65 protein-coding genes and 1 tRNA gene are annotated in these 83,624 nt (G+C 46.5%); 42 read left to right on the top strand and 24 right to left on the bottom strand.

All coding sequences use genetic code 11. The features are described 5' to 3' along the window. Positions 1–140: 140 nt before the first annotated feature. On the top strand, positions 141–638 hold the full coding sequence (locus ACO0KY_RS15705; RefSeq protein WP_423047608.1) for a hypothetical protein: 498 nt from the start codon (positions 141–143) through the stop codon (positions 636–638). 294 nt (positions 639–932) lie between these two features. Here the strand turns inward: ACO0KY_RS15705 and ACO0KY_RS15700 are convergent, their stop codons facing one another. The 3 genes from ACO0KY_RS15700 to ACO0KY_RS15690 all read right to left on the bottom strand — a co-directional run bounded on the left by ACO0KY_RS15700 (position 933) and on the right by ACO0KY_RS15690 (position 6,528). After that, positions 933–3,701: a M16 family metallopeptidase gene (locus ACO0KY_RS15700; RefSeq protein ID WP_423047606.1), complete on the bottom strand. Its 2,769-nt coding sequence runs from the start codon at positions 3,699–3,701 to the stop codon at positions 933–935. A 69-nt stretch (positions 3,702–3,770) separates the two neighbouring features. Then, complete coding sequence (locus ACO0KY_RS15695) at positions 3,771–4,595, bottom strand: D-hexose-6-phosphate mutarotase (protein ID WP_186911954.1); 825 nt, start codon at positions 4,593–4,595, stop codon at positions 3,771–3,773. Positions 4,596–4,926: 331 nt separating this feature from the next. Next, a complete protein-coding gene (locus ACO0KY_RS15690; RefSeq protein WP_423047603.1) occupies positions 4,927–6,528 on the bottom strand; it encodes a GMC family oxidoreductase in 1,602 nt (533 codons plus the stop codon). Between the two features lie 307 nt (positions 6,529–6,835). On the opposite strand from ACO0KY_RS15690, the gene ACO0KY_RS15685 reads away from it, so the two are divergent. Further along, positions 6,836–7,876, top strand: coding sequence for a helix-turn-helix transcriptional regulator (locus tag ACO0KY_RS15685; protein ID WP_186911952.1), 1,041 nt, complete (start codon positions 6,836–6,838; stop codon positions 7,874–7,876). 31 nt (positions 7,877–7,907) lie between these two features. On the opposite strand, the gene ACO0KY_RS15680 is transcribed toward ACO0KY_RS15685, so the two are convergent. Continuing rightward, entirely contained in the window at positions 7,908–10,286 is a 2,379-nt protein-coding gene (locus tag ACO0KY_RS15680) for a PAS domain-containing sensor histidine kinase (RefSeq protein WP_423047601.1), read from the bottom strand. A gap of 201 nt (positions 10,287–10,487) precedes the next feature. Continuing rightward, positions 10,488–10,955 carry a thioredoxin family protein gene (locus tag ACO0KY_RS15675; RefSeq protein ID WP_423047599.1) on the bottom strand — a complete coding sequence of 156 codons (468 nt, stop codon included), beginning with the start codon at positions 10,953–10,955 and terminating at the stop codon, positions 10,488–10,490. Between the two features lie 152 nt (positions 10,956–11,107). Here ACO0KY_RS15675 and dinB point away from each other — a divergent pair, with 152 nt between their 5' ends. Next, positions 11,108–12,160, top strand: a complete 1,053-nt coding sequence (gene dinB, locus ACO0KY_RS15670; RefSeq protein WP_423047597.1) for a DNA polymerase IV — start codon at positions 11,108–11,110, stop codon at positions 12,158–12,160. A 60-nt stretch (positions 12,161–12,220) separates the two neighbouring features. Here the strand turns inward: dinB and ACO0KY_RS15665 are convergent, their stop codons facing one another. Both ACO0KY_RS15665 and ACO0KY_RS15660 read right to left on the bottom strand, forming a co-directional pair. Next, positions 12,221–12,982 carry a substrate-binding periplasmic protein gene (locus ACO0KY_RS15665; RefSeq protein WP_423047595.1) on the bottom strand — a complete coding sequence of 254 codons (762 nt, stop codon included), beginning with the start codon at positions 12,980–12,982 and terminating at the stop codon, positions 12,221–12,223. A 120-nt stretch (positions 12,983–13,102) separates the two neighbouring features. Beyond that, on the bottom strand, positions 13,103–13,903 hold the full coding sequence (locus ACO0KY_RS15660) for a substrate-binding periplasmic protein (protein WP_423047593.1): 801 nt from the start codon (positions 13,901–13,903) through the stop codon (positions 13,103–13,105). Between the two features lie 247 nt (positions 13,904–14,150). Between ACO0KY_RS15660 and ACO0KY_RS15655 the strand changes: the two genes are divergently transcribed. Then, a complete protein-coding gene (locus ACO0KY_RS15655) occupies positions 14,151–14,366 on the top strand; it encodes a hypothetical protein (RefSeq protein WP_423047591.1) in 216 nt (71 codons plus the stop codon). A 77-nt stretch (positions 14,367–14,443) separates the two neighbouring features. On the opposite strand, the gene ACO0KY_RS15650 is transcribed toward ACO0KY_RS15655, so the two are convergent. After that, complete coding sequence (locus tag ACO0KY_RS15650) at positions 14,444–17,221, bottom strand: M16 family metallopeptidase (protein WP_186911946.1); 2,778 nt, start codon at positions 17,219–17,221, stop codon at positions 14,444–14,446. Positions 17,222–17,522: 301 nt separating this feature from the next. Continuing rightward, positions 17,523–17,597, bottom strand: a tRNA-Arg gene (locus tag ACO0KY_RS15645). Positions 17,598–18,008: 411 nt separating this feature from the next. Here ACO0KY_RS15645 and ACO0KY_RS15640 point away from each other — a divergent pair. The 3 genes from ACO0KY_RS15640 to ACO0KY_RS15630 all read left to right on the top strand — a co-directional run bounded on the left by ACO0KY_RS15640 (position 18,009) and on the right by ACO0KY_RS15630 (position 25,788). Then, positions 18,009–18,551 carry a c-type cytochrome gene (locus ACO0KY_RS15640; RefSeq protein WP_423047589.1) on the top strand — a complete coding sequence of 181 codons (543 nt, stop codon included), beginning with the start codon at positions 18,009–18,011 and terminating at the stop codon, positions 18,549–18,551. 879 nt (positions 18,552–19,430) lie between these two features. Continuing rightward, positions 19,431–22,283, top strand: coding sequence for a TonB-dependent receptor (locus tag ACO0KY_RS15635; protein WP_423047587.1), 2,853 nt, complete (start codon positions 19,431–19,433; stop codon positions 22,281–22,283). Positions 22,284–23,016: 733 nt separating this feature from the next. Beyond that, positions 23,017–25,788: a TonB-dependent receptor gene (locus tag ACO0KY_RS15630; protein ID WP_423047585.1), complete on the top strand. Its 2,772-nt coding sequence runs from the start codon at positions 23,017–23,019 to the stop codon at positions 25,786–25,788. Between the two features lie 218 nt (positions 25,789–26,006). Here ACO0KY_RS15630 and guaD read toward each other — a convergent pair whose 3' ends face one another. The 3 genes from guaD to xdhA are packed head-to-tail and all read right to left on the bottom strand — an operon-like array spanning position 26,007 to position 31,136. After that, positions 26,007–27,305 (bottom strand): guanine deaminase, encoded by a 1,299-nt coding sequence (gene guaD / locus ACO0KY_RS15625; RefSeq protein WP_423047583.1) that lies wholly within the window; start codon positions 27,303–27,305, stop codon positions 26,007–26,009. Between the two features lie 13 nt (positions 27,306–27,318). Next, positions 27,319–29,649, bottom strand: a complete 2,331-nt coding sequence (gene xdhB / locus ACO0KY_RS15620) for a xanthine dehydrogenase molybdopterin binding subunit (RefSeq protein ID WP_423047581.1) — start codon at positions 29,647–29,649, stop codon at positions 27,319–27,321. Next, the gene (gene xdhA, locus ACO0KY_RS15615; protein ID WP_423047612.1) at positions 29,646–31,136 is read right to left on the bottom strand and encodes a xanthine dehydrogenase small subunit; all 1,491 of its coding nucleotides are present in this window, start codon (positions 31,134–31,136) and stop codon (positions 29,646–29,648) included. The genes xdhB and xdhA overlap by 4 nt, the downstream gene beginning before the upstream one ends. A 520-nt stretch (positions 31,137–31,656) precedes the next feature. On the opposite strand from xdhA, the gene ACO0KY_RS15610 reads away from it, so the two are divergent. Both ACO0KY_RS15610 and ACO0KY_RS15605 read left to right on the top strand, forming a co-directional pair. Then, on the top strand, positions 31,657–33,426 hold the full coding sequence (locus tag ACO0KY_RS15610; RefSeq protein WP_423047579.1) for a methyl-accepting chemotaxis protein: 1,770 nt from the start codon (positions 31,657–31,659) through the stop codon (positions 33,424–33,426). A gap of 129 nt (positions 33,427–33,555) precedes the next feature. Then, complete coding sequence (locus tag ACO0KY_RS15605) at positions 33,556–33,900, top strand: energy transducer TonB (protein WP_423047577.1); 345 nt, start codon at positions 33,556–33,558, stop codon at positions 33,898–33,900. Between the two features lie 211 nt (positions 33,901–34,111). Here ACO0KY_RS15605 and ACO0KY_RS15600 read toward each other — a convergent pair whose 3' ends face one another. Beyond that, a complete protein-coding gene (locus ACO0KY_RS15600; protein WP_423047575.1) occupies positions 34,112–36,274 on the bottom strand; it encodes a M3 family metallopeptidase in 2,163 nt (720 codons plus the stop codon). Between the two features lie 256 nt (positions 36,275–36,530). On the opposite strand from ACO0KY_RS15600, the gene ACO0KY_RS15595 reads away from it, so the two are divergent. The 4 genes from ACO0KY_RS15595 (at position 36,531) to ACO0KY_RS15580 (ending at position 40,694) form a co-directional block, all read left to right on the top strand. Then, a complete protein-coding gene (locus ACO0KY_RS15595; protein ID WP_423047573.1) occupies positions 36,531–38,015 on the top strand; it encodes an AlkA N-terminal domain-containing protein in 1,485 nt (494 codons plus the stop codon). Positions 38,016–38,032: 17 nt separating this feature from the next. Further along, positions 38,033–38,536, top strand: a complete 504-nt coding sequence (locus ACO0KY_RS15590; RefSeq protein ID WP_423047571.1) for a methylated-DNA--[protein]-cysteine S-methyltransferase — start codon at positions 38,033–38,035, stop codon at positions 38,534–38,536. A 208-nt stretch (positions 38,537–38,744) separates the two neighbouring features. Further along, a complete protein-coding gene (locus tag ACO0KY_RS15585; protein ID WP_423047569.1) occupies positions 38,745–39,305 on the top strand; it encodes a phasin family protein in 561 nt (186 codons plus the stop codon). A gap of 210 nt (positions 39,306–39,515) precedes the next feature. Continuing rightward, the gene (locus ACO0KY_RS15580) at positions 39,516–40,694 is read left to right on the top strand and encodes an acetyl-CoA C-acetyltransferase (RefSeq protein WP_423047567.1); all 1,179 of its coding nucleotides are present in this window, start codon (positions 39,516–39,518) and stop codon (positions 40,692–40,694) included. 105 nt (positions 40,695–40,799) lie between these two features. Here the strand turns inward: ACO0KY_RS15580 and ACO0KY_RS15575 are convergent, their stop codons facing one another. Together ACO0KY_RS15575 and ACO0KY_RS15570 are read right to left on the bottom strand one after the other, a co-directional pair. Further along, positions 40,800–42,329, bottom strand: coding sequence for a peptide MFS transporter (locus ACO0KY_RS15575; protein WP_423047565.1), 1,530 nt, complete (start codon positions 42,327–42,329; stop codon positions 40,800–40,802). 311 nt (positions 42,330–42,640) lie between these two features. Continuing rightward, on the bottom strand, positions 42,641–44,662 hold the full coding sequence (locus ACO0KY_RS15570; RefSeq protein WP_423047563.1) for a methyl-accepting chemotaxis protein: 2,022 nt from the start codon (positions 44,660–44,662) through the stop codon (positions 42,641–42,643). 345 nt (positions 44,663–45,007) lie between these two features. Between ACO0KY_RS15570 and ACO0KY_RS15565 the strand changes: the two genes are divergently transcribed. The 6 genes from ACO0KY_RS15565 to ACO0KY_RS15540 all read left to right on the top strand — a co-directional run bounded on the left by ACO0KY_RS15565 (position 45,008) and on the right by ACO0KY_RS15540 (position 51,330). Beyond that, positions 45,008–47,512: a prolyl oligopeptidase family serine peptidase gene (locus ACO0KY_RS15565; RefSeq protein WP_423047561.1), complete on the top strand. Its 2,505-nt coding sequence runs from the start codon at positions 45,008–45,010 to the stop codon at positions 47,510–47,512. 120 nt (positions 47,513–47,632) lie between these two features. Next, on the top strand, positions 47,633–48,079 hold the full coding sequence (locus ACO0KY_RS15560) for an ANTAR domain-containing response regulator (RefSeq protein WP_423047559.1): 447 nt from the start codon (positions 47,633–47,635) through the stop codon (positions 48,077–48,079). Between the two features lie 140 nt (positions 48,080–48,219). Continuing rightward, a complete protein-coding gene (locus ACO0KY_RS15555) occupies positions 48,220–49,575 on the top strand; it encodes a sensor histidine kinase (RefSeq protein WP_423047557.1) in 1,356 nt (451 codons plus the stop codon). Between the two features lie 22 nt (positions 49,576–49,597). Next, positions 49,598–50,353, top strand: a complete 756-nt coding sequence (locus tag ACO0KY_RS15550) for a LytR/AlgR family response regulator transcription factor (RefSeq protein WP_423047555.1) — start codon at positions 49,598–49,600, stop codon at positions 50,351–50,353. A gap of 38 nt (positions 50,354–50,391) precedes the next feature. Further along, a complete protein-coding gene (locus ACO0KY_RS15545) occupies positions 50,392–50,655 on the top strand; it encodes a hypothetical protein (protein WP_423047553.1) in 264 nt (87 codons plus the stop codon). Between the two features lie 9 nt (positions 50,656–50,664). Next, entirely contained in the window at positions 50,665–51,330 is a 666-nt protein-coding gene (locus tag ACO0KY_RS15540) for a DMT family transporter (RefSeq protein ID WP_423047610.1), read from the top strand. 121 nt (positions 51,331–51,451) lie between these two features. On the opposite strand, the gene ACO0KY_RS15535 is transcribed toward ACO0KY_RS15540, so the two are convergent. Then, positions 51,452–52,525, bottom strand: a complete 1,074-nt coding sequence (locus ACO0KY_RS15535) for an OmpA family protein (protein ID WP_423047551.1) — start codon at positions 52,523–52,525, stop codon at positions 51,452–51,454. A 490-nt stretch (positions 52,526–53,015) separates the two neighbouring features. On the opposite strand from ACO0KY_RS15535, the gene ACO0KY_RS15530 reads away from it, so the two are divergent. The 19 genes from ACO0KY_RS15530 (at position 53,016) to lnt (ending at position 69,695) form a co-directional block, all read left to right on the top strand. Next, positions 53,016–53,270 carry a hypothetical protein gene (locus ACO0KY_RS15530; RefSeq protein WP_423047549.1) on the top strand — a complete coding sequence of 85 codons (255 nt, stop codon included), beginning with the start codon at positions 53,016–53,018 and terminating at the stop codon, positions 53,268–53,270. A 65-nt stretch (positions 53,271–53,335) separates the two neighbouring features. After that, positions 53,336–54,718, top strand: coding sequence for a pilus assembly protein TadG-related protein (locus ACO0KY_RS15525; RefSeq protein WP_423047547.1), 1,383 nt, complete (start codon positions 53,336–53,338; stop codon positions 54,716–54,718). Then, a complete protein-coding gene (locus tag ACO0KY_RS15520) occupies positions 54,709–55,104 on the top strand; it encodes a hypothetical protein (RefSeq protein WP_423047545.1) in 396 nt (131 codons plus the stop codon). Before ACO0KY_RS15525 ends, ACO0KY_RS15520 begins: the two co-directional genes overlap by 10 nt. 50 nt (positions 55,105–55,154) lie before the next feature. Continuing rightward, the gene (locus ACO0KY_RS15515; RefSeq protein WP_423047543.1) at positions 55,155–55,484 is read left to right on the top strand and encodes a hypothetical protein; all 330 of its coding nucleotides are present in this window, start codon (positions 55,155–55,157) and stop codon (positions 55,482–55,484) included. A gap of 5 nt (positions 55,485–55,489) precedes the next feature. Beyond that, positions 55,490–56,311 (top strand): hypothetical protein, encoded by an 822-nt coding sequence (locus tag ACO0KY_RS15510; RefSeq protein WP_423047541.1) that lies wholly within the window; start codon positions 55,490–55,492, stop codon positions 56,309–56,311. Continuing rightward, positions 56,302–56,997: a hypothetical protein gene (locus ACO0KY_RS15505; protein WP_423047539.1), complete on the top strand. Its 696-nt coding sequence runs from the start codon at positions 56,302–56,304 to the stop codon at positions 56,995–56,997. Before ACO0KY_RS15510 ends, ACO0KY_RS15505 begins: the two co-directional genes overlap by 10 nt. Positions 56,998–57,056: 59 nt before the next feature. Next, complete coding sequence (locus ACO0KY_RS15500) at positions 57,057–57,230, top strand: hypothetical protein (protein ID WP_423047537.1); 174 nt, start codon at positions 57,057–57,059, stop codon at positions 57,228–57,230. 21 nt (positions 57,231–57,251) lie between these two features. Then, a complete protein-coding gene (gene cpaB / locus ACO0KY_RS15495; RefSeq protein ID WP_423047535.1) occupies positions 57,252–58,313 on the top strand; it encodes a Flp pilus assembly protein CpaB in 1,062 nt (353 codons plus the stop codon). A gap of 5 nt (positions 58,314–58,318) precedes the next feature. Beyond that, positions 58,319–59,644, top strand: coding sequence for a type II and III secretion system protein family protein (locus ACO0KY_RS15490; RefSeq protein WP_423047533.1), 1,326 nt, complete (start codon positions 58,319–58,321; stop codon positions 59,642–59,644). A 3-nt stretch (positions 59,645–59,647) separates the two neighbouring features. Next, complete coding sequence (locus ACO0KY_RS15485; protein WP_423047531.1) at positions 59,648–61,429, top strand: ATPase, T2SS/T4P/T4SS family; 1,782 nt, start codon at positions 59,648–59,650, stop codon at positions 61,427–61,429. Next, complete coding sequence (locus tag ACO0KY_RS15480) at positions 61,386–62,282, top strand: type II secretion system F family protein (RefSeq protein ID WP_423047529.1); 897 nt, start codon at positions 61,386–61,388, stop codon at positions 62,280–62,282. Before ACO0KY_RS15485 ends, ACO0KY_RS15480 begins: the two co-directional genes overlap by 44 nt. A 10-nt stretch (positions 62,283–62,292) precedes the next feature. Beyond that, entirely contained in the window at positions 62,293–63,162 is an 870-nt protein-coding gene (locus ACO0KY_RS15475) for a type II secretion system F family protein (protein WP_423047527.1), read from the top strand. A 67-nt stretch (positions 63,163–63,229) separates the two neighbouring features. Further along, positions 63,230–63,685, top strand: a complete 456-nt coding sequence (locus ACO0KY_RS15470; RefSeq protein ID WP_423047525.1) for a tetratricopeptide repeat protein — start codon at positions 63,230–63,232, stop codon at positions 63,683–63,685. Further along, positions 63,682–64,410, top strand: coding sequence for a TadE family protein (locus ACO0KY_RS15465; protein ID WP_423047523.1), 729 nt, complete (start codon positions 63,682–63,684; stop codon positions 64,408–64,410). The genes ACO0KY_RS15470 and ACO0KY_RS15465 overlap by 4 nt, the downstream gene beginning before the upstream one ends. Beyond that, positions 64,410–64,754 (top strand): DUF192 domain-containing protein, encoded by a 345-nt coding sequence (locus tag ACO0KY_RS15460; protein WP_423047521.1) that lies wholly within the window; start codon positions 64,410–64,412, stop codon positions 64,752–64,754. Before ACO0KY_RS15465 ends, ACO0KY_RS15460 begins: the two co-directional genes overlap by 1 nt. A 55-nt stretch (positions 64,755–64,809) precedes the next feature. Continuing rightward, the gene (locus tag ACO0KY_RS15455; RefSeq protein WP_423047519.1) at positions 64,810–65,184 is read left to right on the top strand and encodes a hypothetical protein; all 375 of its coding nucleotides are present in this window, start codon (positions 64,810–64,812) and stop codon (positions 65,182–65,184) included. Between the two features lie 55 nt (positions 65,185–65,239). Further along, complete coding sequence (locus ACO0KY_RS15450) at positions 65,240–67,108, top strand: Ig-like domain-containing protein (protein ID WP_423047517.1); 1,869 nt, start codon at positions 65,240–65,242, stop codon at positions 67,106–67,108. Between the two features lie 8 nt (positions 67,109–67,116). Next, positions 67,117–68,151 (top strand): hypothetical protein, encoded by a 1,035-nt coding sequence (locus ACO0KY_RS15445; RefSeq protein ID WP_423047515.1) that lies wholly within the window; start codon positions 67,117–67,119, stop codon positions 68,149–68,151. 26 nt (positions 68,152–68,177) lie between these two features. Continuing rightward, positions 68,178–69,695 (top strand): apolipoprotein N-acyltransferase, encoded by a 1,518-nt coding sequence (gene lnt, locus ACO0KY_RS15440; RefSeq protein ID WP_423047513.1) that lies wholly within the window; start codon positions 68,178–68,180, stop codon positions 69,693–69,695. 102 nt (positions 69,696–69,797) lie between these two features. Here lnt and ACO0KY_RS15435 read toward each other — a convergent pair whose 3' ends face one another. Next, positions 69,798–70,472 carry a GGDEF domain-containing protein gene (locus tag ACO0KY_RS15435; protein WP_186911927.1) on the bottom strand — a complete coding sequence of 225 codons (675 nt, stop codon included), beginning with the start codon at positions 70,470–70,472 and terminating at the stop codon, positions 69,798–69,800. Positions 70,473–70,586: 114 nt separating this feature from the next. Between ACO0KY_RS15435 and ACO0KY_RS15430 the strand changes: the two genes are divergently transcribed. From ACO0KY_RS15430 to ACO0KY_RS15420, 3 genes are all read left to right on the top strand, one after another. Then, the gene (locus tag ACO0KY_RS15430; RefSeq protein ID WP_423047510.1) at positions 70,587–71,516 is read left to right on the top strand and encodes a 1-aminocyclopropane-1-carboxylate deaminase/D-cysteine desulfhydrase; all 930 of its coding nucleotides are present in this window, start codon (positions 70,587–70,589) and stop codon (positions 71,514–71,516) included. A 32-nt stretch (positions 71,517–71,548) separates the two neighbouring features. Beyond that, on the top strand, positions 71,549–72,346 hold the full coding sequence (locus ACO0KY_RS15425) for a substrate-binding periplasmic protein (RefSeq protein ID WP_423047508.1): 798 nt from the start codon (positions 71,549–71,551) through the stop codon (positions 72,344–72,346). A gap of 356 nt (positions 72,347–72,702) precedes the next feature. Further along, positions 72,703–75,081 carry a DEAD/DEAH box helicase gene (locus ACO0KY_RS15420; protein ID WP_186911924.1) on the top strand — a complete coding sequence of 793 codons (2,379 nt, stop codon included), beginning with the start codon at positions 72,703–72,705 and terminating at the stop codon, positions 75,079–75,081. Positions 75,082–75,154: 73 nt separating this feature from the next. On the opposite strand, the gene ACO0KY_RS15415 is transcribed toward ACO0KY_RS15420, so the two are convergent. Beyond that, the gene (locus ACO0KY_RS15415; RefSeq protein WP_423047506.1) at positions 75,155–77,314 is read right to left on the bottom strand and encodes a hypothetical protein; all 2,160 of its coding nucleotides are present in this window, start codon (positions 77,312–77,314) and stop codon (positions 75,155–75,157) included. A gap of 263 nt (positions 77,315–77,577) precedes the next feature. Further along, positions 77,578–78,507: a peptidylprolyl isomerase gene (locus ACO0KY_RS15410; protein WP_423047504.1), complete on the bottom strand. Its 930-nt coding sequence runs from the start codon at positions 78,505–78,507 to the stop codon at positions 77,578–77,580. A gap of 360 nt (positions 78,508–78,867) precedes the next feature. Here ACO0KY_RS15410 and ACO0KY_RS15405 point away from each other — a divergent pair, with 360 nt between their 5' ends. Continuing rightward, complete coding sequence (locus ACO0KY_RS15405) at positions 78,868–79,371, top strand: hypothetical protein (protein ID WP_423047503.1); 504 nt, start codon at positions 78,868–78,870, stop codon at positions 79,369–79,371. Here ACO0KY_RS15405 and ACO0KY_RS15400 read toward each other — a convergent pair. The 5 genes from ACO0KY_RS15400 to ACO0KY_RS15380 form a co-directional block, all read right to left on the bottom strand. Further along, the gene (locus ACO0KY_RS15400) at positions 79,357–79,662 is read right to left on the bottom strand and encodes a hypothetical protein (protein ID WP_423047501.1); all 306 of its coding nucleotides are present in this window, start codon (positions 79,660–79,662) and stop codon (positions 79,357–79,359) included. The genes ACO0KY_RS15405 and ACO0KY_RS15400 overlap by 15 nt on opposite strands. A 9-nt stretch (positions 79,663–79,671) precedes the next feature. Further along, entirely contained in the window at positions 79,672–81,297 is a 1,626-nt protein-coding gene (locus ACO0KY_RS15395; protein ID WP_423047499.1) for a DUF6396 domain-containing protein, read from the bottom strand. 75 nt (positions 81,298–81,372) lie between these two features. Beyond that, positions 81,373–81,612: a hypothetical protein gene (locus tag ACO0KY_RS15390; protein WP_423047497.1), complete on the bottom strand. Its 240-nt coding sequence runs from the start codon at positions 81,610–81,612 to the stop codon at positions 81,373–81,375. A 70-nt stretch (positions 81,613–81,682) separates the two neighbouring features. Then, positions 81,683–82,666 carry a hypothetical protein gene (locus tag ACO0KY_RS15385; RefSeq protein WP_423047495.1) on the bottom strand — a complete coding sequence of 328 codons (984 nt, stop codon included), beginning with the start codon at positions 82,664–82,666 and terminating at the stop codon, positions 81,683–81,685. A 128-nt stretch (positions 82,667–82,794) separates the two neighbouring features. After that, positions 82,795–83,624, bottom strand: an 830-nt coding sequence (locus tag ACO0KY_RS15380; RefSeq protein ID WP_423047493.1) for a DUF2515 family protein, incomplete at its 5' end; no start/stop codon positions are given.

Below are 83,624 nucleotides of genomic sequence, written 5' to 3'. Positions count from 1 at the left end.
AACGAGCAATGTCCACATGATTCTCTCAACGGGATGACACCTGTTGAATACCGATTATTTCATCAACCTCAAAACTCTAGTAATACATGGCACTGATTGGGGGAGGTTTACATAATAAATAAAATAATTAGGCGAAAAATTTGAATAATTTGAAAACAAATCTACTTCGACGTCTTATTTTGCAACTTTTATTGTCAATAGGCATGCTTGTTTGCAAGGTTAGTTTCGCTGCTTGCCCGAACTCAAAGGTGTTAACGGAAGGATTCTATCGTCAAGATTATAGTTTTGCTTTTAAAGATCCCTCTAATTTGTACACTCCATTTACAGATAATTTTAAGTCCTTATTAGTTGCAGAATTTAAGTGCAAATCGAAAGGCGATAGCTGTCGAATTGATTGGGATCCTTGGACTGACGCCCAGGATGGTGATATTGTAGGTCAGCCAATAATAAAGTTAATAAGTGAAAATGAAACAGATGCAAGTGTCAGGGTGTTTCTTAAATTTAAATTTGATCCCCTAAAAAAACCTCGCTCCATCAGTGCTATCGTTTTACTCAAACGTTCAAATAAGGAGTCGTGTTGGAAGATCGATGATTTTGAGACTCCATCCCACAGGCCACTAGTCAAATACCTGCAATGATGATTTATAGAAAAATGCTGATTAAATCTGATTCAGATGAGGTGATGTAAGTTGTGACAAAAAAGAACTAAGTCTCAGTGAGTGCTGTTTGAGCTGATTTGGTGGCCTTGGACTCGCGATTGCAACAGAACCCTTTACGTGTGCTTGTTCTACCTTACTGCGACACAACCCCCTAGTATTCATGCGGGTCGCAAGGAATTTGCAGGTCTGACTTGTTAGTAGGGGTAGTTCGCAGGCTGAGTGGGATTGGCGGGTGCAGTCCGCCAAATCCCTGTTAAGGTTTTATTTATTGCCTTATTTTGTCGGTGCGGCGGCTTTCGCTTTGGCTTCATCGTAAGCAATGAACACACTCATCTTTGCCGGATCAATGTAACGACGGAATGCCTCATTCACTTGCTCCACCGTCAGTGCCTTGATTTTGTTATCCATGGCTTGTGACCATGCCCAGCTGCGTTTCAGGAATAAATTGCTATTCCAGCCGCCAGCCACGCTGCCGTCGTTCGTGCGGGATTGCACGCGTTGTTGTAACAAGCCGGATTTTGCTTTGGCGAGTTCGTCGGCAGTGAAGCCATCTTTCAGCGCACGGGCTAATTCTTCTTTAATCGCTACTTCAACGCGCGCCAGATTTTGTGGTGCTGCTGTGCCGCTGATGCTGAAACTACCTACCGGATCAATCTCACCCGCAGACAGATTAGAGCCTACACCGTATGACAGGCCTTCTTTTTGACGGATGCGCTCCATCAGGCGTGAGTTCAAACCAGCGCCACCGCCAAAGATGTAGTTAGCGACACGCAAGGCCGCAAACGCTTCGTCATCCTCACGTAAGCTCAAAGTCATCGCGCTGGCATACACTCCACTTTCTTTGTCCGGTGTGTTGAAAGTTTTACGCACCGGTGCCGGATCAGCACGTTGGCTGACCATACGGGTGTATGGCGCTTTGCTCGCCCAGTCGCCAAACGCGCTGTTGATGGCTGCTTTGGTCGCTGTTACGTCCATATCGCCAACGATAGACAATTCCCCCTTAGACACGCCGTAAAAGTCGTTGTGGAAGGCTTTAATGTCATCCAATTTGACACTACGCACATCTGCCAAAGACTGATCCAGCGTTTTAGGCGCACGGAAGTCGCCTTGTGGATAGACATTGAAATACTGCGCCATTTCGCGTCCGACAATTGCACCAGGTTCATTACGTGAAGCTTCCAGCCCAACCAGGGTCTGATCGCGCAATTGCGTGAATTCACTTTCTGGATAAGTGGCATCGCGCATCACATGTGCGACCAGCGCCAGTGAGGCGGCCAGATTTTCTTTGGTCGTCTGGTAAGAGAACAAGCCACCGCTCATTTTCAGCTTAGACATCTGATCGTCGATGTCGGCACGGCTATATTTGCTGGTACCTGCGGCGAGCAAACTACTTGCCATACCGCTGACTGTGCTCTTGCCAAACAAACTTTTTTCATCGCCCCAATGCAAAGAGATTGAGACATTCACCGTTTCACCACGATTCTTTTTAGGTAAAAGAGCGACTTGCAGATTGCCGATCTGACTAATTTCTGTGCGTTTGTCGATGTTGGCTGGTGCTGGATCAAAGGCTTCACCTTCGAGTTTCGCAGCCTTAGGTTTGAAGTCTTTCATCACTTCAGCAATGCCTGGTGCTGCCGGTACTTCAGCGCGTTGCGGCTTATCTTCTGGGATGAACATACCTACCGTGCGGTTGTCCCGCACCATGTAATGTTTAACTGCTGCGGCGACTTCTTCTGACGTCATTTTGTCGGCATCATCACGGTCTTTGAATAAATAGCGCCAGTCACCCATGGCGATATATTCAGACATGCTGATACCAATCGACTCATGGTTGTTGAGCATTTTTTCAAAACTATTGGCGTTATCACGTTTGACGCGATCGATTTCTTCCTTGCTTGGCGGATTATTTTTGAAATCTTCAATCCCCGCCAGCAAGGCGTCTTTAGCGGCATCGACTGAATCCCCTTTTTTGACTGCCGCACCGATAATGACAAGACCAGGTTCTACACGTCCAACCTCTGTTGCAAATACTTGTACAACTTTGCCGGTTTCTACCAGTTGCTTATGCAAACGACCATGTGGGGCGTTGGTCAGGATGTCGCTGGCAAAGCTCATGGCATCGCGATCGGTATGCAGATTAGCTGGTACTTTGTAAGCAATCATCACGATTTGAATATCACCTGCACGGCGCACCATGAAACTACGTTCACCATCCTGGGTTGGCTCTACCGTCCAGAATACTGGCAAGCTACGCTTTGGCTTAGGAATTTTGCCAAACGAGTTATTAATCCATTGCAAAACTTTGGTCTGATCAAATTTACCGGCGACCAGCAAGACTGCATTGTCCGGTTGATAGTATTGATGATAAAAGGCTTGCAGATTTTCGATTTTGACGTTTTCAATATCACTACGATTGCCGATGGTAGAGTTGCCGTAGTTATGCCAATCGTAAGCTACGCTTTGCATGCGTTTCATCAATACGCTACCAGGTGAGTTTTCACCGCGTTCGTATTCGTTACGCACCACAGTCATTTCGGTATCGAGGTCTTTGCGGGCAATATTGGAATTGACCATGCGATCGGCTTCCATCGACAACGCCCATTCCAGATTGCTGTCATCGGCCTGGAATAATTCATAGTAATTGGTACGATCTAATGAGGTCGTGCCGTTCATACGCATACCGCGCTTGTTGAATTCTTCAGTGATCTTAGGATTTTTAGGCGTGCCTTTGAACATCATGTGTTCCAGCAAATGCGCCATACCGGTTTCGCCGTAATTTTCCTGACGTGAACCGACCAAATAAGTCACATTGACTGTCACGGTCGGCTTAGTGGCGTCTGGCATTAACAAAACGCGCAAGCCGTTCGGTAAGCGATATTCAGTGATACCTTCAACGCTGGTCACCTGAGTGATGCCTTTAGGCAGTGTGTCAGAAAAAGCCGCAGGAGCCGTGAACAAAATGGCGCCGCCGAGTACTAAAGCGCGTAATACTGGTTTGAGCGACACCGAGATTCCTGATTGGCGAACAGAATGGGTAGGCATAGTATTCCTGAAAATGATCAAAGGTAATTTAAAAAGTGGCAACGTAAGAACAAAACAATAAACTAACAGTCATTCAATCTGCGTAACCATAAAACTCTGGCTACCTGTCCAGATTTCCCCGGGAGCCAGTGAAATGGGGCGCATAATGTTCGCTGCCTCGACGCAAAGCATACGCTGGTCTCCATCAAGCTCCATATCGCTGAGTTTGAGTGCCGCTTGTGGTCCCGGGTTCCACACCACTGCATCAGTAAAACCCGTGGTGTGAATATGTAGATGTTGATGCGCTTGTTGCAGGCACAGCTGGTCTGAAACATTGGCGTAAATACGATCGGTTTCACCCTCAATGTGCAACAGTTCTGCAGTTTCTTCGCAATGGCTCTTGCCAGTCAGACTGTCGCGATAAAGTGCTCCTTGCAGACCGCGCAGACGCGCTTCACGGATATCGTTGACGGCCAGATAGGTGTGCAGGGCAGAAGTAAAGCTAAAGGTGGTGTCACCGGTATTTTGTATCGATAAAGCGACCTGCAAACTATTGTCGTGCACACTGACAGCCAATTGTGCATTGAATACATGCGGCCAGATCGTCAGGCGAGCAATATTTTCTTTCAGGTAAAAAATTGCTTGTGCTGCACCATCCTCCGTTTGCTGTTGCTGTAGCAACTTCCATTCAGCGGTGCGGGCAAAACCGTGTTTGGGTAGGGTACCCATGCTGGCAAATTGCGGAAAAATGACTGGAATTCCGCCGCGGATTGCCACACCTTCCTGGTACTCTGATTTTTTGCTTAAGAAAAGTTGTTCTGTGCCGCCAGCTGGTATCCACGAACAGACATGTGCACCTTGATGGCAAATACTCACCGTCGCGCCATCGCGCGCAGTCAGGGTCAAAAAATCCATGAAATCGTATCCCGTTCACTTCATATAAAGGAGATCTATTCTATGCCAGCTCAGAAACTTCGTGGCGTTTTTTGCAATGTAAATGAGAGGTTTTTTTGCTGAAAGTTGATCAACTTACTTTGGTGCAGTTCACTGCGGTGTATTTTTCTAAGCGCATAATAGACCTCGTTGAAAGGCTGAAGGCGCATGAAAGAAACAAGCAAATTTGCCTTGCTGTGGCGCACCACAGCGAGATATTGGCAACGGGTCATACGCAGGCTTATAGGGTAGCCATCGCGACGTTTACAAGCGCAGCGATGGCTCAAAGGTTTGAGCGCTCAAATCTTATTGGCTACTGGCGTAACTCTGCCTTAATCATATCTGCTGCTTTTTCTCCTATCATCATGGTTGGTGCATTGGTATTGCCACCGATCAGGGTTGGCATAATTGAGGCATCAACCACACGCAATCCTTCCAGCCCTATCACTTTCAGGGCAGGATCAACCACCGACATCGCATCCACGCCCATTTTGCAGGTACCAATCGGGTGATACACCGTGTCACTGGTGGCGCGTATAACGGCACGAATATCTTCATCGGTATGCACATTGGCGGTCTGGAAATCGCTGCTACGCGCATTTGCCAAGGCTGGCGCATCCATGATTTTGCGCGTTAGCTTAAAGCCTTTGACCATGCTTTCCATATCGTCCGGATGTTCGAGGAAGCGCGGATTGATCAAGGGTGCCGCCAGTGGATCGGGCGTCGCCAGTGTCACTTCGCCTATACTTTTAGGGCGCAATAAACACATGTGACAGGAATAGCCGTGACCCAGATGGAGCTTGCGTGCATGATCGTCCAGCATGGCGACGACAAAGTGCAGTTGGATATCGGGTGCTGCCATGCTGGCATCGGTTTTTAAGAAGCCACCGCCCTCCGCACCATTTGACGATAGCATGCCTCGACGTTGACTTTGATAGCGGCTGAACTCCCGCATCATGCGAATACTACCACCCGCCGAAATACCCAACAGATCTAAACTCTTTGCCCTGTATTTGAAAACGAAATCCGGATGATCCTGTAAATTCTGGCCGACGCCAGGTAAGTGATGGATCACCGGAATTCCCAATGACTGTAAGGCTTTAGCGTCGCCAACACCAGACAGCATCAATAACTGCGGGCTTTGGAAAGCGCCTGCAGCCAGTAAAATTTCACGATTGGCGCGCAGTGTTTTGAGTGTGCCGTTTTGCATCATTTGCACACCAACAGCACGCTTTCCTTCAAACAAAATTTTCGTGACCTGACAACCGGTTTCTACTCTGAGGTTAGTGCGCTTACCCATATGGGGATGCAAATAGCCACGTGCCGCTGTCCAGCGTTCACCTTGATATTGCGTGACCTGATAGATGCCGACACCTTCTTGTTCCGCGCCATTGAAATCGGTGTTTACCGGGAATCCTGCTTGCTTTCCTGCTTCCACATACAAATGCGGAAACGGATTATCGCTGCGCAATTCACTGACGCGTAAAGGGCCATCCTGACCGTGAAATTTCCCCCCATGGGTTTCATTGTTTTCAGAATGTTTAAAGTAGGGAAGTACATCATCATACGACCAGCCAGTATTGCCTAACGCTGCCCAGTGATCGTAGTCGACTTTATGGCCACGGATATACACCATGGCATTGATGCCAGACGAGCCACCCAGCATCTTGCCGCGTGGCTGATATCCACGTCGTCCATTTAAGCCCGGTTGTGGGACTGTTTCAAAAGCCCAGTTATTGAGCTTGGTTGGCAACATCGCGACCACACCGATCGGTGCATTGACCACCCAACTGTCACCACCGCCACCGGCTTCGAGCACCGTCACACTGATACTGGGATCTTCAGTCAGGCGTCCGGCGACCGCACAACCACCGGCACCACCACCGACCACGATGTAGTCACTGTTTTGATTCATAGAGTCTCCGTATTTTTATGGTGAAGACGGATGCAGGATTGTCGAGGTGTTTGTTCATGTCTAACAAACCCGGCGCAATCGTGCTCCGGCTTCTTTTATGTTGCAGTGCAGTGTTGCTGAATCACGCTTTACCATGTACGGTAACAAATACGACTTGCGCAAATATACTAACGCTAGCAAGATTGTTTCACTTCAGCGCAAGAAAGATATTAGTACGCCCGTTCAGATAAAGTAAGGACATTTGCTGCCACGTTGTTTGTGCAAGACAACGCGTGAAGATCAATGATGAAATAAATAATTTTAAACAATGTCAGTCAAGGTTTCCGACACCATTGCACCGTTGTTATCGGTGCAAGATGCAATTTTTCCGGCGCATCCGTTCACGGGTTTGCTGGCGATTGCGCGTGAGAAAAACTGGCATGGTCCTGACTTATTTCCCGAATTTCAACAGCAAAAGGGCGGCCGGATTAGTTATTTACAGGCGCGCGAAGGCTTGCTGCAAGCACGACATCATGCCGGTGATGAGATTTGTATCTGGTCGGGGGCACGAAAATCACTACCACAATTAGGGCAGATGGCACGTGGCATGCTGGCGCAGCCAACCATCTTGGATGCTTTGCAATTTGGTCTCAAATATCAGTTAATTGCTGGTTCTATGGTGCATTTGCAATTTGAAGCGGGTAGTCCGTATTCAGCCTTGATTGCGCATGCGTTGTTTGACGACGTTGAATTGCAGGACTTTTTAGCGGTCGATCATTTACTCACCGCCGTCAACGCCGCGCGCGAATTGTGTGGGCCAGCATTTCGCTTACACCAGGTCGAATTACGTGGCATGACAAAAATCAGTTTGGCTTTGTATGAGCAGATGTTTGCTTGTACTGTCGTTACCGGCGCTGATGTCAGTCGTGTTTTAATCACCAATGACATATTGCAAATACCCTTAAAATCCCCCGATCTGAAGATCGTGCAAGAGGCCGGAGCTGCTTGCGAACAAGAGCTGGCAGCTGTCGGCGCACTGGGACGGCAAAGTTTGTTAAGAACCTTGGTTAATCAGCATTGTGAACTACATAATGTTGATCAAATGGCACAGGCCTTGGGAACCAGCCCACGTTCTTTACAACGCTTGCTGGCGCGGGAAGGAATGTCGTATTTTCAGATTATCGAAAACATCCGGATAGATCGTGCCAAACGCTTATTGCAAACAGATCTGAGTCAGGAACTTATTGCTGAGCAACTCGGCTATTCTGATGCCCGCAGCTTCAGGCGTGCATTCAAACGCTGGACTAATCTTAGCCCTGGCGAATTTCATCAATCACGTAAGCTAAGTACATTCAAGACTGAAGTATAGTGAGCACCGTGCGGGTTGCACCCACTCAAGTTTAAGCCGATTTTACCGGATCATAAATTGGTAAATCAAACCAGAAAGTCGTGCCGTGTTCAGGACAACTGACGAAGAAGATCTCACCGCGCATTTTTTCTATCAAAGTCTTTGCAATCGATAAACCAAGACCGGTTCCGCCTTGTTGTCGCGTATTAGTGCTGTCTGCCTGCGTAAAGGGCTCAAAAATATGCGCCTGAAATTCTAATGGTATCCCTGGGCCATGATCGCAAATTTCCATCCGATACACATGGTTGGACTGGAACAACCGGATATTGACTTCTGCGTCTTCCGGAGAGAATTTGGCGGCATTCGAAATCAGGTTGGTGATGACTTGCATTAAGCGGTCACTGTCACCAAGGCACCACGCGTGTGGTGTATCGGTCGTCGAATCAGGAATCAGGCGTACATCTGCCACTAACGAGACGTGCAAATTGGTGGCGTAGGCGGTATTTGCTTCTATTGCCTGATATAACAGAGCGACCAGATCGACGGGTTCGGATTTGATGCTCATTTTGCCATTGGCGAGTTTATCCATATCGAGGATGTCATTGACCAGGCCAATCAGGCGCTTACTGTTGGCGTTGGCAATACGTACCAATTGTTGAGCAGCGTCGGATAAGGTACCGGCCACGCCGGACTCTAGCAAGCCTAGTGAGCCACGTATCGATGTGAGTGGCGTACGTAGTTCATGGCTGACCACGGAAATAAATTCGGTTTTGAGTTGATGCATGCGCAGACGATCGCTGATGTCCATAGTGAACGCTACCCATTCTTGCTGGGAGTTTTCCAGATGATTGACACCAACCAAAACAGGAATAGAGCGACCATCCGCATGCCTGAGCATGATCTCAAACGACGAAGTGGTGCCAGTCGTTTGAAGTTCATTATATGCTTGCATGCAAATGTATTGATCAGATTCTGACATCAGCTTACGCCAGAAATAGCTCTCACCGATAATTTGTTCTCGCGTATAGCCGCACAGCTGGCAGAAAACTTGATTCACGTCCAATAGGCGCTTACGTTGATTGCCATGCACGATACCGATCAAGCTTGAATTCATCAGACGTTGCAAGCGACCTTCGCTGTCACGCAATGCATCGAGTGTGCGTCTTTGTTCCGTGATGTCTTCGATCATCCAGACCGTACCTTTGTGGTAGGTTTCTGATGATAAAGCGCGACCAGCGACCCGTGCAAAAAATGCTTCACCGTTATTGCGATGCAAGCGCCATTCGATTTCGACTAATTCATCGGCGAGTAATTTGGGAATGACCGCATCGCCAAAGGCTTCATAGTCATCCAGATGTTGATATAAGAAAGAAGTTTTGACGCCTATCATCGATTGCGCATCGGGAAAGCGACAAAGCTCGGCCAAGGCCTGATTTGCCCTGACAATCACATCATTGCTGACGAACATGATGCCCACCGGTGCATTGGCGATCAGAATTTCTAGTTCTCTGGCTAATTCTTTGTAGCGATTTTTGCTGGCATTGAGGAGTTCCTGATTCAGCATCAATTCTTCTTCAATGCGCTTACGTTCAGTGATATCAATATGCGTGCCGACCATGCGCACTGCGCGTTGATTGGTATCCCATTCGACTACCGCCCCGATCGACATAATCCAGCGCCATTCCCCGGCTTTATTTTTTTGTCGGAATTCTGCGTGGTAATCAATTGTTCCTCGCGAGGCAAAATGTTTTTGATACGCGTTCCTCAGATTTGCCACATCATCTTTATGTACGCCATCAGACCAGAAATAATTCCAAAATTGCGAAGAGTCAGGAAAATCCTCTGCTGAGTAACCAAGCATTTGCAAATATTCCGGACTGAAGGTACTTTTACCCGACTGTAAATTGATATCGTACAAGCCCTGATTCGAGGCTTTCATTACCAGCCGCATCTGTTGTTCGGCAGCGAGTAATTTTTGTTCCGTGAGTTTGCGTTCGGTATTGTCGCTGATGAAACCATGCCATAACACGCTGCCATCGGCCTGCTTCTCTGGTGTCGCATCACCGGCTAACCAACGTTCGCCGCCGTCAGTGCGTAAAACACGATATTCATGATGCCAGATGGTGAGTTCTGCTGCGGAACGGCGTATGCCGATGATTAAATACGCTAAATCATCAGGATGTATTTTTCGATACAAAATACTGGCGTCATTGATTAACTGTTCTGCTGTTATCTCAAACAATTGCTCAACGGCTGCGCTGACGTACTTGAAGGAAAATTGATGTTCGGAATAGCGTTGGAACTGAAAAAACATACCCGGCAAAAAGCGCGAGAAGTTACTCAGCAAGGTATGACTTTTTTCCAACTCATCCTGCGGCGGTAAGGACGGCATGGAGGAGTCGATCGCGATCAGGTTTGATTTTCCAGTCATAGCCTTGCCCGCACAGTTTACTGATAAAAGGGAACACTAAGTTTGCAGTCTAGTGCCTGTAATGCAAGCTTCGTGTGGCGTTACAAAGATCGTCGGTACTGCTTAAACTTGAGGGAAAATGCTGACTGACAAACAAATAAACGATGCTTTTTGTCTGCCAGCCTTGTTACATGATTACTTTACTATTTTATAATAAAAATCTCATTGACGTTGAGTGATGATCTGATTAAAAAAATCATAAACACCTTGTTCGCTCATTCGTCGCGCATTCGATAGCTCACCACCTTTTGAAGCATACAGGACGGTATTGTCTGGTTTCAACACCACCGCGGCAGGAATGCCCTTTTTGATCGGGTTGCCATAGCTATTGGCCAGATCCTGATTTTTATCGAATTGGCCAACATCGACTTTGACGACCACAAATTTGCTGGCGATTAAGGCCGCGCTTTGACCTTGCATAGATTTACTTAATTCCAGGCAATCTTTGCACCAGTTGGCACCAAAAATAACCAATACATCTTTTTTCGCTGTTTTGGCTTCTACCAGCGCTTTGGTAACCATCGCTGGTGCATCTGCTGTTTCATCGTAAGGATGGGTGATGTCAGCATGCGCAATATTTAAACTCAAACTCAGAGCAAAACTAGCAAGTAAAGAGAGAATTTTTTTCATGATCAAAATCTAAAAAGAGAAGAATAACTCAATAGTGACGTAAATCAGTTGGTTTGTCATTGGACATGCAGTCACAAATACTGATTTTATATACAGTAATTTGCATAATTTCGGCTAAAATAGGGCATTCCTTTTACGCCTGATTCTCCGAGTTGAAAAAAATCATCCATTGCGACTGTGATTGTTTCTACGCGTCAATAGAGATGCGGGATGATCCGTCTCTTCGTGGTCGTCCTTTGGCCGTTGGAGGACGGCCGGATCAGCGCGGGGTAGTGGCAACTTGTAATTATGAAGCGCGACGCTTTGGTATTCACTCTGCAATGCCAATGTCGCAGGCATTACGCCGTTGTCCGGATCTGGTGATATTACCGCCAGCGATGGAAAAATATCGCATTGCTTCACGTCAAATTTTGGATATCTACCGCGATTACACCGATGCTGTCGAACCTTTGTCGCTAGATGAAGCGTATCTGGATGTCAGTCAATCCTCACAGCACCATGGCAGCGCAACGCTCATTGCCCAAGAAATTCGTGCTCGCATTGCCGATACAGTAGGCATTACAGCTTCAGCCGGGGTCGCTCCAAATAAATTTCTCGCCAAAATTGCCAGTGACTGGAATAAACCGGATGGCATGTTTGTAATCTTGCCCGATCAGGTACATGATTTTGTTACAGCTTTACCAGTGAAACGCTTATTTGGTGTTGGAAAAGTAACCGCGGCAAAGTTACACAGTATGGGAATTCACGAATGTAAAGACTTGCTAACATGGTCGTTGGCTGATTTAACTTTGCATTTTGGTAAGCTTGGAAACAACTTATACCAGCTTTGTCGTGGTATCGATTTGCGTGAAGTGGACACCAGTTCCGAACGTAAATCGGTCAGCGTTGAAGAAACTTATACCAACGATTTACCTGACCTCGCAGCCTGTGTGGCAGAAATGCCGGAGTTATATACTTCGCTTGAACGGCGCGCGGACAGGGCGGGTGCTATCCCTCATATTCATAAACTTTTCGTGAAAATACGTTTTTCAGATTTTCGTGTCACCACGGTGGAGTGTGTGGGTAAAAACATGAGCCAGGAGGTCTATGGTCACTTATTAGAAACCGGCTTTGCTCGACGGCATTTACCGGTGAGGTTGTTGGGACTCGGGGTCAGGCTAGCTGAGATTGATAAGGGGAGCAGCGGGCAATTAACTTTGTTTTGACGACAAGCTGCGTAGCAAAAAGAGCCTGATATTCATTGAAGTAGCCGGACGGTACCTTTGTCAATGCATGTATTTATTTCTGAGTCTGTCCATTAATCCGGATTGCTTCACTTTTTCAAACGCTTTACGGATTTTTCTTACCAGAACCGGATCGCTTTGCTTGTTCAGTGCGAAGTAATAGCTACTTTTATCATCTAACACCAGCACAGGTTCTAGCTCGTTGGGGTTGCGTTTTTCTTTTTTCATCTGATATGCCGCGCTCCAATCCAGGGAAATGATCAAATCGATTCTACCGACTAATAATTTTTTTAGATTTGATTCTGCAGTCGGCGCATAGTCTATTGCAGTGTCCGGCACATTATTATTTTTTAAAAACGTTTTCCCGGATGCCATTTCGCGAACCAGACCAATTTTGTAATGAAAGCTATCAGCGACAGTTTTGACTTCAATGTCTGTGCGACTTTTGAGTTTGTATAAGTAGATCTGTCTTGAACTAATAGGGCCTATCCATTCAAATAACTCCTCGCGATCAGCATTACGGGTGGTCGAAAAAATCAGCGTATTGGGCTGCGTTGTCGCCATTTGATAAGCGCGTGCCCATGGCAAAATATTGACCGTCGATTTGATCTTCGCTTCTCGCAAGACCGCCTCAATAAGCTCAGTTGAATAGCCGGTGGCAACACCATGATCCGCGTAATCGAGTGGAGGTAATTCTTCAGTGACGACTGTCAATTCAGTAGCAAAAGCACTGCTCGCAGCGAGCGCAAATGCGCAGACGATGATAATTCGTTGACAAATAAGGCGAGAAACATAAAAACTCATGCGCGGATTCTACACACGATGGATGAATAGAATATGACAAAAATGTATGCAGCAAAAAATGCTTCCTAATCAGCTAACAAATATTTAAGACGGCTGTTTGGTTTGACTTAGATAAAATACTCAATGCGCTACGCTCTTGGATACAACACCTGGCTGTAATTGTAAAAAATACTGGTTTTCGAGTTGTTTGATATTGAGTGTATTTAAACCTGCATTGAAAATTTTCTGCAAACGTAAGCCGCGAGCTGTATGCTGGAAGCAAATATGCATAGAAAAATTGGTCAATTCCTTAGCGTGAAAGACAATATTAAGTTTATCTTTGCTCAGGCTGTTGTCCGTAATGAGCAACTGACGCAACACGTTTTTGTCGATCACAATCACATCAACGCGACCAGCAAGTAGTTTTCTGACGTTACTGATATCTGAAGGGGCGGTGTCCGTCCGTATGATGCGTTGTTTGACCAGCGCGTCGAATTCTTCGCCATTCGCGTAGTCTTGTACCACGCCAATATAATAAAACTGTAAGTCTTGTAAGGTTTGCCAATCAAACAGTTTATTTTTTAGCGATGCAAAACCCACCGTGCTATTACCCAAAGTGTTTGAGAAATAGCAGCTTTTCTCGCGCTCCTTCAAATAAAACGCCGGAAAATATCCGGCATAGTCCGCATCGTTTAAACCAACTTGTACCGTGCGGCTCCATGGAAAATAATCAATACTGACCTCTGACTGACTTTTTTGCGCCGCCGCTTTCACTATCGCCGCAACGAATCCCTCGTCAGGTAATGATGGACTAACATAAGGAGACCAGTCTAAAGAGGCCAGACGCAGACGGTCAACTGGCGCTGAGGCAGCAGTGATAGGCAGCGAAGTCAATATGACCGCCACGAATATTGCATTCAATAATGTGGGAAATCCACGCATAAATTTTTTCGACAGCTAGGTAGTCAGTGAGAAGGCACGCCAGAATTTGCTTCCGGCTCTGCTTTTTTATAACCTAGGGGTTCTCTTATCTCCATGATATTAATTCAAAGCAATAATGTCGCATGTGATCATGAGCATTGCCGACAGATAATATAAGCCAGACTAAGATTAAAAATGTACCTTGAGAACAACAAAGGCAGGATGAAAGAACAGTACAAGCCTATTTTATTTTATATAAAGCAACAGCATGCCAACGACTTTGTTTCATTTGGGCTGTGCTGCTATCCGGCATCAAGGGGCTAATGCGCCACCACATGCTCACCTGCACGGGAATGACTCATTGCAGCTTGGCGGTTGGATGACTGGTATGGCATGCAACAAATCGGCACTTGGTCATCCTCCGCGAAGACGAGGACACAGTTCTGCGAGAGAAGCTGTAAAAAAATGGCCTCGCCCGAAATAGTAGCAAGGCCAAACTCGTGTCGGAATAATCGATTCAATTAATATCCGACACCCTTTTTTTATGCATTGAACACGTGCTTACTTAAAATCACCTGAAAAAACACGTACCATTTTTTCGTAAGCCAGATACTTTTGCATTGCTGTTTTGAGATCGGACACGGTGAGCGCCGATATTTTTTTCTCGAGTTCAGTATCATGTTGCATATTTAATCCCAAGAACAAGTTACTGGCGAGATTTTGAGCTAACAGATTGTCCTGACTACGTTCTAGCTGACGTTCTTGCAAATAGCTCTTTTTGCCATCTTCTAATTCTGCTGCTGTGAAGCCGTCCCTGACTGCTTTGTTGATCTCTTCACGCATACCGGTTTCTAGCTTTTCGCGATTTTGCGGAGCGTAGATAGCATAGGCAGAGAAACTGCTTACCTCGTCAAGATACGCTGCAGAATACGAGGAGCCACCACCATAGCTGATCCCATCTTTTTGACGGATACGGTTAAATATTCGCGAATTTACGTTGCCACCGAGCAGATAGTTTGCCATGACTAAGGCTGGATAATCAGGACTTTGCGCGCTGGTTGGTACGCTCATATTGGCAAAGAAAAATGCGTTTGCTTTGTCTGGCGTCGCAATGCGTTGATCTTTGCCTTGAGTCGCGTTGTACACCTTGTTCAGGCGTTGGAAATCGTGACCAGCTTTCCATGCACCAAACGCAGATGCTAGTTGGCCTTTAAGCGCATTCGCATCAAACTCTCCCACCACGGCAACTTGCGCCTGATTTGCTTGATTAATGCCATAGAAATCCTTCCAGAACGCGCGAACATCCGCCAACTTAGCATTCTTTAAACCTGCGATTTTTTCAGCGATACTTTGATAACGACGCGGGTCACCAGCTGGCCAGCTATTGTTCGCCTGACGTACCGCATCAATAGCCAATGCCTGCGGATCTTTACTGGATTCTTCCAGTTGCGCCAATTGTGCGTTCACCAGTTGGGTGAATTCCGTTTCATTGAACGCGGGTTGACGCAAGGCATCGTGCACCAATTCCAACACGCGTGGCAAGTTGTCACGTACAGTTTCCAGTGTCACGCTGACATTACCGGCACCACCCGTAATTTGCAACTTGGCTTTGAGTTTATCGAGTTCTTCAGTAAATGCCTGATGGCTGAGTTTTTCAGTTCCACGATTAAGCATTGCCGCTGCCAATTCAGCATTCAGTGCTTGATCTTTAAGGCTTTGTGCATCACCCAGATATAGGTTCATTGCCATGACGACCGTATTGCCACGTGTAGTTTTCGGCAACAACGCATATTTCAGGCCATTGTCGAGTGAACCAATCTGAGTACGTTTATCGATGTTGGCAGTCGAGCTATCAAAGACTTCGGCCTGAGCAATTGCTACACCAGGTTTGAAGGTTTTGATTTGTTCTGTCACGTTGACCTTGGCTGGCGCTGGTACACGCTCTGGTTTTGCTTCAGGAATAAAGCTACCAGTCGTGCGATTGCTGGTTTTGAGCCAGGTTGTGGCAACCCTTTGGACGTCGGCGACGGTCAGCGCATTGACGCGATCGCGGAACAACAAGAATAAACGCCAGTCGCCGGAAGCGATGTTGTCTGACAAAGCCACCGCGAATTTTTCAGGGTCATTAAATATCTGTGCCAGATCCGAATTCAGCTTTGCTTTAGCGCGGGCTAATTCTTCTTCGGTTACCGGTTGTTGAGCAAAGCCCTCGATCGTACTGACCATGATCTTCTTGGCTTCGGCAGTATCCTGGTCAGAACGCAGATTTGCGCCTATCAGTAAGAAACCTGGCTCATCCAGATTGGCTGCATAAGGGAAGACGTCAACGGTTTTCTTCGCTTCTACCAAGGCTTTGTACAAGCGGCCATTTGGGCTGTCTGCGAGGATTAAGGCGAGTGCCTCAGTCGCTGCGTAATCAGGATCCGCGGCAGGCATCGTGTGATACATCGCCACTACGGCAGGTGATTCGCCAACGCGGCGCACGGTCACATCACGTTCACCATCTTGTGTCGGATCAAGAGTGTAGGTTGGTTCAATTACGCGTTTGGGGCGTGGAATTTTACCAAAATATTGGACCACTAATTGCAATACCTGGTTTGCATCAAACGCGCCTGCAACGGTCAGCGTTGCATTGTCTGGCTGATAGTATTTACGCCAAAATGCTTGCAAATGAGGGATATTGACATTTTCTACGTCAGTACGTGCACCTATCGTATCTTTGCCATAGTTATGCCATTGATACGCGCTGGAAGTGACACGCTGCATCAGCATGCCTATAGACGAGTTTTCGTTTTTTTCCATTTCATTTCTGACCACCGAGAATTCTGTTTTCAGGTCCTCACCAGAAATTCGTGAATTCACCATGCGATCCGCTTCCATGGAAAGCGCCCATTTCAGGGTTTCTGGTTTTGCCGCAAAGGTTTCGTAGTAGTTCGTGCGGTCATAGGAAGTCGTGCCGTTAAACTGCACACCGCGCTGCGACATTTCTTCCCACAAACGCGGATGTTGCTTACTACCTTTAAACATCAAATGCTCTAACAAATGCGCCATCCCGGTTTCACCATAGTTCTCATAGCGTGAACCAACACGATAGGTGATGTTAACGGTGGTGCTTGGTTTGCTCGCATCTGGTACCAACAATACTTTTAAACCATTCGGTAGCACATACTCATTGATGCCTTCGACGTTTCGTACAAACTGTATGCCAGCTGGTAATTTTGCGTTAGCTGCCGCCGGAGGTGCAGACTCCGCCGCGATGGCAGGTACATGCATTAATCCACCAAAAGCAAATGCCAAAGATAAGCTGACAGCGGATAGCGAGAAACGAGAAGACGTCATAGAACACCTTTTTGAAGTTGAGATATTGACCATATGTACCCGGATGCTATGCCCACGCAACGCGACCATTGAGCGTTTTACACCGAAGTAAAGTTGGTAATATTTAAAAATTAAAATTATTTAATAACAACAAGCAGGAAGAGTGTAGCAGACACAAAGCGATATTGTGGAAGCAACTAAAATGATGGGACTTGTGCAAAATCGCGCCAGCGACATTGGACTTAAGCATGTATCGAATGAAAACTTGGGAGCAGAGCAGCGTGGCAAGTAATTTGCGCTTGGGAATCAAAAGTAATGCAACTGGTGCGACCGACAGGAATCGAACCTGTATTGCGAGCTTCGGAAACTCGTATCCTATCCGTTGGAAGACGGTCGCGTTGTACTCACTTCTGAGGATCGCAATTGTATCCGTTTAAGAGCGATTTTGCATTGCACCTAACACAATATTTTTGATATTTAGCGAAACTAAGCGGACTTTTGACGTTTTGGATCTTGTTAATAGCGGAAGACTCGCTAAAAAGAGATCAACCGAATTCAATAAGTTACTCTGAACTGGAAAAAAGTCTGACTTTCATTGTTGGATGTCGATGCAAAATTACATCCCGACAGGCGATTCCGGCTCTGGCTACCGTATTGCACAATAAAATTCACTGATGCAAATCAGACAAACCATGCTTTTATCCGCAAAGCTTGATCTTTTGGTTCTATAATCCAAAACTTTGGTGTCAGTTGATTTGTATCACTGGCAAGCAACCGGGATGATTATTTCATTTGCAAAGAGGAAACCATGAGCGACGCGCACGACGAACACGAATCAGTGATAAAAACACCTAAACAACTCATCGCCGCAGTTCTCGCAGGATTTTTGGTTCCAATTATCGCGATTGTTTTGTTAGTGCAATACGTTTCCAACGATAAAAAGGTCGGCGCTGGTTCTTCTGCCTTGACCGCCGAAGCAGTCGCAGCACGTATTCAACCTGTTGCTGATGAAGGTTTCACATTCAAAGACACGAGCGGCCCTAAACAATTGCAGTCTGGCGAAGCCGTCTACAAAATGGTTTGTTCTGCTTGCCATAGCACTGGTGCTGCAGGTGCACCGAAATTTGCAGATGCCGGCTCTTGGGCCCCTCGCCTTGCACAAGGCTATGACACTTTGTTGAAACATGCCGTTGAAGGTATTCGCGCCATGCCAGCCAAAGGCGGCAACCCTGATTTAGACGACGTAGAAGTCGCCCGCGCCGTCGTTCATATGGCAAACGCAAGTGGTGGACAGTTTAAAGAACCAGAAGTAAAAGTGGCAGCGGCCTCGGCCGATGCTCCAGCGAAATAATAGAAATCTACTTTCATCAGGCAAAACTCTGAAGTAATTCTGATGATATAGCTAAGGGTAATAAAGAAAAAAAGCTGAGTCTCCCATGTGGAGCCTCAGCTTTTTTCGTTTAAGCCTTCGAAGAACCCGCATAAAGCATTCTTACTGGCGTAGTTGGACAGGAGTGATTGTTTCCAACCTTAACGGCATCGCCGCTGATCTGAAATCTTAAGAGTTTTATTCTTTCGTGACTCCTGACAACGACGACAGAAACATTGTGTTTTTTCTTGTTTGTTATGTTCATCTTGAAGTGACAATACAACGTTGCTGATGGCGTGCTGGTTCGTATAAATTTTCCTAAGAAGTACGAAAAACCAACAACCATCGTTACAAAGTGTAATTAAACGTGAGTTTATACATCTCAATAAATGACGGGAAAGTGAGTGCAATGGTCACCTTTTCGTAGATTATTTTAAGTTTTGATAATCGTACAAAATTGAATAAAAATTAGAGAATTACAAAATTCACGTGTTTAAATATTGGTAATTATTTATTTTTATAAATATTATTATGTTTTATGGCTTTTTTTTGTCTGCTAAAAATATGGAAAATGGACATAAAAATCAGAGGTTTTTTGATGGACGGAATATTTAAAGTTAGAAATATTAATTTTTATTTAATATTGGCGCCGTTGACAACGATTGATACTAAATGCTTCCATAAGATATAAATGTTTTTCAGAAATTTTTTGGTGAAGTGCAGTTTTTAAGAAATGCGTTGTGCTTAATCACCGTTGAATCACTTCAAAAATAAAGAGAAATATTTGTAAAAGATAGATAGATGAAAGAAGCATTAAAAAACTTAAAAAAACATCGGGAAAATCATAGGAGGAGTTGAGTAATGGTGGAGAAAAAATTATCCAGATTGGTACGTCTGCTGTTTGTCAGTGGCGTCGCGATCGGTGCAATGGCACAGCCAGCATTGGCGCAGCAAACCGCGCCAGAAGCGCAAAGAGTAGAAATTACAGGTTCATCAATCAAGCGCGTAGAAAGTGAAGGCGTGCTGCCAGTCACAGTGATGAAGCGTGAAGACATTGAACGTACAGGCGCAACCACTGCGCAAGACCTGGTGAATATGATCCCGGGTAACTTCGGCGGTAGCGTAGTCGCTAATAATGTGGGTGCAACCGGCGCTCCATCGACTGCTAACTTACGTGGTATCGGTTCGCAATATACGCTTGTATTATTAAACGGTCGCCGCCTCGCGAACTATGCGATCGGTAGCAATCCGGTCGACTTAAATAGTATTCCCTTGTCTGCGATTGAAAAGATAGAAGTATTGCGCGATGGCGCTTCTGCGATTTACGGTGCAGATGCTATCGCTGGTGTGATTAACTTTATCCTTAAGAAAAATTATCAAGGTTTAGAAGCATCGTTTTACGGCACCAAAGTCGATCAAGGTAATGGTGACACGCGCAGTTTTAATGTGCTGGGCGGATACGGTGACTTAAACGTTCAAGGCTTTAATATTTTATTAAGTGCCAACCATGAAACGGATGATGCACTGAAGGCGAAAGATCGCGCTTTTGCTGCCACCGCAGTTCGTCCTGATCTTGGTATCAACAAAGCGTCACCCCGCAACGGCGTTCCAAATTTCAATTTTACTGACACCTTGGGTAATAGTTACACGGGAGTCAACCCATATCGTTACAACGGATGTAACAATCCCGAATTTGGCTTGGTGGTTCGGGATGCGCAATCGTGCGGAACAGATTACGTCAAATATATTGACCTTATTCCAAAACAAACACACGACAATATCGTCGCACGTGGCGTTCTGAAAATAAACGATGACCATGAGTTGTATGGTGAAGTAACGCATACAAAAGACAACGTCGTGGCAACCTACTCGCCTGCGCCTTATACGGTCAATATGACTTATCCGGCAAATGGGCGTTTTTATCCAGCCTCATTCACTATTCCAGCTGGGTACACAGTACCAGCAGGAACAACCTATACCTTGCCAAATGGAACCGTATTGCAGGGTGGTTCTGTGCTCCCAAATAACGTCGTCGTGACGCCAACAGGACCCATGTCAGGTACATGGCGTACCGTTGCGGGAGGTGGTCGTCAGGACATTACTGATACCAAGAGCTTACGCGTGTTAGTGGGTTCACGCGGTGTGATTGGCGGTTGGGACTACGATACCGCATTCTCCTATTCTAAAAATGAAGTGTCGATCAGTTTTGGTAACGGGCAATTCTCTTATGCAAAATTGACACCTTTGGTTAATGCCGGATCCATTAATGTCTTTGGTGCGCAAGATTCAACCAGCCTGGCTTTGTTAAACGGTGCACAACTTAATGGTCAATTTGAAAATAATGGTTCATCGGTTGCTAAAGAATTTGATGCACGTATTTCTAAAGAAATTATGCAAAATAGCTACGGTGCTGTTGGCTTAGCACTTGGCGTCAATTACCGTAAAGAGGATTTGAATCAGTTCTCAGGGCAAATACTTGCAAGTGGTGATCAGGTGGGTGGCAATGGTCCTGTACCAAGTGTGACAGGCGATCGCAATGTGCTCGGTTTGTTCACAGAATCAACTATTCCAGTCTACAAAGACTTAGAGGCGAGCGTTGCAGCGCGTTATGATTCCTACAAAAATAGCTACGGTACGTCGTTCAATAAGCTGAGTCCTAAAATAGGTTTTACGTATAAGCCATCTTCGACCATGCTGGCGCGCGTTTCGTACGGCACTGGATTCCGCGCTCCGACTTTGTATCAGGCCTTGCGTCCATTTACCACTGGCAATAATACTAACGGTAATTTTAGTGATCCGGTTCGTTGCCCGGGCGGTGTACCGATTAGCAATGGTAATCCAGTCGGAAATCTGCAGGACGAGTGTAATGTGCAGTTAAATATTGCTCAGTCTGGAAATGCAAACCTGGCACCAGAAAAGTCGAAGCAATATTCTTTAGGTCTGGTATTTCAGCCTAGTTCCCACTTCAGCGGATCGATTGATTATTGGAGCGTAACGATTGACAACGCGATCGTACAATTAAGTGAAAACTCCGTTTTGGGCAATCCATCAGCTTATACTAATCAGTTCTATCGTTATGATCCAGCGCAGTTTCCACAAGGTTGGGTTGATGATGGAAAGCAAACGGGAGCGATCAAAGGAAGTACCAACCCTAACTTCCCATTGGCCTATATTTCTTTGCCAAACGTGAATGCGGGTAGTTTCTTTGCATCAGGCATCGATCTGAATCTGAACTACAAACAAAAGCTTGAATCGGTTGGCCAATTCACGGTCAATTTTGATGGCACTTTGTTCACTAAGCATGGTTATCAGTATCAAGGCCTGGCTTCTGTCAGCGACTTGGGTGGGTACAAAGATTTTGGTCCTGCACCAAGATGGCGTCATATGATTACCGTGGCGTTTAATCGTGGCGTGTGGGCAGCTTCTATTACTGATAATTACACAGCGGGCTACAATGATTTTACTAACCCGACAGCATTAGGTTCACCAAGCTATCCTGATGAGAGAAAAGTCGCTGCGTACAATACATTTGATGCCACCTTGGGTTGGAGCGGTGTGAAGAATTTAGACATTGCTTTTGGGATTAAAAATATCTTTAATACCGATCCACCAGCTTCACGCACCGAGGCCAATTTCCAAACGGGTTACGATGCTACATTCACTAATCCTTTGGGACGTGCTTTCTATCTGCGTGGTCGATACAAATTCTTTTGATAGCCGATCAACATTAGTGGCATAAAACACATAAAGTGCATCAAAAAAGACGCTGACAATTTATCAGCGTCTTTTTTTTCGATTTCTACCAGAAGGTAAACTGTTTCTTTTTTGAACTGGCGATGTAAAGTTCCATGCGGCAATATTTCATGTTGCAATTTAGCGACAAAAAGGCTTATCAACGACCAATTTAAAAAGCAATCTTTTTTTCTCGTCAAATATTATCGTCTTCCTGATGTTGTGTAATACGCACTAACATGGTGCGCAACTATGTAACATAGTTTTATACATAAGCCCGCAACAAATTCGATGAACCATGTAAATCATTAACAAAATCTATTTGATGCGAGAGTAATCATGAAGATTATTTGGAATGAAAAGAATTTTTCTAACTCTAAAAGTATAAATTGTGCCCCAGAATAATTTCAGATCCCTATGAATTTAGAGAAAATCGCGCCATTTTGTGACAAAAAAAAGTGCTTGTCGGGCGAGATCAGTGTGGTTTTTTTGAATAAAAAAAAAAGACCCGCTTGACATGTATTTGTTCAAAATGTTCCTATAGTGCATAAATATTTTTTCATAATTTGGTCACAATTCTCAGTGAACCAAAAATTTGACTCAAAAGTGTCTGATGAAATGTTTGTAAAAATTTCTGTATTTGAAGATTGATATTCAGTACAAAAAGCTGGTTACGTAAAAACGTAAGCTCAAAAAACTTAGGAGGAGTAGTGATATGGTCGAAAAAATGATAGCGAAGTCAGTACGTCTGATGTTCGTAGGTGGCGTTGCAGTTACTGCATTTGCGCAAACTGCAATGGCACAAGAGGCAGCACAAACAGTACAACGAGTTGAAGTTACTGGTTCGTCCTTGAAACGTGTTGATTCTGAAACAGCATTGCCAGTAACGGTAGTGACTAAGACAGAAATCGATCGTCTTGGTGTTACAAGTACACAAGAATTGCTTTCCACCATTACTGCTATTTCATCTGCAGGTAGTACAACTAATGCTGCTGGCGCAGGTAATTCTACCGGTGGTCTCTCATCTATCTCTTTGCGCGGTATTGGTGATGCCCGCACTCTGGTGTTGGTCAATGGTCGCCGTTTAGCGACATTTGCCAATGGCGGTGGTGCCGTAAATATTAACGTTATCCCTCTGGCTGCGATTGAGCGCGTTGAAGTGTTGAAAGACGGCGCTTCAGGCATCTATGGTAGTGATGCAATGGCGGGTGTTGTCAACTTCATTTTGAAGAAGAAATATGACGGTATTGAAGCCAGCAGCGAAATCGGTTCCCCGACAAATAGCGGTGGCGGTCAAAATGGACGTGCATCTATCGTTGCCGGGTTTGACCTTGATAACGGCTTTAGCGGTGTAGTGTCAGGTTCTTACGAAAAAGCAAAAGCACTGTTTGGTAAGGATCGTGCTTACGCCAGTTCTGCTACACGTAAGCCGTTTTACTCCTCCGGTGCAACTGGTCAGGGTAATATTCAAGGCGGTTGGACTCTGGGTGGCGGTGCAGATCAATCAACTGGTAGTATTGGTGTGGGTAATCCAATGGCAGCGAGCAACCAATGCGGCACCATTGGCATGTCGAAGCTGACATCTGGCGGTACTGATTTTTGCGCTTATGACAGCGGACCAGACGTAGGTTTGACTCCTGACCGCGAATTGCTGAGTGTTTCCGGTAATCTGAATTACAAAGTTAACTCCAACGTTGAGTTGTTTGCAGAAGGTTTGTTTTCACGCAGCAAAGTGACACAAACATACCAAGCATCCCCAGCACGTAGTGACTTCTTTGATGGTGACTCTTTATTTGACGCACAAAACGTTGAAAAAGCATTGTTGCTTTACCCAAGCAATCCAGCCTACAAATCGATCGCTGCTCCTTATTTGACTTCTATTGGTCAAGGTGCGTTGATTGGTCAACCGCTAGCCATTACTGCACGTGTAAAAGATTTTGGCCCACGTTCTGGTGTTGATACTGCAGACCAATATCGTATGATTATTGGTGCTAAAGGCACTATCGCAGATCAGGATTACGAAGTTGCTTACGCAACAAACCAATCCAAACTGACAAGCTCCGTGACATCCGGCTACTTTTCGCAAGTTGGTTACGCAAAAGCGATCAACGACCCAAATAGCAACTGGAACCCATGGGCTGCAGGTGGCGTTCAGAATCCTGCATTGACTTCCGCTATCAAAGCGTCCAGTTTTAGTGGTGATTATCTGACACAAACATCGAAAAGCAATACGTTCGATGCGAAAATCACTGGCGATTTGATGAAGGTCGGTGAATCTACATGGCAGTATGCTGCTGGTGTTCAGTCCACGAAAGAATCGATCAATTTCAATCCTAGTGCTGCATATCAAGCAGGTGATATCGCTGGTTTGGGTGGTGCAGTTGTACCATTGGATAAAAGCCGCACTGTCAACTCCCTGTTTGGTGAGTTAAATATTCCGTTGTTGAAAAACCTCGATGGTAACTTGTCCGCTCGTACTGACCGTTACAATGACGTTGGTAACACAACGAATTACAAGGCAAACTTGCGTTATCAACCGACTAAGGCCGTCCTGTTCCGTACTTCCTACGGTACTGGTTTCCGCGCACCAACTTTGAACGATTTGTGGTATCCACAAACAGTTGGTTCGTCTGGTCAGTTTAATGACAATGGCCCAGGTGGTACTAATCAAACCAATATCCAGATTGGTAACGAAACAACTGGTGGTAATCCAAATCTGCAACCAGAAAAATCCAAACAGTTTTCTGCCGGTGTAGTGTTGCAACCAACGAATAACTTAAGTCTGGGTGCGGATTTCTTCCGTATCAGAATTAACAACTACATTTCTGCCCCATCTGAACAGGAAGTTGTGGATGGTTTCCGTCGCGGTGATGCAGCTTATGCAGGTCTGGTAACTGTTGATGGAAACAACAACATTACAGCGTTGAAAGTTGTTACTGCCAACGCGGGTACAGCAGACGTACAAGGTTTGGATGTGTTTGCTAACTGGAAGGATAAGTTTGCCATCGGTGGTCTGGGCGTTAATTTTAACGGCACCTACATGAACAAGTTTGACCAAACTTCGCCTAGTGGTGTGTTGTATGGCAAAGTTGGTACATTGGTTAATGACATCAAAAACGTTGCTACTCCAGTAGTCGGTGCGAAAGACGGCGGTGTAATTCTGCGTTGGAAGCATCAAGTGGCTGTGACTTGGTCACGTGATGTTTGGGAATCAACTGTTGTTCAGAACTTCTCTTCTGGTTACAGAACACCAAATAATTTGCTCAAACAACCAAACTACATCAGCCCATTCCAAACGTTTGATTTAAACGTGGCGTACAAAGGCATCAAAAATGCAACTTTGTCTGCAGGTTTGAAAAATATGTTTGATAGACATCCAGATACGTTTATTCCTGCGAGCAATCAGTTCCAAAGCGGATACGATATCTACCAATATGATCCAAATGGCAGATTCTTCTACGTTGCTGCATCTTATAAGTTTAAATAATTAAACTTAGTATTACGAGATAGTAGCTTGAAAGACCTGCATCCTGATGCAGGTCTTCAGTATCAAAAAAAGCCCGCTTTGTTTCAAAGCGGGCTTTTTTACATTGAAATTATGGACAAAATATCTGTCCTTTTATTGTGGCAGAAAGAGTGCAGTAAGGACTTGGCGATTTATATAAAACAACTAAATGGGGTCAGTTCAGTCAACGCTAGGGGTGCTTATATCTTATTGTGTACCAACTTACCCGCCGCATAAGTCGCCTCGATACAGCGGTCATCTCCCAGCATTGCGAGAACAAATAACTGCTCTTCCAAAGAATTGATATGCGCACTGCGCCGTGCAAGTAATGGCGTGGCTTTGGGATCGACGATAATAAAATCGGCTTCGTTTCCGGACTGAAAACTACCTATGGTGTTGTGTAATTGCATGGCACGTGCGGCACCCAAGGTTGCGGTGTAAAACATACGAGAAGCAGGCAGATAGCGTCCACCCATGCGGGCAACCTTGTAGGTTTCATTCATCGTTTGTAGCATCGAGAACGATGTTCCGCCACCGACGTCAGTGGCAATTGATAAAGGCACTTTCGCGGCTTCGGCTTTATCAAAATCAAACAAGCCGCTACCTAAAAATAAGTTCGATGTCGGGCACAATGCGACTGCGGATTGCGTTTCCGCCATGCGTCGTCTGTCTTCATCATCGAGCCAGATGCAATGCGCATACATCGCGCGTGGACGCATCAGACCGACCTGGTCGTAGATATCCAGGTAGCTGCGGGCATTGGGGAACAGTGATCTGGCCCATGCACATTCATCTTTGTTTTCAGCGACGTGCGTCTGAATAAAGGTGTCAGGATATTGCTTTGCCAATTCTCCAGCCAGATGCAATTGTTCGGGCGTTGAGGTCGGTGCAAAGCGTGGCGTAATCGCATATAACTGGCGACCTTGGTTATGCCATCGTTGTATCAATACTTCGCTATCGCGCGCGCTGCTTTCTGCGGTGTCCTGTAAGAATTCCGGACAATGTCTGTCCATCATGACCTTGCCAGCGACCATACGCAGATTACGTTGTTCACTTTGCGTAAAAAAAGCATCGACGGACTCTGGATGTACCGTGCAATACACCATTGCCGTGGTGGTACCACAGCGTAGCAATTCATCCAAAAAAAACGAAGCGACATCATTCGCGTGCGCTGGATTTTGGAATTGTCTTTCTGTCGGAAACGTATATTGTTCCAGCCAGGGCAATAAACCCGGTGCTGGCGACGCGATCATGTCCGTTTGTGGATAATGAATATGCGTATCGATAAAACCCGGCACGATGATTTTGCCTGGGTAATGTTGCACCGTCAGCGCATCAGGAACCAGATGTTTTAAAGCAGCATAGTCTCCAGCTGCGACAATTTTTTCTCCCTCCAATAACAGCAAACCATCGGCATGCCAATGGATACCGTCCTCCGTCAATGCCGGATCGTCGGTGTAATGTAAAAGGCTGGCGCGCAAGGCAAGAGTGATAGTCATGGATTTACTGAGATTACAAAGTTTGTACTGCCGTCACAGCACGCAAAATGGCTTCGCTGGTAGCAGGTGCAGTCAGCGGTGGATTGATTTTACCGTCAGCAACGCTGGCGATCGCATCGCGAATGGCAAAGAAGACTGAGAATGGTAACAGCAACGGCGGTTCACCAACGGCTTTTGAACGATGGATGCTGTCAGCGACATTGGTGTTTTTAAATAAACGTACGCGGAAGTCTTCCGGACAATCAGAAATCGCCGGAATTTTATACGTTGACGGCGCATGCGTGGTCAATTTGCCGTTGGCATTCCAGACTAATTCTTCCGTCGTCAACCAACCCATGCCTTGAATAAACGCGCCTTCTACCTGGCCAACATCAATCGCAGGATTCAGGGAATTGCCAGCATCATACAAAGCATCGGCGCGCAGTAATTTCCATTCGCCAGTCAAGGTATCGACAATCACTTCAGACACCGCCGCACCATAAGCGTAATAAGAAAACGGGCTGCCAGTCATGGTCTTACTATCCCATTGCAAATGCGGTGTGGCGTAAAAGCCATCGGACCACAATTGTACGCGGGCAAAATAAGCTTTATTGACGACCTCTTCAAACGCAATGCCGGAGCCATTACAGTAAATCTGTCCATCAGAAAATCGCACGTCAGCAACATTGCCACCGTAAGTTTTTACCGCAAATTCAGACAGGCGTTCGCGTATTTGGCGTGCCGCATCCTGCGCCGCTTTACCGTTGAGATCAGCACCCGTTGACGCCGCCGTGGCAGAAGTATTGGCAATCTTTGTCGTATCGGTTGCGCTCACGCGAACCTGAGAGAGTGGTACGCCAAGCTCATGGGCCACAACTTGCGCTACCTTGGTGTTCAAGCCTTGTCCCATTTCGGTGCCACCATGATTGACCAGTACTGATCCATCGAGGTATACATGAACTAACGCACCCGCTTGATTCAAGTGTGTGACGTTAAACGCGATGCCAAATTTATGGGGTGTCAGCGCCAGCCCTTTTTTTAGAATGGGGCTTTGCGCATTAAATTCGTTGATGGCAAGTCGACGCGCACGATAGCTGCTACTCGCTTCAATCTCAGCCACTAATTCATGGATGACATTGTCAGCAACTTTCTGGCCGTAATGCGTGACGTTTCTACCTTCGGCATCATTGCGACCATAGAAATTTAGCTTGCGCACATCGAGCGCATCTTTACCCAATAAGCGCGCGATCTCATCGATGACATATTCAATCAGGATCGCTCCTTGTGGTCCGCCAAAGCCGCGGAACGCGGTATTCGATTGGGTATTGGTTTTGCCGCACATCGCGCGAATATCGACATCTGACAGGTAGTAAGTGTTATCGACGTGGCAGACAGCACGGGTTGCTACCGGCCCCGATAAGTCTGCCGAAAAACCAGCGCGCGACACAAGCTCAAATCTCGCACCGAGGATTAAGCCTTGCTCATCGTAAGCAACGTCATAATCGTAGTGAAATTCATGACGCTTACCGGTAACCATCATGTCATCGTCGCGATCTGCACGTAACTTAATCGGGCGCTTTAAATGGAAAGCACACAAGGCTGCTGCCGCTGCCCACAAACCTGATTGGGATTCTTTACCGCCAAAACCACCACCCATGCGCCGACATTCGACCTGCACGCTATGCGACGGTATAGCCAACGCATGCGCGACAATGTGCTGCATTTCACTTGGATGTTGAGTCGAACACATGACCGCCATTCCGTTTGCTTCTTTTGGAATCGCATACGCGATTTGGCCTTCGAGGTAAAACTGTTCCTGCCCACCCACTTGCCAGCTACCCTGAATACGATTCGGTGCTTTTTCCAGCGCTTGCTGCGCATCCCCGCGTGATAAAGACATTGGTGGCAGGACATAGGATTCGGCGTCGCGTGCGGCTCGCGGATGTAGTATGGGTGTCAAAGTTTCGTAGTCAATTTTTCCAAGGCGCGCTGCGCGGCGTGCATGATCGTGGCTGTGGGCGACAACGACAAACACTGGTTGACCGACATATTCGACTTTGCCATCGGCAAGAATCGGATCATCTTTGATAATTGGACCGCATTCATTGGTGCCCGGAAAGTCCTTTGCTGTATAGACGGCGACGACGCCATTGGCCGCGCGAACCGCATCCAGATTGATGTTGTTAATTTTTGCATGTGCCTGCGTGGATAAGCCGAGCGCGGCATGCAACGTGCCTTGCAACTCCGGTAAATCATCGGTGTAGTTAGCAGTGCCGCAAACGTGTAACACCGCAGATTCATGCGGATGTGGTTTACCGACTTCGGCCCAAGGTGCTGATGTATTTGTTTGTGCCAGATCTTTCATTTTGCCTCCGTCGCATTCATATTCGCACTCGCAAAGGCATTCACACTTTGCGTGGTAAGCGGCGAATCCGGGCGGGTTTCCAGCCAGAAACGACGCAATAAATTCTGTGCAGTTTGCAAACGGTAACCGGCGGACGCACGCATATCTGACAAAGGTGCGTAATCTTCCGCCAGGGCACTCATGGCGACATTCAGACTGGCTTCATTCCATGTCTGTTGATTGAGGACCATTTCGGCTTTCTGTGCGCGTTTTGGCGTCGCAGCCATACCGCCAAAAGCAATACGCACATTGCTTAAACGGTCACCTACCAGGTCTGCCGAAAAAGCAGCACAGACTGCTGAAATATCCTGATCAAAACGCTTCGCTAATTTATAAGTGCGGAAAATCAGATTCGCGCGCGGTAAGGGAATACGTACCGCAGAGACGATTTCATCTGCTTGCAGATCTTTCTTTTGATACGCGAGATAAAAATCTTCTAAGGCCAGTTCTCGTTCACCAGCACCACCATGTAAAACGACACGGCTGCCTAAGGCAATCAGCCATGGCATAGAATCACCAATCGGTGAACCGTTGGCTACATTGCCGCCCAGCGTACCTGCGTGACGTATCGGCAATGAGGCAAAGCGCTGCCATAGATCATTTAATTCTTGCGGATAGTGCTGGCAAATATGGCGATATGCATCATCAAGGCTGACCGCAGCACCAATTTTTAAAGTGTCATTTTCTTCGCTGATCTGTTGTAATTCTACGACTTTACCAAGATAAATAATATGACCTAAATCGCGGAATTGCTTGGTCACCCAGATACCAATGTCCGTACCACCTGCCAACAGGCATGCTTGTGGATAGGTCTTGCGCAACGCAATTAAGTCGCTCAGCTTGCGTGGGGCAAAGAAATGTTGACCAGCGTGAACGTAGTCAAGGGTGTCGGTCTGCTCGAGGGTGTTTAATATCTGCAGCACGGCTTGTTTATCGAAATGCTGGCGTGGCAATTGTTCCATCTTATGTGCTGCGTCAATAATCGGACGATAGCCGGTACAGCGGCACAGATTGCCGGACAGGGCAATATCAATCTGCTTACGTTGCAATGGTGCGCAGGGTGGTTCACGATCAAGGTACAGATCCCACAAGGACATCACAAATCCCGGAGTACAGAAGCCACATTGTGATCCGTGGCATTCGACCATCGCTTGTTGAACAGGGTGCAAGTCTTCGCCAGTTTGTAAGTCTTCAACAGTAAAAATCGCTTTGCCATCAAGTGTTGGCATCAGTTGCAAACAGGCGTTGACAGATTTCATTGTCAATTGGCCATTATTAACTTCGCCAACGACCACCGTACACGCGCCGCAATCACCTTCAGCGCAGCCTTCTTTGGTGCCAGTGCAATGCAAGTCTTCGCGTAAATGTTGGAGCAAAGTTCTGGTCGCCGGAATATTGTCGACTTGATGAATTTGCTTTTGAAAGAAATAACGAATCTTGCCGGACATGGAAACCCCGAATGGAAGTGTTGTGAAATTACACGTTGACAGGAATGACATCGTGTTTATCCTTAAGATTAGCATTTCGCTAAAGTAAGCTTATATCTAATCAGTGATGCTGCTTATCAAGGCGCAAACGGTTTTTGATTTTCGAAGTTATTTAGTCGAAATTGACAAAAATTGACAAAGAAAATTCAGGCCATGTTTCAAATTGCGATTCATAATTAAGTTGCGTGTAAAGCGTGTCTCTAAATAAATTGAGCTAAATTGATAATAAGTTTTATTGGCAATACCAGTACTCAGGTTCGAGTTGTGGAAACTACTTAAAAAAGACATTTCCACGAAGTAAAATTCAAGTATATTTCTGACTTATATCTCGAAAATTTATTTACATCTTATTTCCGAAGCGCATTTAGTCGAAGTAAGATAAGAGGTAGTCAGCGTTACCTAAGCAGCTGATATTGCCCCGATATTCTAAGCAAAACCGGGATTTTGTTAGTTTTAACCATTTTTTCAGACTAGTTACGCAATGAATTTCTCAAATATGACCGTTAGTAAGCGTCTGGGGCTAGGTTTTGCTCTGGTATTGGCACTCCTCATTGCCGTCACGATTGTCGGTGTTTCCAGAATGGCGCAGATTCAAGGCCGTTTGGAAAACATCGTCAATGTCAGTAATGTACAAACTCGTCTGGCGCTGGATATGCGTGCCATTGTGTATGATCGCATGGTCTCTTTACGCAATCTGACACTCCTCAATGAAGCTGCAGACATGGAAAAAGATCTGGCCAAAATTGCCGATCAATCCAAAAAATATTCTGAAGCCAAAGAAAAGTTCTTGAAATTATCAGAAACTGACGGCGTACCAAGTCAGGAAATGAAAGACTTGATCAGCAAATTGACCGAGCGTGAAAACGCGGCGTCAGGTTTGCCAGCAAAAGCACAAGAATTAGGTCTGGCGAATAATCAGGAAATGGCGACTATCGCTTTGATTAAAAAAGTGCGCCCGGTACAACAAAGCTGGTTAGATACCTTGGATGAATTGGTAACTTTGGAAGATAAAGTCAACGGTCAGGTTGTCGCTGAAGCCAGCTCAGCATTCAAGGCAGCGACCAGCCTGATGTTGATTTTGGGGTTGATTGCGCTTGCTGGCGGTGTGGTGGCGGCGCTGTACATCAGCCGTAGTTTGCTCAAGCAATTAGGTGGCGAGCCAGGTTATGCTGCTCAAATTGCTGGTCAGATTGCTGCTGGTGAACTGACAGCCCCGATCGATGTTGCTGCGGGTGATCAGAATAGCCTGATTTTCGAAATGAAAAACATGCGCGACAGCCTTGTTAATATTGTGGCGCAAGTCCGTTCAGGTACAGACACGATTGCAACTGCATCGAGCGAAATTGCGATGGGTAATCTGGACTTGTCCTCCCGCACTGAGCAACAAGCTAGTTCGCTGGAAAAGACAACGTCTTCTATGCGCGAATTGACGACCACCGTTAAACAAAATGCTGACAATGCAAGAGAAGCGAATCAACTCGCTGCTTCTGCTTCAGAAGTTGCGCGTCAGGGTGGTGTGGTGGTTGCGCAGGTAGTGGACACCATGGGTTCGATTAATGAATCATCCAAGAAGATTGTCGATATCATTAGCGTGATTGATGGTATCGCGTTCCAAACCAATATCCTGGCCTTGAATGCCGCTGTGGAAGCGGCACGTGCTGGTGAACAAGGCCGTGGTTTTGCGGTGGTTGCCGCCGAAGTGCGTAACCTCGCTCAGCGTAGTGCTGCGGCGGCAAAAGAAATTAAAACCTTGATTGATACCTCGGTTGAAAAAGTCGAAGTAGGTACTAAACTGGTGGGACAAGCGGGTGTGACGATTGATCAGGTGGTCAGCAGCGTGAAACACGTGACCGACATCATCGCTGAGATTACCGCAGCAAGTCAGGAACAAAGCGTAGGTATTGAAGAGGTCAATCACGCCATTATTGAAATGGATGGCGTGACCCAACAAAATGCGGCTTTGGTTGAAGAGGCAGCGGCGGCGGCGCAAAGTTTGCAAGATCAGGCTGCTGAGTTAGCAAAGGTCGTGAGCGTCTTTAAATTGAGTGGCAATGACTCTTTACTGACGCATCGTCCAGCACCTGCACCAGCGTCAAAACGTGTAGAGCCAGCTTTGAAAGTCAATAAACCGAAAGCACGCGCACCGATGAAGTCCTTGCCTGCATCTCGTCCAGCAACTAAGACATCAAGCGCGTCGAGTTCATCAAATGCGAAATCAGCAGCTGCGGATGACGGTTGGGAAGAGTTTTAATTCCTAAGGACTAATATAGCTGGTCTGGCGCAGGTTTAGTTTCACTACTTGCCAGAACCATACAATGTCAGTCCTATGCATCAAAATAAGTACTTTTTATATTTATCCGAAACGAAAAGAAATATCATTATGAAATCATCGCTCTCTACATTGATTGCATCGTTGCTACTCGCTGCAGCTTCTTCCGCAGTGGCAGCAGAAACTGCACCAGTCATGGACAATAAGTCTTGCGATCCACCAAAGTATCCTAAAGCAGCTTTGATGAATGAAGAAACCGGTACAGTTGGCATGGGTTTTCTGGTTGGTACAGACGGTAAAGTGGTTGATTCTAAAGTAGAGAAATCCAGCGGTTCTAAGAGCCTGGATAAAGCTGCACTGACCGCGTTGGCACAGTGCAAATTTAAACCAGGTACCAAGGATGGCAAGCCTGAACAAACTTGGGCAAAAGTTGATTTTGTCTGGAAGCTTGAATAACTATTTGCTTTGCTCAGACGAGCGAGCCTGACAGAGCTTGTGCGTCAACAGAGTTGCAAGAACGCCTGATGAATTTCATCGGGCGTTTTGTTTTTTTGTGGCTATCTGATAGCGCGGGTTGCACCATCTCTAGATGCTGGTTAACCCTATTAAAAAGGGAGGTGCATTTTTGCACCTCCCTTTTTTAACAATCAAGCGTCAGAATATCAACTTAATTCAAACCACGACGAATCAACAAAGGTTCGATTTTTGCATCCCGACCACGGAAATTACGGAACGATTGCATAGGATCGATACTACCGCCGCGTGACAATAATTGCTGACGGAACCAGTCACCGTTTTTGCGACTGAGGCCACCGTTTTCTTTAAACCATTCTACCGTGTCGGCATCCAGTACCTCGCTCCACAAATAGGCATAGTATCCAGCAGAATATCCACCGCCAAAACTGTGCGAGAAATATGGCGTGCGGTAACGTGGTGGTACCGGCGCAAAATCAACCCCAGCTTCTCTCAAAGCAAGTGCTTCAAATGCCATGGTATCGGTCGGAATATCCTTTGCCGACAATTGATGCCAGCGTTGATCCAGCAAGCTTGCTGCAATATATTCCGTGGTCGTAAAGCCTTGGTTAAACTTCCCGCTGGCGATGATTTTGTCGACCAGGTCTTGTGGAATTGCCTGACCAGTCTGATAGTGTTTGGCATAGTTTTTCAATACTTCTGGCCAGACTGCCCACATCTCATTGACTTGGGACGGATATTCCACGAAGTCACGTGGCACATTCGTACCGGAGAAGCGCGGATAGCGTACTTGCGAGAACATACCATGCAGCGCATGACCAAATTCATGGAATGCGGTTTTAACTTCATCTGGTGTCAACAAGGTTGGTTCACCAGCAGGTGGTTGTGGAATGTTAAGGTGATTTGCAATTACTGGTTTGGAACCGAACAAAGCAGACTGATCCACATAGTTATTCATCCATGCCCCACCACGCTTATTGCTGCGTGCATACATGTCGGAAATAAAAATAGCGAACGATTTGCCATCGGCGTCAAATACTTCAAATACGCGCACGGTTGGGTGATATACCGGTAAATCTTTGCGTTCTTTAAATGTAATTCCGTAGAGTTTATTTGCTGCGTAAAAAACGCCATTTTGCAATACGTTATTCAATTCAAAATACGGCCGTAACTGACTGTCATCATACGCAAATTTTTGTTGATGCAGACGTTCGCTATAAAACGCCCAGTCCCACGCTGCGAGCTGGAATCCACCATGCTCGTCGTCAATCATTTTTTGTAATTCAGCAGCTTCTTTTTTTGCATTCGCAACGGCTGCAGGGGCTAACCCGCTCAGCATTTTATTGACTGCCGCAGGCGTCTTGGCGGTTTCGTTTTCCAGGCTATATGCAGCAAAGTTAGGATAACCCAATAACTGTGCACGTTCGGCGCGCAGGCGGGCCAGTGTCAGCGTGATTTCACGATTATCTGCATCACCGCCATGGCTGCCTCGGTTGATCGATGCTTCATATAAACGCTGACGGGTACCACGGTTTTCCAATGTTGCCAACAATGGTTGGCCAGTCGTGTTCATCAGCGGAATGAGATATTTGCCATCCAGACCTTTGTCCTTGGCGGCTGCAGCAGCAGTATCGATTTCAGCCGTGGATAGACCTGCTAACTCAGCTTTCGTATCGACGACTAACGCAGAGGCATTCATTTCTTTTAACACGTTCTGGTTAAACTTATTTTCCATTGTGGCCAGTTGGGCATTCAAGGATTTCAGTTTTTCTTTGTCGGTCTGGGATAACTTCACACCTGAGCGCACATAATCGGCGTAATAGCGATCCAACAAACGTTCGGATTCAGCATCCAGATGTAAGCTCGCTTTTTGATTGATTAAGGTTTGGATCCGCTGAAACAATTTTTCATTCAACACAATCGCATCTTGATGAGCAGATAACTTCGGTGCCAGATCACCAGATAAGGCTTCCAGCGCCGGATTGGTATTGGCCTCGGTCTGATTTTCGAAAATTTTGGAAACCCGCGTAAAGTTTTGTCCTGAACGCTCGAGGGCAACGATGGTATTTTCAAAACTTGGTTTCGCCGGGTTATTAGCAATTGCTTTGATCTCGGCATCTTCCTCGCGCATTGCCTGCGCAAATGCGGGTGCATAGTCTTCATTATGAATTTTATCGAAGACAGGATATTCAAATGGCAGCGTGCTTTTTACCAGTAAAGGGTTGGTAGCTTGCGCTTTGGCACGTGGCGCTTTTTTGACGGGGCTAGCTTGCGTGGATGGCGCGGAAGTTTCTGCTGCAACACCGGATTGAATTGCCAGTGCAGAACATAGCAGCATGAGCAGAGGTTTGGTCATGTGAATTAATATATTAAAAAAAGAGAAATTGAATAGTATCAGACTAGTCGAAACTAAAAAAATTCAATCAATAATTTTGTGGCGCAGGAAGAAGAATTGCGAGTTCATACACAGAGTTGTTTGTCCGAAAATGGCTAGATCAAAACTGAGAGGCCGCGTATAAAGAGGTCTGGCGCAGCTTGATTTCACTGACGATGGTTACGAGTGATTCGCGGCCAACTTGCTACCTGCGTATTTAACAAATTTCCAATTCAATATGAGCCCTGATAAACATGTCCCGACACCTGCACAACATCAGCAGCACTATTATCGTGCTCTGGCGGCGCGCGATAATCGTTTTGACGGTGTGTTCTTTACCGGTGTCAAAACCACAGGAATTTATTGCCGTCCGATTTGTGGCGTGAAAACGCCGCGAGAAACATCATGTATATTTTTTACGACGGCAGCAGCTGCCGAGGCCGCGGGTTTCCGGCCATGTTTGCGCTGTCGGCCAGAACTTGCACCATACGCGATACAGCAAAATCTCGCCCATGCGATCTGGAGAAAAATCGCGAATGGAGCGCTCAATGAATCCAGCATCGAAACGCTGGCACAACAGGTCGGTCTATCTTCGCGGCAAATGCGCCGTGTATTGCTGCAAGAATTTGGCGTCAGCCCGGTAGAAATGGCACAAACCCAGCGTTTGCTGTTTGCCAAAAAATTATTGCAAGAAACGGCATTAAGTATGGCTGATATTGCCTTTGCCGCTGGGTTCGGTAGTGTGCGTCGCTTTAATGCTTTGTTTTCTGAGCGTTATCACATGACGCCAGGTGAAGTCCGGCGTGCCACACCTTCCGCAGATGAAAGCCTGACGCTGCGTCTTGCATATCGACCTCCGTATGAATGGGACGCCTTGATGCACTATTTACGTGGTCGTGCCATGCCGGGGTTGGAAGCGATAATCGCAGAAAAATCGGGTATGGCTTATGTGCGTAGTGTTTCAATGGACGGAAAGTCGGGTTGGTTGAAGGTCAGTCATTTGCCAGAAAAAAACCAGATTTGCTTGCAAGTTGCACCGGAATTAACGCCAGTATTGATGCCTTTATTGGCAAAAATTCGTCAACAATTTGATCTGGAAGCCCATCCGCAAACGATCCACAGCCATTTGCAAGAAGATCCTATGTTGGTCAGTCAGATTCAGAAAACGCCTGGTTTGCGTGTACCCGGAGCCTTCGATAGCTTTGAACTGGCGATCCGTGCCGTACTCGGACAACAGGTCAGTGTTGCTGGTGCGACCACGGTTGCGGGACGTTTAGTGCAGCGCTTTGGCGTCGCAGTGACAACGCCCTTTGCAGCAGTGACACATCATTTTCCAACACCACTGTTGTTAACGCAGTTATCGATCGACCAATTAGCGAGTATTGGCATTCCAGGCGCACGTGCTGCTACTTTGCAGAATGTCGCGCAATTTGCCCTCGATGGCGGTTTTGAAAACGCCGCTGATCGTAGTCTGGAACAAGCTATCACGCAAATGAAGCAAATACGCGGCGTTGGTGAATGGACTGCCCAATACATTGCAATGCGGGCGCTCAGGTTTTCAGATGCCTTTCCAGCTGGCGACTTGGGTTTGCAAAAGGCGGCCGCCCAAGCAAGCGAACCTGCTGAAATTCGCTGGAGTGAGAAACAACTATTAGAGCGTTCCGCCTTGTGGTCGCCATGGCGTGCCTATGCTGCTCTTTTGCTATGGCAATCATTAAAATAGGTCTTAGGAGTCATAAAATGAAATTTACTGAATTCGATAGTCCCTTAGGTCGCTTAACTCTGGCGGCGACTGAGCGAGGATTGGCTGGTGTGTATTTTGAAGACCACCGCCATTTCAAAGGTATGGACGGATGGCAACGCGCAGACAACATGGATACATTAAATCTTGCTAAACAGCAATTGGGAGAGTTTTTTGCCGGCACTCGCGAGCAATTTGATTTGCCTTTAGATTTCTCAGCGGGAACTTCGTTTCAACAGCAGGTGTGGCGTGCCTTACAAACTATACCTTTTGGTGCCACATTAAGTTATGGCGACCTCGCAAGACAGATAGAAAATCCACAAGCCGTGAGAGCGGTAGGCGCGGCTAATGGGCGCAATCCCATATCAATTATTATTCCTTGCCATCGCGTGATTGCCTCTAGCGGTGCGCTGACCGGGTATGCCGGTGGCCTAAAAAATAAGCAAAGCCTGCTCAAGTTTGAGGCAGAAAAACATCAGCCCTCGAGTTTGCGGTTGACTTGATAAGTTATCTAAAAAAAGCTGGAAACCCGCATGGATATTGAATATTGCTGTTATGCCAAATAATATCATTTAGCTCATTTTGGTGCGATGCACAAAAAGTGCTTGACGTTTAAAATCCGACGTGTAGAATCAGGGTTGTTGCGGTGCACCATAAACAAATTCGTGGTAGGCGCTGCCGATTACTTAATCCTCACTACCGGAGAATGTCATGACTACATCACCAGAACAATTTATCGCTGCTACTAAAACTAACCTGGAAGCACAATTTGCTTCTTTGACAGCATTGAACAAAAAAGCATTTGAAGGTCTGGAGCAGTTGTTTGCTCTGAACGTCAATGCAGCTAAAGCATCTTTCGAAGAAGGTACTGCAACTGCTAAGCAATTGTTGGCAGCTAAAGATCCACAAGAATTCTTCTCTTTGACAGCAGCACAAGCTCAGCCAAGCGCAGAAAAAGCATTGGCATATGGCCGTCATCTGGCAAGCATCACAACAGCGACTCAGCAAGAATTCACGAAAGCAGTTGAAGCGCACATCGCTGAAACTAACACTAAAGTCATCGGTCTGATCGACGAAGTGACTAAAAATGCACCAGCTGGTTCCGAACAAGCTGTTGTTGCTTTGAAATCTGTTGTTGGTAACATCAACGCAGGTTACGAACAACTGTCTAAAACAACGAAACAAGCTGTTCAGACTTTGGAAGAAAACCTCAGCAAAGCAACTCAGCAATTCACACAAGCTGCTGAAAAAGCAACTGCTAAAAAGAAGTAATTAAAAATTAAGCGCGAATTTTTTTATTAATTTTCGTGTTTAGTGAAAAAGCTAAAAGCCCCCGACTCCCACGGGGGTTTTTTTTTGTCTGAAATTTAGTTCAGGCCGCCGTTATTGCCGTTGCTGGTGTAATCTGTCAGCTTGTTGTAAAGCGTGAATGTTTCAATTATTGCTAAGCATTTCATTTTTTTGGAAAACTGGAGAATTCATATGCAAGACGTTGTAATCGTTGCTGCTGGTCGTACTGCCGTTGGTAAATTTGGTGGCTCCCTGGCAAAAATCCCGGCATCAGAATTAGGTGCGATTGTGATCAAGGGCTTGTTGGCTAAGATTGGTCTCAATGGTGATCAGGTAAATGAAGTATTGCTTGGACAAGTCTTAACCGCGGGTGTTGGTCAAAATGCCGCACGTCAGGCAGTCATCAAAGCCGGTTTGCCAGACACCGTCCCAGCAATGACGATCAATAAAGTCTGTGGTAGCGGCCTGAAAGCGACGCATCTGGCAGCCCAGGCAATTAAAGTGGGCGATGCAGACGTGATTATTGCTGGTGGTCAGGAAAATATGAGTGCTTCGCCACACGTATTGAACAACTCCCGCGATGGCTTCCGCATGGGCGATACCAAACTGGTCGATACCATGATCGTTGATGGTCTGTGGGACGTGTACAACCAGTACCACATGGGTATAACTGCTGAGAACGTTGCAAAGAAATATAGCGTGTCTCGTGAAGAGCAAGACTTGTTTGCTTTGGCGTCCCAAAACAAGGCAGAAGCAGCACAAAAAGCCGGCAAATTCAAAGATGAAATCATTCCGGTAGAAATCGTCAGCAAAAAAGGCACGGTGGTTTTTGATACCGATGAGTTCATTAAACATGGTGCCACGCTCGAATCTCTGTCAGCATTGCGTCCAGCGTTCGACAAAAACGGCACAGTGACAGCCGGTAATGCCTCCGGTCTCAATGATGGTGCGGCAGCAGTGATCATGATGTCTGCCAAGAAAGCAGAAGAGCTGGGTTTGCCAGTGTTAGCGCGCATCAAAGCTTATTCATCTGCTGGCATTGATCCAACGATCATGGGCATGGGCCCGGTTCCGGCAGCACAATTGTGCTTGAAAAAAGCCGGCTGGACGCATGCAGATCTGGATCTGATGGAAATCAACGAAGCGTTCGCCGCACAAGCCATCGGTGTGAATAAAGAAATGGGCTGGGATACCAGCAAGATCAACGTTAACGGCGGCGCGATTGCGATTGGTCATCCTATCGGTGCATCTGGTTGCCGTATTTTGGTCAGCCTGATCCATGAAATGATTCGTCGTGACGCCAAAAAAGGCCTGGCTAGCCTGTGTATTGGCGGCGGCATGGGTGTCGCACTGGCAATTGAACGTCCGTAATATGTTGGACTCGATGCGGTATCGATGCTGATATCGCCATAAAAAAATCCCCGCTTGTTTTGGCAAGCGGGGATTTTTTATTCTTTAAAGCAAGCGGTACCGATGTTAGTGAATACCGTGCATTTTCTTCGCCATCCACTTGTTCAACAGCATCATCACGATACCAGCAGCAATCGGAACAATGGTGAAGATCAGGAAGAAAGTCGACAGAGAATACGTTTCCGAGATTTTATCGATGTAGCTACCGCTCATACCTGCAAGCTTATTCGCGATTGATGTATTCAGGAACCAGACACCAAACATCAGACCCAACAGGCGTTGTGGTGCCAATTTACTGATATACGACAAGCCAACTGGTGACAGACAGAGCTCACCCATCGTATGGAAGAAGTAAGCGGCGATCAGATAGACCATGCTGACAGAAGCTGTTTTTGCACCAGCAGGGATACCTGCTGCGCCGTAAGACAAAGCGGCAAAACCCAGACCCAACAAAACCAGACCAGTACCGAATTTGATTGGACCGCTTGGCGACCAATATTTATCCCACATCTTAGAGAACATCGGTGCCAGAATGACCAGGAAGAAGGAGTTCAGTACACCAAACCAGGTTGCGGGTACGTCTGATTGTGACATCCCGAATTCACGACCCAGCATCCAGATCACCAACGCCCAGATGATACCGATACAGGTGATCAACAGGAGATTCGATACCAGATAGCGTTTTGCCGTGCCAGCAAACAATTTCAGCAACAACCAGCTCAGAATCGCCGTTGGTATCACCGTCATCAGACTGTTAACGACTTTAAACAACATGCCGCTGGTACCAACCAGTGTGCGGTCTGTGTAATCGGCAGCAAAAATGGTCATAGAACCACCCGCTTGTTCAAACGCGAACCAAAAGAAAATCGTAAAGAAAGAGAAAACGAAAATCGCTTTCAATCGGTCTTTAACAATATGCGGTTCAGGTTCTACTTCTGCGACAACTTCTGTTTTCTGTTGCGACTTAGATAAACCGATATCGCCGAAAATACCCTGGCCGAGGAAGAACTGAATAGCACCCAACAGCATAAAGCCACCAGCGAGCGCAAAGCCATACGACCAGGAAATTTTTTCACCGATATAGCCGCACAACAAAATACCGAAGAACGCGCCAGAATTCACACCCATGTAAAACAGGGTATAGCCGGAATCACGTGCGTGTTCGTTATCTTTGTTATACAACTGACCAACGATGGCGGAGATGTTCGGTTTAAACAGTCCTGTACCGGCAACTACCAGTGATAAACCTATGTAAAACATCGTTGGTGTATCAAATAAGAGTGACGCGTGTCCGGCGGCAATAATGAAACCACCAAGCACCACAGAACGGCGACTGCCAAGGAAACGATCAGCAATATAGCCACCGAGGATAGGTGTCAGATATACCAGACCGGTGTACCAGCTATAAAGTGACATTGCTTCAGCACGGCTCCAGCTCCAACCGCCTTTGGTCGTTTCCGTGACCAGAAACAATACCAGCAAGGCACGCATGCCATAGTAAGAAAAACGTTCCCACATTTCTGTGAAAAACAGGACAAATAAGCTGTCAGGGTGCCCGAGGATGGTGTGCGCCCCGGATGGTTGAATTTTGTTCAAACTGCTCTCCGTTTTTTGGTTTTTAGTTAATAAATACTTTTTAAATACTTTTGTGGCAAATTAATTTTCAATATTGAATACAAAATGTTTCGAATTGCATCAATTCGGCGGCTAGCTTACCACGATGAAAAACTCATATAGAAAGACATATGCTGCGATGCAGCAAAAAGTGTGCCAATTTGATTCTCCAAAAAGGTGAGAACGGGGGAGCTTTTTCTCACCTTAACTGCGCGCAAGTTCGATAATCCTTGAGTTTAGAGCAGTTTGGATAACTTCAAGCTGTTCTAAACGGGTCATTGCAAAGCACTACTTCAGGGGGCACGATGTATGCGTTTTGCCACAGCCGATGAGTTAGTTGAATGGGCATTATTGCCAATATTGAAAATTGTCAGCGACTGCCACAGTTTTTGTGCTTCATCTTTCAATGAGTCGGCTGCAGCGGCGGATTCTTCTACCAGAGCCGCATTTTGCTGAGTCGATTCATCCATCAGGCTGATTTCACCGTTAATGTGTGCAATACCCTGGCTCTGCGCCGACGAGGCGGTTGAAATTTCGTCGAGGATGGTCGACAGACCTTCAACCGCAGACAAAATATCTTTCATCGTGGCACCAGCGGCATCGACCACTACCGTACCTTCATTCACCTTGTGCAAAGAATTTTCAATTAATGATTTGATTTCTTTGGAGGCAATGGCACTACGTTGCGCCAGATTGCGCACTTCGCTAGCCACCACAGCGAAGCCACGACCTTGCTCGCCAGCCCGCGCAGCTTCTACCGCGGCATTCAAGGCCAGAATATTGGTTTGGAAAGCAATTCCTTCTATGGTCGCGATGATGTCGGACATTTTGCGTGATTCAACCGAAATATCTTGCATGGTCGCCACCACTTTTTCAACTTCGGCACTGCCGCGATGTGCCGTGTGGGAAGCAGAAACCGCCAGTTGGCGCGCCTGCTCGGCATTATCAGCATTCTTTTTCACGGTGTCGTTCATCTGTTCGACACTGTTGGCTGTTTGTGCCAGCGAGGATGCCTGATTTTCGGTGCGCTGCGACAGATCCAGATTGCCCTTTGCAATTTCACTTGAAGCACCCGATACAAATTCACTACTTTCGCGAATCGCACCAACGATGCCACGCAATTGCACCTGCATCATATGCAGCGCATACAACATGCTGCTTTGATCACCGGCTTGCAATTCAACATGCGTAGTTAAATCACCTTCTGCGACGCGTCTGGCGATATCCACTGCAACATCGGGCTCCCCGCCGAGAGGGCGGATGATTAACTTATTGATGACAAAGACTAGCATTGCCGATACCACCAGCACGCTTAAGAAACCAACGATGATAGAAACGTTTCGCAGGTGACGCACCTGAGCCAGAATTTTGTCCTCCGGAGCGTTGATCACAAATGACCACGGCGTATCGCTGCCACCGATGCGAATAGGCACAAAAATCCGGTACATACGGGTGTCTAAATTCGTATCGTCTATCGTATCTGAGTATGTTGCGCCATGAGCAATGGCGGATAACGCCGCTTCGTTACCGGATAATTTTCCTAATTCAGTACCTACACGCTTAGCGTCTACGTCGCCGATAAACACTGCTTTGTTTGATAACAAGCTTGCATAACCGGTTTCGTAAGGACGAATTTTACTCACCTCTTGCTGAAAGCCTGCAACCGGCAAGTCAACCGTGACCGCACCCGCGAACTTACCAGCGATCACAATCGGCACGGTTATCGTCGTCATGAATACGTCTTTACCAGCGATTTTGTACATGTATGGTTCCAACAGGACTTCTTTGCCACTCTTTTTGGCCAGCAAATAATAGTCACCAGCGCCTTCCTTGTCGTAATCAGTCAACGCTTCCACCTGGGTTTGACCGCTGCCACGATTCCAGTACGGTAAGTAGCGGCCCGTCGCATCGTGTCCGGGTTTGCCTATGTATTCGCTATCTTTACCGTCAAACACATTGGGTTCCCAGATAGTGCCGACACCAGTAAATTCAGGATTGCTTTCCAGGATGCTCTTTAACAGCAGGTCGGCATTCGCGCGGTTCGCTTGGCCAGACGCTTGCATCGCGGCCAGATTAGCAGCCATGTTGCGGGCGGCATGAAGGGCGAGATCGATTTTTTCGGTAATCAGGCCGGCGTTATATATCGCCAATTGCGTTGCATATTGTTCAGCCGATTCCGATTGCATCTTGCTGGCCTGGAAACTGAGCAAACTGGTGGTGACGGTGAAGCCGATCACAACCATCGCTAATACCGCGATGAGCATTTTCCCGCGCAAACCCAGGTTGGCAAACCAGGTAGGTGATGTTGTTGACATATTAATCTCTTTTTATGGACTAGTTGCATTCGTTGCGAAATGACACCCGCTACACAGGCATCATACTAAGGATAATTAGCCTAAGGAGCGAGTCTCATGCTCAATTGCACACTGAGAATACGAAAAAAGCATGAAAAAGCGACGGTATTTGTCGTAAAAAGCGCAGCCATGTGCGCTGCAGCAAATACGGTTGACCTTACCGTTATTTCAAAATTATCAGTAGACAAAGAATGGCGTCGCGCTACACTGCTGTACTTTCCTGGCAGAATGAGATTGGTAGCTCATTCATGTATGCCCCCAATTTGTGTCCTCATTTTTCATTGACCGCGTCTTGAACTCAGAAACATGCATCATTATTTGACTATGCCTTCGAACTTGCGCCGACTGACCCCTTTGTTGTTGCTGATTGTCTCACCTTTTTGTTTATCAGCGAATGGCGCAAGAGCAGTGAATCCCAATGATGGCATCTACAAAATGCCACCACCCGAGTTGCAGGCGATCGTTGACGCACCACGCGGTCCGAATTTTAAGTTGGGCCCCCAACGTAAAACTGCCTTGTTGATGTCGTTGCCAGGTTTGCCGGGCATCGCCGAAGTTGCGCAGCCTGAATTGCGACTCGCTGGCTTACGCATCAATCCGCGTACTCGTGCCGCGAGTCAGTTTGAGTTCGGAAATGGCCTCAGTATCCTCGAAGTGACAACCGGAAAAACCGTTGCAGTCAGTGGCGTGCCCAAGAATCCACGTATCGCCGACACTGCATGGTCACCCGATGAGCAATGGGTCGCATTTAGTTGCTGGGTCGAGGGTGGGGTAGAGTTGTGGCTGCTCGATGTCAAGAAAGCGCGAGTGCACCGGCTGATTGCCGATAAATTAAATGCAACCACCAGCCCCGGTTTTGAATGGAGCGATGGGTCAGAGCAATTATTTGTGCATTTATTGCCACTGCGTCAAAAACCTTTGCCGCCCGCGCCATTTATTCCAGACGGCCCAAATACCCTGGAAACCAAGGGTGGCAAAATTACCCAAAACCGCACTTATCCAGATATGCTCAAAACACCTACCGATTCGGCAATATTGGATTGGGAACTGCAAACGCAATTAGGTTTTGTAAATACCAAAGGTGAATTGCACCGTCTAAATCCGGTGTTGACTCTCAGTAAAGCACAGGTGTCACCCGATGGCAAAATGATCTTGACCACGCAATTACGCCGTCCCTATTCCACGATGTTGCCCATGGATCGCTTCGGTCAATTAATCGAACTGTGGGATAAACAAGGTAAGAAAATAAAGACTGTCGCTGAACGCCCTATGCGTGAGCGTTTGCCAACCGGTAGTGACGCGGTTCAACAGGGACCGCGTGATTTTGGTTGGCGCACCGATAAGCCTGCGACTCTGTATTGGTTGGAAGCGCAGGCGGGCGGTGACCCGGAAGTCAATGCTAAAGTACGCGATTTGCTGGTGCAACAACCAGCGCCATTTGATGCGCCACCACAAAAATTGATGGAACTCGCATGGCGTTTTTCCAGCGTGCAGTGGGGCAACGATGGCTTGGCTTTAGTCACCGAAAGCTGGTGGAAAACCCGTGATACCCGCACCTGGCGTATCCATCCCGGTGTTGCTGATGTGAAACCGGAATTGCTGTTTAGTCGTAAGACGGAAGATCAATACGCCAATCAGGGCAATCCGGTGATCGAGTTGAATCAGTTCGGTTTACCGACCTTGAAAACTACACCAGACGAAAAAGCCATTTTTCTCGCTGGTCTGGGTGCGAGTCCTGAAGGTGATCGACCCTTCTTAGACCGATACGATCTCACCACCAAACAGAGCGTACATTTATTCCGTTCACAAGCGCCTTATTATGAACACGTGGTGGGGCTCTTGAATGACAATGGTAGCAGGATTATTACGAGCAGAGAATCGAGCGATGAGCGTCCAAACTATTTTGTACGTGATCTCGCAGGCAATGAATCACCACGCGCATTAACGAATTTCGCTACACCTTTGCCGCAATTAAAGGGCATAAAAAAGCAACAAATCCGGTATGCACGTGCTGATGGCGTAGAGTTAAGTGCGACCTTGTACTTACCAGCAGGGTACGAGCCTAAGCGTGATGGACCACGCCCGATGTTAATGTGGGCTTATCCGCGTGAATTCAAAACAGCGGATGCAGCAGCACAAGTCACAGGTTCGGCCTATAAATACAACCGCATTTCGTATAACAGCCCGATGGTGATGTTAGCGCGTGGATATACCGTGCTGGATGGTCCAGGCATGCCAATTATTGGTGAAGGTAAAAGGGAGCCAAATGATACCTATATCGAACAATTGAAAATGGATGCAGAAGCCGCTGTCGATGAAGTGGTGCGGCTTGGCGTCGCTGATCGCAATCGCATCGCTATCGGTGGTCATAGTTACGGTGCGTTTATGACGGCAAATTTGCTCGCCCATACCCGCCTGTTCCGCGCCGGTATTGCACGTTCCGGCGCATACAACCGCACACTGACACCCTTCGGCTTTCAGTCTGAAGACAGAAATTTCTGGCAGGCTGAAAAAGTGTATCAGGATATGTCGCCGTTTAACTTTGCTAACCAGATCAAAGACCCGTTACTCATGATTCATGGTGAACAAGACAACAATACCGGTACCTTCCCGCTACAGAGTGAACGCATGTATCAGGCCTTGCAAGGCTTGGGCGCAGTGTCTCGTCTGGTCATGTTACCAAACGAAAGTCACAGCTATCGCGCCCGTGAATCCATTATGCAGATGTTATGGGAGCAAGACCGTTGGCTGGACATGTATGTAAAAAATGCAAAACCTGAGGTAGGTGGACGGGAAGATAGCAATCGCTAGGCTGCAATGCGAGCAAATCAGGGCAAACCAGCCACAGAATGTGCCAACGACAGCACCTGGTTTACTACTTTTTATATTTTTGCATTAATATGCAGATGACTCAAACTTCATGGTGTACTTATGCTTAAAGCCGTTATCCTGGATGCGAATGCCGTTGCCCGAAATTTGCTGACATCCGTATTAAATAACGGTGGTCATGAAGTGATTGGCGATGCGAATCTGACACCTTCCAGTTTGGCGCGGGTGATCAAACTCAAACCGCAAATTATTTGTATCGATATCGGCGAAGCGAATGAAGAAGGTCTCGCTATCCTTGATAATTTGCGTAAAGAATTACCAAAGACATTGTTGTTTATGGTTTCTTCTAAGATCGATGCCGCAATTTTGCAAGCTGCCCAACAACGTGGTGTGCAAGGTTTTATCGTCAAACCTTTCAATTCTGTCGCGGTATTGAGTTCGATACGCAACACCATCATTCGCATTGCCAAACAACAACAACGACCTGCCGTGACTGAATCCGGTGCTGACGACGTCAGCGGCGATCAAGTCGCCGGTGATACTGCGTAATCCATCGCGCTTTGGCCTGATTTCATCAGGCTATCTGCGATTTCGTCGCATACTTCCATTTCTATTCTGATTTTCCTTAAATTTGCGTTGATTCGCTAAGCCTGAGTAGCGATGCTTTTGCCTGAGGGAACATAAGGATGATGACTAAAATAGATAATCGCTCCACTGAACAGCCACTGCCGCCTGAAGTTTCAATCGGTAGTGACAGCTGGCTTACCCGGGCACGCAACTATCCGGTTTTTTCGCGCACATGGTATTACTACCGAAGCCTGGCATGGCTGATACCTCTGGTGGTGATCGATTTGCTTATCCTGGTAATCACAACACTATTGAGTTTGCCACTGAGTAAAGTATTACCAGTGATGTTGCCGATTAGTATAGGTGTGTCGGCTTTATACCTTACTGGGCCGGGTTTGGCTGTGTTAGTACGTCAGCTTCAGTTTGTCGAAAAAAAAGAAGCTATTTACCTGACATTGGCGTTGGTATTTGGCGGATTGCTCAGCTATGGCATCTATCAATTATCCGATTATTTTTGTGATTGGGTCAGCTCAGAAAAAAAAGTACATGGCAGCTTTGAATTTGCAGCCAAATTTGAGGGACACGATAGTCCGGCAAGTAAAGAGTTGGAGAGTGGAATTAACAGCTTCCATTCTGTAAAACCAAAACCCCAAGTAAGTACCGCCTCCGCCGCTGCATCATCAGATGAGCAAACAGCTAAAGAAGCGAATCAAAATATCAACCAGTTCTTAACACCGGTTGTGAACGGCTTCGTCGACACCTTAATCGTGATTTCTTTGGGTGGTGGATTTGACCTGTGGTTGTTTTTCCGTCAGAAAAAACGCCTGTTGGAAGACCAGCGTTTGCGTGAACTAAAGCAGGCACAAGAAGCCAGGCGCGAAGCTGAATTACGTTTGTCGGTGTTGGTGGCGCAAGTGGAGCCCCATTTCCTGTTTAATACTTTAGCTGGCGTGCGCTCTGCGATTAATACCGAACCAGTCAGAGCAACCGCAATCGTTGATCATCTGGTCGATTATTTACGGGCGACTATCCCAAAATTTCGCTCAGATGGCAGTTCTTCTCAAGCACGGCTGCAACAGCAACTCGATGCTGCTCGTGCTTATTTGAATTTGATGCAGGCCAGAATTCCACGCCTGAATTTCTCGATTGAATCTGAAATTGCAGATGCTGCTTTGCCGCCTTTAATGTTGATTTCCCTGGTCGAAAATGCGATCAAACATGGCGTTGAACCAAAAATAGGGCCAGCTCATATTGCAATCAACGCACGTGAACTGGTGCTTGATAAGCAAAGCTTGCTTGAGCTGAGCGTGGCAGATGATGGTGTTGGCTTTGGTGGCACGACGAGTGGCTCTGGCATCGGTCTGGAAAACATCAGAGAACGCCTTGCATCGATGTATGGCGATGCTGCGAGCCTGACTTTAAAAGCCAATCCTGAAGGCGGTGTTACCGCAATCATTTGCTTACCTTTAGAAAAATAATCAGAGACGGTGGGAGAAAAATATGACGACTGCAATCATCGCTGAAGACGAAGATTTGCCACGCAAAGAGCTGCGCCGTATGTTGGCTGAACTATGGCCAGAATTGAAAATTGTTGCTGAATGCGAACACGGCGCAGAAGCGCTGGAGGCGATACACGAACACCAACCAGATATCGCCTTTTTAGATATCCGTATGCCGGGCATGACAGGTTTAGACGTCGCCAACGCCGTCAAAGGGCGTTGTCATGCCGTGTTCACTACGGCGTATGACAGTTATGCGATTGACGCGTTTGCGGCAGGCGCTGTGGACTATTTGCTTAAACCAATATTACAAGCGCGTCTGATTGAAGCTATAGAGCGTTTGAAAACACGGATCGACAGCAAGCAAGATGCGCCCGATATCAGCCAGTTAATGTCGGCGTTAGATAAACGCCTGCGCAACAATGCGCCGGAGCGGATACGTTGGGTCAGCGCCAGTGTTGGCGATACGATCAAGATGTTCGCGATCGATAAAATCCTGTTTTTTACTTCGGATGAAAAATATACCCGGGTGGTATGCGCAAGCGATGAAGCCCACGTGCGCAAACCGCTGAAAGAAATTATGGATGGTCTCGATAGTGAACAATTCTGGCAAATTCACCGCAGCGTGGTGGTGCGCGCCGATGCGATATCCAAAGCACACCGCGACGAGATGGGGCGTTACACGGTTGAATTGCATGGTAGTAATGAAAAACTCAAAGTCAGTCAAGCCTACGCCTGGCGCTTTAAGCCTATGTAATTTCAATCTACAATCCTGAGCAGATTGTCTGCTATCTTGTGTCCGATTCTGGCGAGCGCAGAACCGCAGTCTTTGTTAAGCTGACGCTCTTTGGATTATCTGGAACCGACATGCGCAGTAGTGACTTATTCCGATTATTTAGCCTGGCGGCGATTTGGGGTGCCTCGTTTTTATTCATGCGCATTATCGCTCCTGTGCTTGGCGCATTCTGGACGGCTGAGATACGTGTTGGTCTGGCCGATCTGGCGCTGATTGCCTGGATGTTAGTCAGCAAACAGCCGATTGTTTTCCGTCAGTATTAGAAATCGTTCCTGATACTTGGTGCCATCAGCACTGCCTTACCAGCAGTCTTTTATGCGTATGCGGCGCAGCATATTCCAGCTGGATATTCGGCGATTATGAATGCGACAAGTCCCTTGTGGGGCGCAGTGATGGCAGCGATTTTTCTGGGAGAACAATTCACGCTGCGTAAAATGGCAGGCATGCTGGTCGGCGTGCTTGGAGTAGCCATGCTGGTACGGTTGGGGCCAGTGGAATGGAGTACCGAGTTATTGCTGGCATTGCTGGCATGTTCTGCGGCGACGATTTGTTATGCCTTAGCTGGTGTATATACCAAGAAGCTGTCGGTCGACGTCAATCCGGTTTTAATGGCAACAGCGTCTCAGGTGGGTGGTGCACTATTTCTGTTACCGTCACTGCCATTTTCACCCGTTCCAGGTGCTGTCACGATTGCCATTGTGCTGGCCGCTGCCGCGCTGTCTCTGCTTTGCAGCGCGATTGCCTATTTGTTGTACTTCCGCCTGATTCACGACATTGGTCCAACCAAGGCCCTGACGGTGACGTTTTTGATTCCCTTGTTTGCTTTATTGTGGGGATTTTTATTTCTCAACGAAAATATCACGTTGAGCACTCTGGCAGGATGCGCCGGGGTAGTGCTTGCGACATGCTTAGTCGTGTTGACACCCGCAAAAAAATGAGACTTCCAAATACCGTGATGTCGCGGTATTTGGATTATCGGAGATCTTTGGCTGACTTAAACTGTAGTGAGTTGGGAATTGTGAAATGCTAAGTTGTGTTGTACAACTTAGCACCAACCAATCAGCGCTTTACCAACTCGACCCGACGATTCTTTGCTCTGCCTTGCTCTGTCGTATTGTCTTGCAAAGGTTTTTCTGCACCAAGACCAATCGCATTGAGTCGCGCAGCGGCTATACCTTTATCGGTGATTTCCTTTACTACCGCACGCGCACGCGCTAGCGACAGGTTTTTGTTATGTTCAGCTGAGCCGACGTTGTCGGTGTGACCTTCGATATTGAGTTGTAACTTGTCATCTGAACGTAGCAGTTTAACGATTTCTTCTACGACCGGTTTGCTCGCACTTTTGATCACATCACTGTCAGTATCGAAGGAAAGATACAGGGCAACATGACCTTGTGTTTGCAAACTTGCCGCCATCGCATCTGCCTTAATCAGTGCAACACTTTGTTCCAGTGCTTTTTCTTCTACGGTGACCAATGTGGTCGTTATTCCACCGTTTTCTTCAATGACAGCTATCCAGATATTGGTTTTGTTGGTGCGGATAAGGTATTGGCTAAACGACTCAAGGCCATGATTATCGGAGCGCGGACTATCGTTGATATGCAATTTCCCCAAAAGAGTTTCAAGTCCGCCTGGTTGCGCTTTTATAAAGGCAGGATCTGTGGGCTCAAGCTTATTCACCTTCACACCACCAAGTGCTTTGATCGCTTCGTCATAATTGCGCTGTGCTGCGACCACAGAGAGCTTTGCTGGATTGTTGGGGAAGTGGCGTATCGACACTTTTCCTTCTACGGTTTTTAACTCATTTCCTGCAATGACATAAGCAATATCAAATGGCGTAGGAGGTAATCCAGAGCGATAACTTTCGTCTAACGTTACCGGATAGTCAACATAAGGAAATGGCGGCAGGTTAACAGTAGTCATGGCAACGGAGTCCAGATCAAACGGCGTTGCTGCAGTTGGAGCTGCAGGTGTTGCAGCGATTGTAGGTGGCGTCGCAGTTTCCGACGCGGCGCTCGCTGGACTGGCAGCCGGGTTCACAGAATGTGCTTCAACCGGTTTTTTATTGCAGCCCGCGATACTTAAAAAAGTGATCAGGCAGATACTTAATGTTGATAACGATAGTTTTTTCATTTAACTCGACGTTTGATATAGGTAAAGATGTGCGGTATTTGTGGGGGAGTACGACTACTTTTTTTCAATAGCAAGATTTTAATGAACAAATCCTTCTAGTTTAACCTTGCTATGAGGAGTGTAATTTATCAAAGCACTATTTTTTACTACTAAGCGTTACGAAACGTAAATCAAATTTACTTACGAATTGGAAATGTATTCCTAACTCTAAAACAAATAAATGTTTTATTGGAAAATGGGCTTCATGAAATTGTAAGTATATCAATATCTTTTTACCCTCAAGTTACAAATTCAGAAATTAAAATTGATAAAGAAAGAAATAATTTCTTTTTAACATCAAAATTAGCAAGAATAATTTCCGTTAAGAAAGAAAAGTTTTGCAAAACTGCAAGTAATGTAACGATATGTAATTGTCAAAAAATAATTTGTTTTTTCACATTACTCTTCGCACGCAATATTTAGTTTCATTTTATAACCTGTCGGAGAAATCATGAATAAATTCGTTTTACGTCGTCGTCAGCTAGGTCAAGGTATGACTGAGTACATCATTATCGTAGCGCTCATTGCGATTGCCGCTATCGGTGTTTATCAAGCTTTCGGCGGCATCGTTCGCGGTCAGACTGCTGCTGCTGCATCGACCCTTGCTGGCAACAATACCGGTGCCCGTGCAAAAGTCGATGAGCAATCGACCAAAGCAGATAACGAGAGTCAAAAAGATAAATCACTCAAAACTTTTGAGAAGTAATTCAAGCGAGACAAATAAAGCTGGAGATAGTCTCCAGCTTAACGATCCTCATAGAAAGTAATCACATGTGCGCAGGTCAGAGAAAAAATAAAGGGCAATCCTTGGTCTTATTTTTAGGCTTTGCTGCAGCCATGGTCGCACTTCTTTTAGTCGCCTTCAACTCCGGGCAAATCACAAATTCAAAAATGCGTGCGATGAATGCTGCTGATGCTGCGGCATATAGCGGCGCCGTGTGGCAGGCACGTACCTTGAATTTTCAAGCATACATGAATCGCGCGATGGTGGTGAATGAAGTCACTATCGCACAATCGGTCAGTCTCAGGTCATGGATTTCTTATCTTGATCGATTTGTCACAAATATCAACTATATCACCCGATTTGTCCCATATCTGGGTGCAGCGACCACCGCAGTACAACGAGTGATCAGCGGTATCGATACGGCTGCTCAAACGGTGCTACCACCAATCGATATAGTAATGCGCGGTTTTAATTTTGTAGAACATAACGTAGGGCAGGACGCCCTTAATCTTTCAGGCGCGCTGGTAGCGCAAGATCTTGCTGCCAATGTCGCACGCTTAAATGGTGCCGAATTTTCTTCAGCGAATCCCGCCTTATTTCTTATCAATGAAAAGCGATGGAACACATTTACAAAAACATACAGTAAATCCAGCGGGAGAGTTGGTACCGACGGCCGCACGAGAATTCGCCAAGTCGCCTTAGATTCAAGGGATGGTTTTACCACTGCCAGAGATTGGAGCGCAGGAGCGAAGCCGCTCTTTGGGTTACGCAAACAAGGTGGAACAGACCTAATCGATTTCGATGCATGGAAAGGCTTGGACTCAGCAAAGTTAGGTATAGGTTGGAATTTTATCAAAGGTGAATGGATCGTTGATGTTCCTCTAGGCTGGGGGGGGGCTCAATCCTATGCGCCGAGGAAAAAAACTCAAGTTGGGCGTCATGGCAATACAAATGAATGGGGGGATATGGATGGCGTCAGGGCGAATGCTGAAGCGAATAATAAAAATGCAAAAAATATTCAAACAGAATTTCAGGCATATCGCGATGTTGCCAATTTGAGCGCGCCAACATCGAAGAACGATCCCTTCAAATTACCATTTTCGGTGGAAGTGGTAATCAAACAAGACAAGATACCCGTCGCCGAAACTGCGCTGAAAGCCAATGCGATGTTATCGGATGGCAGCAAATTGAGTGCCAATCCAAATTTAGGTGGGGGCGGCGTCTATGCACTGGCGACCGCTTGCGTTTCATTTGATCGTCCGTACAGATCGGATCGTCAAGATGGAAAAACGGAGTACCCGAGTTTATTCAATCCATATTGGCGAGCCTCGCTCGCCACTGATGGAAGAGTCGCGCGTGGTATCGCTGATGCCACGAAAGGCTTACCTCCAATTGCAAGCTTATTAGGCGGAGATTCAACATGCAGTTAAACAAGATATATGGACAGGTCAAATTTGGTGTCGTTGCCATGCTCGCTTTTCAAGTGGTTGCGTGTGGCAACAGCACGGGCAGTTCAGATGCAACAAATAGTGATGCCAACAGCGCTGTGGGGCAGACGTACGAAGTCGTCACTGTTACTCAACCAGAAAATTTCTCCCAATACCGTGACTGGTACAAAACGATTTATGAATCCTGTGTCGAATTGGCAAAAGACAGAAATTTACCAGTGAAGCCTTTTGTGAACGTGCCAGTCGATTTCATTATCGATAAGGACGTCTACATCAGTGATGGCAAAAACTATTTACATAGCAACTTTAGCTACGGTATCAATATCAACGACGACGTGCCAGGAAAAGCTGTACCACGTCGATTGTAAAAACCGAATCGCACCTGATAATAAAGAATGGTAAGAGCTATGCAGTTGACGTGCAAGAAAACGGTGAGCGCATTGGGCCGCAGTTTCAGGTGGATATGGTCCAGGAGCCGGCGGAAGATACTTCTCTCTATTCCGTTCCTAAGGTTATCAACGGGATACCACTCAAATGCCAAGCAAGTAGCGAGTTCAACAAAGCCTTAGGGGAGTTTTGTATTTTAGAACCAAAGGGAATAACCAAGTTTATCCAAATTGATGGAAAATTTTTGCCAGCATATGCGCGCAATTTTCTTACAAAAGATCAATTTGGTGTGCTTGTTACAAAGCCTGTCTCAGTCAAAGCCAACTTGCCCATTAATTCAACAGTTTTCGACGTGAAATAATGCTTATGTCAGTGGATCGTTCATTATTGCGCGGACAAGCGATCATTGAACTGCTGGTATTCATCGGTGTTGCTGCTAGTCTCTTTTTGGGAATTTTGTATCTTGGTAAATTCCATGATCTCCAGTCCCAGACCATCCAGGCAGCGCGTTATGCGGCCTGGGAAAGAACCGCGCGTGATCCAGCTACGTTTTCAGATACGAAACTGGAAGCACAAATACGCGCACGCGTATTTAGCTGGAACCGTGATCCATATAAGGCCGCAGACAAGATGACTAACGGCCAAAGTTGGGCTAGTCAGACCGCATTTTGGACCGATCATGCCGGTAAGCAGCGTTTGATTGATAAGCCACAGGATGTGAGTATAACAACCGCATCCGCCGCTTTGCCAGGCACCGCCGCAAATACCATCGGAAAAACCGTTGGAGCGGTACAGAACAGCGTAGGAAAATTGACCGGAGGCGAGCCGCTAAATTTAGGTGGTTTATATACGAGCACCGTCAACGTTAAATTAACTAATATTTCAGTCTTGCAAGACCCCATGAACAATTTAAATCTGACACTGAAAGAAACGTCGTCTTTAGTGACAGACAGTTGGGATGCTGATGGACCAAGACAAGCCGCAATGCGCACGCGGGAATATACGCCTGCATCTGCTTTGCAAAAAATAAACGGAGCATTAAGTCTGGTTACTGGCTTCCTTTCCATATTAGAACCAAGTTTTGCTCAATTTAGTCCAGGTCAAATCTGTCCAGATATCGTTCCTGCTGATCGCCTGTCAGGTTCCTCAGGACTGCCTGTCTATAACGGAGGCGGCCCATGTTATTGACAAATCTTATGCGCTTCAAAAACCTGCGGACTCGTTGTCTGTCGTTCGCAATCCTCTTGCTTATCGTCGCGCCATGTCATGCCGGATGGCAGGGGATGCCCGATAGTGTGAATCTTCAAGCAGTGGGAGAAGATCTTCGTCTGAACGGCACGCCGATGAAAATCAGGGCATTTACAGCTGATTTGCCTATGGAAATATTGTTGAATCAGGTCCAGGAGATTTGGCAAAAGCAAATTGAAAGTAATTCCGTTCAACGAACAAAAAATACCAGCTGGACAGTGTTAAACCAAACGATCGGTCTTGAGCACAGAAGTTTTCAAATTCGCGAAATTAGCGCAACAAAGGTTGAAGGTTTTGTTGCGCTGACTTCGCCGCAGCTGACAACTGTACCAAAACTGGTAATACCCTTGCCATCGGATGTACGAACCGTTTCGATCATAGATTCAAATGATGGCGGAAAAGTATCTCAGCAAATTATTGCGGTGTCGCCGCGTTCTATTGATGCCACTGTGAGCGCCTTGGAATCCTCCTTGAAGAGCGCGGGTTGGGAGCGTCATGTGATGAAAAAAAGCGTCGCATTAATAAAATTTTCTGCAAACCGTAATGGACAGGAGTTTGATGCCAGTCTCAGTGCGCAAAAAGCAGGCACTTTACTAATGATGAATACGATAGTGCAGTCAAAATAAAGAAAAGGTTTTGATTTATGACGTTACGTAAAACTCGATATAACAATGAACTATTCAAAATGAAATTGCAGCGGGGCCATGCTATTACAGAATACATTGTGGTGACTGGTGTAATGGCGTTGGTGTTATTTGTACCCCATGAGTTAACCAACAATATGGCTCCCGTTGACTACCTGGCTCGTTCCATTGCGACATTCTTTCGTGGATTCAGTTTTCTGATTTCTGTTTTTTAATTTACTTGTCAGTATATTTCCTTGAAAATCTCAAAAAATACCCTGCTACTAGGCGGTGCCATCACGTTAGGCGTTGTATGCTTCGCTGGCGCACAATACTATTTACGTACCTATCTGTCCCAGGCAGAGTCGCGTCTGGCTGGCTCATATAAAACGAAAAAAGTGATTGTTGCAGCGGTTGAATTGCCAGCTGGTACAGCACTATCGACTGATAATCTGGCTGTTCGCACGATCCCAGAGCGCTATCTCTCAAGTAATGCGGTGGGGCCAGAGGATCTCGACGCAATTACTGGTCAGCATTTGCTCAATAGCCTCAAACCAGGAGACCCGATTGACCGTGGAACCCTTGAGCGTGCCGACCGTGCTGCATTGTCGACCACGATTCATAGTGGTGAACGCGCGATCACCTTTCCTGTTGACGAAATCAGTTCTATATCGGGGATGTTGGTCCCGGGAGACATTATTGATCTCATGTTTACAGGTCCTGGCCCCGCACCAGGCTCTGCACCGAGCCCTGCTGTTACGTCAGACAATCAGAATTCTGCACCGAAAGAACAACTTAATGTTCGCTTGATTTTGCAATCAGTACCGGTCATCGCGACTGGAAAAATCACAAAAAAGCAAACCATAAAAACGGAAAATGGCGCACAAAAAGAGGTCGATGTTGATTTTAATACCGTGACCCTTAAAGTGAATCCTACGGATGCGCAGCAAATCTTACTGGGCCAGAAGTTAGGACAACTTACTGCCATTTTGAGAAATGCTGACGATAAAAAATCGCTCGGAAAAATGGTTTTAGATGAGTCAACTTTCAAACAAACTGGCTTAGTGAATCGTTCCCGTCCAGCAGATTATGTAGAAATTATAGTCGGCGGTACAGGGAAGACTGGTGGCGTAAAAATGCAATCAGAGGTTGGAAAAAATCCATTTATAGACATGCTTGGTGCAATAACGCAAACACCAGCTGAAAAGCCATCGTTAAATGTCATGGATGTTAAAACTCGCCTTGGGATCACACCGCCAGCAGCACCAAACCCAGCAAACGAGATGCCATTTTCAAAGCGAAATAACAAGAACGGATGAACGACGTGACTAAAGTATTTTTACTAGTGATTAGCTTTCTATTTGCAGGTACTGCGTTTGCCGCAGCGCCTCCTTCTAATGAAATAGAATTGTTTAATGGGCAAGCGCAAGTGTTTCCTATTTCTGTAAATCGCATCGCCGTAGGAAATGGAAAAATAATTTCAGTGTCTATCGTATCGCAAAATCAATTATTGATATTGGCAGAAACACCTGGCGTGTCTACTTTGCACCTATGGATGAAAGATGGAACTGAAAAGGAAATGACGGTATTCGTACTCGAAGCGAATATGAAAAAAATTCTGGATGACGTAAATCGTCTGTTGGCCAATATAGACAACGTCAAAGCAAGAATCGCTGGATCTAAAATTGTTCTTGAAGGTGAAATGGTCAGTGACGTGAATCAGGAACGGGCACAGGCTATTGCCAAAATGTATTCTGAACACGTGGTCAATTTCATTGGCAAAATAGGCTGGGAGAAAATGATTTATATGGACGTCAAAGTCGTTGAGCTGACTTCCAAAGGTGCGAAAGATCTTGGCATACGCTGGGACTCTTCAATTAACGGACCACACGCTGGTGTTCTCGCTGATCTTTATAGTAATAATTTATATCGCTATGTACCCAATACTCAGTCTAGTGGCTTGGATCTGAGCCAGGTTCCCTTACCAGGTAAGGTTTGGCCTCCAAAAGGCTTTGTGACAATGGCATCGTTAATGACCTCAAAGATTAATTTGTTAGTACAGGAAGGTGAAGCTGAAGTACTAGCTGCGCCCAGCCTGACTACACGTAGTGGTTCAAAAGCGCGATTCGTAGCAGGCGGTGAGGTGCCTATCCCGGTAGTCGGCGGATTCGGCCAGACTAGCGTCGAATTTAAGGAATACGGCATCATTTTGGAAGTGACACCAGTGACTGATAAATCTGGAGCTATCTATGCAAAAGTGGATGTTGAAGTTAGCAGCATCGACAAATCGGTCAGCGTGCTTGGCATACCGGGATTTTTAAAGCGCAAATCTACAGCAGAATTTAATTCTAAAGAAGGCGAGACCGTCGTCTTGAATGGCCTCTATTCGTACGAAAAATCGAGCTCTACACAAAAAGTTCCAGGAGTCGGTGATATACCGTTGGTTGGTAATCTCTTCCGTGATAAAGACAGCACTATTTCAAAGCGGGAAGTAGCAATTATTATTACTCCGAGATTGATACAGCCAACGCCTGACCCTGATAAAGAACCAAAAGATATTAACGCACTTAAGTTGTACGAATTGAACAAAAATATCAGAGATCACGAGATGTTGCAAAAACCTACACCGACTTTAAATATAACGGAGTAGGCCATGTTGACAATTGAATCGAAACGTCATGATGGGATAGGTCATGAATACCGCATTAGTCAATCCTGCATTCTAGGCTCAGACGAGAAGTCACCAATCCCCTTGCCGCCATCAGCGGGCAAGCGGGCACTGCAAGTGCTTACTGACACTAAAGGCGTGTTTGGAATCGTTGACCTCGGCTGTCCAAGCGGTGTATTTGTCAACGGTGAGCGCATTGTGCGTTACGGTCCATTGCGGGTAGACGATATGATTGCCGTTAGCGGGCAGACATTGCGGGTTAAGTCGTTGACAGAGGCTAAATCAAACGACGCTGATAAAAATGCTTCGTTTAATCATTCATCCAATGAATTAGCCAAAGCTGAAGTAGTGCCGCTTAACCGCCATCCCGTGGTCCGCGAGAGCAAGTCTGAAGTAGAAAATACGAGCACTGAAAAGCAATTTCGCTCGCCATCTAGTTCCGAAAATCGTGAACATCAGTTGGCATTGTCAACTAATGCTGGCATCTTGCATGCCGAACTAATTAAGACTTTAGATCTCCGGCGGCAAGACGTTACCCGTATGGGAGACGTAGAGTTACGTGCGGTTGCCAGCAAACTGATTAAAGAACTGATTGAGAAGCTACCATTACCAGCAAAAACTGATCCACACGAATTAGAAAAATTTGTACTCGATGAGGCAGTTGGGTTAGGTGTGCTCGAGAGTTTGTTAGCGGATGATTCAGTAACTGAGATTATGGTCAACGGGGCTGAAGATATTTTTATTGAGCGAGCAGGCCAGTCACGCAGATCAGACATTGCATTCAGTAGCGAAAAAGCGCTTATGGGTGTCATCGAAAGGATAGTATCACCTATCGGACGCCGCGTGGATGAGTCCACTCCTTTGTGTGATGCGCGTCTTAAGGACGGCTCACGGGTAAATATCGTTATTCGCCCAATTGCATTAAAGGGACCCTCAGTTTCGATTCGTAAATTTGCCCAACGTCGACTGCAAGTTGAAGATTTGGTGAAATTTGGTTCGGTCGATGATGGAATGGTGCGATTCTTAAGAATTTGCGTGGAGCAAAAAAAGAACATCATCATTTCAGGCGGCACAGGTTCGGGGAAAACAACTTTATTGAACGTGATTTCTAATTTGATTCCTCCGTTCGAGCGTATTGTTACTATTGAAGACGCAGCCGAACTCAAACTTTATCACGATAATCTGGTGACATTAGAGGCCAGACCAGCCAACGTCGAAGGACGCGGCCAGGTCAGTATTCGCGAACTGGTTAAAAATTCATTGCGCATGCGTCCGGATCGCATCGTGGTGGGCGAATGTCGTGGCGGCGAAGCACTTGATATGTTGCAAGCAATGAACACAGGTCATGACGGATCTCTGACGACTGCCCATGCAAATTCTCCCCGGGACATGTTGTCACGTCTCGAGGTTATGGTGTTGATGGCAGGCATGGACTTACCGGTTACCGCGATTCGCGAGCAAATTGCATCAGCAGTACAAATTATTGTCCAGCAAACCAGATTTGCTTGTGGCACTCGTAAAGTTACCAGTATTACCGAAATCACCGGGATGGAGCGAGGGGTGATTCAGATGCAAGAAATTTTCCGATTTCAACGTATGGGTTTTTTTGATGATGGCAAAGTGCGTGGTCAATTTATGCCATGTGGATATGTCCCAACTTTTTACGAAGAATTACGTGATCAGGGTGTCGACTTAGATCTATCAATATTCGGTGCCGACGAGGATGAAACAAGTCGTCGCCCTACCGGACATGTTACCAATGCTTAGTTCTTACTTGCCTATTATTTTTGCAATCGGTTTCTCAATCAGCATTGTTCTGATTGTTTATGTATTTTGGAAATTGGGGCATCACTTGGCACAGCGCTACCGTGACACCGTTCTCAATAGTACAAGCGTTAAGTTGTCGGACATGTTCATCTTTTTAGATACCGCATTTTTAATAAAGATCAGTGCCACAGCTACGGTTATTGTTCCATTGCTATTGTTGATCATTACTGGTAATCCCTTGCTTGCTGTTGGTGGGGCCGTCGTTTGTCTTTTTGGGCCGTCGTTTGTTCATAAGCGTCTGAGAGAAAAGCGTCGAAAAACCTTAATACGTCAGCTTCCGGATACGCTTGATTCGCTAGTAGGTGCGCTGCGTTCTGGTATGAGTTTGCAGCAAGCTTTGGGATTACTCGCAGAACAGTTACCTAAACCGTCAAATCAAGAGTTTGGACTTGTCGTTCGCAAATTGCGCATGGGTGTTTCGCTCGATGATGTTCTTGAAGAGTTAGAGAAACGGATTGAATCTCAGGAATATACGATGTTTACAACCAGCATGAGAATTGCACGAGAAGTTGGGGGGAATCTTACGGAGGCACTTGAGCGGCTGGCAGACACAATGCGTAAAAAGCTGGCTATGGAAGATAAGATCGATGCATTAACCTCCCAAGGAAAACTGCAAGGGATTATTGTCGGTTGCTTGCCACTGTTTTTAATGTGGGTTCTGACTGCAATGGAGCCGGAAGCGATGGCTCCACTGTTCAATACCTTATTAGGTTACGCAGTTTTATTCGTAATTTTTATGTTGGAATTTGTCGGATTTATTTTAATACGCAAAATAGTGCGTATTGATGTTTGAGGAAAATGACATGATCGAGATTCTATTATCGCTTTTTTTTGCTTTGTCAGTCATCGGAAGCATCTGGTTTGTGTTCAGAATCGTCAAAGCAGTTCCGGAAGAGGACAGGACTTATGCAGATAAACCGCCAAAAATGCTCCAGCGCTTATGGCCACTCATTAGTATCGTAACCTACTACGTCGGTGGTCACCTATCGGTTGAGTATCGTGAAAAAACGATACGACGATTACGCAAAGTAGAGCTTGATTACGCATTGTCCCCGCAGCAGTGGCTCGCCTCGCGAATTGTATATGCCGGTCTCTTTGCACTCATTGCCTGGTTGCTTGGCATGTGGTTAGGGTCGCGTAGTCTGATATTGCCTTGCAGCGCGCTGGTATTCGGTTTTTTTTATCTTGAAATCTGGTTGCGTGACAAAATAAAAATAGTCGAAATTCAGGTGTTGAAAGGATTGCCGAATTTTCTTGATATGTTGACGTTAGCAATTGAATCCGGTTGCAATCTGACAGTAGGTATTAACATCGCCGTTGAAAAAATTCCTGACTCACCCCTAAAACGTGCATTCGCACGCTTGCTTCGTGAAGTGCGGTCTGGTCGTACTCGGATAGATGCCCTCAGAACGTTAGAAGAACGGATGGATATTTCGGTAGTTACGTCGCTCACGAGCGCCCTAGTCCAGGCAGAAAAAACCGGTGCAAGTTTAGGCTCTGTTTTACGTGCGCAATCAACGCAGCGCACTAATGAACGTTTTTCGAGAGCCGAAAAATTGGCAATGGAGGCACCAGTAAAGATGTTAGGTCCGTTAATTCTATGTATCTTTCCTTGTACCTTTGTAGTCTTAGGTTTCCCTATAGGGATGAAGATGATGAACGCATTTCAATGAGTGAGGCAATATGTTAGTAGCAAATAAGATTTATTCCATCGTAGCTATTTTTATTTTGAGTGCATCAATGAGTGCATGCGTACATCGTTCTTCAGATGCAGAAAGTGCACCAAAACAGTCATTGTTAACGCCCGTAGAAATCGGTCAGATAAGCGCTAGTGCAGAACAAGCAATGGCAGCACAGGATTATCCTAAATCAATACAACTCTACCAAAGTATTATCAGCGCCAACCCAACTGTAGCAACTGCATGGTTTCGTTTGGGTATTGCATATTTACGTAGTGACCAGCTACAACAAGCGCAACACGCATTTGAAGAGGCGATTCGCAATGATCCCGGGATGGACAAAACTTACGCCAATCTGGCGATGACCCATTTACTTGAATTTAGGATCATCGCCCAAAAAGCCTTACAGAGTGATCAAATAAGTGATGCCAATCGCTCGGCATTACGATCTCTTATTGCCGACGTCGAACATACACTGAACATTCCAGCCCAATCGCAGGTATTGGTGACTAAATGAAATTAACACCGTTCAGAGGGAGGCCGCACAAAGATGCGTGGGGTGCTACGACCATAGAATTTTATGTGGTTGCCTTTTGGATTCTGATACCTTTAATCATGGCCATACTACAGATGGGCATGTTCATTGTCGCAAAAAATACCGTGAATTTAGCAACATTTAGTGCTGCCCGCGCCGGCGCTGCTTCGGGCGGAGATGCGGGAGAGATGCGGCGAAGTTTCTTAAATGCCTTAAGCCCATTATATGTCGCAAGAGGACTTGGGGCCTTGGGTGGCAGTGGCTTGAAGGAAGTGACTAAAGGTAACTTCGCTGTGGTGATGCCTGCAGCGCTTGCAAGTGCCGCAATTGATTGGGCAATGCCAATGAATAGCTTGAAAGTTTTAAATCCAAGCAGTGCATCGTTTAAAGATTTTGCTATTCAAAATTCGCATGGTTCAGGAAAAATTATCCCTGTAAGCAATCTGATAAAAGACACGACAGTTGGCAGTGCTTCGCAGCAGACCCGAGCCGATGCTTTACTGCTGAAAATAGAAGTTACGTATTGTTATGAAATGGTATTTCCCATGATTGATGAAGCAGTTGGAAAAATTTTGGAAGAGTTCAGTACTTCGCTGAGTGATCGTGCGTGTTATGCCAGAAAGCCACCTAATAATCGACGTGGAATTCCTATCGTTGCTCAGGCAGTGGTACGAATGACGACACCTCCATTACAGAGTAACTTCTAATGAAAAGCTGGAGTAAAGCGATTGCTTTAGCGGATCTTAATATCGAAATTGCAGATACTTTTTTGAGTCGTCTACGCGGATTGTTAGGACGACGAGATTTGAGCGAAAAACAAGCCTTATTGCTCGTACCTTGCTCGGATGTTCACACTGCCTTTATGCGGTTTTCTATCGATGTCGTGTTCATTAATTACGATGGTGTTATTACCAAAATTGTGCACGATTTACGTCCTTGGCGCATGGCTGTTGATCGCACCGCTTTTGCTAGCGTTGAGCTTAAAAATGGAGCTGCACATTATTATCAGTTAGAAATAGGTCAATCATTATTGTGCAGTAATACCTTGTAGTTGGCATGTTATGAAAATAAGTCGGCAATACAGCATTTTATGCGCGGTCTTTATCTTGAATTTCGTAAGACCTGGGTCTGGTCATGCAGAAATTTTTAATTATCTCGATCGGGTTTCGGGGGTAACGGTGATGACTAATGTGCCGCCGCCTCTTGGTTCAGATAGTGATGGCGATCATACACCGCAGGTTCGTAATCGGAGCAGTCGTATTAATGAAAAAAGCCGACCAGTCGGTTTTCCTACGGTTAATCCACAATTGCAAAAAGAGCGAGATAGTGAAAGACGCGAAATTTTGCAAAATGAGCTCGAGGGCGAACAACAACATGTAAATCTTGCGCTTGCGCGTAAAGAACCAGCTAACGTCATCCACCGCCATCTTGAAAACATCACCGCTTTAAAACGTGAATTAAGTCATTTGCGTTCGAATTGATGTGGACTGTCAAAATAAATTTGATTGTGAATTGAAACGGAATAAGAAAATGAGAATGAAATCGACAATAATTCAATGGCGCACTGCCGCGCTTGTTTTTGGCTTTAGCACAATGTTAATCGCGTGTGGAGGTGGTGGTGCGGACGCACCGGGTCAGAAACCCGCAATCGGATCGTTGAGTGCACCAACGTCTGCACCGATTCTGAGTATCAGCTTGGCGGATAGCAATGGTGTAAGTAGTAATGTCACGACGATAAATAATCCGTTATCGGTGACGGCACGAATTGTTGACGGCAAGGGCGTACCGGTGCCAAACGCGCTATTGGTTTTCAGCTCAGATCAAGCATTGGTGAATTTTCAGCCGACCTCGGGTAGCCTGATTACTGATGGTAACGGGAGCGTGAAAATGCAATTATCCCCTGCTTCTATCAGTGCTTATGGTGCCGGAATGTTGAAAGCTGTGGCGAGCTATTCCGGATTAAGTGCGCAGGCACAAACGGCATTTACTGTCGGTGACAGCAAGCTCAGTGTGAATTTTGTGACACCTACGACGAATCCAGCGATGCTCAAAGCATATGGGTCTACGGTAATCACTCTTGATGTAAAAAGCAATGGATCTCTTTATACTGCCAGTGCGGTTTCACTCAGCCTTGCATCAAATTGTGCTGCCGCCGGAAAGGCAACTTTTCCAGCGACAGTATCGACGAATAATGGACGAGCACAACTAACATATCGTGATAATGGCTGCGGACAGACAGATTCGATAGTCGTATCGGTAACCGGAGCAACAACAACAGCGAGCACGCAAATTCAGATTTCACCACCCGATGCTGCATCAATACAGGTAGCGAGTATTTTACCTGCTGATCAGTCTATTGTTATCAAAGGAGCTGGTGGATCAGGTCGCTCAGAAACTGCATCGATTAAGTTTTTGGTTATTGACCAGTTTGGTAATCCTTTGCCAAATCAGGCTGTAAATTTTTCTACCATTTCCACTAAAGCGGTTGTGCTCAATAAGGCCTCCGACGTCAGTGACAGTAATGGAAACGTAACGACGACAGTTAATTCCGGAACTGAACCGACAGCACTCCGAATTCAGGCTAGTCTTCCGAACGGAATCAGTTCTATTTCGGATACGATAACGGTGACGACAGGATTGCCAACGCAAGCATCACTTTCATTAAGTCCTCTGAGCTACAACATTGAGGGATTTAATTATGATAATGCGCAGACTAGCGTCACATTGCTATTGGCTGACCAGTTTGGTAATCCAGTTGCAGACAATACACCAGTGGTATTTCAAACAGATAGTGGTGCAATAGGTAGCGCTGGACGTGGTGGTTGTACGACGGTCAATGGTGGATGTTCGGTAACCTTTAGAAGTCAGAATCCACGTTACTCAAGTGATGCGAGTGCACCGCAAAAACGGGCAGGGCTGGCAACTATTTCTGTCTCCTCACTTAACTCAAGTAATATTCCGTTGACTGGTCAGACAGCGATATTTTTGAGCGGGAGCTACGCGACGAATATCACCCAGATTCTTGACAACGGCACGAATGTACCTGTGAACGGTGGCATTACGTTGAATAATAACGATTGTTCTTCCATGATATTGCGGCTACGTATTAGCGATGCACGTTTAAACCCTATGCCTAGCGGCACCACCTTGAGTGCCTCATCGATGGTACAGGTGCAGGCAGATTTTTTCCCGGCAATCGTACCTACTGCAGCGCCTGTTTATAACGGAAATTACGTGACGGGGGATCAAGGAACGGTGCATCTGATTCCGATAACACCTAGCTCAGGCGCTTGTCGTGCCGGAAGCTCAAAAATTACTTCAGGTAGTCTCATGCTGCAAATTACGACGCCGAATGGTAATGTCACGCCTTTGAGTGTCAGTATGAGTTTTCCCTCAGCAACTTGATTGAGGAAATGAATGTTCAAATAAGTGGTGGAAATATCCCACCAGTAAATCAGCTTTCCGTATTCGGGCGGGCGCGACGCCTGCCGCGAATGTGGCTGTTGGCAGTGTATCTGATCATACCGATTTGTATGATTTTGATGTTTGCCGATATGTTCTATTTCGGCAAGCTGTTTAGGAAAAATTGGTCAAATTCGTCTTTCGGCGGACAACCCTGGTGGCTTTTGTTGTTTGGCCTTCCGCATCTTATTGCTGGCAATCTGACGTTGCTCGACAAAGAATATTTTTCTTACTATCGAACGAAATTATTACCGGCTTTTCTGGCTTACGGCTTTCTCTCTTTCGCTGCGGCATTTGGTCCTGTCTGGCTATCAAACTCAGTGGTTCTAGTACTGAGTTTTTATACGATTTACCATTTGCTTGCGCAACAGGCAGGCCTTTGTCTGACTATGTTGACTTGCGTCGGACGCAGCAGCAAAGTCTGGAAAAATCTCATGCTGGCATGCGGTATGAGCTTATATCTTGCAGTATATTTACATCTCCAATGGCCGCAAATTAGTGTTGCCTCGTACAATCCAGTCGCCATCAGCATCGTTATTTTCAGCATTTTATTGTGCCTTCTGACGTATTTCACGCGAAAAATACAGGGCACTGCTGCGGATACAGTTGCCCTCAACTATTTATGGGCTAACGTCGCTATGTTGTTTGGCTTGGCACTTGCTTTTACGTTTGGCTATTTTTCAATAGTATTCATCATACCGCGTGTGATACACGATTTGACAGCCTATCAGATCTATTTTAATCACGATGCCAACCGAAATGCGTATTCAAGACATAATATCTTGTATGCCAATCGCTACCTGAAGCACTTTCCGCCAAGCTTAACCTTGACGTTGGCATCTATTTTTATCGCATATCTGTTACAGACTTATTATCATCCGCTCACTGTGGGGCTGGTCTTTTGGCTTACTTTTATACACTACTATGCCGAGGGCATCATTTGGCGTAAGCCCAACTTGCATCGCCAGCATTTGTTGCTCTCATAAATTTCCAGATTGCACTCTTACCTGCGATGCCACATTACGTAAAATATCTGCTCTGCATCTTGTTCGGTGGCTTAATGGCAGTCGCTTATGCGCCCTTCAATGCCTGGTGGTTTCAACCTTTTTGTCTGGCGGGTTTGTTTTTGCTCGTTGATAATGAAAAACGTACCGGCTTCATTTTGGGTGCTTGCTTTGGCATTGGATGGTTCGGTGCGGGCATGTGGTGGGTATTACCAGGAATGGTCAACTATTCCAAAATCGGGTGGTTCAACGCTGGTGCTTTGTATGTTGCACTATTACTTTACCTTAGTCTTTTTCCCGGGCTGGCAATCGCCATCATTGTGCATTTCAGGTCACTCACCTTACCTTCACGAGTGCCGTCTTGGATGATGTGGGGAGGCTGTGCAGCAATATGGACTTTATTTGAGTGGTTGCGTGGAAATATCTTTACTGGTCTCCCATGGTTACTTACTGGTTATGCACAAAGCAGTGGTCCGCTAGCCTCGCTCGCATCGTTAGGCGGAGTCCTAAGTCTCAGTTATTTAGCGACTTTGATCGCTATTATTCTGGCGGCAGTCATCAACGAATTTGAAAAAAAAACGGGCACAAAAAATCGAAATCTGGCATTGATTGTTGTAGTCGTTCTATGTTTAACGGGGATGGCATTGGAGCAAATAGAATGGACCCAGAAAAGCGGGAAATTAAGTGTGCGATTAATGCAGGGAAATTTGTCGCAACTAGAAAAGTTCTCAAATGATGGCCTGCGTCAGGCAATTCTAACGTATGCAAATCTGGCGAGTGACAGCAATGCAGAATTGACGGTCATGCCAGAAACAGCTATTCCTCTAGAGTGGAATTCTCAGCCTTCGCAATTACTTGAGATGTGGAAAGAAATAGCCAAAGCAAGAAACACGACTTTGTTGATCGGTTCCGTTGTCAGTCATTTTGAGGGGCAGAGAAACCTGACCACCAACAGCGCGATAGCCATCATGCCCACTAGTTCTCATCATAGTTATAACTATCGCTACGATAAACAGCATTTGATACCATTAGGTGAATTTTATCCAACGGGTACTAATTGGCTGATGCATCTTCTTGGCCCCAATTTTTCAAGTCTTACCCCTGGTGTTGCCGATCAGTCCCCATTGCAACTGCAGGAAAAAAAAATAGGAGTCAGTATTTGCTTCGAGGATTTGTTTGATACTGAAATTCTTCATCGTGCCAAAGATGCACATATGTTGCTTAGCATGAGCAATTTTGCGTGGTTCAATGGCACTGCGGCTCCAGATCAGCATTTACAAATTGCCCAATTACGAGCGATTGAAACAGGGCGTTGGGTGGTACAAGCTGCAAATTTTGGTCGAACTGCAATAGTAGATCAACATGGTCGCATACGGATGAAGTTGGATGAAAATGCCATGGGTGTTTTGGATGGAAATGTTGATTTAGTCGTAGGTAAGACGCCTTTCATGTATTTTGGAAATTGGCCTTTACTTTTTTTATGTGTAGGGCAAATTGCGTTCATGCGCTACCTCTCCTTGAGGTAAATGTCGATAAAGGACAAATTCAATCGCATTGCCACCATTGAAATACCACAAAACTTCTTGAGCATGCTGGCACATGTCATTTATTTCTACTAATTGTTACGTTCAGAGTGGATTATTTTCGGGAGCGTTAGGGTCGTATTCTGGTAAAGGAGGATCTATATCGGTGATGCTGTCAGGGCCTTTGGCTTTGGCATTTTGTAATGCGATCGTGGCACGTTGCAGCATGGTTTCGGCTGTGTCTTTAATCGCGTTGGTGGTCAGCCCAGTCGAAAACGTGATGACTAAATCTGGCGCCAGTTTATTCCAATCTACTGCAGAAGTTCGTTTTTTGAGACGTGCAATCGCTTTCATGCTTTGATCCAGCCAGGTAGTCGGCATCACAATGGCGAACTCATTCGCGGCGACACGACCAAAGGAATCAAGCGTGCGTAACATGTCTAAGGCCTCTTTACTGAGCATTTGCAAGACCTGTTTAGCCACGGCTTGCCCATGTTTTTCAAGGATGTTTTCAAGTCCGTCGACGCTGATGACGGCAAACGAGAACGTATGTCCGGTACGATAAGAACGCGCCAATTCAGCTTCGAGCATGCTGAGTAAAGTGCGTCGGTTGAGTGCGCCGGTCAGGTGATCATGCTGTGCCAATCCTTCAAGCTTGGTCAATACCGTCTCCAGCGTCGGCAAGAGATTATCTTGCTGCCCGGTTTCTTTGATTTGTTTAATCAATTCTGATAATTGATGTCTGGCACTGACGAGTGGCTGATCGAGATCTGCGGGCATGTCCTCTCCGGTCAAAATGGGTACCAGGCGCGGTGAACGGCAAAGCGACATTCACTTCATGCAGATGGTACGCGTACAATACTACTTTACCATCATCGCCGTCAGAATTGCATCGTGTTCTTTGCCTCTTCCTCTCCTTGTCAGCGAGTTTACAGTGATTTATTCCCGGGGATAGACCTTTGGGTCAAACGGGATGATCTTTTGCATTCCCAGGTATCTGGTAACAAGTTTCGTAAATTGAAATATCCATTGATGGCTTTGCAAGGAAAGCACCCACATCTGGTCAGTATGGGCGGACTCTGGTCTAACCATATTCATGCTTTGGCTCATGCTGCTGCTATCTTGGGTTATGCGTCGACGGCATTAATACGTGCTGCTGACGGCATGGACAGTGCGATGCTTGAGGATTGCCGCCGCTTAGGGATGCAAATACGCTATGTCAGCCGGGAAAGCTACCGACAACTGCGCGACGAACCTGATTCTTGGCGTCAGTGTCTGCCAAAGGTGAGTCCGCAACACGTATGGTTGCCTGAAGGAGGTGGTAGCCCTGCAGCATTGCACGGCGTCGCTGAATTAGTAGCCGAAGTGAGCACTAGCATCGGAAGCTGCCCTGATGTTTTCATGCTCGCATGTGGTACTGGCGCGACAATGGCAGGGGTATTGGCGGGTGCTGAGAGAAAGAGTCAGGTCATTGGTGTAGCTGCATTCAATAATGCAGATTATTTGCATAATGATATTAAAAATTTGTTGCAACAGGCTGGTTACCCCGAATACGATAACTATCGTCTGTTGACTGATTTTCACCATGGTGGCTACGCGAAAATTAGTTCTGTGCTAATGTCTTTCTGCAAAAATTTTGTAAGTCAGACTGGAATCCCGCTGGAACCCGTCTACACTGGAAAAATGCTATTTGCGCTACATACGCTTTGTATGCAAGCGTATTTTCCTGAACGAACAAGAGTTGTGGCAATTCATACAGGCGGCCTGCAAGGTAACCGTGGGTTTCCTTATTCCTCCAGTTTGATGCCCGTGATGAATACGTGAACAATCATTAACTTGATGAAGGATAAGACAGCGTGAAACATCGAACGCATTTGGTTTTTGTTAAGCTAAGAAGCACAGTTCTGATGCTGCTGAGCTGCTGGCTGTTTTCAGCAAACGTTCAGGCACAACAGGCACAACAGGAAATCAAGTTTGCCGTATTCGATACACTCGGCTATCCGCTGAATATATTTGATCAAAGTAGCCACCTGACTGGTGGCGTACTCAAAGATTTCGGTGATGCAATTGCGAAAGAAATCGGTGCAAGCACGATGTATGTGGTCTACTCCCGTCGTCGTGTAGAGCAAGCCCTATTTACTGGTCAGGCTGATATGGTGTGCTATTTCAGTCCGCAATGGACAGACAATCGCGATCAGCTATTTTGGTCTTTACCAAATTTGCCGCAGATTGAACGTGTTGTGGTGTTACGCGACAAACCTGTTTTAAATCAATTTCCGCAGCAATTGTTCGATAAAAAAATAGCCACGCGTCTAGGTTATTTTTATCCACAAATCGATAAAGAAGTCGTGGCAGGAAAAATTAAACGCATCGACTTAACTGATGTTTCAAGTATGTTTCGTTTGCTGACCAAGGGTGGCGCAGACGGTTTAATCAGTTCTGAGGCAGAGATTGAAGGCTATTTCAAAAATTTCCCAGACCAACGCGATCAGTTTGTTTTGTCTAAGACCCCGTTCTCAGTACTCTCGACCCAATGTGGTTTATCGCAAAAATCAGTCTGGAAAATCGAGCAAATCAATCGGGCAATTGCTCATATTCAAGCGAATGGTGAACAAGACGCAATGTTGCGTCGATATGGGTTGATGGCGAAGTAAGAGAGTGAGCTTGCAACCCGCCAAATGGTAGCGCCGAGAGATTAGCACGGGTTACGGCCACCCTAAGAAAAGCGGTATTTTGTTCAATTTTTCTCTGTGTCTCGGTGTCTCTGCGTTGAAAGGTTTTGATTTTTTTAAAATTTTTTAAATAAGCTAAACGATTTCTTTTTCACAAAAGAGCAAAAAAAGATAGCTCTAAAACTAACTTTTAGCTGGAAAAGTAGGCTTTTCAGGAAGAATTGCCTGTTTTTTGTGCAAACTAAGCCGTAGTTTCTCCCTGACTGTATGACAACAGAGTAAACTACGCCCCAAATCTTGTCGCATCCTGCGATACGAGCGAACGAGCGAGCATCGCCATGTCAGAATCCACACCTATTATTACTTTTTCCGATCTGCAACTGAGTGCGCCTTTATTGCGCGCCTTGCAAGACGTCGGCTACGAAACACCCTCCCCTATTCAAGCGGCAACGATTCCTATTTTGCTGGATAACCGCGACGTCCTGGGCCAAGCGCAAACCGGTACCGGCAAAACGGCATCGTTTGCCTTGCCGATTTTGTCACGCTTAGATATCCGTCAAACTACACCGCAAGCTTTGGTGCTGGCACCAACCCGTGAATTAGCGATCCAAGTCGCTGAGGCGTTCCAGACTTACGCCCGCCATATTCCTGGTTTTCACGTCTTACCGATCTATGGTGGACAAAGCTATGGTCCACAGTTATCGGCATTGCGTCGCGGCGTGCATGTGGTCGTTGGTACACCAGGCCGGGTGATTGATCATTTGGACAAAGGCTCTCTCGATCTGTCCAAAATCAAAACTTTAGTTCTGGATGAAGCCGACGAAATGTTGCGCATGGGCTTTATTGACGACGTTGAACGTATTTTGCAAGAAACACCAGAAGGTCGTCAGACTGCCTTGTTCTCTGCAACCATGCCATCAGCGATTAAGCGTATTGCGCAAACGTATCTGAATAAGCCTGCCGAGGTGACAATTGCTGCTAAAACTGGCACCGCTGACAATATCCGTCAGCGTTACTGGTTAGTGTCTGGAATGCATAAACTGGATGCGTTAACCCGTATCCTGGAAGCAGAAACATTCGACGGCATGATTATCTTTGCACGTACCAAACTGGGTACTGAAGAGTTGGCCGCCAAACTGGATGCAAGAGGCTTCTCCGTTGCAGCAATCAATGGCGATATCAATCAGCAACAACGTGAACGCACGATTCAGCAATTAAAAGACGGTAAAATCGATATTCTGGTCGCCACTGACGTTGCTGCGCGTGGTCTGGACGTAGAGCGTATCAGCCACGTGATTAACTACGACGTACCGTATGATCCAGAAAGCTATACTCACCGTATCGGCCGTACTGGCCGCGCTGGCCGCAGCGGCGAGGCGATTTTGTTTATCACTCCACGTGAAAAAAATCTCTTGAAAGCGATTGAACGCGCGACTCGCCAACCCGTGTCTCCACTGGAATTGCCGACGATACAAACGGTCAACAATGTGCGTATCGCCCGCTTTAAAGATCAGATTTCCACCGCATTAGCAGAAGGTGGTCTGGACGAATACACATCGCTGATCGAAGATTACGAGCGTGAACACAATATTCCGGCTATCGAAATTGCTGCTGCGTTAGCCAAAATGGCGCGCGGCGACGAACCTTTGTTGCTTGATAAAAATCGCAAAGAAGTGAAGTCCGATGATAGCTGGCGTGATGAGCGCCCTGCACGTAATGATCGCGGTGACAGAGGTGATCGCGGTGACCGCCCTGGCCGTGACCGTGGTGATCGTTTTGAACGCGAAGACCGCAGTGTCCGTCGCGAGCATAGCCCACGTACTGCGGAACCAGGTATGCAAACTTACCGCATCGCAGTCGGCCACGAACATGGTGTTAAACCGGGTAATATCGTTGGCGCGATTGCCAATGAGGCGAATATCGAATCCAAATTTATCGGCCGCATTGACATTTACGACGATTACACGATTCTCGATTTGCCAGATGATTTGCCAGCAGACATGCTCGATCATTTGAAATCCGTTCGTGTTGCTGGTCAGTCTTTGCGCATCAGTGCTGAAAAAGCAGGCGGCAGTACCTCCGCGCCAGCCCGTTCGCCGCGTAGCGAACCACGTGCTGAACGTACAGAGCGCACTGAACGCGCACCACGTATCGCTGACGCTGCACCTGGTAGCCGTATGAATCAGGTGGTAGAACGTGCGTTTAGCGCACCAGATGAAGACGACCGTCCCGCCAAGCCTAAAAAAGAAAAAGCGTCCAAAGGCAAGGTCAGCGTTCCTATGCAAACTTACCGCATTGAAGTCGGCAAAGCCGATACCGTAACGCCAGCCAATATCGTTGGTGCCATCGCCAATGAGGCAGGCATGGAAGCAAAATACATTGGTCGTATCGATATTTTTGATAATCACAGCACGTTGGATTTACCGGTTGGTATGCCACCTGAATTGCTGGCGCAACTCAAAGGTGTATGGGTTGCTGGTAAGCAGATTAAAATCAGCCCAGTCGGCGAGCCAACCAGTGGTGGCGTGGCGCATGATTTCCCGGCAGGACAGAAAAAATCTGGTGGCGATCGTCGCGTATTAGAAAAGGCAGCAGGCAAGCCAGGTGCGCGTTCTGACAGCCGTTCCGATAGCAAGCCAGCAGGTAAGTTCTCGAATGGTCGTCCGTCAAAGTTTGATAAAGACAGCGGCACGACGCGTCGTAAGCCATCGAAGTAAATTAAAGCAATGAAAAAAAACCGCCATCGTAGGTTTGATGGCGGTTTTTTTATGCAAAATTTCAAAATGTTTTTTACAAGTTTAAATTGCCAACCGGATATGGCAAAGTCTGGTCCGGCTTCATTCCGGCGATGCGCAAAAGTGTTGCACTGATGGTTTTTTCATCGTAATCAAACGTCGTATGACCTGCCCGTAATGCCTCATGACCGCTATGCACGTAGCGTTGCTGCTGGATATGTAAAGTGCTCGCTTGCTTGGGTGTTAAACCTTGCCCTTTAGCTGCAAATCCTCTAGGCAATTGTTTACCCCAATACGTGTCGTTCCATTTTCTGAGCGCTGGAATTGCCGCCGGATTCCATTGTGCATTGTCCTTGATTTTTCCGGAAAAAAAATCAGCGTCCAAAGACGTTGCCATGCCTAACATTGGCGTTTTATGTCGAGCTTCAAAGCTACGTGCCAACAGATACAGCAAAGATTTGCTGTAAATCTCCGCTACATTGTCAGTTTTTTCCAGTTCGTCGGATAATACGTGCAAATGAAATTGGTTGCGTGCAATCAGACCCGATTCCAGTACAGGTAAAAATTTTGCATTGGCAAAATCTAAGCTGCAAGCCGGAGCGAACAAGCTGCACGTTTTGATCTTCAATTTTTTCAGATACGGCAACAAGTTGCCAATCAGTTGTGCGCCTGCAGAATGAGCTACCAGATGAACTTCCATATGGTCTTGGCCAATTTCGTTCGCCAATTTTTGCAAATAACGCGCCAGTACATGCAGGCCGCGTGGTGGGCTGTCATTGAGCACAGATAGTTCGGCATTTTGTTTTAACAGCGTCCACTCGGCTTTGCCACCATTGGTCGCGGCGTAGCTTTCTATGCTCATGTCTTGCGCGGTGCTTTTACCAGCTGTAGAAAATTCACTCGATAGCAATTGATCCAGGCTATCACCCAGACCGCTATTCCATGTCAGAAAAATTGGATAACTGCCATTCGCCAGAAAATACGGTGCCAGCGAGGCAATATGTGCCAAGGTAGTGTCTTCATCCGCCAGACCACTGAGCGCAAACAGCGTGAGTTTGAAAGCACGTTTTGATTTATGTTGGGTGTAAGCGGCGAGCGGCGCATGATAGACAATGTGCTCGGCGCTGGCAGCGGCATTTTTGAATGCCACCAACCGTTGAATTAGTGCGCCATTATTATCCATGACCAGACTCAAACCATAGGCCTGGTCCAGACTCAGAGACGGTAGACTGTGCGCAGCGTGGACTGGTTTTTTATGTTGAGGAGGCGCGCTTCGCTTACTCGCCATGGGTGGTGCTAATCCCGCGAGCATCGACGGGCCGGATTGAAATGGCGTGTAAGAATCGGTACTGGCGTAGGCGCTGACACCGCTGCTTGGCACACCAAGGGAGACCGCCCACGCATCAGTGCAATTATTTTGCCAGTCCTCATAAGTGAGTATTGCCAGACCCTGACATCCCCATCCCGTTCCCCACGAGTTTTGCACGACAAAACCTTGCGAGGTATAGCCGATCAATGCAAACGCATGGCCACCAATCCCTTGGTCTTGTACAGGAATCAACGGCAATTGATCGAGGCTGGTCAGTGGCTGCGGCTTTTTAGGTGGGCGATGGGAAGGCAAATACCAGCCGGTATGCACGCTGGCAGACACATACACAGCACCCGTCTCGGAAAGTGCTGCCTGCATGTCGCTGATACTGTCTTTGTTGATGCGGTAATACACGCCCAATGGCCGTGTTTGGGCGTCTTGTTCCCAACCTGTTTTTGGTGCCTCCCAACTGACGGCAGTGTTATCAGCATGCACGGTAAATGGCCACAGATCGCGGCTGCATACGCCATGTTTATTCCAACCTTTAAGCGCACCACGGCAGCTGGAACCAACATAGTCGTCACCTTGCCATTCATCGTAAAATTTGGCGAGGTGGTAAACCATGCGCGGGCTGACTTGCTGATGATCGGGGTTCTCGCACCAATGCAGATAATTAATCACTGCGGACAGACCAAACCCGGTGCAGGCACCAGCTGACCCTTGATTCAAGATCATGCCCGCATCGACATATGCCTGCCAATGCGCGGCGATCCAATCTGGAGAAGGACAAGTTGGGGGAAGGTGGCGTACCGCCGGTGTGAATTGACGGTCACGTATATCCAGACGATCTGGACGCACGTCCAGCGTGATCTCACTGCCAGTCCAGACGAAATTATTATTTGGCATGCATAATCCTGTTTTGGTAAGAATAATGACGCAACATTTGCGGCGTCATTATTGCATTTTCTACACAAAGCAGGAGCCCAAATACAAATCCAGCTCAAGACGATGTAGGGTGCCATATGTCGTTTACGACTTCAAGAATCTGCAAGTGATCACTTGTTGATAATACCGCCCGCTATCGATCTCTTCGTTGTTAAAAAATAAAACGCCAAACAAAAATGGCCCACCACCGCGAGGTGATGAGCCATTTTTGAAGGATAAGGCGATTACTTAGATGCAGAAGCTTCAGTTGCAGTTGATGCTGGTGCAGCAGGTGCCGCGCTTACTGCCGCAGCAGAAGCGGCAGCTGGTGCAGCAACGATATCAATCTTTGCTTTTGCTTTCATGTCGTCCAGCATTTTTTTCAGATTTTGCTGTTGCAATTGCTGAGTCATACCGGCTTTTACTTCTTCTAAGGACGGTACTGCCAATGGACGTGAGTCTTCCAACATGATCACGTGGTAGCCGAACTGAGATTTAACAGGTTCAGTCGTGAATTTACCTTTTTCGAGTTTCGCTACAGCGTTACCGAACTCAGGCACCATATTGTGCGGATTAAACCAGCCCAGATCGCCGCCTTTGTCTTTAGAACCAGGATCTTTGGATTTGGATTTTGCCAAACCATCGAACGCTTTTGGATCTTTAGTTATTTTAGCGATGATGTCTTTCGCTTCAGCTTCAGTCGCTACCAGGATGTGGCGTGCTTTGTATTCATTGCCACCTTGGGAAGCTTTGAACTTGTCGTACTCAGCTTTCAGCGCTTCATCAGTCACTGTTGCTGTCTTCATGTAATCTTTAACAAAAGAATTTGCCAGGATGGACATGTGTGCCATTTCCAGCTGTTCTTTCACTTCAGGTGCTTTATCCAGGCCTTTTTTCTCGGCTTCCTGAGCAACGATGATTTGCATTGCCAGATTATCGATCACCATTTTGCGTGTTTCCGGATTGTCAGGCATGCCTTGAGCAGCTTGTTGCTGCATGATCTGATCCAGTTGTTTTTTCGCGATAGGGGTACCGTTGACGGTCGCTGCAACTGCTTCTTTGCTATCAGTTGCCGCAGCTGTTGTGGCAGATGCCGCTTTATCTTTATCATTACAAGCGCTCAGCGCGAACAACGCAATAGCACTACCCAAAACCACGCGGGATTTGATCGACATGAATATTTCCTTAAAGTTGAACTGCTGTGCAGCGAATAAATATCATCGCATATCTGATGACAATGTTACGTAGAGATATGCTTCCAAATTAAATGACGCTGAATTCTACCTGTGATTGGGGGCTTCTTGCTAGATATTCACTTTTCGTTACGTTCTTACAGCAATTCTGCTGAAAATGTCACGAATTAGTCATATTTACCTCCAGGTAGAGGTTTTTAGCGAACTATCTTCTTTGGCCGTTTTTTTAAGAATAAGTTCCGCTTTTATTTCAGCGCCAGTAAAGCAGAAGCGATCTTATTCGAACTCGCAGCCGACTCAGCATACAATGGCATTTCAGCATCTTTAGAGTGAGAAATTGTCATGACCGAACCTATCAACGCCCCCATCCCGCCAAGTTTAGCGGAAATGTTGCCTGTCGGAATGATCAATGGCGGTGGTACAGCCGCCGCCGCGATGGCCGTGGTCGCCCAACGTAGACGTGGTGTACCAGGCTGGGAGGCATTTCATTACGAGCGGCTATCCGCGACCGAATTTGAAATTACCGGCGGTATGGCAGTCAACATAGGCGGCGTAAAAAAATTTCAAGGCGCACACGATACAGTGAATGTGAGCGAGGCAGAAGTACTGGAAGAAATGCGTGCCGCACAACAACATGTCATCCCGTCGGTAATGACATTGCTCGAGCAAGATTTATTGGCAAACGATATCGGCAGTAGTCGCGCTGCCCATGCACCCAAATTTTTAAAAGTCGTATTTGCCTTGCCAGAGGATGAACCCGGACGACAAAGAATCTTGCAGGCGTTTCAATTACAAGCAAATTTTTTTGGGGCGAAAGTACAGGCATGTTCGCTACACGACAAATGAGGACTTAGTGGTGAGAGTACAACGGAAGTCGAGTAATTGGCGCGTGATTTGGTAACGCTGATTAGGTTGCAAATCACGTCCCGTGACACGCATGCCTTCCTGAAACCAGGCTTCAGCCTCCGGGTCAACCGATGGAACGTGATCAACTTCGTACATGCAGCTAAATTCTTTGCGATGAGGATCAAAGGCTTTTAATTCCATATTGCGAGGGAGAGTCGGTTTCATTGAGCAGGCAGTTAAGCTCAGGATGGTCAAAAGCAAGCAGCAGAACAATGCGGTCATCCAACGCATGGTGTCTCCTTAGCCCTGCCACGATTCTGGCACTGTGATCGACATTCTGCCGTCTGCGTGTGGCGTATTGGCGGTGCCTTCTCCCAACCAATGCCAGCGCACGTCTGCGGCATTCACTTCTGCCAGACGTGGGCTTGGAAATGCGTCGCCTTCTTGTACATAGCCCTGCTGCAACAAACCGTTAAGTGCTTGCCATAATGCTGCGTGTGGATGATCGTTAGCGATGGTCGCTTGCCATATGCCGGTGTTCGGGCAGGGTTGGTTGCCGTGGCAGATCACGTGTTGTGTTGGGTTTGGGATGCAAAGTGCCAGCTTGCGCGTAACGAATGGGCTTATCGGCGGGTGAAGCAAGGGAATGGCTTGACCATAAAATTCCCAGCGGCTTTGAGTACGCTGGGCGACGCTTAGCTCGCTCCAGTGCATGGCCATGAACAAATGCAAAGAATCGTCATTCCAGTCAATGGGTGAACCAAACACTTCGCCTGCGCGGTAGTAGCGCGGTGCCAGCTCTTTCTTCAGATCAGCCAATGCCCGCATCTCAAAATCATGCGCGGCCAGACTTGGGTCGTCAGGCAAGGCCAGCAGCCAATAACCAGAATACATGGCGTTGCGAGGATGATGATCGAGTACTTCGATGGGCTGCGCTGGCAAGGTAAAACCGGGTCGAATATGGAAGCGCGGTTCATGGCGACTAGTACTCGGATGGGGCGGTAGTTTTTTAGGTGGCAAAACCACGCCTTTGGCGGCGTTGATGAGATCTTCTTTCTTACCGTTCCAGACCGGTAGTTTGGCGGGAGGTAAGGGTAAGACCTTATCGAGATTAGGAAATTTCAGGTCGGGGTTGTGGTAGAGCGCATCGCCTAAGACGTGATAGCGATCGGAACGCGCGGTATCAATGAAATTATGTGTTAGCGGTTCAATAGCATCAAAGCTCGAGGACAAATAATTGGCGCATTTTTCGCATCCCATTTTGACGCCTTCGTGGAAGACTGTAAATGCACGTGGGTAATCCTTGTAACCGATTTTTAATGAAACCCCAAGTTCTATCGCCGCGTTACCATACGCTTGTGCAAAGGCACATTCAAGCATTTTTAAGCCTATTTGAGGATTTTCCCAGAAGCCTTTCTCGGGATCATCGTAAGAGGCATCTAGCGCCTTGCCTAAAAACGTCTGCGCACTCGGGCTCCCCTTGTACGCTGCCAATTCCCAAAATGCATAAGCACGACTGGCATCTGCTTTGACACCCGCACCGCTTTGATGAAAGTTACCCATCATGTCAAATGCGCTTGGAATGCCAAGCTGCATACCTTTTTCTATCAACAGCACCGCCCGTTCTTGGTCATATTCTACTTGGTATGGGGCGATGCCATCACCGCGTATCAGTAATCCCGCTAAGTTTAAAATCGCTTTCCAATGCTGTTTATCGGCTGCTTTCTGCCAGAGTTCCACGGCGAGTGGGTAGTTGCGTTGATTGGGTTGCAAATCGCGTCCTGTCACACGCATACCTTCCTGAAACCAGGCTTCCGCCTCCGGATCAACTGGCGGAACGTGGTCAACTTCGTACATACAGGTAAATTCTTTGCGATGAGGATCAAAGGCTTTTAATTCCATATTGCGAGGGAGAGTCGGTTTCATCGAGCAGGCAGTCAAAGTAAAAGTGGCAAGTAAAATACAAATGAGGAGGTGGTTTAAACGGTGCATACATTTTCCTTATCCATGACGGAAGGTAACTTCGCGTGTTTCGCGGAAGGGGATCAAGAATCCAGTCATAAATTCTTTCTTTGAGATGGCTTTTTCATTATCAATCATCAACTGCTTCCAATCATGAAACGCAATAGCCATCGCCTTTTGACTTCCATCACCACCATTACATCCGCCGAATCCCCCCGAATGCTGCTCCCATACCCGCTGACGTAATTGCGCCGCTTCACGGGCATCATCCGTCACCATGTAGATTCGCTATCCCCTGCTTTACGGTGATGAACTTCTTCAATATAACTGTAAAATACCTTGTCCATACTTACGGTAAAGGCTTACGCCATGTCCACGTAATGAGCTTATTATCTTCGTCAAATCCCGGCAGGCCTTGACCAAAACCGGTGACCGTTTGCCCTTGTGTAAACTGTCGCCAACGACCGTGATAGGTCGCTAATGTTTCTGCCATGCTGTCGGTTCTGCTGGCTTCCCAGATGCCATCTTTGGGGCAGACGTCACCAACTTTCACCTTCAGTTCTGGTTTGATGAGGGATTTGATTGGCGGGTCTTGGTAGTCGGTGTCGATCTGGTAGCCTTTGGCGCGTGCTGCAGCTTCTTCTTTAGTACGAGATTCATGGGCTTTTTTCATGCGATCGGGCCACAATACTTTCCAGTTATCTCTATCCTCATATAAAAAATGACTGCGTACCTCGTCTTCTTCGTTGTGTAATTCCATGGTCATAAAATACGCACCGGGTTGAAGTGGATTTAAGCGATCGTCATCTCTATACATGACTATTCGCATATAGACCCCATCGGCTTCTAAATTCCAACCTGCGCCATCTTCTAACGCTATCCACTCCTCAAATGTCGGTATATAACGTACATCTATGTTGATACTATGTAGCGAGCTACGCCCCATAATTCGTGCAGCGTCTCGGTAATAGAATTGCCGCCAGCCCTTTTCTTGCAGCATTTTTAGGAGAGCAATGAATTTTTGACGTGCTTCATCATGGGGTATGAGTTCTGGCGCAGTAAGTCCAAAACTCAGATCAAAACTAAATATGCCCCACTTGTGATTATCTGGCTCAAAAGTCGATCCCATTGCACCAAGTGCATTACTGATGGTGAAAGTATGCATGCCGTGCTCGAAGGTGATCTGACCAGGACCTGGGTTGTAGATAGTCCAATCGATATCATAAAAATTCATTCCTGCTGGTTGCTTATTTACCCGAACCGCTTTTTTTCCGATTCGCTGAACAAAATCGTCGCCAGATTCACCTAAACGAATGGATATTTTTTGTACCATGCTTGCCCTCTCCTTCTTTGATTCATTGGTAAGGTGTTCATATTGCTTTGTGCAGCCGTAAATCGTCGCCACCAGCAATAAACCGAGAAATATTTTTTTAAGTATGTATTGCATAAAAATAAGTGGGATTAGAGCGGCATTGTGGGAGTCACTACGTGGTCATCTGCCTGATCAACCCATGACGCCATCGTCTTCAATTGACTTTCCATATGCGGCGATTGCCTTTGCATTAGCTTATGAAATAATTGAGCAGCCTGTTCAATCCACTTCATTCGGCTTTTGAAATTCTCTAGCACAGTATCGTCAGGCGCCACCGATTCCAATTCTGGATCATCGGTATCACACGACGACGCAAACACCAGCTTGAGCGCAGGTGATGCCCAATTCACCCATGTTGAACGTTGTGTCTGTATCCACCATTTAAAATCTTCATCGTCGTAGATCAGCGGCTGCAAAATCTTACCTTGCTCGTGCTTGGCAATGCTCATCAGATGTTTCAATTGAGTTGCAGGTCGAGTTGGAGCACTTGTGCCCATTTGTTCGATTTCCCGCACCTTATTAAAACCCTCTTCAAGCAATTCATTCCACTTAAAATTATTCATTTTTTGTAGCACCTCCTTTGCCCATGGCATGGCTTTGATGGAGTCCAAAATAGGCGGCACAAAATTATCTCCGCTACGTGTGGCCTTGCACATGTCGAAACTTTTAGAAGAAAGGCTATACGCCCAATGCCATGGGGCGATCTCATAAAACAACCACATATTTCCTTTACCTAATCCTTGTAAAACGGTGCCGATTGTTTTGACTCGTGGGTCTTCAATCGAACAAGCGACTGTCTTACTGGCGAATGCTGCTAATGCTGCCCAGTAGTAGCGTCCTTTTTTAGCCGGATTACCATGTTCTTCGGTCTCTAAATAAAACCTCGCGTAGGTGGCACTGATGCGTCGGGCACGAACGT

Origin of the sequence: Undibacterium sp. Dicai25W (assembly GCF_049340505.1) — a bacterium.
Taxonomy (GTDB): Bacteria; Pseudomonadota; Gammaproteobacteria; order Burkholderiales; family Burkholderiaceae_D; genus Undibacterium; species Undibacterium jejuense.
This window is presented reverse-complemented; position numbering and strand designations above follow the sequence as displayed.

Excerpts from the sequence above, each read along its gene's own strand:
- ACO0KY_RS15700 (WP_423047606.1), bottom strand. The coding sequence starts at position 3,701 with ATGCCTACCCATTCTGTTCGCCAATCAGGAATCTCGGTGTCGCTCAAA.
- ACO0KY_RS15695 (WP_186911954.1), bottom strand. The coding sequence starts at position 4,595 with ATGGATTTTTTGACCCTGACTGCGCGCGATGGCGCGACGGTGAGTATT.
- ACO0KY_RS15690 (WP_423047603.1), bottom strand. The coding sequence starts at position 6,528 with ATGAATCAAAACAGTGACTACATCGTGGTCGGTGGTGGTGCCGGTGGT.
- ACO0KY_RS15685 (WP_186911952.1), top strand. The coding sequence starts at position 6,836 with ATGTCAGTCAAGGTTTCCGACACCATTGCACCGTTGTTATCGGTGCAA.
- ACO0KY_RS15680 (WP_423047601.1), bottom strand. The coding sequence starts at position 10,286 with ATGACTGGAAAATCAAACCTGATCGCGATCGACTCCTCCATGCCGTCC.
- ACO0KY_RS15675 (WP_423047599.1), bottom strand. The coding sequence starts at position 10,955 with ATGAAAAAAATTCTCTCTTTACTTGCTAGTTTTGCTCTGAGTTTGAGT.
- ACO0KY_RS15665 (WP_423047595.1), bottom strand. The coding sequence starts at position 12,982 with ATGAGTTTTTATGTTTCTCGCCTTATTTGTCAACGAATTATCATCGTC.
- ACO0KY_RS15660 (WP_423047593.1), bottom strand. The coding sequence starts at position 13,903 with ATGCGTGGATTTCCCACATTATTGAATGCAATATTCGTGGCGGTCATA.
- ACO0KY_RS15655 (WP_423047591.1), top strand. The coding sequence starts at position 14,151 with ATGCCAACGACTTTGTTTCATTTGGGCTGTGCTGCTATCCGGCATCAA.
- ACO0KY_RS15650 (WP_186911946.1), bottom strand. The coding sequence starts at position 17,221 with ATGACGTCTTCTCGTTTCTCGCTATCCGCTGTCAGCTTATCTTTGGCA.
- ACO0KY_RS15640 (WP_423047589.1), top strand. The coding sequence starts at position 18,009 with ATGAGCGACGCGCACGACGAACACGAATCAGTGATAAAAACACCTAAA.
- ACO0KY_RS15635 (WP_423047587.1), top strand. The coding sequence starts at position 19,431 with ATGGTGGAGAAAAAATTATCCAGATTGGTACGTCTGCTGTTTGTCAGT.
- ACO0KY_RS15630 (WP_423047585.1), top strand. The coding sequence starts at position 23,017 with ATGGTCGAAAAAATGATAGCGAAGTCAGTACGTCTGATGTTCGTAGGT.
- guaD (WP_423047583.1), bottom strand. The coding sequence starts at position 27,305 with ATGACTATCACTCTTGCCTTGCGCGCCAGCCTTTTACATTACACCGAC.
- xdhB (WP_423047581.1), bottom strand. The coding sequence starts at position 29,649 with ATGAAAGATCTGGCACAAACAAATACATCAGCACCTTGGGCCGAAGTC.
- xdhA (WP_423047612.1), bottom strand. The coding sequence starts at position 31,136 with ATGTCCGGCAAGATTCGTTATTTCTTTCAAAAGCAAATTCATCAAGTC.
- ACO0KY_RS15610 (WP_423047579.1), top strand. The coding sequence starts at position 31,657 with ATGAATTTCTCAAATATGACCGTTAGTAAGCGTCTGGGGCTAGGTTTT.
- ACO0KY_RS15605 (WP_423047577.1), top strand. The coding sequence starts at position 33,556 with ATGAAATCATCGCTCTCTACATTGATTGCATCGTTGCTACTCGCTGCA.
- ACO0KY_RS15600 (WP_423047575.1), bottom strand. The coding sequence starts at position 36,274 with ATGACCAAACCTCTGCTCATGCTGCTATGTTCTGCACTGGCAATTCAA.
- ACO0KY_RS15595 (WP_423047573.1), top strand. The coding sequence starts at position 36,531 with ATGAGCCCTGATAAACATGTCCCGACACCTGCACAACATCAGCAGCAC.
- ACO0KY_RS15590 (WP_423047571.1), top strand. The coding sequence starts at position 38,033 with ATGAAATTTACTGAATTCGATAGTCCCTTAGGTCGCTTAACTCTGGCG.
- ACO0KY_RS15585 (WP_423047569.1), top strand. The coding sequence starts at position 38,745 with ATGACTACATCACCAGAACAATTTATCGCTGCTACTAAAACTAACCTG.
- ACO0KY_RS15580 (WP_423047567.1), top strand. The coding sequence starts at position 39,516 with ATGCAAGACGTTGTAATCGTTGCTGCTGGTCGTACTGCCGTTGGTAAA.
- ACO0KY_RS15570 (WP_423047563.1), bottom strand. The coding sequence starts at position 44,662 with ATGTCAACAACATCACCTACCTGGTTTGCCAACCTGGGTTTGCGCGGG.
- ACO0KY_RS15565 (WP_423047561.1), top strand. The coding sequence starts at position 45,008 with ATGCATCATTATTTGACTATGCCTTCGAACTTGCGCCGACTGACCCCT.
- ACO0KY_RS15560 (WP_423047559.1), top strand. The coding sequence starts at position 47,633 with ATGCTTAAAGCCGTTATCCTGGATGCGAATGCCGTTGCCCGAAATTTG.
- ACO0KY_RS15555 (WP_423047557.1), top strand. The coding sequence starts at position 48,220 with ATGACTAAAATAGATAATCGCTCCACTGAACAGCCACTGCCGCCTGAA.
- ACO0KY_RS15550 (WP_423047555.1), top strand. The coding sequence starts at position 49,598 with ATGACGACTGCAATCATCGCTGAAGACGAAGATTTGCCACGCAAAGAG.
- ACO0KY_RS15535 (WP_423047551.1), bottom strand. The coding sequence starts at position 52,525 with ATGAAAAAACTATCGTTATCAACATTAAGTATCTGCCTGATCACTTTT.
- ACO0KY_RS15530 (WP_423047549.1), top strand. The coding sequence starts at position 53,016 with ATGAATAAATTCGTTTTACGTCGTCGTCAGCTAGGTCAAGGTATGACT.
- ACO0KY_RS15525 (WP_423047547.1), top strand. The coding sequence starts at position 53,336 with ATGTGCGCAGGTCAGAGAAAAAATAAAGGGCAATCCTTGGTCTTATTT.
- ACO0KY_RS15520 (WP_423047545.1), top strand. The coding sequence starts at position 54,709 with ATGCAGTTAAACAAGATATATGGACAGGTCAAATTTGGTGTCGTTGCC.
- ACO0KY_RS15510 (WP_423047541.1), top strand. The coding sequence starts at position 55,490 with ATGTCAGTGGATCGTTCATTATTGCGCGGACAAGCGATCATTGAACTG.
- ACO0KY_RS15505 (WP_423047539.1), top strand. The coding sequence starts at position 56,302 with ATGTTATTGACAAATCTTATGCGCTTCAAAAACCTGCGGACTCGTTGT.
- ACO0KY_RS15500 (WP_423047537.1), top strand. The coding sequence starts at position 57,057 with ATGAAATTGCAGCGGGGCCATGCTATTACAGAATACATTGTGGTGACT.
- ACO0KY_RS15485 (WP_423047531.1), top strand. The coding sequence starts at position 59,648 with ATGTTGACAATTGAATCGAAACGTCATGATGGGATAGGTCATGAATAC.
- ACO0KY_RS15480 (WP_423047529.1), top strand. The coding sequence starts at position 61,386 with ATGAAACAAGTCGTCGCCCTACCGGACATGTTACCAATGCTTAGTTCT.
- ACO0KY_RS15475 (WP_423047527.1), top strand. The coding sequence starts at position 62,293 with ATGATCGAGATTCTATTATCGCTTTTTTTTGCTTTGTCAGTCATCGGA.
- ACO0KY_RS15470 (WP_423047525.1), top strand. The coding sequence starts at position 63,230 with ATGAGTGCATGCGTACATCGTTCTTCAGATGCAGAAAGTGCACCAAAA.
- ACO0KY_RS15465 (WP_423047523.1), top strand. The coding sequence starts at position 63,682 with ATGAAATTAACACCGTTCAGAGGGAGGCCGCACAAAGATGCGTGGGGT.
- ACO0KY_RS15460 (WP_423047521.1), top strand. The coding sequence starts at position 64,410 with ATGAAAAGCTGGAGTAAAGCGATTGCTTTAGCGGATCTTAATATCGAA.
- ACO0KY_RS15450 (WP_423047517.1), top strand. The coding sequence starts at position 65,240 with ATGAAATCGACAATAATTCAATGGCGCACTGCCGCGCTTGTTTTTGGC.
- ACO0KY_RS15445 (WP_423047515.1), top strand. The coding sequence starts at position 67,117 with ATGAATGTTCAAATAAGTGGTGGAAATATCCCACCAGTAAATCAGCTT.
- lnt (WP_423047513.1), top strand. The coding sequence starts at position 68,178 with ATGCCACATTACGTAAAATATCTGCTCTGCATCTTGTTCGGTGGCTTA.
- ACO0KY_RS15435 (WP_186911927.1), bottom strand. The coding sequence starts at position 70,472 with ATGCCCGCAGATCTCGATCAGCCACTCGTCAGTGCCAGACATCAATTA.
- ACO0KY_RS15420 (WP_186911924.1), top strand. The coding sequence starts at position 72,703 with ATGTCAGAATCCACACCTATTATTACTTTTTCCGATCTGCAACTGAGT.
- ACO0KY_RS15415 (WP_423047506.1), bottom strand. The coding sequence starts at position 77,314 with ATGCCAAATAATAATTTCGTCTGGACTGGCAGTGAGATCACGCTGGAC.
- ACO0KY_RS15410 (WP_423047504.1), bottom strand. The coding sequence starts at position 78,507 with ATGTCGATCAAATCCCGCGTGGTTTTGGGTAGTGCTATTGCGTTGTTC.
- ACO0KY_RS15405 (WP_423047503.1), top strand. The coding sequence starts at position 78,868 with ATGACCGAACCTATCAACGCCCCCATCCCGCCAAGTTTAGCGGAAATG.
- ACO0KY_RS15400 (WP_423047501.1), bottom strand. The coding sequence starts at position 79,662 with ATGCGTTGGATGACCGCATTGTTCTGCTGCTTGCTTTTGACCATCCTG.
- ACO0KY_RS15395 (WP_423047499.1), bottom strand. The coding sequence starts at position 81,297 with ATGAAACCGACTCTCCCTCGCAATATGGAATTAAAAGCCTTTGATCCT.
- ACO0KY_RS15390 (WP_423047497.1), bottom strand. The coding sequence starts at position 81,612 with ATGGTGACGGATGATGCCCGTGAAGCGGCGCAATTACGTCAGCGGGTA.
- ACO0KY_RS15385 (WP_423047495.1), bottom strand. The coding sequence starts at position 82,666 with ATGGTACAAAAAATATCCATTCGTTTAGGTGAATCTGGCGACGATTTT.